This window comes from Rheinheimera salexigens (assembly GCF_001752395.1).
GTDB classification, from domain to species: domain Bacteria; phylum Pseudomonadota; class Gammaproteobacteria; order Enterobacterales; family Alteromonadaceae; genus Alishewanella; species Alishewanella salexigens.
The window spans coordinates 1,256,378-1,371,720 of the sequence record NZ_MKEK01000001.1 but is presented as its reverse complement, the minus strand read 5'-3'; the positions used below and the strand labels follow the sequence as shown (position 1 = coordinate 1,371,720).

At 40.8% G+C, this 115,343-nt stretch carries 97 protein-coding genes, 2 tRNA genes, 1 rRNA gene and 3 pseudogenes (2 of these 103 running past the window's edge); 26 read left to right on the top strand and 77 right to left on the bottom strand.

The genetic code is table 11. From position 1 onward, the window contains the following. From BI198_RS06320 to rfbA (BI198_RS06160), 32 genes are all read right to left on the bottom strand, one after another. On the bottom strand, positions 1-460 hold the 5' portion of the coding sequence (locus tag BI198_RS06320; RefSeq protein WP_070048796.1) for a polysaccharide biosynthesis protein. Its footprint begins 1,463 nt before the window's first position; the window shows 460 of its 1,923 coding nt (coding positions 1-460); the start codon lies at positions 458-460; its stop codon lies beyond the left edge, outside the window. A gap of 81 nt (positions 461-541) precedes the next feature. Next, positions 542-1,207: a UTP--glucose-1-phosphate uridylyltransferase gene (locus tag BI198_RS06315; protein WP_317133696.1), complete on the bottom strand. Its 666-nt coding sequence runs from the start codon at positions 1,205-1,207 to the stop codon at positions 542-544. Continuing rightward, positions 1,201-1,431, bottom strand: a complete 231-nt coding sequence (locus tag BI198_RS16405; RefSeq protein WP_317133695.1) for a sugar phosphate nucleotidyltransferase — start codon at positions 1,429-1,431, stop codon at positions 1,201-1,203. The genes BI198_RS06315 and BI198_RS16405 overlap by 7 nt, the downstream gene beginning before the upstream one ends. A gap of 104 nt (positions 1,432-1,535) precedes the next feature. Next, a complete protein-coding gene (locus BI198_RS06310; protein ID WP_070048795.1) occupies positions 1,536-2,885 on the bottom strand; it encodes a UDP-glucose dehydrogenase family protein in 1,350 nt (449 codons plus the stop codon). Between the two features lie 94 nt (positions 2,886-2,979). Beyond that, positions 2,980-4,449 carry an MBL fold metallo-hydrolase RNA specificity domain-containing protein gene (locus tag BI198_RS06305; protein ID WP_070048794.1) on the bottom strand — a complete coding sequence of 490 codons (1,470 nt, stop codon included), beginning with the start codon at positions 4,447-4,449 and terminating at the stop codon, positions 2,980-2,982. Between the two features lie 101 nt (positions 4,450-4,550). Then, on the bottom strand, positions 4,551-4,910 hold the full coding sequence (locus BI198_RS06300) for an endonuclease domain-containing protein (protein WP_070048793.1): 360 nt from the start codon (positions 4,908-4,910) through the stop codon (positions 4,551-4,553). Between the two features lie 109 nt (positions 4,911-5,019). Further along, positions 5,020-5,568 carry a sugar transferase gene (locus BI198_RS06295; protein WP_070048792.1) on the bottom strand — a complete coding sequence of 183 codons (549 nt, stop codon included), beginning with the start codon at positions 5,566-5,568 and terminating at the stop codon, positions 5,020-5,022. Positions 5,569-5,618: 50 nt separating this feature from the next. After that, positions 5,619-6,542: a UDP-glucose 4-epimerase family protein gene (locus BI198_RS06290; RefSeq protein WP_070048791.1), complete on the bottom strand. Its 924-nt coding sequence runs from the start codon at positions 6,540-6,542 to the stop codon at positions 5,619-5,621. Next, positions 6,539-7,645, bottom strand: a complete 1,107-nt coding sequence (locus tag BI198_RS06285; RefSeq protein ID WP_070048790.1) for a glycosyltransferase family 4 protein — start codon at positions 7,643-7,645, stop codon at positions 6,539-6,541. The genes BI198_RS06290 and BI198_RS06285 overlap by 4 nt, the downstream gene beginning before the upstream one ends. Further along, positions 7,642-9,564 (bottom strand): asparagine synthase (glutamine-hydrolyzing), encoded by a 1,923-nt coding sequence (gene asnB, locus BI198_RS06280; protein WP_070048789.1) that lies wholly within the window; start codon positions 9,562-9,564, stop codon positions 7,642-7,644. Before asnB ends, BI198_RS06285 begins: the two co-directional genes overlap by 4 nt. Before the next feature lie 5 nt (positions 9,565-9,569). Continuing rightward, positions 9,570-10,472 carry a glycosyltransferase gene (locus tag BI198_RS06275; protein WP_070048788.1) on the bottom strand — a complete coding sequence of 301 codons (903 nt, stop codon included), beginning with the start codon at positions 10,470-10,472 and terminating at the stop codon, positions 9,570-9,572. A gap of 276 nt (positions 10,473-10,748) precedes the next feature. Beyond that, positions 10,749-11,501, bottom strand: a complete 753-nt coding sequence (locus BI198_RS06265; protein WP_070048786.1) for a formyl transferase — start codon at positions 11,499-11,501, stop codon at positions 10,749-10,751. After that, entirely contained in the window at positions 11,498-12,469 is a 972-nt protein-coding gene (locus BI198_RS06260; protein ID WP_070048785.1) for a polysaccharide deacetylase family protein, read from the bottom strand. The genes BI198_RS06265 and BI198_RS06260 overlap by 4 nt, the downstream gene beginning before the upstream one ends. Before the next feature lie 731 nt (positions 12,470-13,200). Then, on the bottom strand, positions 13,201-13,887 hold the full coding sequence (locus tag BI198_RS06250) for an EpsG family protein (protein ID WP_070048783.1): 687 nt from the start codon (positions 13,885-13,887) through the stop codon (positions 13,201-13,203). 86 nt (positions 13,888-13,973) lie between these two features. Continuing rightward, the gene (locus BI198_RS06245) at positions 13,974-14,855 is read right to left on the bottom strand and encodes a glycosyltransferase family 2 protein (protein ID WP_070050700.1); all 882 of its coding nucleotides are present in this window, start codon (positions 14,853-14,855) and stop codon (positions 13,974-13,976) included. A 1-nt stretch (position 14,856) separates the two neighbouring features. Continuing rightward, complete coding sequence (locus BI198_RS06240) at positions 14,857-16,359, bottom strand: oligosaccharide flippase family protein (RefSeq protein ID WP_070048782.1); 1,503 nt, start codon at positions 16,357-16,359, stop codon at positions 14,857-14,859. Positions 16,360-16,385: 26 nt separating this feature from the next. Further along, positions 16,386-17,054, bottom strand: a complete 669-nt coding sequence (locus BI198_RS06235) for an SDR family NAD(P)-dependent oxidoreductase (RefSeq protein WP_070048781.1) — start codon at positions 17,052-17,054, stop codon at positions 16,386-16,388. A gap of 16 nt (positions 17,055-17,070) precedes the next feature. Next, on the bottom strand, positions 17,071-17,640 hold the full coding sequence (locus BI198_RS06230; protein ID WP_070048780.1) for an acyltransferase: 570 nt from the start codon (positions 17,638-17,640) through the stop codon (positions 17,071-17,073). Positions 17,641-17,690: 50 nt separating this feature from the next. After that, entirely contained in the window at positions 17,691-18,650 is a 960-nt protein-coding gene (locus BI198_RS06225; protein WP_070048779.1) for a hypothetical protein, read from the bottom strand. A 3-nt stretch (positions 18,651-18,653) separates the two neighbouring features. Next, on the bottom strand, positions 18,654-19,343 hold the full coding sequence (locus BI198_RS06220) for a WbqC family protein (protein WP_070048778.1): 690 nt from the start codon (positions 19,341-19,343) through the stop codon (positions 18,654-18,656). Further along, on the bottom strand, positions 19,340-20,422 hold the full coding sequence (locus BI198_RS06215) for a DegT/DnrJ/EryC1/StrS aminotransferase family protein (protein WP_070048777.1): 1,083 nt from the start codon (positions 20,420-20,422) through the stop codon (positions 19,340-19,342). Before BI198_RS06215 ends, BI198_RS06220 begins: the two co-directional genes overlap by 4 nt. Continuing rightward, positions 20,423-21,310: a glucose-1-phosphate thymidylyltransferase RfbA gene (rfbA, locus tag BI198_RS06210; protein ID WP_070048776.1), complete on the bottom strand. Its 888-nt coding sequence runs from the start codon at positions 21,308-21,310 to the stop codon at positions 20,423-20,425. Further along, on the bottom strand, positions 21,307-22,467 hold the full coding sequence (locus BI198_RS06205; protein ID WP_070048775.1) for a dTDP-glucose 4,6-dehydratase: 1,161 nt from the start codon (positions 22,465-22,467) through the stop codon (positions 21,307-21,309). Before BI198_RS06205 ends, rfbA (BI198_RS06210) begins: the two co-directional genes overlap by 4 nt. A gap of 29 nt (positions 22,468-22,496) precedes the next feature. After that, the gene (tviB, locus tag BI198_RS06200) at positions 22,497-23,774 is read right to left on the bottom strand and encodes a Vi polysaccharide biosynthesis UDP-N-acetylglucosamine C-6 dehydrogenase TviB (protein WP_070048774.1); all 1,278 of its coding nucleotides are present in this window, start codon (positions 23,772-23,774) and stop codon (positions 22,497-22,499) included. A 20-nt stretch (positions 23,775-23,794) separates the two neighbouring features. Next, positions 23,795-24,733 carry a Wzz/FepE/Etk N-terminal domain-containing protein gene (locus BI198_RS06195; protein WP_070048773.1) on the bottom strand — a complete coding sequence of 313 codons (939 nt, stop codon included), beginning with the start codon at positions 24,731-24,733 and terminating at the stop codon, positions 23,795-23,797. Positions 24,734-24,773: 40 nt separating this feature from the next. Continuing rightward, entirely contained in the window at positions 24,774-27,521 is a 2,748-nt protein-coding gene (locus BI198_RS06190; RefSeq protein WP_235605262.1) for an SLBB domain-containing protein, read from the bottom strand. A gap of 165 nt (positions 27,522-27,686) precedes the next feature. Next, positions 27,687-28,187 (bottom strand): transcription/translation regulatory transformer protein RfaH, encoded by a 501-nt coding sequence (gene rfaH / locus BI198_RS06185; protein ID WP_070048772.1) that lies wholly within the window; start codon positions 28,185-28,187, stop codon positions 27,687-27,689. Next, positions 28,188-29,561, bottom strand: a complete 1,374-nt coding sequence (locus BI198_RS06180; RefSeq protein WP_070048771.1) for a capsule assembly Wzi family protein — start codon at positions 29,559-29,561, stop codon at positions 28,188-28,190. Positions 29,562-29,758: 197 nt separating this feature from the next. Then, entirely contained in the window at positions 29,759-30,778 is a 1,020-nt protein-coding gene (gene rfbB, locus BI198_RS06175; protein ID WP_158007088.1) for a dTDP-glucose 4,6-dehydratase, read from the bottom strand. 1 nt (position 30,779) lies between these two features. Beyond that, positions 30,780-31,664 carry a dTDP-4-dehydrorhamnose reductase gene (gene rfbD / locus BI198_RS06170; protein WP_070048769.1) on the bottom strand — a complete coding sequence of 295 codons (885 nt, stop codon included), beginning with the start codon at positions 31,662-31,664 and terminating at the stop codon, positions 30,780-30,782. Positions 31,665-31,686: 22 nt separating this feature from the next. After that, positions 31,687-32,247 carry a dTDP-4-dehydrorhamnose 3,5-epimerase gene (gene rfbC / locus BI198_RS06165; RefSeq protein WP_070048768.1) on the bottom strand — a complete coding sequence of 187 codons (561 nt, stop codon included), beginning with the start codon at positions 32,245-32,247 and terminating at the stop codon, positions 31,687-31,689. A 57-nt stretch (positions 32,248-32,304) separates the two neighbouring features. Then, entirely contained in the window at positions 32,305-33,204 is a 900-nt protein-coding gene (gene rfbA / locus BI198_RS06160; RefSeq protein WP_449421100.1) for a glucose-1-phosphate thymidylyltransferase RfbA, read from the bottom strand. Between the two features lie 177 nt (positions 33,205-33,381). On the opposite strand from rfbA (BI198_RS06160), the gene BI198_RS06155 reads away from it, so the two are divergent. Beyond that, on the top strand, positions 33,382-34,032 hold the full coding sequence (locus BI198_RS06155; protein ID WP_201243409.1) for a transposase: 651 nt from the start codon (positions 33,382-33,384) through the stop codon (positions 34,030-34,032). A gap of 90 nt (positions 34,033-34,122) precedes the next feature. Here BI198_RS06155 and tviB (BI198_RS06150) read toward each other — a convergent pair whose 3' ends face one another. From tviB (BI198_RS06150) to wecB, 3 genes are all read right to left on the bottom strand, one after another. Then, complete coding sequence (tviB, locus tag BI198_RS06150) at positions 34,123-35,400, bottom strand: Vi polysaccharide biosynthesis UDP-N-acetylglucosamine C-6 dehydrogenase TviB (protein WP_070048766.1); 1,278 nt, start codon at positions 35,398-35,400, stop codon at positions 34,123-34,125. Positions 35,401-35,536: 136 nt separating this feature from the next. Next, complete coding sequence (locus tag BI198_RS06145; RefSeq protein WP_070048765.1) at positions 35,537-36,547, bottom strand: SDR family oxidoreductase; 1,011 nt, start codon at positions 36,545-36,547, stop codon at positions 35,537-35,539. A 27-nt stretch (positions 36,548-36,574) separates the two neighbouring features. Beyond that, the gene (gene wecB / locus BI198_RS06140) at positions 36,575-37,699 is read right to left on the bottom strand and encodes a non-hydrolyzing UDP-N-acetylglucosamine 2-epimerase (protein WP_070048764.1); all 1,125 of its coding nucleotides are present in this window, start codon (positions 37,697-37,699) and stop codon (positions 36,575-36,577) included. 176 nt (positions 37,700-37,875) lie between these two features. Here wecB and BI198_RS06135 point away from each other — a divergent pair, with 176 nt between their 5' ends. Both BI198_RS06135 and BI198_RS06130 read left to right on the top strand, forming a co-directional pair. Beyond that, positions 37,876-38,181, top strand: a complete 306-nt coding sequence (locus BI198_RS06135; RefSeq protein ID WP_083256567.1) for a DUF6170 family protein — start codon at positions 37,876-37,878, stop codon at positions 38,179-38,181. Positions 38,182-38,360: 179 nt separating this feature from the next. Then, positions 38,361-39,917 carry a peptide MFS transporter gene (locus tag BI198_RS06130; RefSeq protein ID WP_070048762.1) on the top strand — a complete coding sequence of 519 codons (1,557 nt, stop codon included), beginning with the start codon at positions 38,361-38,363 and terminating at the stop codon, positions 39,915-39,917. Positions 39,918-40,086: 169 nt separating this feature from the next. Here BI198_RS06130 and BI198_RS06125 read toward each other — a convergent pair whose 3' ends face one another. Beyond that, a complete protein-coding gene (locus BI198_RS06125; protein ID WP_070048761.1) occupies positions 40,087-40,410 on the bottom strand; it encodes a DUF440 family protein in 324 nt (107 codons plus the stop codon). A 168-nt stretch (positions 40,411-40,578) separates the two neighbouring features. On the opposite strand from BI198_RS06125, the gene rlmA reads away from it, so the two are divergent. After that, positions 40,579-41,364 carry a 23S rRNA (guanine(745)-N(1))-methyltransferase gene (gene rlmA, locus BI198_RS06120; protein WP_083256566.1) on the top strand — a complete coding sequence of 262 codons (786 nt, stop codon included), beginning with the start codon at positions 40,579-40,581 and terminating at the stop codon, positions 41,362-41,364. A 167-nt stretch (positions 41,365-41,531) separates the two neighbouring features. Here the strand turns inward: rlmA and BI198_RS06115 are convergent, their stop codons facing one another. Further along, positions 41,532-42,188 carry a transglycosylase SLT domain-containing protein gene (locus BI198_RS06115; protein WP_235605261.1) on the bottom strand — a complete coding sequence of 219 codons (657 nt, stop codon included), beginning with the start codon at positions 42,186-42,188 and terminating at the stop codon, positions 41,532-41,534. A gap of 147 nt (positions 42,189-42,335) precedes the next feature. Further along, positions 42,336-43,925 (bottom strand): glutamate--cysteine ligase, encoded by a 1,590-nt coding sequence (gene gshA / locus BI198_RS06110; RefSeq protein ID WP_070048759.1) that lies wholly within the window; start codon positions 43,923-43,925, stop codon positions 42,336-42,338. A 228-nt stretch (positions 43,926-44,153) separates the two neighbouring features. Here gshA and BI198_RS16520 point away from each other — a divergent pair. Further along, a pseudogene (locus BI198_RS16520) lies at positions 44,154-44,486 on the top strand (PAS domain-containing protein); the annotation flags it as partial. A 33-nt stretch (positions 44,487-44,519) separates the two neighbouring features. Next, positions 44,520-45,698 (top strand): methyl-accepting chemotaxis protein, encoded by a 1,179-nt coding sequence (locus tag BI198_RS06105; RefSeq protein WP_449421111.1) that lies wholly within the window; start codon positions 44,520-44,522, stop codon positions 45,696-45,698. A gap of 285 nt (positions 45,699-45,983) precedes the next feature. On the opposite strand, the gene pssA is transcribed toward BI198_RS06105, so the two are convergent. From pssA to rluD, 4 genes and pseudogenes are all read right to left on the bottom strand, one after another. Then, positions 45,984-46,829 carry a CDP-diacylglycerol--serine O-phosphatidyltransferase gene (gene pssA / locus BI198_RS06100; RefSeq protein WP_070048757.1) on the bottom strand — a complete coding sequence of 282 codons (846 nt, stop codon included), beginning with the start codon at positions 46,827-46,829 and terminating at the stop codon, positions 45,984-45,986. Positions 46,830-46,998: 169 nt separating this feature from the next. Beyond that, positions 46,999-49,574: pseudogene (gene clpB / locus BI198_RS16400) on the bottom strand (ATP-dependent chaperone ClpB). A 179-nt stretch (positions 49,575-49,753) separates the two neighbouring features. Then, positions 49,754-50,560, bottom strand: coding sequence for a peptidoglycan editing factor PgeF (pgeF, locus tag BI198_RS06090; protein WP_070048756.1), 807 nt, complete (start codon positions 50,558-50,560; stop codon positions 49,754-49,756). A 14-nt stretch (positions 50,561-50,574) separates the two neighbouring features. Further along, complete coding sequence (gene rluD, locus BI198_RS06085; RefSeq protein WP_070048755.1) at positions 50,575-51,549, bottom strand: 23S rRNA pseudouridine(1911/1915/1917) synthase RluD; 975 nt, start codon at positions 51,547-51,549, stop codon at positions 50,575-50,577. Positions 51,550-51,673: 124 nt separating this feature from the next. Here rluD and BI198_RS06080 point away from each other — a divergent pair, with 124 nt between their 5' ends. Continuing rightward, the gene (locus BI198_RS06080) at positions 51,674-52,423 is read left to right on the top strand and encodes an outer membrane protein assembly factor BamD (protein ID WP_070048754.1); all 750 of its coding nucleotides are present in this window, start codon (positions 51,674-51,676) and stop codon (positions 52,421-52,423) included. A 227-nt stretch (positions 52,424-52,650) separates the two neighbouring features. On the opposite strand, the gene radA is transcribed toward BI198_RS06080, so the two are convergent. Further along, entirely contained in the window at positions 52,651-54,012 is a 1,362-nt protein-coding gene (gene radA / locus BI198_RS06075; protein WP_070048753.1) for a DNA repair protein RadA, read from the bottom strand. 149 nt (positions 54,013-54,161) lie between these two features. On the opposite strand from radA, the gene BI198_RS06070 reads away from it, so the two are divergent. Then, on the top strand, positions 54,162-56,678 hold the full coding sequence (locus BI198_RS06070; RefSeq protein ID WP_070048752.1) for a PilZ domain-containing protein: 2,517 nt from the start codon (positions 54,162-54,164) through the stop codon (positions 56,676-56,678). Positions 56,679-56,737: 59 nt separating this feature from the next. On the opposite strand, the gene serB is transcribed toward BI198_RS06070, so the two are convergent. Beyond that, positions 56,738-57,841 carry a phosphoserine phosphatase SerB gene (serB, locus tag BI198_RS06065; protein WP_235605259.1) on the bottom strand — a complete coding sequence of 368 codons (1,104 nt, stop codon included), beginning with the start codon at positions 57,839-57,841 and terminating at the stop codon, positions 56,738-56,740. A 120-nt stretch (positions 57,842-57,961) separates the two neighbouring features. Between serB and BI198_RS06060 the strand changes: the two genes are divergently transcribed. Then, entirely contained in the window at positions 57,962-58,555 is a 594-nt protein-coding gene (locus BI198_RS06060; protein ID WP_070048750.1) for an AhpA/YtjB family protein, read from the top strand. Here the strand turns inward: BI198_RS06060 and BI198_RS06055 are convergent. The 13 genes from BI198_RS06055 to BI198_RS05995 form a co-directional block, all read right to left on the bottom strand. Next, positions 58,535-59,374 (bottom strand): TatD family hydrolase, encoded by an 840-nt coding sequence (locus BI198_RS06055; RefSeq protein WP_070048749.1) that lies wholly within the window; start codon positions 59,372-59,374, stop codon positions 58,535-58,537. The two genes, BI198_RS06060 and BI198_RS06055, sit on opposite strands and share 21 nt — an antisense overlap. Further along, positions 59,347-59,985, bottom strand: coding sequence for a pyridoxamine 5'-phosphate oxidase (pdxH, locus tag BI198_RS06050; RefSeq protein ID WP_070048748.1), 639 nt, complete (start codon positions 59,983-59,985; stop codon positions 59,347-59,349). The genes BI198_RS06055 and pdxH overlap by 28 nt, the downstream gene beginning before the upstream one ends. After that, positions 59,985-61,724, bottom strand: a complete 1,740-nt coding sequence (gene argS, locus BI198_RS06045) for an arginine--tRNA ligase (RefSeq protein WP_070048747.1) — start codon at positions 61,722-61,724, stop codon at positions 59,985-59,987. The genes pdxH and argS overlap by 1 nt, the downstream gene beginning before the upstream one ends. A 12-nt stretch (positions 61,725-61,736) precedes the next feature. Beyond that, positions 61,737-63,323, bottom strand: coding sequence for a peptide chain release factor 3 (gene prfC / locus BI198_RS06040; RefSeq protein ID WP_070048746.1), 1,587 nt, complete (start codon positions 63,321-63,323; stop codon positions 61,737-61,739). Positions 63,324-63,595: 272 nt separating this feature from the next. Further along, positions 63,596-65,857, bottom strand: a complete 2,262-nt coding sequence (gene rnr, locus BI198_RS06035) for a ribonuclease R (RefSeq protein ID WP_070048745.1) — start codon at positions 65,855-65,857, stop codon at positions 63,596-63,598. Between the two features lie 291 nt (positions 65,858-66,148). Continuing rightward, positions 66,149-66,358 (bottom strand): cold-shock protein, encoded by a 210-nt coding sequence (locus BI198_RS06030; RefSeq protein WP_070048744.1) that lies wholly within the window; start codon positions 66,356-66,358, stop codon positions 66,149-66,151. Between the two features lie 186 nt (positions 66,359-66,544). After that, positions 66,545-66,754, bottom strand: coding sequence for a cold-shock protein (locus tag BI198_RS06025; protein ID WP_070048743.1), 210 nt, complete (start codon positions 66,752-66,754; stop codon positions 66,545-66,547). Positions 66,755-66,949: 195 nt separating this feature from the next. Further along, positions 66,950-67,435: a ribosomal protein S18-alanine N-acetyltransferase gene (gene rimI, locus BI198_RS06020; protein ID WP_083256565.1), complete on the bottom strand. Its 486-nt coding sequence runs from the start codon at positions 67,433-67,435 to the stop codon at positions 66,950-66,952. Beyond that, on the bottom strand, positions 67,402-67,710 hold the full coding sequence (locus tag BI198_RS06015; protein WP_070048742.1) for a hypothetical protein: 309 nt from the start codon (positions 67,708-67,710) through the stop codon (positions 67,402-67,404). The genes rimI and BI198_RS06015 overlap by 34 nt, the downstream gene beginning before the upstream one ends. A 19-nt stretch (positions 67,711-67,729) precedes the next feature. Beyond that, positions 67,730-67,806, bottom strand: a tRNA-Trp gene (locus tag BI198_RS06010). A 152-nt stretch (positions 67,807-67,958) separates the two neighbouring features. Beyond that, positions 67,959-69,938 (bottom strand): alpha/beta hydrolase family protein, encoded by a 1,980-nt coding sequence (locus BI198_RS06005; protein WP_235605258.1) that lies wholly within the window; start codon positions 69,936-69,938, stop codon positions 67,959-67,961. 325 nt (positions 69,939-70,263) lie between these two features. Next, positions 70,264-70,378: ribosomal RNA gene (gene rrf / locus BI198_RS06000) — 5S ribosomal RNA — on the bottom strand. A gap of 360 nt (positions 70,379-70,738) precedes the next feature. Then, the gene (locus tag BI198_RS05995; protein ID WP_070048740.1) at positions 70,739-71,881 is read right to left on the bottom strand and encodes a GNAT family N-acetyltransferase/peptidase C39 family protein; all 1,143 of its coding nucleotides are present in this window, start codon (positions 71,879-71,881) and stop codon (positions 70,739-70,741) included. A 158-nt stretch (positions 71,882-72,039) separates the two neighbouring features. On the opposite strand from BI198_RS05995, the gene BI198_RS05990 reads away from it, so the two are divergent. Further along, complete coding sequence (locus BI198_RS05990) at positions 72,040-73,506, top strand: RimK family protein (protein WP_070048739.1); 1,467 nt, start codon at positions 72,040-72,042, stop codon at positions 73,504-73,506. A gap of 72 nt (positions 73,507-73,578) precedes the next feature. Here BI198_RS05990 and BI198_RS05985 read toward each other — a convergent pair. The 5 genes from BI198_RS05985 to BI198_RS05965 form a co-directional block, all read right to left on the bottom strand. After that, positions 73,579-73,664, bottom strand: a tRNA-Leu gene (locus BI198_RS05985). A 165-nt stretch (positions 73,665-73,829) separates the two neighbouring features. After that, positions 73,830-74,774 (bottom strand): isopenicillin N synthase family dioxygenase, encoded by a 945-nt coding sequence (locus tag BI198_RS05980; protein WP_070048738.1) that lies wholly within the window; start codon positions 74,772-74,774, stop codon positions 73,830-73,832. Positions 74,775-74,808: 34 nt separating this feature from the next. Then, positions 74,809-76,017 (bottom strand): NupC/NupG family nucleoside CNT transporter, encoded by a 1,209-nt coding sequence (locus BI198_RS05975; RefSeq protein ID WP_070048737.1) that lies wholly within the window; start codon positions 76,015-76,017, stop codon positions 74,809-74,811. A gap of 14 nt (positions 76,018-76,031) precedes the next feature. Next, positions 76,032-76,667, bottom strand: coding sequence for a uridine kinase (udk, locus tag BI198_RS05970; RefSeq protein ID WP_070048736.1), 636 nt, complete (start codon positions 76,665-76,667; stop codon positions 76,032-76,034). A gap of 111 nt (positions 76,668-76,778) precedes the next feature. Then, positions 76,779-79,919 carry a TonB-dependent receptor gene (locus BI198_RS05965; protein ID WP_070048735.1) on the bottom strand — a complete coding sequence of 1,047 codons (3,141 nt, stop codon included), beginning with the start codon at positions 79,917-79,919 and terminating at the stop codon, positions 76,779-76,781. A gap of 431 nt (positions 79,920-80,350) precedes the next feature. On the opposite strand from BI198_RS05965, the gene BI198_RS05960 reads away from it, so the two are divergent. Continuing rightward, the gene (locus BI198_RS05960) at positions 80,351-81,481 is read left to right on the top strand and encodes an endonuclease/exonuclease/phosphatase family protein (protein ID WP_070048734.1); all 1,131 of its coding nucleotides are present in this window, start codon (positions 80,351-80,353) and stop codon (positions 81,479-81,481) included. Between the two features lie 5 nt (positions 81,482-81,486). Here BI198_RS05960 and rlmM read toward each other — a convergent pair whose 3' ends face one another. The 6 genes from rlmM to mutY form a co-directional block, all read right to left on the bottom strand. Continuing rightward, positions 81,487-82,566, bottom strand: a complete 1,080-nt coding sequence (gene rlmM / locus BI198_RS05955; protein WP_070048733.1) for a 23S rRNA (cytidine(2498)-2'-O)-methyltransferase RlmM — start codon at positions 82,564-82,566, stop codon at positions 81,487-81,489. Position 82,567: 1 nt separating this feature from the next. Continuing rightward, positions 82,568-82,942 (bottom strand): DUF423 domain-containing protein, encoded by a 375-nt coding sequence (locus BI198_RS05950; RefSeq protein WP_070048732.1) that lies wholly within the window; start codon positions 82,940-82,942, stop codon positions 82,568-82,570. Then, positions 82,920-83,561, bottom strand: coding sequence for an alpha/beta family hydrolase (locus tag BI198_RS05945; protein WP_070048731.1), 642 nt, complete (start codon positions 83,559-83,561; stop codon positions 82,920-82,922). The genes BI198_RS05950 and BI198_RS05945 overlap by 23 nt, the downstream gene beginning before the upstream one ends. Further along, a complete protein-coding gene (locus tag BI198_RS05940; protein WP_070048730.1) occupies positions 83,542-84,477 on the bottom strand; it encodes a transcriptional regulator GcvA in 936 nt (311 codons plus the stop codon). Before BI198_RS05940 ends, BI198_RS05945 begins: the two co-directional genes overlap by 20 nt. A 134-nt stretch (positions 84,478-84,611) precedes the next feature. After that, positions 84,612-84,884 carry an oxidative damage protection protein gene (locus tag BI198_RS05935; protein WP_070048729.1) on the bottom strand — a complete coding sequence of 91 codons (273 nt, stop codon included), beginning with the start codon at positions 84,882-84,884 and terminating at the stop codon, positions 84,612-84,614. A 44-nt stretch (positions 84,885-84,928) separates the two neighbouring features. Beyond that, entirely contained in the window at positions 84,929-85,978 is a 1,050-nt protein-coding gene (gene mutY, locus BI198_RS05930; protein WP_070048728.1) for an A/G-specific adenine glycosylase, read from the bottom strand. A gap of 223 nt (positions 85,979-86,201) precedes the next feature. Between mutY and trmB the strand changes: the two genes are divergently transcribed. The 3 genes from trmB (at position 86,202) to arcA (ending at position 88,790) form a co-directional block, all read left to right on the top strand. Next, positions 86,202-86,873 (top strand): tRNA (guanosine(46)-N7)-methyltransferase TrmB, encoded by a 672-nt coding sequence (gene trmB / locus BI198_RS05925; protein WP_235605373.1) that lies wholly within the window; start codon positions 86,202-86,204, stop codon positions 86,871-86,873. After that, entirely contained in the window at positions 86,874-87,890 is a 1,017-nt protein-coding gene (locus tag BI198_RS05920) for a class I SAM-dependent methyltransferase (RefSeq protein WP_070048727.1), read from the top strand. A 192-nt stretch (positions 87,891-88,082) separates the two neighbouring features. After that, the gene (arcA, locus tag BI198_RS05915) at positions 88,083-88,790 is read left to right on the top strand and encodes a two-component system response regulator ArcA (RefSeq protein WP_070048726.1); all 708 of its coding nucleotides are present in this window, start codon (positions 88,083-88,085) and stop codon (positions 88,788-88,790) included. A gap of 5 nt (positions 88,791-88,795) precedes the next feature. Here arcA and BI198_RS05910 read toward each other — a convergent pair whose 3' ends face one another. Continuing rightward, positions 88,796-91,090 carry an ATP-binding protein gene (locus BI198_RS05910; RefSeq protein ID WP_070048725.1) on the bottom strand — a complete coding sequence of 765 codons (2,295 nt, stop codon included), beginning with the start codon at positions 91,088-91,090 and terminating at the stop codon, positions 88,796-88,798. A gap of 37 nt (positions 91,091-91,127) precedes the next feature. After that, on the bottom strand, positions 91,128-92,978 hold the full coding sequence (locus BI198_RS05905; RefSeq protein WP_235605257.1) for a type 1 glutamine amidotransferase family protein: 1,851 nt from the start codon (positions 92,976-92,978) through the stop codon (positions 91,128-91,130). 472 nt (positions 92,979-93,450) lie between these two features. Between BI198_RS05905 and gltB the strand changes: the two genes are divergently transcribed. Together gltB and BI198_RS05895 are read left to right on the top strand one after the other, a co-directional pair. Further along, positions 93,451-97,914: a glutamate synthase large subunit gene (gene gltB / locus BI198_RS05900; protein WP_070048724.1), complete on the top strand. Its 4,464-nt coding sequence runs from the start codon at positions 93,451-93,453 to the stop codon at positions 97,912-97,914. Positions 97,915-97,943: 29 nt separating this feature from the next. Beyond that, positions 97,944-99,355, top strand: a pseudogene (locus BI198_RS05895) (FAD-dependent oxidoreductase). A gap of 85 nt (positions 99,356-99,440) precedes the next feature. Here the strand turns inward: BI198_RS05895 and BI198_RS05890 are convergent. Continuing rightward, positions 99,441-100,382: a YeiH family protein gene (locus BI198_RS05890; RefSeq protein ID WP_070048723.1), complete on the bottom strand. Its 942-nt coding sequence runs from the start codon at positions 100,380-100,382 to the stop codon at positions 99,441-99,443. A 198-nt stretch (positions 100,383-100,580) separates the two neighbouring features. On the opposite strand from BI198_RS05890, the gene aceK reads away from it, so the two are divergent. Then, positions 100,581-102,305: a bifunctional isocitrate dehydrogenase kinase/phosphatase gene (gene aceK, locus BI198_RS05885; RefSeq protein ID WP_070048722.1), complete on the top strand. Its 1,725-nt coding sequence runs from the start codon at positions 100,581-100,583 to the stop codon at positions 102,303-102,305. Between the two features lie 110 nt (positions 102,306-102,415). After that, positions 102,416-102,865: a YaiI/YqxD family protein gene (locus BI198_RS05880; RefSeq protein WP_070048721.1), complete on the top strand. Its 450-nt coding sequence runs from the start codon at positions 102,416-102,418 to the stop codon at positions 102,863-102,865. A gap of 252 nt (positions 102,866-103,117) precedes the next feature. Here BI198_RS05880 and BI198_RS05875 read toward each other — a convergent pair whose 3' ends face one another. Next, positions 103,118-104,026, bottom strand: a complete 909-nt coding sequence (locus BI198_RS05875) for a pseudouridine synthase (protein WP_070048720.1) — start codon at positions 104,024-104,026, stop codon at positions 103,118-103,120. A 258-nt stretch (positions 104,027-104,284) separates the two neighbouring features. Between BI198_RS05875 and BI198_RS05870 the strand changes: the two genes are divergently transcribed. The 5 genes from BI198_RS05870 to BI198_RS05850 all read left to right on the top strand — a co-directional run bounded on the left by BI198_RS05870 (position 104,285) and on the right by BI198_RS05850 (position 108,425). Then, positions 104,285-104,977: a tRNA-uridine aminocarboxypropyltransferase gene (locus BI198_RS05870; protein ID WP_070048719.1), complete on the top strand. Its 693-nt coding sequence runs from the start codon at positions 104,285-104,287 to the stop codon at positions 104,975-104,977. A gap of 109 nt (positions 104,978-105,086) precedes the next feature. Beyond that, positions 105,087-106,136, top strand: a complete 1,050-nt coding sequence (locus tag BI198_RS05865; RefSeq protein WP_070048718.1) for a sensor histidine kinase — start codon at positions 105,087-105,089, stop codon at positions 106,134-106,136. Continuing rightward, complete coding sequence (locus BI198_RS05860; RefSeq protein ID WP_235605256.1) at positions 106,121-107,215, top strand: sensor histidine kinase; 1,095 nt, start codon at positions 106,121-106,123, stop codon at positions 107,213-107,215. Before BI198_RS05865 ends, BI198_RS05860 begins: the two co-directional genes overlap by 16 nt. After that, the gene (locus BI198_RS05855) at positions 107,202-107,942 is read left to right on the top strand and encodes a LytR/AlgR family response regulator transcription factor (RefSeq protein ID WP_070048716.1); all 741 of its coding nucleotides are present in this window, start codon (positions 107,202-107,204) and stop codon (positions 107,940-107,942) included. Before BI198_RS05860 ends, BI198_RS05855 begins: the two co-directional genes overlap by 14 nt. Before the next feature lie 141 nt (positions 107,943-108,083). Next, positions 108,084-108,425 (top strand): DUF3718 domain-containing protein, encoded by a 342-nt coding sequence (locus tag BI198_RS05850; protein ID WP_070048715.1) that lies wholly within the window; start codon positions 108,084-108,086, stop codon positions 108,423-108,425. 78 nt (positions 108,426-108,503) lie between these two features. On the opposite strand, the gene kdsA is transcribed toward BI198_RS05850, so the two are convergent. From kdsA to hemA, 5 genes are all read right to left on the bottom strand, one after another. Continuing rightward, positions 108,504-109,364, bottom strand: a complete 861-nt coding sequence (gene kdsA / locus BI198_RS05845; protein ID WP_070048714.1) for a 3-deoxy-8-phosphooctulonate synthase — start codon at positions 109,362-109,364, stop codon at positions 108,504-108,506. A gap of 48 nt (positions 109,365-109,412) precedes the next feature. Further along, positions 109,413-109,793: a SirB2 family protein gene (locus BI198_RS05840; RefSeq protein WP_070048713.1), complete on the bottom strand. Its 381-nt coding sequence runs from the start codon at positions 109,791-109,793 to the stop codon at positions 109,413-109,415. An 82-nt stretch (positions 109,794-109,875) separates the two neighbouring features. After that, positions 109,876-110,736: a peptide chain release factor N(5)-glutamine methyltransferase gene (gene prmC / locus BI198_RS05835; protein ID WP_070048712.1), complete on the bottom strand. Its 861-nt coding sequence runs from the start codon at positions 110,734-110,736 to the stop codon at positions 109,876-109,878. Positions 110,737-110,768: 32 nt separating this feature from the next. Continuing rightward, positions 110,769-111,860: a peptide chain release factor 1 gene (prfA, locus tag BI198_RS05830; protein ID WP_070048711.1), complete on the bottom strand. Its 1,092-nt coding sequence runs from the start codon at positions 111,858-111,860 to the stop codon at positions 110,769-110,771. A gap of 15 nt (positions 111,861-111,875) precedes the next feature. Then, the gene (gene hemA / locus BI198_RS05825) at positions 111,876-113,135 is read right to left on the bottom strand and encodes a glutamyl-tRNA reductase (RefSeq protein ID WP_070048710.1); all 1,260 of its coding nucleotides are present in this window, start codon (positions 113,133-113,135) and stop codon (positions 111,876-111,878) included. Between the two features lie 20 nt (positions 113,136-113,155). On the opposite strand from hemA, the gene lolB reads away from it, so the two are divergent. From lolB to BI198_RS05810, 3 genes are all read left to right on the top strand, one after another. Further along, positions 113,156-113,812, top strand: coding sequence for a lipoprotein insertase outer membrane protein LolB (gene lolB / locus BI198_RS05820; RefSeq protein ID WP_235605255.1), 657 nt, complete (start codon positions 113,156-113,158; stop codon positions 113,810-113,812). Continuing rightward, positions 113,809-114,663 (top strand): 4-(cytidine 5'-diphospho)-2-C-methyl-D-erythritol kinase, encoded by an 855-nt coding sequence (gene ispE, locus BI198_RS05815; protein WP_070048709.1) that lies wholly within the window; start codon positions 113,809-113,811, stop codon positions 114,661-114,663. Before lolB ends, ispE begins: the two co-directional genes overlap by 4 nt. An 83-nt stretch (positions 114,664-114,746) precedes the next feature. Then, positions 114,747-115,343: the 5' portion of a ribose-phosphate pyrophosphokinase gene (locus BI198_RS05810; RefSeq protein ID WP_070048708.1), read on the top strand. Its footprint extends 339 nt past the window's final position; only the first 597 of its 936 coding nucleotides appear in the window; it begins with the start codon at positions 114,747-114,749; its stop codon lies beyond the right edge, outside the window.

Genomic DNA, 115,343 nt, shown 5'->3' with positions numbered 1-115,343 from the left:
GCCGACCAGACGATCCAGCGCCATAAATTAATACCCGCTCTTTATGGCCATTATTGCGTTGCACCAAAAACATTCGGGCTAAAAGCCGTATACCGCCTGAGCTCACTAAAGCTAAAATGGCATAAACAAAAATTAAGTTACCTTTATCCTCAACGCCAAATATATTAAACAGCAAGATAAGGATAAAAGCATTACTAACAATACCCGCTAAAACCGCCCCTAACGCATGCTGGCCAATATAACGGATCACCGCTCGATATAAGCCCAATTTAGTAAACAGCAATAACGTTAATGGCAAAGCTAATCCAAACGAAAACGCAATCCCAGGCACATCTTGCATTGTATTGTTTTGTGTTAAAACAAAGGCACCCACCAAGGAACAGGTTAAAAACACAATATCGGCAAACACCGAAATAGCGCGTTTAATATACCTCGGTAAGCCTAATAAAAATGCCAACATTTTGTAATCCAGTGTTTAGTGTTTAGTGTTTAGTGTTTAGTGTTTAGTGTTCACTCAACACTCATAACTAACAACTCAAAACTAGTTAACCAAATTTTTTAAAATTTGCTTAACATCAGCCCCTAGTATTTTATCACGCATTGCATATTCAACAAAGGCTTGAATATAGCCCAGCTTATTACCGCAATCATGGCTGCGGCCACTAATATGATGCGCTTGTACTTGCTGCTGTTGCATTAATAACGCTATAGCATCAGTTAATTGAATTTCATCACCCGCGCCTAAAGGCGTGCGTTTTAAACAATCCCAAATTGCCGGATTAAATACATAACGGCCCACAACGGATAAATTAGATGGTGCTTCAGTTTGGTTCGGTTTCTCAATAATATTAGTAATTAAAGCTGAAGCCCCCGCTGACAGGGTTTTACCATCAACATCGGCAATACCGTAATTACTGACTAGATTCATTGGCACAGGCTCAACCATAATTTGGCTTAGCTGATTTTTTGCATATAACTTAACCATTTTGGCTAAATTATCTTTAGCTAGATTACAATCATAACCATCAACGATTACATCCGGTAGTAAAACAGCGAAAGGCGAATTGCCTACTACCGGTAAAGCACATAATACGGCATGGCCTAAACCTTTAGCCTCGCCTTGGCGAACTTGCATAATAGTTACGTCTTTAGGGCAAATGGCTTGCACTTCATCTAACAACTGCCGTTTAACCCGCTTTTCTAGCATGGATTCAAGCTCAAAACTTTTATCAAAATGGTTTTCAATTGAATTTTTGAAGAATGAGTCACTAATACAATCTGCTTAATGCCCGCCGCAATGCATTCATCTACCACATATTGAATAAGCGGTTTATCCACTATCGGTAACATTTCTTTGGGGATAGCTTTAGTCGCTGGCAACATCCTAGTGCCTAAGCCCGCAACTGGGATCACAGCTTTTAACACTGTCATTTAATATCCTTAAGTTCTTGTTTCATCTAACTAGCTTAAATTGAGTAAGCTTAAGTCCATGTACTCTTTTTAGCTATCTTACTATCAATACAGCTAAGCGCCATTTACTTAACAGTAGATAATTTAACACTTTCACCACGGCCAATACCGTAATAAGTAAAGCCACGACGTTGCATCCGCTCTGGCTCAAATAAATTACGGCCATCAAAAATAACCGGTTGTTTTAATTGTGTTTTTATTAAATCAAAATCAGGCGCTTTAAAAGGCTGCCACTCCGTACAAATAATCAAAGCGTCAGCAGCTTTTAAAGCTGCTTCTTTAGTACCCACTAAATTTAAATCATTCCGCACACCATATGCACGCTGCATTTCTTCCATCGCTTCAGGATCATAAGCTTGTACTATAGCACCCGCAGCCCATAACTGCTCTATAAGAACACGACTACTGGCTTCGCGGATATCATCGGTTTTAGGCTTAAAGCTTAACCCCCAAACGGCAAACACTTTACCACTTAAATCAGCCCCAAAATGCTGTTTCACTAAGCTTGGCAATTTATCTTTTTGTCGTTTATTAACATTTTCAACTGCATACAACATCTCAGGTCTATAACCTTCGGTTTCCGCAGTTTGGATCAAGGCTTGAACATCTTTAGGGAAACATGAGCCGCCATAACCACAGCCCGGATATATAAAGTGATAACCAATTCTTGGATCCGAGCCTATGCCTCTTCGAACCGCTTCAATGTCGGCGCCTAACAACTCGGCTAAATTAGCCATTTCATTCATAAATGAAATTTTAGTTGCCAACATACAGTTAGCCGCATATTTGGTGAGCTCTGCCGAACGTACATCCATAAAAATAATTTTTTCATGAATACGGTTAAACGGCTCATATAATTCACGAATAATGTCATGTGGCCGGGCATCATAACTGCCAACAATAATACGGTCTGGCCGCATGCAGTCAGCGACTGCAGCACCTTCTTTTAAAAACTCAGGGTTAGACACCACATCAAATTGGTGGCTAACTTCACGTTGTGCTAAAGTTTCGGCAATGATATCGCGCACTTTATCAGCAGTACCCACAGGGACAGTAGACTTATCAATAACAACTGTATCACCCGTCATATACTGCGCTATGGTTTTTGCTACAGTTAATACATATTGCAAATCAGCCGCGCCATTACTATCTGAAGGCGTTCCTACAGCAATAAATTGCACTTCACCATGCTCTACTGCTAATTTGGCATCGGTAGTAAACTGTAATCGTCCAGCCTGGCTATTATTTTGCACTATAGGCGTTAAACCCGGCTCATAAATTGGAATAATGCCCTGATTTAAATCTTCAACCCGCTGTTCATTCACATCAACACAAATAACATGATGGCCAACTTCAGCCAATACAGCCGCCTGAACCAACCCTACATAACCACTACCAAAAACCGTAACCTTCATGAACAATCCTTTTGTAAGTGATGAGATGTTAGTGCTTAGTTTTTAGTTTGTGTAACTCACCACTAAACACTTAAAACTTGCGACTCAATTGCACCTAGGTTGCAATCACAGCATTTATATCCAACGACTGAAGCTCCCGCTGCAACTCCAACTTAGCACCCTCATCGCCATGCACTATCCTAACTTGTTGCGGTTTATGTCGCATTCGCTGAATAAAATTAATAAGCCCTTTTTTATCAGCATGGGCTGAATAGCCGCTTAATGTAATCACTTCAGCTTTAATATCAATCCTTTTATCGTCTATATCAACATAACCACCCCTAGGGCCATATTTTTGAATTGCTTCACCTAAAGTACCGCGAGCTTGATACCCCACAAACACCACTTGATGCGCATTATGGCCAAGCAATGCCGATAAATAATTCATCACTCTGCCACCTTGGCACATACCACTGGCAGCAATCACAATTGCCGGTTGTTTGGTAGAGGCTAAATACTGGACAAGAGATAAATGCTGACTATGGCTATCAATAGTATGCAGTTGCTCAAAGCTTAATGGATGTCGGCCTTGACGTAAGCGCTGCTTAGCTTCTGCGTCCCAGCAATGCTGAAGTTGGCGATAGCTTTCAGTAAATTTTGCCGCTAAGGGCGAATCAACAATGACCTGCAACTGATCCCAGCGCAAATCTTTATGAATTTTTTGATCACGCAAACGGTGAATAATGGCCTCTAGCTCGTACAACAACTCTTGAGTACGGCCAATACTAAATGCCGGAAACAATACGGTACCGTTATCACGTAATGCATGTAATAACACTTTTTGTAACCGTTGCTGCCGCTCTTTTCTTCCTTCATGCAACCTGTCGCCATAAGTACTTTCAATAACAACTGTATCAGCACTAAAAGGTGACTTCGGTGCGGGTAACAAAGGCGCATGCGGCGCCCCTAAATCACCTGAAAAAACGGTTTTATACCATTTTTTCTTACCTATTTCTCCAATGGCAGCAGCCGTATCATCTGCAACCTTATGTCGCAATTCAACATAAGCCGACCCTAAAATATGCCCAGCAGGCTGAAACTTAACTTGCAGGCTAATAGCCCCAGAAGAACTACTCGCATTATCGCCAACAACATCTAGCGCTAACCACTGCTTAAACTTACAAGGCACTAACTGGCGATGGATCTTCGCTAAAAAGCTTTTAATCAGCGCGTTATCCCGCGTTACACCCACTTTAAGCGCATCTTCCAATACCAAAGGCAACAAAGTAGCCGAGGCTTCAGTGCAATAAATTGGCCCAGTAAAGCCCGCAGCCAACAAATAAGGTATTCGCCCAACATGGTCAATATGAACATGAGTCACAATTAAGGCTTTAATATGATCAATAGCAAAATTAATCTGTGGTGTTGCCGCTGAACCTGTTCCCGAAACTTCGGCACCTTGGAACAAGCCACAATCAATTAAAACCGCAAAGTCATCAGCTAAACGATATTCATGGCAAGAGCCCGTAACACCATCTACGGCACCGTGGTGGAGGAAGGTTGGAGTTTTATACGCAGTCGACATCCTGTCTCCTTTGCTTAGAGTAGCTAATCCCTCTATATCTCCCTTTACCAAAGGGAGATTATGCTTTTGCGTTCATTTAACCAAAATTGTAGCGCAAAAGATTAGACGGCAGAACTCAGATTATTTTTTATTTGTGCTAATACTTCTACTAATGATGCTTCTACCTGGCTGTTTGTAAAACGTAAAACGGTAAGTCCAAGTGACAGCATAACTTGATCTCTAATTGCATCATACTGTTTAGCTTCAATTGAATTATGAATTTCGCCATCAATCTCAATAACTAACTTAGCTTTAGCACAATAAAAATCTGCAATATAACCAGCTATAGGTTTTTGGCGATAAAACTGCATGCCCATTAGTTGCTTCTTTCTAATATGCGACCAAAGCAACTCTTCGGCGACAGTTTGATTACTTCGTAAGTCTCGAGAGAATTGCTTCAGAATTTTATCGTAAGGTAGCATAAATCAAATCCCTCAATCCTCCAACCTCCCTTTATGAAAGGGAGGCTAAAAACGCCCCTCTTTAGTTTTGCTTTTTCGCCCCTCTTTAGTAAAGAGGGGAAGGGGGAGATTATTTAACCCTATCCCCACTGCCCTTACCCGCTACCGTCATAAAAATATATTTAAAGTAATCAGCTATGGTTAGTTTAGCTAACATCTTGGCATCAGTTTCAGCTAGTAATACTGGCGTAGACATATCAATTTCGTTTACTTGGGCTAAACCGGTAATACCAGGCCGAGCTTTTAATACGCCGCGCTGTTCGCGTTCGGCTATTAATTCTTCTTGGTTAAACAAGCAAGGTCTTGGCCCAACTAAGCTCATATCACCTAGTAAAACATTCCATAACTGCGGTAATTCATCTAGTTTCGTTTTACGTAAAAAGCCGCCAAACTTAGTAATAGAGCTGGTACTTGCTAAATGACTGGCTACTGAAGCGGTATCTACTTTCATGGTGCGAAATTTTATTAGTGTGAAAGGCTTTTTATTACGACCTACTCTTTGTTGCATAAAGATCGGTGAGCCAGTATCAAATAAGCCAATAATAAACAAAATCACTAAAAATGGCAGGGCAAACACTAAACCAAAGAATGAAAACAAAAAATCCAGTAGACGTATCATTAATAATCCAATTTTAAAATTTAGTATAAATTTCGGTTTGAAGATAAAGGTTATTTCTTAGCGGCCAGTTTAAAACCATGTTCCACGGAGTATGGAGGCTGCCAACTTAACGTTTGTTTAGTGTGGCTAATGTCTAACTGCAATGAGCCAGTTAACCTATCCACAACATCTGACTTATTTAACAGCTTTCCCGCTAAATTAAAACACCATAAAGGCAAGGGCAAAGCAAAGTTACGTTTACCTTGAACTTTCGCCATTAACGCCACCATTTCAGCAGTTGAAATATCGTTATCATCAGACACTAAAAAAATCTGGTTAGCCGCCTTAGGATGATCAATACACAGTTTTATTAAATCAACTAAGTTATATACCGATACCAAACTACGCTTGTTATTTTTAATAGCACGAAAAGGTAAAGGTAGCCCTTTGCCGACTAAGCTAAGTAAAGCAGCAAAATTAGCTTTAACACCTTCACCATAAATTAGTGGCGGCCGAACAATAACAACTTCCATCCCTGTTTGCTTGCCAAGAGCTATTAACTGCTGCTCAGCTTCGGCTTTAGATATGCCATAGGCATCTTCTGGGCTTGCAGTATCAAATGCAGTAAATGCTTTTTTATCTGTGGTGGTTTCACCATTCACTTTAATGCTGCTTAAAAAGATAAATCGTTTAACCCCTGCTTGTGCGGCTTGTGTTGCTAAATTAATCGTAGCAACAGTATTTACTTCCCGAAAAGCAACTAGCGGATCAGTAGCAGTATCATTCATAATATGCACGCGTGCAGCGCAATGAATCACCACTTCTACATCATTCAATGCCGCAGTATAACTAGCATATCCATCCAGTTCAGCCTGAAAAACCGTTCCAAAAGAGCAAGGTTTACGCCCTAACAATTGAACTTTGTATTCAGTGTGTAATACATTTATTAGATGCTTCCCTACAAAGCCTGAATAACCGGTTACTAACACTTTCATGATTGTCCTTCATAAATCATCAAATGTTTTTTTACAATATCGTTTATATCAAAAGCCTGCTCGGCTAATAAGCGCCCTGCTGATGCCATAGCTAAACGTTTATTATCATTTATGAGTAATTCAATTATGGCTTCAGCTAATTTCCCTATATTTTTAACAGGGACCAGTAAACCAGTAACATCTGGTATAATTGCATCTCTACAGCCTGGAACGTCAGTTGTGATTACAGCACGACCACATGCTGCAGCTTCTACTAAACTTTTTGGCAAACCTTCACGGTAAGATGGCAGTACCATAATATGAGATTTAGAAATAACCTCATTTACATTTGCTACATAGCCCCAATGTTCTACAGCACCACTACTAACAAAATCAGCCAATTCTCTTTGAGTGATAGAGTTAGGGTTATCAAAATCAACATCACCCACTAAAACGAACCGCACATCTAGATCCTGCTTAACAATTTTGGCTGCTTCACAAAACTCAATTAAACCTTTATCTTTAAGTAATCTTGCTAAAAACATAACTGTTTTTTTTGTAGTAAGCTCTGGTGTAAATGATAAAAGTTTTAAATCAACACCCGATCCCCTGATAATAATACTTTGCGATTTATCGATAATATTATCTAAAAAAATAGACTCATCGCTTCTATTTTGAAATATCACTTTTGTATCAAAACCTAAAGCAAAACTATATAATTTCTTAATTAATATTTTTAGGGTTCTAGCTTTTATCGAGCCATCAATAAAAACATAACCTAGACCAGAGATCGATGCTACTCTCATTTTTACTTTCAAAAAACGAGTGACAAGGCCGCCATAAACAACACCTTTAATAGTAATCGCATGACTCACATCAGGTTTAACATGATTAACTATATTCCAAACCTGCTTTAGAACTTTTAATTCACTCAATAGGCTAGTTCCACTTCTAGAAAGTGAAATCGGATGTACATTAATTCCTAGTGATTCTAAGTAACTTTTTTTATTCGTTACTCCGCATGCTATATGCACTTCATAACCATTTTTAATAGCTGCTAAGGCAATTGGTAAACGATGTGATATGAAAAACCAATCAACATTAACTATATACAATAATTTCATTGTCTTCTTTTTTCCAGCCAAGCTTGAAACATTAAAATATTCCACAGCACGGCTGACCAGTTTCGTTTCTCAGAAAGATGCTCTTGCCATAATTTATGCACCTGAATAGGATCAAGGTAACCATCTGCTTTTAACTTTTCAAAATCAAGAAGCTGCTCAGCCCAAGTTTTTAACTCACATCTAAGCCACTGTGCCAAAGGCACCGAAAAACCTTTTTTCGGTCTATCTATCAAGTTTTGAGGTACATATTTGTATAAAATAGCGCGTAACGGGCTTTTAGCCGTATTATCTTTATACTTTATTGCAGTTGGTAGCTTTAATGCAAATTCAACCACACGATGATCTAATAGTGGGATCCGCCCTTCTAATGACACCCCCATAGCGGCTCGATCAACTTTACATAAAATATCATCAGGCAAGTAAGTAACTAAGTCTAGTGCTGGCATAACATCGTGTTGAGTTAGCATATTTAAAGCTTTATCAGTGAGCATCACAGCAGACACGCCATCATCGCCATTCAGCACTAAATTCGGCACATCTCGATAACTTGCCATCATAAAGCTTCGATAGAAAAGAATAAAACTAGCTGTATCTAATAGCGATAATGCTTTACTTAGTTTATCACCTAAAAGATTGTCTTTAATTGAGAGCTTACCCACCGTATTTAATACTGTAATTGGTAAAAACCGTTTAATATACTTTAGAGAAGAGCGTGAAAACTGTGACAGTCCAGATAATTTTTGCCACGCTGATAATGTCATCTGATAACGGCTATACCCCCAGAAAAGCTCATCACCACCATCACCAGACAAACACACCGTGACATGCTTTTTTGCCATAGCACACACTAAATACATGGGCAATTGGCTAGCATCGGCAAAAGGTTCACCATAAATATCAGCCATCAAACTTACTGTGTCTAATACCTGCTTATCAGATATATACAAACTGGTATGATCGGTTCCAATGTGGCTTGCAACCTCTTTTGCAAATATGGCTTCATCATACTTAGCGTCATTAAAACCTATTGAGTAAGTTTTAACTGGCCTGTCAGAAAGCTTTTGCATTAAGGCAACAACTAAAGAAGAATCAACACCACCAGATAAAAATGCCCCTAAAGGCACATCGGCTATCATTTGGTCTTTTAAGCTTTGCAATAATAAAGTTTCTAATTCTATCTCTGCTTCATCCGCGGTTAACTCAATCTTTTCACCTTGCTCTATAATATCGCTTACTGACCAATAGGTGTTAAAGTTAGAACCACTATTATCAAAACATACATACTGGCCCGGTTTGAGTTTTTTAACCTCGTTATAAATACTTAACGGTGAAACAATATAGCCTTGGCGCATAAGCTGTGAAAGCGCAGCGCTATCTATGCTTAAGTTATCCTTATCCAAAACGGCTTCAATACAGGTTAGCTCAGAGCCAAAAATAACGTCATTGGCTATTGAAGCATAATAGAGCGGTTTTTCACCCAAACGATCACGAACTAACGTCAGGCTCTTGTCATGGCTATCCCAAAGCGAAAAAGCAAACATACCAACGAGTTTTTCTAATGTTTTCTCTAAGCCAAAAGTTTCAATCGCAGCCAATAAGGTTTCAGTATCGGAATGCCCTTGCCAATTAACATCGGTACAGGCTTCTATCTCTTTTCTAATAGACAAATGATTATAAATTTCACCATTAAAGGAGATAACAAAACGTGTAGACGCCGAGTGCATGGGTTGGTGTCCAGCTTCTGAGAGGTCAACAATAGATAAGCGGCGATGAACAAAACCAACTGATTGCTGATCATTAACCCAAAAACCGTGATCATCTGGTCCTCTATGAATAATAGCGTTACCCATAGCCTGTAGGGCATCTAAATTTATTCTGTCACTTTTAGTTGTGGACCAAATTCCAGCAAAACCACACATAATTATTATTTTCCTAGTAACAAAGAATAAAGACTTAAATATTGTTGCCAGCTTGAGGCAATTGAATAATGACTTCTAGCCAAAACACCTAGCTCGTGGCCTGTGGCTATGTTTTGTTGTTTTTCTCTTTTGAGAAAGTCAACCATAGCGCGGCATAATTGCTCTGCACAACCAGGCTTAATGCTAGGCACTATGTCAGCCAAAATGCGATTAACATCGCCAACATTTGTGGCAATGCAATATTTATTCGCTAACATTGCCTCTACCAGCACATTAGGGAACCCTTCACTTAGAGAAGGTAAAATTAAACAATCAATATCCTTTAAGACGACAGATACATCAGCAACTTCACCTATAAACTGGCATTGTTGGCGAATGATAAAGTTATCAATATAAGGCTTTAATGCGCTAGATGTGGTGATATCACGCCCAGCAAAAATAAATTTTACTTGCTCAAATTCAGCTGCAGGTAATTGCTGCTGTAGTAGTAAAATTGCTTCAAATAAATACTTATGACCCTTTACTGGCGAGTATCGTCCAATAGTACCAAACAGGGTTGACTCTATAGCAGCGCTCGCTACTGACGGCGTAGCAACAATTAAATCTGACTTAGCCAATTCGGCTTGAGAACATGAAATGGCAGGCACTGGTGGATCAAAGCTTTCAGTTACAAAACCATTAGCAATAACAGTCGATTTAGCTAAATAATAACCAGCTTGGCCGTGTGATGCTAAACCAGCCTCTGAATTACTAATAACTTGCGGTTTGACCCAGCCACTTAGCCAAGCGGAAGCTTTAGAAATAAGCCCTGTAACCCCTTGGGGTATTTGGGTGCGCCGTAATGCCCAAACTAGTTTTACCGGTAACCGAGCAGCAGCAAGAGTAGTAAAGAAATTAGCATGATACATCCAGCTCTGAAAAACCGTGCTGTCAGAATGTAGTGCCTTTAATAGCTTACGCAGCGCAAATATACTAATTAAATTAAAAGGACTGTTAAGATTACAGCTATAAATTTTGATTTTTTTTGTTCAAGCCGCTGCCACAGTTGTGTTTGCTCATTTTTTAAGCTAATCACAATATGCTCGATATCTGGTGTTGCACGCAGTGATTGGCTTATCAATAATTCCAGCTGGTTCTCTGCTCCACCTTGGTATAAGGCGCTAAATATATGAACAATGCGCAAACTATTTTACACCTGCTTTAAACCGATTAATGAGATACTGCAGTAAAGTAGGATGACTCCAAAGCTGTGAATCTAAACTGGGCTGAATAATTTTAGCCTTATTAGTTAGCAAAGCACTGACAACGTTAGGGAGTAAGCTCATCGCTGCTTGTTGCTGCATCAGTGGATAGGTCGCAAAGTTATCTTTCTTTGTAATAGACGTATAGGCATACGCAAGCACGTCACCCGTATCAATGCCGGTATCTACCCTATGAATAGTCGAGCCAAAGTTTACCGCATCTTGATTAACCAAAGCCCAATAACCGCCATGTACGCCACGGTACTTAGGGTTAATGCCAGCATGAATATTAATAACTGGGCAAGTAAAAACAGCCAATAGTTCTGGACTTAATATTCTTGTACCACTAAGTACTACAATATCTGACGATAACGTACCTAAAAAAGCAATAGATTCAGGTGAGTTAACATTCGTTGTAGTCAATACAGGTTTAATACTGTCTATAGAATCAAAGCCATTTAAAATTTCTTGACGGCGTTTTTTGCTAGAAAAGTTTAAATATTTTTGCACCAGCATAAAACACACTTGGCCAAAAACCTTTATTAGGCCCTGTTTGTTAATTCTACGCAGCAACAATTGCTTTTTATCATCACGCCGCTCTTCAACCCAGTATACAGCATAACCGGCAGCAATCATTGTTTGAATTAACATTTGGGTAGACGCAGATGCTCTGCCTAATACCACTAAACGTTTCATTGCTTACCTATTAAAAACTGTGTTGCAGCTTGCTGCATAGTGACAGACTTAAAACCATAGCGCTTATTTAACATCTGATAATGCTGCAATAATACTTCAAGTTGTTGTAAGTTTTCGTCGGTATACCGACCAAAATTATGCGGATGCCACCACAAATGAAAAACGCCGCCTTTTTTAGCTGTTCGTGTCATCGACCACTTTAATCGGCGCAGTTTCATACCATCTAAAAAGCTTAGCTTAGGCGAATATGGCCTAAAGAATATACTGGCGGGTACATCCACCATGCCCGACACATTGTCTAACTGTACTTGTTGTCGTAACGAACCACTTAAAGGAAGGTAAGTATCAATCAATCTAAATAGGCGTTTAATCAAACTACGCTCATTACGGCTCTCTGGTTTATAAGCCCAATGGATGGGATTCCCTCTGTATGCAATTAACCCCTGCTGTTTACAAACCTTCAGATAATCAGAGTTAAATTGATTGCGTGGAAAAACCAAACTTTTTAAATTAATATTTTTACTCGCAACAATCTGCGTGCAGGCTTTTAAATCTGCGGCAAACTCTGTAACTGTCTGACCGTCTTCTAAACAGTAAAAGTGCGAATAAGTATGAGAGGCAAACTCTTGATTAGGTGTATTTGTAATAGCTGTCACTAAATTAGGCGCAAATAGTAGCTTTGGGTCAAGTGTAGATAAGTATTTAAGGTCAAGAAAAGGATTATATTTACTATCCTTATAACTAGGCATAAATAGTGGTTTGTTATTAATAAATTCACCAAAATCATTTGCACATATAGCACCAACACCAGCCCAAGTACAAGCGATATCATACTGATTAAACAGATTAAGTATTTTTGGAATGACATCATGCACATTTTTTAAAAAATCGAAATACTCCTCGCCACGTGAATCTCTAACTCCCCAAAAGAGTTCAAAGTCTAAAGATATAACAAATAAATATTTCATAGCTAATACCGTTTTCTTAGAGATAATACAGTAAATTTAACATTCCAATATTAAAATCATGAATTCATTGCTCTGATGCAACCTAACTTAACGTACAATACCGTTTCAATATGCAGCATTAATATAATTTAAGAATAAATAAATTCTATTTTATAACAGTCTAGAATTTAGTTTAACTATTTAATTTATTAGTGTACAAAGTTATATTCAGCCTTCCTACTTCATAAATCACTAGATCAAAATAAATCACTAGTTCAAACAACTCAGTCAGTAATTATCTGTACTAACTTTATCATGAAAACCACAATATGATGCACAATATAATTTAAAAACCGAACCATCAACAATTAATAAATAATGTAATCCAATTGAAAAATAAAAGATAAGAAAATAAAATATAAAAAGTAATAAAAAATAAAACTTTCTCGTCTTGAAAAAAACTATTAACCAAAAAGTATAAAATAATTGGAAAAATCATAAACCCGTAGCTAGACATTCTAGTAAAGAATGAAAACTGTATAAAAAAGGGATACATAAGTACTGAAAAAAATAAAATATAAAACATTTTTTGATAAACAACAAAAGAAATATCATTCTTCACTAATACACTTAATATTCTATTTCTGAATAAAACAGATAACAGAACTATAACAAAAGAAATAAAATAATAAATTCTACCTGTCACAAATTCCGCATCAGAATTAAAGTTAACAAGTATTTTTTGAGGCAAATCAAGATTTGATGCTACCATCCCAATAAAGAGCCATACAGACTTGAGATCTAAAAAAAAAGCAAAGAACAGAAAACGCTAATAAAAACACCAATAACAATTTATTCCTAATGAAATTAAAATTCTTAAATATAAAAATATAAAAAATTAAAATAATAGATGAATAGTGAGTTAAAAAAGAAAGCAAATAAAAAACAATTTCTTTTTTAATTTTTTTTTGAACAAGACCAAACATAAAAAAAGACATGGCCAACCCCTGCCTTATAGTATTACTAGCAAAATTAAAATAAAATGAAGTTGTCGTGAGAAGCAAAAACAGTATTAAAGGAAATCTCAAAATTCGCAAAACAAAAAAAGCCAATGAAAAATGAAATATAAAAGAAACTAATGATATAAAATCATTAGCACTTAAACCTATTTTCTTAGCTATAAAGATTGAAGCACCAAATAGCGGCTCAACACGAAGAATTGCAGCTTGAAAGTTTGATGGGAAACTATCAAACATTAAAACATAGTTTTTATAATCAGTACTTAAAATAACACCATCTCTAAGAGAGAAAACAGTAGAGAAAGATAAAACAACTAAAAAAAACAATAACTTTTTAAAATTGTTATTTCTAGTCAGATATTCAACCAAACAAAGTGCACCATTTGTAACAAAGAAAAGACTAACTGTTAAAAAGCCCATAAATCACCATTACTAACAAGTTAGAAATATAACTAACAATAACTCTCTCAGTAAAATAATTACCAAAATCTCTTTCAAAACTTCCTTTAATTTTTAATTAACTTAATTATTTTAATTGACTTAATAAAATTAAAAATTGATAAAACATGAAAAGTCATGATAAATGATTTTAAAAAAGGCCACGCGGAAAACCTAAAATTTTTACCGTCGACTAATAAGCAAGTTAAATTGGCTGTATTAATTTGCAAGCGGTAATTTGGATATTTTTCACTTAAAAATTTAAAGCATTTAATTAAAATCAATTTTGTTTTAATACCCGATGAAGAAACACCAATTTCAGTTCTATAAACGCCTAAAGGTTTATTTGTTGAGAATGCCGCATACCCATCATTAACTTGCTCAACATTGATAAAATAATCTAATAATTCGAAATTTGGAGTAGCAATGTTTCTTACTTTTGCTCTATACATTTTAGAGCTATTTCCGCCAATAGCCATGAACTGGATTATATCTTTTTTATAAAACTTTTTATTATATAATAAATGTTTATTTTCTAATGTATTTTTGAATTTATCGTTAGGCATTAATTGCCTCATCGGGTGCCAAACAAAATTACACTCGGGGTTATTATCTAAATAATCATTTTGATTTTGCAGTTTACCCGGTAGTGCATAGTCGTCACCATCCATATGTGCAATATACTGCCCAACCGCCATAGCATGAGTTAGAGTGTAATTCTCCCCTCCACCAATGTTCTTCGCCCTATATATCGGTTTGATAATGTCAGGATAAATTTTGGCGAACTCACTTATTATACTTTGAGTTCGGTCACTTGAGCAGTCATCACTAACTATAATCTCAAATCTAAAATTAGTTTTTTGATCAACTAAACTTTGCAAACATTCGGCAATATATTTTTCTTGATTGTAAGTAACAACACATACTGAAACTTTGATGTCTGAAGCCATTTTAAAAAACACTCTTAATTTTTAATATAAGTTTTTTACGAAAGCTATCGGCCGATATTACAGCGGTAATTAAAGCTAATGCGCTTACTGCAAAGATTTGTAAAATAGTTAATAACCTATCGCTAGCCTGAATAGGCCACAATGATAAAAAGCTTAATAACAAAATTACAGAGCCATAAATAATTAAACCATCTTGTATCAACCATTTACTGTGTAATCCAGGCTCTAATTTATAATGCACATAACCCACCCAAACAACCAAATACAAACCATTAATTAATGCCCAGACATAACCTGCACCAATAGCACCATAGTTTATGGCCGCAAATATAATTGCTGGAATTAGCAAAACAACCATAAAGGCATTACCAATTAAGTGATAACGTAAATTACCAATGGCATATTGTAGGTAATAAGGGAAAGCAGATATTGCTAAAAAACTATTGCCAATAACATATAAACGTAAAATTGGCCCAGATTCTTCAGCTAGCATTTGTTCACCTGTCCAAGAAAATATTAATTGTTCAGCATAAAAAGCAATAACAATCGCGGCTGAACCGGCAATAACACTCACTAGTTGAGTTGCAGTGCGGTACACTTTGATTAATTGCTCATGCTTACCTTCGGCATGTAACCTTGCCATTCTTGGCATTATAGCAATGCTAACTGGGCCACTTATGACCATAATCCCACTGGCAACTAGTACCGCTAACGTAAAATAACCATATTCTGTAAGTGGCAAAATACCGGATAATATTAATTTGTCGGTTTGAGTAACCAGCACCCATACTGAAGAGGTAAAAGCGATAGTTAATGCAAACTTTAATACTGGTTTAACCGGTTTAAAAGACCAGCCAATTGCATTCTCTAACATATTTTGCTTAGGTATTAAGCCTCTGGCGGCAATAAAAAGCCCTAAAAGCTCAATAACTGCTACAGCTAGTTGGTGTATAAAAAACACTTTAGCCGTAAAACCAAAATGCCACATTGATGCAAACACCGCAATAAAGCGGAATGTAGCAATAACCACATTAAAGCTACTAAGTAGTACTAACTTCTCACTACCGGTAATTACGCCGCGATATAAACCACACAACCAACGTAAAGCAACACTAATAGCCATAATTTGCACAGCTAATTTAACTTCTGCAAGTGATAGCAATTCTACCGTTAACCATTTAGCCGCTATTGAATCTGCCATATAAAGCAAAATACCGCCGCCAATAAGCGCGATACCGATAAAGATAAGCGTTAACGCTCTTAATAACTGGCGGTAGATTAATGCTGTCATACTACCGCCATGATAACGAGCTGTCTCTCTCGCAATCGTGGGCGTTAAGCCTAAATCTAACATAGCAAACCAAGCTTGCAGCATCGCAAAAAAGCCAACTAAACCATAGGCCTCTGCACCCATATACTTAATATACAAGGGTAGAATTAAAATCCCTACCCCAGTGACATAAAGTTGACTTATATAATTGGCTGTAATATTTCTTTTTAACAATTCTCTAGCCTTTACTTAAGCTAAAATTAAATTCCGCCATTTATATCAATACTAGCGCCATTTATATACTCAATATCCATTAGCATATTTACAGCTTTATAAATTTCGTTTGGTGTACCAAACCTTTTTGCCGGTATTGTTTCTTTTATAGTAGCCAATACTGCTTCAGGGACTGCTGCAATCATTCCGGCATCAAAATAACCTAAGTTAAGATTATTAATTGTAATACCTAACCCAGCATTTTCTTTAGTAAGTGATTTTACCATGCCCCATAAGCCTGATTTTGATGCCGCATAAGCAGATGTACCAGCAACACCGATCTGAGGCACTACCGAAGATAAGTTAATTATACGGCCAAACTTTTCAGCCCTCATGTAAGGCAGAAGATATTTTATAACGTTAAAAGTACCAATTAAATTGACATCAATTACATTTTTCCACTGTTCCAAATCAGCTTTATGACCAAAACAGTTGTAATTAATACCTACACAATTTATGACTGTAATCTGCTTTAACTTAGCAGAAATTTGCTCTACCCACTGTTTAACTTCTTCTTCATTAGATACATCTAACTTTGTGAAATTGTTGTTTATTGCAGTGTTATTGTATGTACCTTTAACGTCAAACCCATCATTAATAAACGAGTTAGCAAGATAACTGCCTATACCACCAGATGCACCTATTATCAAAATCATTGTTAAGCCTCGTTTATTATTGTTTTTTTAGTAACTGCTCTTCTAATTCAAATAATTTAGCGCTTCTCTTTTTTACCACCTTTGCAGGTATCCCAATTGCAATAGCACTATCAGGTATACTTTTGGTAACAAAGGCCATTGAGCCCACTGCGCTACCAGCACCAATGGTTACGCCAAAAAGGATAGTACTTCCTGTACCTATAACGGCATGTTTTTTAATATGGACATGTTTATTAGTACATTTTCGAAACTCGAGAGGTACACAAGGATTAGTTAAATATTCACCTCCATAATCATCACTTCCACCATAGATGGTGCATCTAGCAGCCAAACCTGAGAAATCCTCTAACGTTACGCCAGCTGGTGCCTCAATAAAACAATGCGCGGCAATATGTACCCTATTACCAATTTTAACAAAACCTTCTGCACAAGCCGATATAACACAGAAATCATCAATACGAACGTCATTACCTAACTCAATACGAGATGTATTATAAAAAGACGTTTTTTTACTGATTTTATTATTACGACCTACACTTTTAAAACCTAGTTGTGCAAGTTCCTCGTCATTATAAAAATTACTCATTAAGTCGCCCTATTTAAATTCTATTTATGTAACTCAGCTAATAATTTAATTTAGCCGTCATGTTGCTCTATAGCACTTATAATGTTTGAGCATAAAAAAGTCATAGATTCTGCGTCTAACCTTTCATCTACCGGTAAAAAAAGTGTGTTATTAAAAAACTCTGTATTCAAATCTTGGCTTACAAGCGCTGGCCAATATCTAGGTAAGTAGATCCCTTTCTGAACTAAGTCAGTGCAAATTTTGCTAACATTAAACGGTAAAAATAATGGATAACACAATGGAATATTATTTTTTAATGGTAAATTAAATCTATTAATTTCATTAAATTTATCATGTAATAATTGATAATTACTTTGACGTTTATCTTTAATAAATTCTAAATCATTACAGCTAAGCAAATATTCCGACACCTTAGACATTTTTTGCGGTATGTAATCTTCTAGCGCTTGCTCGGCTTGTAAAAAGTAACTATAACCTCTTTGCACTTCACCTGCTGCCCTTAACATCAAGTGAGCTAAATGCTTTTCACCGGCAAACTCAATTTCAGGAGCTGTTATAGAGTACGACGTGTATAAAGCACCACCATCCGGTATAGCCAAGAATTTTCGAAACGAATAAATACTAGTTGTGTTTGCGATATGAGGAGAAAACAAAGCTTGCGAGTTATCGACAATAAAAGATTTAGGCTCTTTAGCAACTAACGTTGTTATTTTGTCAGTTAGTAAACCAAAATAATTGACCAATAAAAAATATTCACCCTCTTTAATCGAGTCTATTACTTTAATAGGTAATAAATTAGTACCTATTTCATACCACTCAATATCAATTTTTAATGAGTTAATGGCAGGTAAAATACTGTCACAAAGATAATTGGGTAAATATATTTTTCTAGCGCCACTCGCTTTTAAAAAGGCATATAAAGCAGCACGAGCCGATTGAAATCTACAAGCAGCATCATGAATAGTATTATTAACAATAAACTTAAATTGGTTATAACCGCCAATAGCCATATATTAATCCAAGCTATACAGCTCTAAAAGAGCTAATACATCTTGCTTACTGTTCCACATTAATACATCAATCATCGATAAATGCGGCGTAAATTCAAAGTTACTCTGTTGATAGCTATAGGGTTCTGTCTGTATAAAAGATAATTTTATACCCTTAGTTTCAAAATGCTCTTTGTTGTATAAAGCTTTACCACCAGGGCTATTTATATAGTCATCTGACTTCATTAATTCAGCAATACTAAACAGCTTATCTGTCGCAGATTGCTCTCTATCAAACTCTAATTGACTAGAGAAATAGAATGCTTTTTCAAGACCTAAATACGCAAACACCTGTTTAATGCTTTGCGCACAAATATGCTCAACTTGCCTATTAGGATCACTAAGTACACTTTCTATTATAGGAAAAATAGCATTAAAATAAGGCGCTTTTCGATAGCTTTGCTCTATACTTTTAAGCACTTTGATTACATTAATATCAAAGCGTAATTCATTTATTTTTTTATTAGATGACATACCAGGAACGGGAATAGTAAAACGTTGCGCCTTACCATTCATCAAAATATTGTTTCTATTGATATAACCACCTTTAATAAAGGTAACGTCATCATAAAATACAAACTTATCTACCGCATAAACCATTTGGTAATAGCCTAAATACGGAAACAAATAAGGTTGCATTACAGCAAAACTCATTTTAGCTCCTCGTAAATGATATTAGCTAACATCTTAATATCACTTTCGGAAATATAATTATGTAAAGGCAAACAAAGTATACTTGTTGCTAACTTTTGGCTGTTGTTACAGCCAAAACTCTTTTGCTCACTATAAGCAACATCTAACGATGGGGTAAAATAACGACGGCTTTGTATTTCATTCACATTTAGTGCGTTAATCACCTTTAGTAGTTTGGCATTATCGCGAATACATACTGGCATATATGCACCGTTATAACTTGCTAATGGATGCCAAACGGGTAATTCCACTATGTTCTCTAATGCAGCCCTATATTGTTGAAATAAATTAGCTCTATTTTCAATAATACTCTCAATTTCATCCAATAACGTCAAACCAACTGCACATTGATATTCATTAAGCTTGGCATTAATCCCAGGCTCACCTAGGCTACCATCCATTTGAATACCAAAGTTAATAAGCTGTTTTGCTTTTTCAAAATCCGCTTTATGCTTAAAAACAATAGCACCACCTTCTACGGTATGAAATACTTTTGTAGCATGAAAGCTTAATGTACTGGCATCACCAAAGCTTAAAACAGACTTATCACCCACCTTTACGCCAAAAGCGTGCGCTGCATCATAAATAATCTTTTTATTATAACGCTCAGCTACGTTTTGTATTGCTGCTACATCGCATGGATTACCATAAACATGTGTCGCAACTATTGCATCATAACTATTGTCTAATTGAAGCGCTTGGTCTACGTGTTTTGGACACAAGTTATAACTGTCGTTATCAATATCGCAAAATGCAGTATTAATCCCCTGCCAAAGTAGTGCACTTGTAGTAGCAACAAAAGTAAAAGGGGTTGTTAATGCACTTTGCACATTTAAGACTTTACAAGCCACCTGTATAGCTAAGGTGCCATTAGAAACTAAAAGAAGGTTTTCAACTCCCAAAAAGCGCTCTAATCGTTCAGTTAATTGCTGATGCAATGGACCAAAATTGGTATACCAACCACTGTCATGCACTTGCTCAAGGTATTGAATCAATTTAGCTAAATTAGGCGCTACCGGTTTATTTAATGCAATTGTCATTTAATCGTCCAGCATGCTAATTAAATATTGGCCGTATGCATTTTTCAGCATAGGCTGAGCTAGCGCGATAACTTGCTGCTTAGTTAACCAATCATTGTGATAAGCAATTTCTTCAAGACAAGCAACTTTATAGCCTTGTCTTTTTTCAATAGTTTCAACAAATTGTGCTGCTTCTAAGAGGCTTTCATGGGTGCCAGTGTCAAGCCAAGCGAACCCTCGGCCAAGTATTTCTACATTTAGTTTATCTTGTTGTAAATAAGCATTATTAAGGCTAGTAATTTCTAATTCGCCTCTCGCTGAAGGTTTAACCTGTTTAGCGACTTCCACAACTGAATTGTCATAAAAATATAACCCTGTTACTGCATAATGTGATTTAGGCTTTGTTGGTTTTTCTTCAATTGACTTTGCTTTCATTTGCTCGTCAAATTCAACGACACCAAACCGCTCAGGATCTTTAACTTGGTAGCCAAAAACAGTTGCACCATTACCTTGTTTAGCATTAGTAACTGCATGTTTCAATTTTGGGCTAAAACCTTGGCCATAAAAAATATTGTCGCCTAGCACCAAACAAACATTATCTTTACCAATAAATTCTTCACCAATAATAAAAGCTTGGGCCAAACCATCTGGACTCGGTTGTTCTGCATAGCTTAAATTAATACCAAAATCACTGCCATCGCCTAATAAACGTTGATAGCCACTTAAGTCATCTGGTGTACTAATAAGCAAAATGTCACGTATACCGGCTAACATCAAAACAGACAACGGATAATAAATCATCGGTTTATCATAAATTGGCAAAAGCTGTTTTGATACTCCACGGGTAATGGGATATAACCGCGTGCCAGAGCCGCCAGCTAAAACAATCCCTTTGGTATTACTGCTCATGGTGTCACTCCTAAACGCTGTTGTTGATAACCGCCACTTTGCACTCTTTGACACCAATCTTTATTAACTAAATACCATTGCACTGTTTTACGTAAACCTGTTTCAAAGCTTTCAACTGGTACCCAGCCTAATTCGCGTTCAATTTTACTGGCGTCTATAGCATAACGGCGATCATGTCCTGGGCGATCTTTTACAAAAGTTATTAAACTTTTGTAGTGTTGAATGTTTAATTTTGAGTTTTTAATGGGTGCCATCTCGTCGAGAATTTTGCAGATGGTTTCAACGACTTCTAGATTAGTTTTTTCGTTGTGGCCTCCAATGTTATAGGTTTCCCCTATTTGACCTTCGGTTACCACTTTATATAATGCCCTTGCATGGTCTTCTACATATAGCCAGTCACGTATTTGATCACCTTTACCATAAATTGGTAAAGGTTTGCCTTCTAATGCATTTAAAATAACTAATGGAATTAATTTTTCAGGAAAATGATAAGGACCATAATTATTTGAACAATTAGTGATAAGCGTAGGGAAGCCATAAGTGCGCATCCAAGCCCGCACTAAATGATCACTTGCTGCTTTACTGGCAGAATAAGGCGAACTTGGTTCATAGGCAGTCGTTTCAGTAAACAATGGCAGATTGTTAGTGTTTAGTTTTGAGTTTTGAGTGTTAACTTTTTGTTCTTTTAACTCATCATTAAGCACTAAACACTCATCACCTGCGTCCGCAGGGTGAGGTAAATCACCGTACACTTCATCAGTACTAATATGATGAAATTTAAAATCCGACTTTTTTTCGTCAGATAGTTGTTGCCAATATTTTCTAGCGACTTCCAATAAAGTGTAAGTACCCACTATATTGGTATGTATAAATTCTGCTGGGCCATCTATAGATCTATCAACATGGCTTTCAGCTGCTAAATGCATCACTGCATCAGGTTGATGCTGAGCAAACACCCCCGTTAATGCTGTGCTGTCACAGATATCAACTTTTGCAAAAGCATAGCGATTAGAAGACTCTACTTCAATTAAGTTATCCAAATTACCTGCATAGGTAAGTTTATCTACATTGATAACACTATCTGTTGTGTTTTCAATAATATGACGAATTACCGCTGAGCCAATAAAGCCTGCGCCACCGGTGACAAGTATCTTCATTTAAACTACCTAATATCTTAAATATATAATTACAACCGGATATCAACCGCTTGTTTTGGCAATACATATTTTAAATCATAAATAATATGCTGCGCTTTACCTAGGGCTTTAATTTTTTCAGCGCCCATTTCTCTAAATTCGTTATGGCCTACCGCTAGCACTATGGCATCGTAATGGTTTTGCTTATGCTCTGTGGTTAATGCTAACCCATACTCATGCTCAGACTCTTCACTTGAGCACCACGGGTCTAGAATATCCACTTCAATGTTATAGTCTTTTAGCTCTGTAACAATATCGACTACCTTGGTATTGCGGATATCAGGACAGTTTTCTTTAAATGTTAAGCCCATTATTAACACTTTAGCGCCATCGACATGAATGCGTTTTTTCAGCATCTGTTTTATCAACTCTGACACCACATGTTTAGCCATGCCGTCGTTTAAACGCCGACCAGATAATATAATCTCTGGGTGATAACCAATAGATTGCGCTTTATGGGTTAAGTAATACGGGTCGACACCAATACAGTGGCCCCCCACTAAGCCTGGGCGGAACGGTAAAAAGTTCCATTTAGTGCCTGCCGCTTCTAATACCTCAAGTGTATCAATACCAAGCTTATTAAATATAATGGATAACTCGTTAATTAAAGCGATATTGACATCACGTTGGGTGTTTTCGATTACTTTAGCTGCCTCAGCCACTTTTATTGATGAAGTTTTATGGGTGCCAGCGGTAATAATAGATTTATACAGTTGGTCTACCATTTCGGCTATTTCAGGGGTAGATCCAGAGGTGACTTTTAGAATGTTAGTCACTCGGTGCTGTTTATCACCTGGGTTAATCCGCTCAGGCGAGTAACCGGCAAAAAAGTCTTGGTTAAACACTAAACCGGATACACGTTCAACTACCGGAATACAGACTTCTTCTGTTGCGCCAGGGTATACCGTAGACTCATATATAATAATATCGCCTTTCTCTATTACCTTGCCTAGCATATCGCTGGCTTTAACTAAAGGCGTTAAATCTGGTTGTTTATGCTCATCTATTGGTGTTGGCACCGTAACAATATAAATATTACAGTCTTTAAGCGCATCGATATTGTATGAATAAGATAAATGTTCAGATTGTCTCATCTCTTCATCACTAACTTCAAGGGTAAAATCATGCCCTGCTTGCAATTGGGCAACGCGGCCTTGATTAATATCAAAACCCAAGGTTGGATATTTTTTACCGAATTCTACCGCTAATGGCAGACCAACGTAACCCAAGCCAATTATTGCAATTTTTATTGTTTTATTTTTTAACATGATGTCACTCAGTCTATAAATTAAGATTTTCTATTCGCTGAAAAATGTCGAAGTAATAACACGAAAGTCGCTAATAACCCGCCTAACATAGTGGCTATTATGACGATCAATGCTCTGGCTGGTTTAGATTTCTTCTCGGCGGCGACGGCTGGATCAACCGTTTTTAATACATATTCTGCGCGAACATTTGCCAGCATTACGGTTTTCGTTTGCTCTTCTATTAGTGAAAACAGCATAGTGCGGATATCTGCGACATTGGTATTTTCTAACTGGCTGGTTAAGTAGGTAATGCTATTTTGCGCTTCGTTAAGTTCACGCTCGCGCATTTCGTTATTGATGGCTTGCACTAACCAGGTTACCCATTCTTTAGCGATAAAAGGTGATAAATGCTCTACCGATAATTTAACCATACCGGTTTCTTTATCTTGCGATACATTAAGCAACTTCATAAACGCTTCATGGGTTTCTAGCAAACTTGGCTTTGGCAAAAATGGTGCTTTTACCTCACGTACCCATTGCTGTTTTTCACTGTTATAAATATCGTTATCAATTACTAAGCTGTTAGTACCTCTATTCCAGCCCTTAGCTGCCATTATTGGCACAAATAAATCATGCTGTTGAATAAAACGGCCTATAAATTCGCGTGATTTTAAAATCTCAAGCGCTAGGCTCGTTTTATCCCCACCGCCACCACCTAAATTCACTCCCGCTAATGCCGCTAAGCCACCTAATTGACCAGGGATCTTCATTCCTGAGTCTTCTGTTACTGGCGCTAATAACGCTTCGCTTTTATAAATGTTGGGCAAGCTTAAAGCATAAAACACTGCGGCTACTGCAAACACAGCAGTCACCGCAATAATTAGCCATTTACCTTGCCATATAACGCTAAACAATTCCCTTAAATCAATTTCATCATCTGCCACTATAGATGGCTGCACTTGTTGCTGTTGTTGACTCATGTTATTCCTTTTTCAAATCGCAACTTAATTAAATCAAAATTTAAAACGAATTAAGCGCTGCTAATGCTACTGCTGATTGATAGAATATTTGTGTAACTATTGCCCATGTACTTAGGCTATCTTTATATTCAGAATCCAATGGCATTACTATCGTATCGCCTGGGGTTAACTGGTTGCGATTAACTGCAAACCAACTACTGCTACTGGGAAGCATTACGGAACCATCAGCTCGGATAACATACACCCGGTCCTCGTCTGCTCGTTTACGGCTCCCGCCAGCTAAACGTAAATAGTCTTCTACTGATTTAGTACGGTCAAAGCGATGAGAACCACTATGCTGCACTTCGCCAATAATTGAGATTGAGTTGTTAGATCGTGGGATAAATAGTTTATCTTTATCTTCTAACGCAATATCAAAACTATTATTGCCGGCAATAATGCTTGCCACATCGACCACTAAACGCCCTACGGGTTCTAATTCTGCAACTTGGTTTACTAAGGTAAGTGCGTCAGGTGTAGCACTGCCACCTTGAGTAGATAACGCCTTCGTAGCGATGTCAGCTTTTAATTGCTCTAATAAGAGCAGTGTTTGCTCTTTTTCGCGTTGCTTAATGCCTTCGCGAGTAAAGATAGCACCAAACAAGAATGCTTCATCGGTAAAACCACCGGCGCGTTTAATTAGCTGTGCTAAAGTTTCACCTTTTAACACTTGATAGGTGCCTGGGAAACGTACTTCACCTTCAATGGCCACTAACCGCGTTTCTGACCAAGCGGGTGTTTCAAATACGTTTAAGCGATCGCGGCTTTGTAAGGTGATGTTGTCTGCGCTGCCTACAAGTACTCCATCTAAAGCAACATTGAGGTTTTGCTGTAATATCTTATTGCTATTGCTAGCTTGGCCAAGGTAGCGGCTAAGCTCAGCGCGAGGTAAATAAGCCGAGACATTTAAGCCGCTGGCCGCTTGAATTAACCCCTTAATACTAGCATTACGCGCTAATGGGTATTCACCTGGCACTTTAACGTCACCAGAAATAGACACTATGGCTAAATCTTGTTGCGTGCTACTTTGTTGCTGTAATTTTTTTAAGATGGGAAAGACGAGTTCACGGCGACTTAAATGCTTAGATAACTCTATATAGCTACTGTCGCTATACAGTTGGCTAAGCATATTGTTTAACTTATTTTCTAATAAGGCATAGGTATTTTTTTCAGCCTCTAACACGGCATCAAATTCAGTATAACGCGATGCTTCTATGGCGGTATTTTCTTGTTGTAGACGTTTAAAAACGGTGGCAGCAACGTCACCCGATAATAAAGCGTTTTCATTTAGTAAAGTTAGCTCTGATTCTATTTGTTTGCGCAAATAGTCATTTAATGCAGCTCGTTTATAGGTTTCATTGCCGTAATGAAATAACACTACAACATCACGTGCTTCAAGTGTCAGCGGTTGCTTTACCATGCCATTGGCATCTGCAATAGCCGTTGCCACATTAAATTGAATAACCTCAATATCACCTTGGTTATTAATTTGACGTAACACAATGGCGTAATCTAAATCAGTAGTGAGTAATAAATCGGTCCAGATATTATCAACAACATCGTGAAATTGTAGCCCTTGTTGCCAAGCATAAAAGCCTGGGCGTTCAACCGCACCGGCAATAACCACTTGATGCTGTAACCGTGCAGCCACTGCCGGTACATAAACACTATCACCCGCTTGTAATGACTGATTTAAATTCGATTTTTTGCTTAAATCAAGATTAATTAAAACCGATTGCCCTTGTTGCACGCGGTTAATTCTCGTTTTACTAACAAAGGCACTGGGTTTAGTGCCCCCAGCCATATTTAGCGCTGACTGCACCGTATCGTTAGCAACCAATTCATAAATGGCCGGTCGTTGCACTTCACCGTCAACCGTAACTAAGGCCATAGCTGGGCGAATAAACACCACATCACCATGTTGCAAATTAACGTCTTTGCTGTTTTCACCTTTTAGCAATAAGTCGTACAAGTCGAACTCAGCAACGCGTTTGCCACTGCGGTTAACAACTATATGCCTTAAGCTACCAATATCTGACACGCCACCGGCGACAAATAAGGCTTGAGTAACGGTTGTTAAAGCCGATACCGCGTACATGCCAGGGTTTTTCGCTTCACCGGCGATCATAATATTGATAGTACGCAACTGGCCCATCGACACCGCTGCATTAACACCGATACTGGCTTGTTGAATGCGATTGTTAATGAGCTCGCGTGCGGCTGCAAATTTCAAACCGGCAACAGATACAGGCCCTACTCCAGGCAAATTGATGTTGCCGTCACGGTCGACTTTTAATTCATGATTTTCAGTTTGCTTACCGTATAACTGAACGAATAAAGTATCGTCTGGGCCAAGCAAATAACTATCTGGCACGGGAGCATTAGACACAGGTGCAAAGGTGCTAATTTCGGCATCAAACATTGCCATACCAAACCGCTTTAGCTTTTGTTCTTCTTCTTTTTCGTCAGCTTTAAGCTTTTTTTCTTCAGCAAGCTTAGCTTGCTTGGTCTGGTCAAAGGGTTGGAGTTTTTCGACCTCAGCTTGCTGCACATTACTAGTACTGCCATTCAATTGGTTAATGTCGATACCATATTGTTTAGCTAACCGTTCTTGTTCAGCCCTGGGCAACTGTTTAAACTGCTCTAACATAGCAGGCGATACCGTTTGCGCTAACGCCTCGGTTGTAAACAAAGATGCCCACAAGCTAATGGTGACAACAAACAAAGTTTGAATTGCAATCTTAAGCACCTGGAAACTCCATTATTTTTTAATTAACCTGCAACTACACTCTCAAGTGATAAACACGTTGCGATAAGCACGCTACCGCCACTGAGTTATGCGCCCCAGGACTAGTATTATAAATTTTAAGCGCGAGATTATAGCTTAAATCACTCGCGCTGTATTAACTGGTTATTACTTTTTCAGCAATATATTGTTATCAAGAGATAACTGTATGGGTTGCCCTAAAAATTGCAACAATACCATACTTCGACTTTCACCATCGGCTAATTGGAATACAGCATTCAAGGCGGCGAAGGGCCCTGATAACACTTCGACCACATCGCCCTTCGTTAAATCATGTTGCTGTTTATCTTGTTGCTGTAATTGCAACTGTTGTTGTAGCAAGCTATGAATTAAGCTATTTGGCACAGTTGCAATACTTTGACCAAACTTTACTAGCCCCGCTACACCGCGAGTGCTGCGTATTTTAGCCAAACTTAAATCGGCGTTGTATTGCAAAAATAAGTACCGGGCAAATAATGGCTCGGTGACTAATTGTTTTTTGCCTGCTTTAATTTTCGTTAAGCTAACCACGGGCAAAAAGCTATTAAAGCCTTGATTTTGTAAGTGCTGCTGCGCCCGTTGCTCTTGCTTTGGCTTACAATAGACTAAATACCATTGTTGATCATCCATTTACCAACGCCATTCCCAACGTATACCCGCCTCGTGGGCAAAACTAATATTATTACGATTTATGGCATTGTCGCTAGCTTGCTGTCGAGCTAATTGATAATCAAGACTAATTAAGCCTTTAAATAATTCATGTTGGTAGCCCACTTGAATGGCACTGCTTAATTTAATACCCGTAACTTCAGCATAGCGCTGCTGTTTAAAATGAACATAACCCGCTTGGCCATCGCTGCGATACCACTGCGCGGCTAAAACCAGTTGCTCTGTGGGAGTGTGCATCGCTTCTGCTGCGGCATTAATTAACCAATTAGGATAGTCTGCCGCTAACCACTGATATTCAGCACTAAGGTTAATTTGATGTTGTTGGTTAGCTATATTGTATTCTGTGCCAACTAAATAGCCATTTTCGTTAGCAACATGACTTAAGGCACCATAAATAGCGCCGTTGGGGTTATAGCTATAACGAAAATCAATATTGGCAATAGTTTGTGAGTCGGTATTGGCTTCAGTAAAAGTTGGTAAGTTTAGCCGCAGTAATACTTCATCTGTTAAGCCTTGTTGATGGCTAATGCTGGATGATATTTCAAGCGCCTGCCAAGGTTTAATGCTTAGCCGAGCTGCGGTAAATTGATGGTGGCGTAATAATGCACTACCAGGCTGCTGGCCATATTCCAAGGTGATATTGGCTGGACCTAAAATACTTAAATAATCAGTAAGAGGTAATGCTGAATTGAGTCGGTTTAAACGGATAATTTTTGCCGCTGGGCCTTTGTTACTATAATTAAAGCTGCTATCTAACCCTGGGCCCCACCACTGATGCTGTTGCGAAGCTGAAAGCACCCAGTTACCTAAAGTATAAGCGGCATAGCTACCTTGCCAATCTTGGTTTGGCGTGTAATCAATACCATTTATGTTGTTAAAAGTATAAGATTCATGATTAAAGCTTTTTTGAATGCCCACCGCCCAATCATTACCTTTTAGTTCGGTGCCTAAGCTTAATTGACCTCGATGTGCATAGCGAGAACCAAAACCAAGTGGGGTTAGGCTATCGCTGCTAGCACTTAGGCTGAGATTTTCAATATGGTCGGATCGAACATAATTTAAGGCAGAAGTGACGCGAAGAAAGGCAAATAACTGAGCTTGGTTCATGTGCTTGGTATTCGCTTGTGCCAGCTCAGCTAAAATTGGCTGCCACATTAACGGATAAGTATTGATAGGGATATTAATATAGCCAGCATCTGCCAGTAACTTAATGCTAGTTCTTAAGTATCTGTCGTCAGTATTCACCCACGGCGAAGCAAACAGCTGGCATGAATACAGTGCAGCAATAAATAAACAGCAAGAAAATGAAATTAAACGTATCAAACTAGCTGCCATCCTGTAAGCCGAATTGAATCCCAAAACGCTGGGATACTAGCAGACAGCCCTAGGTGAAACAAGCTCCGAGCAGACTAGTTGCTTGCAAATTAACCTGATTAGGCTCATCACTTTCACTTAAGGTCACTGTAAAAAAATAAAATGGGTCAGAGTGATTTTCTATTTTATAAAAAAGGTGAAAATCACTCTGACCCATTTTATTTAAAGCTGAGTGTTAGCGTTTTCTCTAAGCCTTGTTGTAATGAATATTGTGGTTGCCAATTTAGTTGCTGGCTTATTTTAGTATTATCAATACCATAACATTGATCATGCCCTGGCCTATCGGTAACGAATTCAATTAACTCTCGCCTAGGTTGCTGGAATTGCTGACATAAGCCTTGCTCTGCAAAACTATCGATAATATCGGCTATTCGTTGAACTAGCGCTAGATTATTAACTTGACTATTACCGCCTATAGCATAGCTTTGGCCTACTTTACCTTGGGTTAGTATTAAATATAACGCGGCTACATGATCATCTACATATAACCAATCGCGTATTTGTAGCCCATCACCATATAATGGTACTGGTTTGCCTTGTAATAAATGATTAATGGCTTTGGGTATTAGTTTTTCTGCATGTTGCCAAGGGCCATAGTTATTACTGCAATAGCTTATTAATGTAGGTAAGCCATAGCTGCGATGCCATGCCTGCACTAAATGATCGGCACTGGCTTTGCTGGCTGAATAGGGGCTGCTGGGTGCGTAGGCATGGTTTTCAGTGAACAGTTTTTTATTTAAGTGCACGCCACTGTTGCCTAAATCACCAAAGACTTCATCGGTTGATACTTGTAAAAAGCGAAACTGGGCTTGTCTAGCAGGTATCAGTTGCTGCCAATAGTGGCGGCTGGCTTCAAGTAAGTTGTAGCTGCCTATAATATTGGTTTGCATAAACTCAGCTGGCCCACTGAGTGAGCGATCAACATGGCTTTCTGCCGCTAAATGCATAATCGCATCGGGCTGAAAGTCTGCAAATAAGGTTTGTAGCAAGCTAGCATCGCAAATATCGCCTTGCACAAACTGTAACCTAGCGTTTTGTTTATGCTGTTCAAGTGCTGTTAAATTGGCGGCATAGGTAAGTTTATCTAACACCAATAACTGATGAGGCGTATTAGCTAGCAGATATTCGACCAAGGCTGTACCTATAAAACCCGCACCACCCGTAATTAAGATATTCAAATTAATCACTCTGACCCATTTTATTTAAGCAGGTTACTAGGCTTTGCTGCCAAGCTGGCAAACTGAGGCCAAATTGCTTCTGCAGTTGCTGGCTGCTTAGCGCGCTATAGCTTGGCCGAGTTGCAGCAGACTGCCATTGATTACTACTTATCGCTGTAAGGGTTGTTTGTTGTTTAGTATATTTTTGTATTTCTTGCGCGACTTGATACCAGCTGGCTTCGCCCTGCCCTGCACAGTGTAGCAACTGAGTAGTAGCAAAGTGGTCAGCAGAGAGTAGTTTCAAACATAGCGCGGCCAGTTCAGGAGCATAGGTTGGGCTGCCTATTTGGTCTGCAACGACTCTTAAAGGCAGGCCTTGTTGTATTTTATTGTAAATAATGCGAGCAAAGTTATGACCAAACGCGCTATACAACCAACTGCTGCGCAGAATTAGTCCTGCTGGGGCGATATTGAGCATGGCTTGTTCGCCGGCCAATTTACTTGCGCCATAGACATTTAACGGTTCAGCCAGATCTTGCTCTGTATAAGGTGTTTGATTCTCTCCCGCATCTAACTGTCGCCCTGAAAATACATAGTCAGTACTAAAATGCACTAATAGGGTATTTGTTTCACGGCATAATTGCGCCAGCTGTTCTACTGCTGTGGCATTTACGGCATAAGCTAATTCGGGTTGTTGCTCGGCTAAATCTACATTAGTAAAAGCGGCACAGTTGATCACGGCGTAGGGTTTTAGTTGTCGTAAAAGCGCAGCCATTTGTAGCTGATTAGTAATATCAGCCAGCTTTTTATCTGCAAAGGTAAATTGGAATTGTGGCCACTGTTTAGCAATAGCAGTAAAGCTTTGGCCTAGCTGCCCCATGGCTCCGGTGATAAGTAAGTGCTTCATTACTTGTTCTTCTTTACTGGCTTCATTTCCAGTTAAATTCGCTTTGTAATTGTGATAATTTAGGTTGTTGCTGATCTTTAGTCGATATGACTAATTGCTTAGCAGATAATGGCCAATTAATAGCAAGATTGGCATCATTATAAGCTAAGCCAGCATCATGCTGGGCTGAATAGTAGTTATCCACTTTATAAACCACCGTAGCTTGTGGGCTTAAAACTAAAAAACCATGAGCAAAGCCATGCGGAATAAATAACTGATGGTTATTTTCAGCGCTTAATACGGTTTGCACCGTCTGACCAAATCGCGGACTACCATGGCGGATATCCACCACTACATCAAGCACTTCGCCTTCCACCACCCTAACCAATTTCGCTTGCGCTTGCGGCTGCCTCTGATAATGCAACCCACGCAACACACCAAAGCTTGAACGCGATTGGTTTTCTTGCACAAACTGAATATCTCGCTCTAACAACTGCTGCAACTGTTGTTGGCGGAAGCACTCAAAAAAATACCCCCTTTCATCTGAGTGAACTTTTGGGGTTAGCAGCAAAACTTCAGGCAGTTGCAAAGATTGTGAAAGCATATTTTTTCCTTCATAAAAAGGGTCAGAGTGATTTTATGAAAATCACTCTGACCCTTTTTATTCGTCACCGTTGGCGATGTAAACGAGATACTCACCATACTGATTATTTGCTAGCGGTTTGGCAAGTTCCAGTAATTGTTCTTTATTGATATAGCCCATTTCAAAAGCGATTTCTTCTAAACAAGCGACTTTTAATCCTTGCCGTTTTTCTATGGTTTCTATATAGGCAGACGCTTCTAATAAACTCTCATGTGTTCCAGTATCTAACCAAGCAAAACCTCGGCCCATTATTTCTACATCTAAACGCTGCTCAGCTAAAAACATTTGATTAACAGTAGTAATTTCTAACTCGCCGCGCGCTGATGGCAACACCAGTTTTGCTTTTGCGATAACATCGTTAGGATAAAAGTATAATCCTGTAACGGCAAACCGACTTTTTGGCTGTTGAGGTTTTTCTTCTATTGAGACAACTTTTCCTTGCGAGTTAAACGCTGCCACTCCATAACGTGAAGGGTTGCTAACCCTATAACCAAACACAGTGGCGCTATTATGTTCAATTACATTTGTTATTGCTTTATGTAATAGATCGGCCAAACCATGGCCGAAAAATATGTTGTCACCTAAAACTAAACAAACATGACTATTAGCTAAAAAGTCTTCAGCCAAAATAAAAGCTTGAGCAAGGCCATCTGGGGCATTTTGAATACAATAACTGAAATTAACACCTAGCCGACTACCATCACCTAACAATCTATGAAAGCTAGCTTGATCTTGCTCAGTAGTAATAATTAAAATATCTCGAATTCCCGCCAGCATTAATACCGAAATAGGATAATAAATCATCGGTTTATCATAGACCGGCAACAATTGCTTCGAGACACCAAGAGTGCTCGGATATAAACGGCTGCCAGTGCCGCCAGCCAACACTATGCCTTTGATGTTTTGTGATTTTTTCATAAGTGATATCTTAGCAGATAAATAAAAAGGGTCAGAGTGATTTTCTATATCCACTTAAAATCACTCTGACCCTTTTTATTGCGTTTATAATTTACTTGGCTATATTTCAATAACGTTACTTAACAATTTATTTTCAATTGAAATATGCCGCGTAGAAAGAGAATTTTAATAGCCGGAATGCCTTACCATATAGTACAGCGAGGCCATAATCGTTCAAATTGTTTTTATGACGATGCTGATAAAGCCTGCTATTTATCTATATTAGCTAGATATCTTACTGGTTATGATGTGCAACTACATGCCTTTGTGCTGATGAGCAATCATGTTCACATGTTACTAACCGCTAACCAAGACGGCGTAATTTCAAATCTGATACAAAATTTGGGCCGTGATTACGTTCACTATTTTAATAAGCGCTATCAGCGAGTGGGAACGTTATGGGATGGACGATTTAAAGATAGCTTGGTAGACACTGATCAATATTTTCTTACTTGTCAGCGTTACATTGAGTTAAATCCCGTTCGGGCAAATATGGTTATTTATCCAGAGGATTATCATTGGTCTAGCTACCACGCTAACGCTAAAGGCTTAGATATTAATATTGTCACTCCGCATCGCGTGTACTTAAATTTAGCTGACACGTTAGACCAACGACTAGCAAACTATCGAGCATTATTTGCACACGATATTTCAGATGAAGATCTAAACTCTATTCGCATAGCTCTAAACCATAATTATCCTTTAGCAAATGAGGAATTTATTACAGCGCTTACTGATAAATATGATATTAGCTTTGGCCGCAGGCTTAAAGGCCGGCCATGTAAATAAGCAGAGGCGTAAATTAAATAGGTCAAATAAAAAGGGTCAGAGTGATTTTAATTAAATTAAAATCACTCTGACCCTTTTTAATGTTTTCGGTTAAAGCCTTAAATCACAGCTGTTTGCTGGCAACAGGTATTTTAAGTCATATAGCACGTGGTTTTCTTTCATTAGGGCTTTGATGCCGACTACACCTAGTTCACGAAATTGATTGTGCGCTACTGCGACTATTGCTGCGTCGTAGTGTGCTGGGTTGGGTTGCTGTACTAGTGTGATACCGTATTCGTGTTCGGCTTGGGCTGGGTCTACCCATGGGTCGTATACGTCGGCTTGAACCCCGTATTCGGCTAGTTCGGTTAGCATGTCTACCACTTTGGTGTTGCGAATATCTGGGCAGTTTTCTTTAAAGGTTAAGCCTAATACTAATACTTTTGCGCCAGCTACGTGGATGCGACGTTTGATCATGGCTTTAACCAGTTCGCTAATAACATAGCGGCCCATACTGTCGTTAATGCGCCGACCTGCGAGGATAACTTCTGGGTTATAGCCAATAGATTGCGCTTTATGGGTTAAGTAGTATGGGTCGACACCTATACAGTGGCCGCCTACTAGGCCTGGCCTGAACGGTAAAAAATTCCACTTTGTACCAGCGGCTAATAATACTTCTTCGGTGTCGATACCGAGTTTATTAAAGATAACTGCTAGCTCATTAATTAGGGCAATATTTAAGTCGCGCTGGGTGTTTTCAATTACTTTAGCTGCTTCGGCCACGCGAATAGAGCTGGCTTTATAGGTACCGGCGGTGATTATGCTGCTGTACAGTGCATCGACTTGCTCGGCAATCTCTGGCGTTGAACCCGAGGTAACTTTTTTAATCGTAGTTACGCGGTGTTCTTTATCGCCTGGGTTAATCCGCTCTGGGCTGTAACCGGCAAAAAAGTCGACATTGTATTTAAGCCCCGATACGCGCTCGACAACTGGAATACAGTCTTCTTCAGTTGCACCAGGGTAAACAGTTGATTCGTAAATAACGATATCGCCTTTACGAATAACTTTACCTAAAGTTTCTGAGGCTTTAATTAACGGTGTTAAATCGGGCTGACGGTGTTTATCAATAGGCGTTGGCACTGTAACGATATAGATATTAGCCCGCTCTAAATCAGCTATTTGGCTACTAAAACTAAGCTGGGTTGCTAGCTTTAATTCATCTGGACTGACTTCTAAAGTATGATCACGGCCTTGGCTTAACTCGGTCACTCGGGCTTGGTTAATATCAAAACCCATAGTGGGGTAATGTTTACCAAACTCGACCGCTAACGGCAAACCAACATAGCCCAAGCCGATAATAGCGATGTTTACGTTTTTTAAATCTGTCATACAGAGTCGTCCATAATTATTATTAAGAGCGGTGACTTCAGCTGATCGCTGCAGTGTTTAGTGTTTAGTGTTTAGTGTTTAGTGTTTAGTGTTTAGTGACCGCAGCAACTCATAACTCAACACTCATAACTCACAACTAATCGCTCTGCTGCCCCACATACCACGGCATGGCTTGTTTTAAGCCGTCGAGAATTTTAAATTGCGGTTCATATCCCAACATTTGTTGTGCTTTACTGATATCGGCTTGTGAATGCCTGACATCGCCAGCACGGAAGTCGCCGTAATGTGGTGCGCGAGCATATTGCACGTTGTTATCGGCTAAGCAGTGTACCAAGGCATCAAACAGTTGGTTTAGGGTGGTTCTGTCACCTACGGCAACGTTAAACACTTCGCTTTTTTCTATTGGGCTTAATGCGGCGCGTAAGTTAGCTTGCACGGCATTGGCGACAAAGCAGAAATCACGGCTAGTTTCGCCATCGCCATTAATATGCACATCTTGATCGGCAATCATGGCGGCGGTCCATTTTGGGATCACTGCTGCATAAGCGCCGTTTGGATCTTGTCTTGGGCCAAATACATTAAAATAACGCAGGCCTACGCTATGAAAACCATAGGTGCGCGAGAACACATCGGCGTACAGCTCGTTAACGTATTTAGTGACGGCATAAGGTGATAAAGGCTGGCCAATATTAGCTTCTACTTTAGGTAATGCCGGATGATCGCCATAAGTAGAACTAGAAGCGGCATACACAAAGCGCTTAACCTTAGCTTCGCGCGCGGCTTGCAGCATATTTAAAAAACCACTGATATTAGTTTCGTTGGTGGCGATTGGATCGTTAATAGAGCGTGGCACTGAACCCAGTGCAGCTTGGTGGAGTACATAGTCAACACCTTCGCAGGCTAACTGGCAATCGCTAAAAGTACGAATGTCGCCTTCAATAAAGCTAAAGTTTTGCCATTGTTGCTCACTTACCAGTTGCTGCACTTGATGCAAGTTATGCTGATGACCGGTGGCGAAGTTATCAAGCCCAACTACGGTTTGATTATATTTTAATAAGGTTTCAACTAAGTTCGAGCCAATAAAACCAGCACAACCAGTAACTAACCAGCGGCCCTTTCCTTGCTGTAGGGTTGCTAAAATATCCATCTTAATCCTCTATTTCTTTAGTTGAAGTTAGGCTTGTTGGCTAATAACATCGATAATGCGCTGACAGGCTTTGCCATCACCATACGGATTATGGGCAAAGCTCATGCTGTCGTAATAGGCTTTATCTGTTAATAGCTTAGTTACTTCTTCAACTATTTTATTTTTGTCTGTGCCAACTAATTTTACAGTACCCGCATCTACGGCTTCTGGCCGTTCTGTGGTATCGCGCATGACTAATACCGGTTTACCCAAAGACGGCGCTTCTTCTTGAATACCACCTGAGTCGGTAAGTACTAAAGTGCTGCGGCTCATTAAATACACAAAGGGTAAATAATCTTGCGGTTCAATTAAGTGCACGTTTGGCGCATCGGCTAATAAACGGAATACCGGTTCGCGTACATTAGGGTTTAAGTGCACTGGATACACTAAATCGCAATCGGGAAATTGTAGCGCAATTTGTTTTAGTGCAGCACAAATATTATCAAAACCAGCACCAAAACTTTCGCGGCGATGACCTGTGACGAGCACTAAGCGCCGACCATCTTGGCCATATGGAAATTGCTTGGCGTATTGAGTAGAAAGCTCTGGGTCGCTAGATATTTTATCGACTACTTGCAATAAGGCATCAATAACGGTGTTGCCAGTAACAGCGATATGCGCCGGATTTACGTTTTCGTTTAATAAGTTTTGCTTAGACGCTTCTGTTGGCGCTAAGTGATAACGAGTGATAGCACTGGTTAGTTTGCGGTTGGCTTCTTCTGGCCACGGGCTATAAATATTGCCGGTGCGTAAGCCTGCTTCAACATGGCCGACTGCGACTTTTTCATAATAACAGGCTAAGGCTGCCGCAAAGGTAGTGCTGGTATCGCCATGCACTAATACTACGTCGGGCTTAAAATCACGCAATACTGGCTTAATATTTAATAGAATGCTGGTGGTAACGTCGTATAAGTCTTGGCCGGTTTTCATAATGGCTAAGTCATACTCGGGTGTAATATCAAAAAGTTTTAATACTTGATCGAGCATTTCACGATGCTGTCCCGTCACACAAACCCGGCTTTCAATATGGTCTTGTTGCTTTAATAAATTGACCAATGGCGCCATTTTAATTGCTTCTGGCCGAGTGCCAAACACGCTTAACACTTTTAACATTATTACACCTCATAAAATCAATACCATAAAGCTTACCAAAAGCGCTTTTAAAGCGATAGATCAAACAGGTAAACTAGGGGTTATCTGTTACTAGTGGGCCAGTTTATTTACCTTGTTATTAATACTAGATTAAATACTGTTCACTTTACGCATTATTACTATAGTAGGAACTTATTATGTTGTATTTTAGTAGCCGCGGCATTCCAGAGTTAGCCGGCTTAGATCTTAATCAGCGGATGCAAGTTATTCGGCTTACTGCGGATCAACTGCCTGCGCCAACCAAAGTAATGCTTAACATCATTAAGCTGTTAATCTTAACCCCGTTGTTTTTGTTGATTGCGCGTAGCACTGGCTGGGAAATAGTCGGTTATATGGTTTTATTGCTAATTAGCTACCCTGTAATCACCCGCCCTATCACTTTTGCGCTTTGTCGGCCCAGAATGACCGCTGTTCGGCAGAAACTATTTGATACAACAAAATAAAATTTACTCAGGTTCTGTTACATCTGCCCTTAACCAGACCTGAATCAACTGCAAATACGGCATATTTTCGACTTTAGTCGCACGTTAACGGGTGACAAGCCGCAGTTAGAAATGCATAATCCAGTGCAACTTCGTACAAATTAAGCGAAGAATATAATTCTAACAATCCTGGGGAATCCATGACTGACTCTAGCAATATTGCGGCAGTGCCCGAAAACCAGCCACAGTTTCTCGGCCATCCGGTCGGGCTTTATGTGTGCTTTCTTACCGAAATGTGGGAGCGGTTTTCATTTTACGGAATGAAATATCTGCTGTTGTTATATTTAACAAAGTACCACTTATTTAGTGATGCTGGCGGCTTAGACGTGTTAGGCAGCTATGCCGGCTTAGTGTATGCGATGCCGGTAATTGGCGGTATGTTAGCCGACCGTTATTTAGGTATGCGTAAAGCGGTAACCTTTGGTGCTATTTTACTCTGTTTAGGCCACTTAGGCTTAGCCTATGAAGGCTTTCAAGCCTATATGGTAGACGGCGAGGTAATACGAGATAACGGCGCCATTCAGGTGTTTTATTTCTCACTGGCTTTAATCATTATGGGTGTGGGCTTTTTAAAGCCAAATATCTCTACGATTGTTGGTCAGTTATACGGTAAAGAAGATGCGCGTCGTGACTCAGGTTTTACCATCTTTTATATGGGTATTAACTTGGGCTCGTTTATCGCTACTTTATCAGTGACCTATTTAGGTGAAACCTACGGCTGGGGCTACGGCTTTGGTTTAGCGGGTATTGGTATGGTACTGGGCTTAATTATCTTTTTAAGCGGCCAAAAGTACTTATTCGGTTATGCCGAACCAAGCAACCCTGCTTTATTAAAACAAAAAGTGTTTGCTGGTATTAACCGCGAATGGCTAATTTATTTTGCGACCATCCCTGCGTTAGCCTTAATGTGGCAGCTGGTGCAATATAACCCAGTAGTGCACAACACTTTAGTCGGTTTATCTTTCATTGTTCTGTTTGGTATTATTTGGTTTATGGTGACCCAATGTACTAAAGAAGAACGTGACCGTATGACAGTGTTAATTGTATTAACGGTTTCTACCGTAGTGTTCTGGGCATTGTTTGAGCAATCTGCATCATCCATGACGCTATATGCTGACCGCGTGTTAGACCGTAGCATCTGGGGTTTTGAAGCTACTGCTGGCCAGTTTGGTGCCTTAAATGCGTTCTTTATTATTCTGTTTGCACCGTTATTTGCTTGGTTATGGATTGCCTTGGCCAGACGCAAAATTGAACCTAGTACCCCAGTTAAATTTGCCTTAGGTATTATTCAAGCTGGTTTAGGTTTTGGTGCTTTAGTATACGGTGCCAACCACCCTAACGAAGCCGGCTTAGTGGGTGCCTGGTGGTTAGTCTTAGCTTATGCCTTACATACCATGGGTGAGCTGTGCTTATCGCCAGTGGGCTTATCGGCTGTTACTAAGCTTGCTGTACCAAAAGTAGTGGGTGTAATGATGGGTGCTTGGTTCTTAGCCACGGCCTACTCAGAAGTACTGGCTACCCAATTAGCTAAGTTAGCCGCTATTGACACTCAAGCGGGTCAAGTAGCCGACATCCCAACCGCCCTTGCCTCTTATAACGAGCTATTTAGCTTCTTATTCTATGTCGGCATTGGTTTTGGTGTGTTTATGCTATTACTTAGCCCTTGGCTAAGAAAACGCATGCACGGCGTGCACTAAGTTATAAATTAAAGCTATAAATTATGGCTTAAGGCTATAGCAAAAAGCCCGTGCTACTTGTAATAAAGTGCACGGGCTTTTTTTATGCGTCTACAGGGACAGATAAAAAGGGTCAGAGTGATTTAATTAAACAATTAAATCACTCTGACCCTTTTTATTTTGTTGGCCTTTATTGGCCGCGCCATTGAGCGTGACATAGCGAATCGTGTTTTTCGCGGCTGAGTAATATGCGCGCTAATACCATATCGGCTTCGCCATCTATGCCGCTTAAGCCAATTTGGGCTTCAAGTTGTAGCTCTGGCTCAATGTCTTGCATCATAATTTCAACCCAGTCTTCTGTGGGTGGCACTAGATCAACAAAGCCTCGGCTGTCGGCATTTTGTTGGTACATGGAGTAATCTATGGCTGAAAGGTTGTCAGCGGCTAGCTCTTCGAATATATCAAAGGCGTGATCGCACAGTTCGTCTAAGGTCCAGAGTTCTAGGTCTTGCATCACGGCTCCACTGTCGTAATAAAGGTTGTAACGATTTCGTCTTAAAAGACATTAAGCAAATTGTTGCTTAAAAATGCATTATTTGGCTGCGGACATTATAGCAAGGCTTTGCTTAAAACACTGCGCAACTGCTACACTTAGCGTCAATTTTTCTGTTTAGATTGTATTATGTATCAATGTCCGCTTTGCCAACGTCCTTTAACTGCCACTGATAAATTGTTTAGCTGTAGTCAGAACCATAGTTTTGATATCGCTAAAGAAGGCTATGTTAACTTATTGCCAGTGCAACAAAAAAATTCTAAAGCACCTGGTGATAATAAAGAAATGATGCAGGCTAGACGCGACTTTTTGCATGCCGGTTGGTATCAGCCGTTAGCCGATGCAGTAAGTAAGATGCTACAACCGTTACAGGTTAAGCAATTATTAGATTTAGGCTGTGGTGAGGGCTATTACAGTGGCCAAATACAGCAAGCCTTGCCGCAATGCCAAATTTACGGTTTAGACATTTCAAAAAATGCCATTAAACAAGCAGCGAAATCCAATAAACAACTGCAGTTTTGCGTTGCTAGCGCTTTTAAGCTGCCTTTTATTGATCAGTGTTTTGATAGCATAGTGCGTATTTATGCGCCTTCGGCGGCTGATGAGTTAGTGCGAGTGCTAAAACAAGATGGTTATTTATTAACGGTGACACCCGGGCCTGAGCATTTGTTTGAAATGAAACAAGCGGTATATGCGGAACCAAGATTACATGATGATGCGATTGAACAGATAGCCGGCTTTAGCCATCAGCAGCGGCAAAGACTGAGCTTTCGCTTAGACTTTAGCCAGCCGGCTGATGTGTTAGCTTTAATTCAAATGGTGCCGTTAGCGTGGAAGTTTACTGCAGAACAGAAACAGCAGTTTGCAGAAAAATTCTGCAATAACGGTAACAGCATTAGCATCGATTTTTACTAGACCTGTATCAGTTAGCTTAGTATTGATGCGGGCTCGGAGTAAATTAACAAAAATTAATGTACACTGACCCCATATTCTATGTGCACTGACCCCATATTCTGTTAATTAGGGCTAGCCCCAGAACAGGCGCCATAACCAGCCGCGTTTTAAGTCGTCTTCACATTGATTTAATTGTGCGGCATAGGTTTTTGCCCGGTTATCCACTTTTTTGCGGTATTCACTAACCAGGTTTTACTTTTGTAAGAACCGCGACGATAACCGCCCCAGCCTTCGTGATAATTTAAGTATTGGTGATAACCATCCCATTTAGAGACTTTATTTAAACGATGGGTTTTGTCGATATACCAGCCCATAAAGTCCATGGCGTCGCCAAAGTTGTCGCGACTTACCCAAAACCGATCGGCTTCTTTAACGTATTCATCCCAAGTAACGGTTTTAGCTTGCGAGTAACCATAAGCTGTACTGGCTCGGCCATAAGGGATAAAACCGAGGAACCAACGCATGGGTGGCCGGGCATTATGCTTAAAGCTGCTTTCTTGATACATGATGCTCATGGGGATATGAATAGGCACGCCCCATTTATCGCGCACTTTTGCCGCTTCGTCATACCAACTACGATGCTCATGAAAGATTTCGCAAATATTAGCGCTGTTTTTTGGCGGTGCGGTGCTGCAACCGGCAAGAATAATGGCCATTATTCCGATTAGGCTAATGCGAGAGGCGACTTTACGCGCTAAATTACGCGTTTTAGCCTGAGATTGGCTGTGAGCTATATTAGCGATAGTCTTAGCAGTATTGTGAACTATGTTTTGAACTTTTTTCATCCGGCTGATTCTAACAAGGTGTAGCAAAGCTACAAGCTTTATGTGTTATTTCTCCCTGGATTAAAGTTAGGGCTACCATTTGGTAGCCCATTTTTTTTGCCTATTATTTACGGTTTGCTTTAGTTGCTCATCAAACTATTGATTTAGTTACTCATCACAGTCGGGCATTTCGGCATAATACTGTTTTAAGTATTGCGAAAAACTGATGTCTTCTTGTTGCTCAATTTGTTGCTGCTTTTGCAGCGACTCAGCCGCTTTATCGATAAACATTTGCTCTGAATAAATCTGATACGGTTGTTGCTTTAATTGCTGTTTATACTCTGTTGCTAATTGCAGCATAAAACTGCCATTATCCACTTGTTCTGGTAGTAATTTATCCAGTATTTGCCCTGAGTAGGTTAACGCTGGGTTTAATAGTGCTTTATAAAAATCAGTTAATACTGTGTGGTACTTCTGTTTGTTGTATGCGCTATCTAAATATTTAGCGATGGGCATCATGTCGGCAAACAGTTGCTCGGCCCAATCTTGCATTAAGCGCGGATGCTCACCATCTTGTAGATCTAAATTTAAGCGACGACCATCAGTGACCACTTTACGTAAATTGGCATCAGTAATATTATGCTCTTCAATCGACAAATCAGGGCTATCTTGCAACAAGCAGAACAGCATAAAGATATCTAAGAAGTGCATTTGCTCAGAATTAATACCAATGTTGCTAAAAGGGTTTACATCTAATGCTCGTACTTCAACATATTCCACACCGTGTTTAGCTAAAGCTGTGGTTGGTCTCTCACCAGACTCGGCAGTACGCTTGGGTCTAATAGTTGAATAAAATTCGTTTTCAATCTGCAAGACATTGGTATTAAGCTGCTGGTACTGGTTATCAAACTTAACGCCAATTTTACTGTATTGCTCTGATGGTTTGCTTATTGCGTCTTGTAACCCACTTACATATTCAGGCAGGCTGTTGTAACTAATGTTTAAACTAGATTGTGCGCTGCTGGTATAGCCCAAATCACTCATCCGTAACGACGTAGCATAAGGTAAATATAAGCTGCCTTTACCTAAAGGTTTAAAGTCGTATTTAGTCTCGCGATCGGCAATAAATGACTTACACATGGCCGGAGAGGCACCAAATAAATACACCATTAGCCATACATAACGTTTGTAGTTACGAATAAGGCCTAAATATTGGGCGGAAATAAAGCTTTGTAAATCGCCGGTATCGCCAAGTAATTGCTGATAGTTCTGCCAAAATTCGGTTGAAAAAGAAAAGTTAAAATGCACGCCACTTATCGCCTGCATCATACTGCCATAGCGATTATGTAAGCCTTTGCGATATAAGGTTTTCATTTTACCAACATTCGAGCTGCCATATTGCGCCAGCGGAATAGTATCTTGGCTGTTAATAAAACACGGCATACTGGCTGGCCAAAATTGCTCGTCACCAATTTGCTGACTGACATAATGATGAATATCACTGAGTTGGGCCAAAGTGGTATCGATATCGTCACAAGCTGGGGTGATAAATTCTAATAATGATTCAGAAAAGTCTGTAGTAATTAGCGGATGAGTTAACGCAGAACCCAACTCTTTTTGATGCCCGGTTAATGCTAGCTTACCGTCTGGACAGACGCGCAAAGTTTCTCGCTCAATGCCGCGTTTTATACCTACTACCGTTTTTTTAAATGCATCGGTATTTAGTGCAGAGAGTCGTTGTTGAATAAGTGTAGACAAGTTATTTCCTTAATCGGTAAGCATCACGCTAGATTTGGGGATGAGGCTAAATAAACTCAAGGGTTACCCCCAATTTAGCTGGCAATTGGCTGAAGAACAAATATATTTGCAGAAACAGCCACCACTGCGCTTATTGGAGCGTGTTATATCACTATAAATGGTAGGGCTTTTATTTTATACTCCGCGCCAAGTATCTGTAATGGTATCAAATAATTTAGGTTTATTAATATGAGTCGTCGTAATAGTAGTGTTATTAATGAAGAAGTTACTTTTCCTGCTGATCAAGAACTGGTGTCTACCACTGATTTGCGCGGCGTAATTACTTATACCAATCCAGTGTTTTGCCAAGTTTCAGGCTATAGCCCTGAAGAAATGCAGGGTAAAAATCATAATTTAGTCCGCCATCCGGATATGCCCAAAGCCGCTTTTACCGATTTATGGCAAAAACTTAAGTTAGGTCAGTCTTGGCGTGGTGTGGTAAAAAACCGCACTAAAAATGGCAGTTTTTATTGGGTAGATGCGTTTGTAACCCCTATTTATGAAAATAACAAGTTGGCAGGTTATCAATCAGTTAGATTTAAACCAACGGCAAAAATGATTCAAAGTGCCAGCGAGCTTTATCCGACTATGATGGACGGAAAAACCCCTTCTGACTGGCGCAGTAACTTTGCCATGAAGCGCATATTGGCCTTAGTATTAAGTTTAGTGCTAGCGTTAGGCGGTGCCTATATTTTTGGTAGCCACTTTTTATGGGCGCTATTACTGCCATTATGTTGGCTAGCCTGTTGTTATGATGAGTTGTTTATTATTCCGGCGCAGTTAACCCAAACTAAAGCCGAGTTTGATAGCGTTTCGCGTTGGATATACGCTGGCGAAGGCGCTTATGGCATAGCTGAATTCCAACAATTAATGCTGCAAGCTCGCTTAAGAACTGTATTAGGCCGTATTACCGATAGCACTAGCGCATTAATGCATATTGCCGAAACCCAGCATGAAGCCGTAACCATGACGAAATCTGGTTTTGCCGAGCAGCAACAGCAACTGATTAGTATTGCCACGGCCACGACCCAATTAAGTAGTACGGTGCAAGATATTGCTGATCGTACTCATCAGACTCACTTACAAGTTAACGATACCCACAGTATTTGTGAAACAGCTAAAGTGACTATGGCGCAAACAGCTAAGACAGTAAAAAAACTCGCCAGTGAAGTACAAGGCGCGGCCTCGACTGCCGATAGCTTAGCAGTAGAAGCTGAGCGGATTGGCACGGTGATGACCGAAATTCAAGGTATTGCCGATCAAACTAACTTACTAGCCTTAAATGCGGCCATTGAAGCAGCTCGTGCCGGTGAACATGGCCGCGGCTTTGCGGTGGTTGCCGATGAAGTGAGAGCGTTATCATCCCGCACTCATAAGGCTACCGAGCAAATTAAGCTGTCTATTACTGAGATCCAGCAAACCCTATTAAACTGGGGCAAGGTGATGTTAAACACCAGAGAGCAAGCTGAGCACTGTGTAGATGAAACAGTTATTAGCCAGCAGCAGTTAAATGAAATATCGCAAATGGTTAATAACATTGCCGATTTATCATCGCAAATTGCCACCGCGGCCACCCAACAAGGTGTTGTTGCTCAAGAAGTGCAGCAGAATGTGCAACAAATTCGCACTATTGGCGATTCCAATTTAGCTAATATTCATGTTGTTGCTGATAACAGTGTCGATTTACAAAATAAAGCCGTGCAAATTGCCGGTTTAAATAAGAGTTTTGGCTAACCTAAAGCATACTGATTATTTCGTTCGACATTTGAGTATATAGACGGATCGGTTTACCCACACTAACACGCCGTGAACCCATCCATGGGGGCTCAAGTCCGCCCGTCCAGGGCTCCCGTGGTTAGTTTAGGGTAAAAACCGTTCCTTATTAAGTAATTTTCAAGGGGTCAGAGTACTTGAAATGCATTTATTTGGTTTCAAGTACATCTGACCCCTTGAAATAAAAAACGGTTTGCTTTGAGACAAACCGTTTTTTTGTTTAGCTAGATTAAACTGAGTTAACCCTTAAGTATTATCTTTTGGCTGTTCGCTTTCTGCTTCTGGTTTAGCCGTCTTTTGTACTGGCTTATCTATATCATCAGCAAAGTCTGCGTCGTCTGAGTCGCCTACTACGTGCTCTAGCTTTAATTTACGTACACTACGGATAGTCGTGATAGGCCCTGAACAGGCGTAGATTAAGAAGATACCAAATAGCATTTCAGCTGGGCGTGCGGCAATGACTACAAAGATTAACACTACCAATAAGATGGTTAAAAACGACACTCGATCGCGCCAGTTAACATCTTTAAAAGAGTTATAACGGAAGTTACTCACCATCAGCAAACCGGCTAAAATAGTAACAATACCGACGATATAACCAAAACTATGGCCATCGATTTGATAATTACTGCCGGTCCAGACCATACCGGCTACTAATGCTGCGGCAGCTGGGCTGGCTAAGCCTTGAAAGAAACGGCCATCAGTAACACCTAAGTTGGCGTTAAAACGCGCTAAGCGTAGTGCAGCACAAGCGACAAAGACAAAAGCTGCTAGCCAACCAAATTTACCTAAACCAGATAAACCCCAGTTATAAGCAACTAATGCGGGTGCCACACCAAAAGATATCATATCGGCCATACTATCGTATTGGGCACCAAATTCACTTTGGGTATTAGTGAGCCTTGCAACCCGACCATCTAAGCCGTCGAATATCATCGCGACAAAAATAGCTACAGCGGCAGCTTCAAAGTGGCCATTCATCGATGTGACGATGGCATAAAATCCAGAAAACAAACCACCTGTAGTTAATAAATTAGGTAGTAAGAAGATCCCTTTTTTTGGGCTAGTGTCATTCATTTTTGACTCGGTCATAAAACTACTTCTAATAATGGGCTATGGACTAATTATAAGGTAGCTAAGATAACATGAATAGCGAAAAGGAAGAAGTGACTGGGTTGCAGTCACTTCTTTATATAGCTAATTTATAGCTAAACTGTGCCAATAAGCCATATTTAGCCTAACTTGTTTTCGCTTTAGGCTGTTATTTGCTAGATACCACAAACTTTTCGCCATTATGATCCAGCGTAATGGTGCTACCTGGTAACACATCGCCTTGTAATAAGGCTTGAGCTAACGGATTTTCTAGGTGTTGCTGGATTGCCCGTTTTAATGGCCGTGCACCATATAATGGGTCAAAGCCAATTTCAGCTAGCTTATCTAACGCCACATCAGTAATGGCAAAGTGATATTGCCGCTCTTGTAAACGCTGCTCTAGTCGCGCCAGCTGTATTTTAGCAATGCTGCGAATTTGCGTGGTATCTAACGGGTGGAATACCACAGTTTCATCTAACCGGTTTAAAAACTCCGGTCTAAACTGCTGTACTAACACGCCCATTAGCATATCTTTCATTTGCTGATAGCTATGTTCTTTATAATGCTCTTGAATTAAATCAGAGCCTAAGTTTGAGGTCATAATAATCACGGTGTTTTTAAAATCGACCGTTCTACCTTGACCGTCTGTTAACCGGCCGTCATCTAGCACTTGTAGTAGAATATTAAACACATCGGGATGCGCTTTTTCTACTTCATCTAGCAAGATGACTGAGTACGGTTTACGACGCACAGCTTCAGTTAAGTAACCACCCTCTTCATAACCGACATAACCTGGCGGCGCACCGACTAAACGCGACACCGCATGTTTTTCCATAAACTCAGACATATCAATTCGCACCATGGCCTCAGGGCTATCGAATAAGAACTGAGCTAAGGACTTTGTTAATTCGGTTTTACCGACACCGGTTGGGCCTAAGAACAAGAACGAACCAATCGGTTTGTTCGGATCAGACAGCCCAGCACGTGAACGGCGAATAGCATGCGAAATTGCCGTGACCGCTTCGTCTTGGCCGATCACTGTTTTATGTAAAGCATCTTCCATTTGCAATAATTTATCACGTTCACCTTCGAGCATTTTACTTACCGGAATACCGGTGGCTTTGGATAGCACATCGGCAATTTCGTGCTCGGTTACTTTATTACGCAATAAGGTATTTTCTTGCATTTCAGCTTGGCTGGCTAAGTCGAGTTTTTTCTCTAGCTCAGGAATGCGGCCATATTGTAATTCCGACATTCGCTGTAAATCACTAGCGCGGCGAGCCACTTCCATATCAAGCCGGGCTTGCTCTAGCTCGGTTTTAATATTCTGGGTGCCTTGTAACGCGGCTTTTTCCGATGACCAAATTTCGTCTAGCTCGTTATAGCTGGTTTCTAACTCAGCGATTTCTTGTTGAATAATATCGCGATGTTTTTACTGCTGTCGTCCGACTCTTTGGCCAGCGCATTATCTTCTAACTTTAATTGAATAATACGCCGCTCTAAGCGATCCATTTGCTCAGGTTTTGAGTCCATTTGCATCCGAATGCTTGACGCAGCTTCGTCAATTAAGTCGATGGCTTTATCTGGCAATTGTCGATCGGACACATAACGATGCGATAGTGTAGCCGCGGCAATAATAGCCGGATCGGTAATATCCACTGCATGGTGAATTTCGTAGCGCTCTTTTAAACCACGTAAAATAGCAATGGTGTCTTCCACGCTAGGCTCTTCAACCAATACCTTTTGAAATCGACGTTCTAAAGCTGCATCTTTTTCAATATATTTACGGTATTCGTCTAACGTGGTGGCTCCAACACAGTGTAATTCACCGCGTGCTAATGCTGGCTTTAACATATTGCCGGCATCCATAGCACCTTCGGCTTTACCGGCCCCAACCATAGTATGAATTTCGTCGATAAATAAAATGACTTGGCCTTCTTCTTTGGCCAATTCATTTAATACCGCTTTTAAGCGCTCTTCAAATTCACCACGGTATTTGGCGCCAGCCAATAACGAGCCTAAATCGAGTGATAATACCCGTTTATTTTTCAGCCCTTCTGGTACTTCTTTGTTGATAATACGTTGAGCCAAGCCTTCAATAATTGCCGTTTTACCCACGCCTGGTTCGCCAATTAACACCGGGTTATTTTTCGTCCGGCGTTGTAGTACTTGAATACAGCGGCGAATTTCATCGTCGCGACCAATAACTGGATCTAATTTACCTGATTCGGCACGGGCGGTTAAATCTGTAGTGTATTTAGTTAAGGCTTGACGCGAGTCTTCAGCGTTAACATCATCTACTTTTTGACCGCCTCGCATTTGCTCGATAGCTTGCTCAACTTTTTCTTTTTCCACGCCTAGTAAACGTAAAGCTTTACCTAAGTCAGTCTTGTCTTCTGTGGCAGCTAATACAAATAGCTCACTGGAGATAAACTGGTCTTTACGTTTTTGAGCCAATTTATCGCACTGTTGTAATAACTGTGCGGTGGCTGAAGATAACTGTAAATTAGCATTGTCGCCTTCCACCCGCGGTAAGCGATCGATGGCTTGGCTGACTTTAGAACGTAAATCGTTAAAGTTGATGGCTAGCTTATTGAGTAAATCGCGAACGGTGCCGCCTTCTTGATTTAGCAGCGCAAACATTAAGTGTGCCGGTTCGATATATTGTTGATCGCGGCCAAGCGCTAACGATTGCGCATCAGCGATAGCTTCTTGAAACTTACTGGTAAATTTTTCTAAACGCATTTTTGCTCCTATTAGCCTTAATCTGTTTAAGACTGTCGCTAGCATTAATATCTGTTATTAATAACTAACATTAATGACTAGACTAGATGTGTTCTATTGATAGGTAATAAGATTGGGTAGCGGTGCTGAAATTTCAAGCAGTCAACGTCAATAATTTGACTTTTTAGTTTAAATAAGCCTTAGTCGAGCCAAATAGAACTGGCCATGCGCCCCGTTTCGCCGTCGCGACGATAAGAAAAGAATAGCTCTGATTGCTGATAGGTACAGTAATCACCACCATAAATAGCGCTAACGCCTAGGGCATGTAAACGCTGCCTAGCTAATTGATATAAATCGGCGCGGTATTTAACTTGCCGCTCTTGGCCTGGTGATAGTTGGCCTGGTGATAGTTGGCTTTGCGAAAGTTGGGTTTGCTCGGTTTGGTCTTGTAATAAAAACGCTGTAGCCGCTTTTGCATCATGTTTTATAAAAGCCGCTCGTACTTCAGGCCCGACTTCAAACGCTGCTTGGCTTATGGCTGGGCCTAGCCAAACTAACAGTTGTTGCGTCTGGGGAAAACGCGCTACTGTTTGCTCAATAATACCGCCGCAAAGCCCGCGCCAACCGGCATGTATTGCCGCCACTTGCAGGCCATTACTATCACAGATTAATAGCGGCAAACAATCGGCGGTCATCACGGTGCAAACTTGCTGTTTTGCAGAAGTAATACACGCATCGGCGATAATTGGCTCTGTACTGTTAGCCGTACTTTTAACAGTCAACTCTGCGACTGCAATACCATGTACTTGTTGTAACCATAGTGTGGGTGTTGGCATCTTCGCTAACTGATGATAACAAATCCGATTTTGCATTACGGCTTTGTCGTCATCATTAACATGCAGCCCTAAATTAAGGCTATCGTATACACCTTTAGACACACCACCAAACCGGCTACTGCTCACTGCATGAACATTTGCCGGTGCTGGCCAGTCTGGATAAATAAGCATATTGTCGTCTAGCCTTAGACTAAATCGAAGCCATGCTCAGCGGTATCAGCACGTAATATGGCATTTAACTGCACCATGTCATCTGGAATAGGCGCATGCCATTCTAAAATTTCACTGGTGATAGGATGCGCTAAACGTAACATGGCTGCGTGCAATGCTTGGCGTTTAAAAGCTCTTAAAATAGCTAACAACTCTGCACTGGCTTTACGCGGTGGTCTTGGCCGACCGGCATACACTGGATCGCCCACTAATGGGTAGTTATTAAAGCTTAAGTGCACCCGTATTTGGTGAGTACGACCGGTTTCTAGGCGTAAACGTAGCCGAGTATGGGCACGATACTTTTCCATCACCCGAAAATGAGTGGTTGCCGCTTTACCCGATTGCGTTACCGCCATATGGGTACGTTTGGTAGGGTGACGACCAATAGGTTCATCTATTGTGCCTCCGCTAGTCATAGTACCGTGGCATATCGCTTCGTATTCACGCACGATTTCACGGGCTTGCATAGCTTCAACTAAATGCGTTTGAGCGGGAATCGTTTTGGCGATAACCATTAAACCAGTAGTGTCTTTATCTAAGCGATGGACAATACCGGCGCGTGGCACTTCGCCAATACCCGGTACATGATGCAATAAGGCATTAAGCAAAGTACCGTCGGCATTACCCGCACCAGGATGCACCACTAAACCCGCAGGTTTATTAATCACCATGATATGCTCGTCTTCATATACGATATTTAATTCGATATCTTCAGCAAGAAAGCGCACTTCTTCTGGCAAGTCGGCCAGAATATCTATTTGCTCTTCGCCTAGTACTTTATCTCTAGGTTTAGTATTTACTTCTCCGTTTACCTTAACGGCACCGGCTAAGATCCATTCTTTTATTCGAGAACGTGAATAATCAGGGAACATTTCGGCAAGAACCTGATCTAACCGCTTACCAAATAAATGATCGGGCACGATTTCTGAAAGTTTTAGCTGTTTTGTCATAACGTAAGCAGTTATCCTGTGTGCAACCCCAGCGAGTCTGGAGTATTATCGCAATACATAGTATTTTAACGATTATACACCATACTAGACAGCCATTTAGCTTAAGTAGTTACGGATTTTTTAAATGAAAGCAAATTTTTTACTGATTTCTCTGTTGGCGCTTACCCTAAGCGCTTGTGCTAGCAAGCCTAAAGAGCCAGATGTGGCCAGTACGGCAACACCACAAACTTTATATCAAGAAGCAAAAACAGTGCTTGATAATGGCTTATATAATCGCGCCATTGAATTATTGCAGGTGTTAGATTCGCGTTATCCGTTTGGCCCATTAGCGCGCCAAGTGCAGTTAGATTTAATTTATGCCTACTATAAATCGGGTGACGTTGATAAAGCCATTGCCAACATTGACCGCTTTATTCGCTTAAACCCCAATCATGCTGAATTAGATTATGTGTATTACATGCGCGGCTTAAGTAACCTTAAGTCAGACCAAAATGCCATGCATAGTATGTTAGGTATTGACCGCTCAGATCGCGATTTAGCCAGTACCCGCCAAGCTTTTGATGATTTTAAATTATTAGTCAGCAGTTTTCCTGACAGCAAATATGCTGCAGAATCGAAAAGCCGCATGCTAACGATTAAAAACACTTTAGCTCAGCATGAGTTATTAATTGCTGATTACTATATGCGCCGTGGTGCATTTTTAGCGGCAGCTAATCGTGGTAAATATATAGTAGAGTTTTATCGCGACTCGCCCATGGTAGAGCAAGCATTAGAAGTGATGGTTGAAGCCTACGGTAAATTGGGCTTAACCAAGTTAAAGCAGGATACTGCAGCGGTGTTGCAGCTGAACTTTCCTGGCAATAAGCGGTTTTAGTTTATATTAAGCCATTCATGTAGTTCTGAGTTTTGATGTTATGAACACGAATCGGTTTACCCACACTAACACGCCGTAAACCCATCCCTGGGGGCTCAAGTCCGCCCGTCCAGGGCTCCCATGGTTAGTTTCGGGTAAAACCAATTCTCGTCCGTATTTTCAAGGGGTCAGAGTTGTTGAAACTGTTTTTAGTTTTCAACAACTCTGACCCCTTGAAATATTTTGTCTTAAATCGCTTCTAGTGCTTCGGCTAATTTTGATACGGCTATGACTTCCATACCAGGGATGCCATCTTTGGGTTTATTGGCGTGTGGCACGATAGCGCGTTTAAAACCATGTTTTGCCGCTTCGCGCAGACGCTCTTGGCCGCTAGGTACTGGCCGAATTTCACCTGCTAGCCCCACTTCACCAAATACCACTAAATCATTAGGTAATGGCTTATCACGAAAACTAGACACTAGCGCCAGTAAGGTCGCTAAGTCGGCACTGGTTTCATTTACTTTTACGCCACCTACCACGTTTACAAATACATCTTGGTCGGCCATTTGAATACCGGCATGGCGATGCATAACCGCTAACAACATCGAGATCCGATTTTGATCCATGCCTAAGGTGACCCGACGTGGGTTGTTTAAGGGTGACTGATCGACTAAGCCTTGGATTTCAACCAGTAGCGGTCGTGTGCCTTCCCATAACACCATTACAATGCTGCCAGATTGATCTTCTTTACCACGGGTTAAAAATATGGCGGAAGGGTTTTTCACTTCTTTCATACCTTGCTCGGTCATGGCAAAGACGCCAAGCTCGTTTATGGCACCAAAGCGATTTTTATGGCTGCGTATGGTGCGATACCGATTATCGCTGTCTCCGTCTAACATAACTGAGCAGTCGATACAGTGCTCAAGTACTTTTGGTCCTGCTAGTGAGCCGTCTTTGGTAACATGGCCAACCAATATAACGGCGATATTATGTTGTTTAGCAAAACGAGTTAAATACGCGGCGCTTTCACGTACTTGCGACACACTACCAGGTGATGATTGAATATCAGATAATTGCATCACCTGAATAGAGTCGATAACCATTAGCCGGGGTTTTTCTTGCTCGGCTAAGTGACAAATGGTTTCGATATTGGTTTCTGCCAACATATTGACATTAGCCGTAGGCAAATTTAGCCGCTGGGCACGCATGGCAACTTGTTGCAGTGATTCTTCACCGGTGACATATAACACCCCACCGCCGCTGGCTAAACCACATACCATTTGCAATAATAGGGTACTTTTACCGGCGCCTGGGTGGCCACCAATTAAAATAGCGGAACCTGGTACAATACCGCCGCCAAGCACACGGTCAAATTCAGCAAAGCCGCTGCTAAAGCGTGGCACAGCTTGTAAATCAACTTGATCTAATGGGATCACTTTAGCCACCGTAGCACCGGCATAGCCACTACTACGGCTGGATTTAGTGGGATTGCTGCCTAAGCGTACTTCGCTTATGGTGTTCCATGTACCGCATGCTGTGCACTGTCCCTGCCAGCGCATAAAGTCTGCGCCACAGTCAGTACAGACATAAGCTATTTTAACTTTTGACATGTAATTTTTTCCTAAAGCCTTTTTTATCGATCTATTTTTTCTTGAACGAAATGAAAGGCATGAATATTGCTTTTCACTTTATAACCACGTAGCGTACTATATATTATCACGATAAGGTGCCGAATTTATGGCAAGCACTTAGACGAATTATGACCGCACCAGACTTACAAGCCTATATCGGCATTATTGAGCAGTTAAAAACTAGCCTAAACTCGAGCAATTTTGAGCAAATGTTTAGTCTGTTAACTGCTGATTTACCTAAATCTAAACAGTTTATTTTAAAAATGGAGCTTAAGCGCATTGGTCAGCGCTGTCAGTTTTTTATTGATTTACGTGGTTTAGTTGATGGTGACGTTAAGCCTTATCCTTATCAAGGTAAAACACATTATATGGACGAAAATGCCATTAAAGTGTTTGAACAAGGACTAGAGCAATACGGCAGCTTTACAGTTGGCTTGTATGAAGAAGTTAGAAATACCGATAATAATTTTCGAGTGATGCATCGCAAAGACACTGAGAAACGAGTGCGAGAAGCATTGACTCGGGTGGCAAATGGTAACTCCGAACTCGAACAAAGTGCTGATGCAAATGAATTACTTGAGCAACCAAAAATAATTGAGTTTGGCAACTACATCAGTCGCCGTGACGAGCGGATGAACTTTAGTATTGATGTCGCCGTGCAAACCGTAAGCCATCGTTTTACCGCTAGCACCTCTGATTTATCCGTTTCGGGCTGTAAAATTAAAGTGCGTAAACAGCAACAAGCTAAAATCGGTCAAAAAATAACGTTGTTTTTCACTCAATTAGAGCAGGAATTTGTGCTTGAAATGTCTAACGGTGTGCCCTATACCATTGTTGATATTGAGCAACACGATCAATTTAGTTATTGGCGAATGAAGCGCCAACCCGCGACAGATGAAAACAAGTTTAGTCAGTTTTTACAAAACTTTATCAATGGTAATAAGCGCCGCTATAAAGTTAATTTAGATAATGTCAGTGCTTGCTTACTGACTAAGGGCTATGAGCAATTTTATTTACCTAAACTTACTACTCTACCCATTTTTATTGCTGTACGCGACAATATAGCCACGCCGATCAGTGTGCTAACAACCGATCATAATAAGCACTGTTGGCAATACTTTTTAGATGAGCAGCATAAGTCAGTGTTAATTAGCATTATTAATACTAAAAGACTGAAAACCCGCATAGATCAAAAATCGGCCAATAGTAACTGTATTCTGTATTGTTTTACCCATGCCGTAAAAGGTAAATTATTTTATTATTCTGCAACTGATGAAGAATTAGCTCAAACACCTGAGTTACGAGGCGTATTTTATGGTTTTGGCTCGTCTAAGCCTAGTTGGCGAGTGTTTCATTTTAACTTTTCAGCCAGCTCTGCTCAATTTGCTGATCCCGGCTCAGTGTTGCCGCAAGCAGATGAGGAAAATACAGAGCAAGTATCGGCTTTAGTTAAAGGTTTTATTCAAGATATCCGTTTTATGGTTAGCTTAACCGATATCACTTCTAGCGATAGCACTCTTTGCTATCAAAAATATACCTATCAACAGACTCAACTTAAATTATTAGCCCAATTTGGCCATAAAAAACGTTCTGATATTCCGCACTGCGAAGCCGTGCCAATGCATTATATTAACTTGCGCGCCGAGTCTCGTTATTTATATAAAACCGCTATAGAAATACAACAAGCCGATGATATGCCTAATCTTACCGGCTTTAGCCGAGATTTTTCAGCTAAAGGCATGCAAATTGAAACTGAAATACCGGTTAGCTTTGCTAAGGGTGATATTATTTTATTGAACTTGCCTGAGTTGCAAAAAATTAGTCAGAAACATCAATTATCAGCTTTAGCTTATGAAGTGATGGCAGTGAGTAAAAGCCGTACTATTATTAATTTAAAAGTAGCCGGTAACGACAATAAGCATAGCGGCCAAGTATTTTTTCAGCAGCTGATTAAAAATAATCGCAGCAAACTTACCCAAGCCCAAGAGACACCGCGCTACCCAGGATTATCGGCCGCGCTTAGAAATATGTATTTACAGTCGCAAAATAATTTGCAGTTATTTATGCAACGTAAAGGCATTCGCTATGAAATTAATACTGTAGCCAAAGGTAAAACCGCCCATACCCTGCATCATATTATGCGTTTTGGCCAAGCCAAAGCACAGAACGAGCCGCCGGTAATTGAGTTAAATAATATCCTACGCAACAGTGCAGCCAGCTTACAGTTTGCTCAGCAATTAAAACAAATGAAACGCTTTGAGCAAGGTAGTGAGTTTCTGCTATTTGTCAGTGTTGGCCATAAAGCAAAGAACAGTAGCGACATAGAGTGCAAATATAGCTATGAGTTTGCTAATGAAAAAGCCATCCAAGATTATGTTAGCACCTCATTGCAACACGGTTTATTATTTTGTTATCGCTTATGTTTAATGCGCACCAATAGACCCGACATTGAGTACTTTGCTAAAGAGCTTAATTACATAAGTACTTACGCCATTCATAAAGCGAAACTACTTGAGGAAGAGCTTTGGAGTGTGGTGGGTGTATTAGATGTTATCGATATTTCTGCTGAAATTATCCTGCGTTATGCCGTAAATGCTAACCCTGCAACAATAGCCCAAGCTAAGCTAGCATTTTTAAACAGCTAGCAGCTTAAGTCTTAGCGGCTTAAGTCTTAACATTTTAAGTTATTAGCAGTCTACTTTTACTAATCAAATAAATATAGCAATTGTAATAAAGAGCCTTGTTTAATCGCGTACTTAGCTTGAGCTTGCACTGCGGCCTTAGCATGAAATGCCACACCGTAATGAGCAGCTTTAAGCATGGGTATATCATTCGCACCATCACCAATGGCCACGGTTTGGCTTGGTTCAATTTGATATTGCGTGGCTAATTGCGCCACCACTGTAGCTTTGGTTTGAGCATCAACAATGTCACCGATTACCTTACCCGTTAACGTGCCATCAATAATCTCTAATTGGTTAGCAAAGCTAGCGGTTAGCGCAAAACGTTGTTGTAATGCTTGAGTAAAATAGGTAAAGCCACCGGAAGCTATCGCGACTTGCCAATTATGTTGCTGTAACTGGCTAACTAAAGCGGCTAAACCTGGCATGATGGGCATTTCTGCTAATACTTGAGCCAAAATAGCACTATCAGCCCCTTTTAACGTTGCCACGCGGGCAATAAGACTTTGCGCAAAATCTAGCTCACCATTCATGGCTTGCGCGGTCACTTTCGCTACTTCTGCACCCACTCCGGCTAAAATAGCAATTTCATCAATGCATTCAATCTGAATTGCCGTTGAGTCCATATCCATAACTAATAAGCCAGGCTGGCTTAGCGTAGGCCGCGTTGGCAAATATAATAACTCTAGCGTATGCATAGCAGCTAACTCAGCTAACTGTTGCTGCTGCGCTGGGTTTAATGGTTTAGGTAATGCGAGTTCAAGTGCCATGGCGAGATCGGTATGTGGTTGTATGCAGCGCAAACTCACAACAGGTTCATTTGCAGCCACTATATGCAGAATTTTTTGCAATATATGCCCGCTAAGTTCACCCGCAAACAGCCGTAATACTGGACTGGCATGGCTTGGCGTACTGCTAGGCATAGCATGATCACGCTGAGCTTTAGCCAAGTCAGCCTCAGTATGATTTAAGCCAGCAACAGCAGTAGCACTGACTAATAGTAATTGGTTATCTGTGCTGGTTAAGCGATAATGCTGATTAAGCTGTAATAACGATAACAGATTAGTCGTTGTAGATTCAGCCTGAGTGGTAGTGGCTTGCGTGGGTATTTGATATAAAAAGGACACTCGGTTACCTATACTTAAAAGGGTTAGCGTGGCATGCTGCGACCATAATACTGTTTATGCTAATGTCATATTAGTGAACAAGTACGTTATCAGTACCCATACATTATGTCAGTGAGGAATATGCAAAACCATAGCGTAATTGCGAATACTACAGCAAGTTATATTAAGCTGCTACAGGTTGCCTTAGCGGTATTAGGTATTTGGCTATTGTTGCAAGCTTGGGTAATGACTCAGCAGCAGGGCAAGGCATTACTGCAGCAACAAAGTAGTCAGCTAATGCGTGAAACGTTAATTACGTTAGCAGATACGGCTGGGTATTTAATTGAAAATGATCAGCTTGATGGCTTAGAGCAACTGACCCAAAACGTTGCCTCTAGCAATTATTTATTTGATGTTGTGGTGTACGATGCTAATGGCGTGCGTATGAGCAGCTCTGAAAATAGCGGTCCTGCCTATCAATTGTATAATCCTGACTATATTGAAGCGCTAACGCCCATGGTGCAGCCTATTGTTAAGCGCCAACAGTTGCTGGGTTATATGAAATTTAGCTTACGTTTAGATGCCTCATTAACCCCTATAGCCCAACCGTGGCAAGATTTAATGCAACAGCTGTTGTTAATGTTACTGCTTGCCGGTGTAGTGGGCTTTTTATTACGCCGCGGATTTTCACGCTTCTCACGCCAATCTTTACGCTTAAAGCCGCCCCAGGCCTAATATTTGTAAACTGTTTTGCCATAAGGTTGCTGCTACTTCAGCTGCCGGCTCACTACGGAGTTGGCAAAAGGCGGCAAAAACCTCTGCTAACCTTGCTGGCGTATTCACTTCACCTTGATACCCCGCTAACGGCATAGAGGGCGCGTCGGTCTCTAACACAAAGTGGCTTAGCGGCAATTGCTGCACCACTTTACGCGTTTTGGCTGCTCGCGGGTAAGTAATAGTACCACCAATGCCCAGCTTAAACCCTTGATCAATAAACGCTTGCGCTTGTTGCACACTGCCAGAAAACGCATGCAAAATGCCACCATGGCTAAACTGTTGACGTTTAATTTCAGCCAGTAATTGCGGCTGACTTTTACGATGATGCAGAATAACCGGTTTGGCTAATTGTTTAGCTAACGCCAATTGCTGTTCAAACCACGCTTGTTGGGCGGCAAAAGTAGCACTGGCTAAGGCAAAATCTAAACCTATTTCACCGATAGCCGCAATGTTATCCGAATGCCGCAGACAAAGCTGGCTTAATTGCTCAATGGCACTTAATGGACTCGTTACCGCCCACCAAGGATGCACCCCCAAGGCTAAGTGCCAGCCTGACGGCTGCTGTTGTTGTAAGCCTAATAAAGGCAACCAAGTAGCCGGTTCAGTTGCTGGGATCAGTAAAGCAGCAACCCCTACTTGTTGGGCATCTTGCCAATGTTGTTGCATATTTTGTAGCTGATGAGCGGGATGAGTACCGGCAAGCTCTGGCAGGTTTAAGTGACAGTGAGTATCAAATAAAGAATAAGGCGTTAAGGACATAGCCGTTCTATTTGCCATTGGCCGTTTTGCTGTAGTTTATACATAAAGCGGTCATGTAAGCGGTTATCACCACCTTGCCAAAATTCTATTTGGGTGGGTCGGATCAAAAAGCCGCCCCAGAATGAAGGTAATGGCACTTCACCTTGGGCAAATTTATGTTTCACTTCAGCAAATTTTTGCATTAATGCTTGCCGAGTTGAAATAGGTCTACTTTGCTCGGAGGCCCAAGCGGCTAATTGGCTCTCTTTGGGCCGAGATAGAAAATACTTGGCCACTTGCACCGAAGATACCCGCTCAGCAACACCATACACAATAACTTGGCGCTCTAGTGGATGCCATGGAAAGTGTAGGCACACTTTAGGGTTAGCCGTAAGCTCGGTGGCTTTACGGCTGCCTAAATTGGTATAAAACACAAAGCCATCGGCGTTGACGTCTTTCAGTAACACTATACGCTGCGAAGGCTGGCCATGTTCATCAACAGAAGCGACGCACATCGCGGTAGGATCGGTTAACTCGGCTGCAATTGCCTGTTGTAACCAATGCTCAAACTGGATAATAGGATTTTTATCTAGTTGATCAAAGTCTAATTTTTTTAGACTATAACTACGGCGAATATCGTCTACTTTCATTACATGCGCTCCATAACCTCAATACCTAATAAGGATAAACCTTGTTTAAGCATCCGTGACGATAATATGCTTAACATTAAACGACTGTCGCGTAATGCCGGATCTATCCCCGGCTTTAAAATGGCACAGGCCTCGTAGAAGGTCATATACAAGCTAGCAAGTTCGTATAAATAGTTACAGAGTAAATTAGGCTGGGCCTCTTTAATCACTTGCTGTAGCGTTTCTTCAAAACGTAATAACTTAACCGCTAATTGCTTTTCTTGCTCTTCTACTAAGCTAAGCGGCGCGGTAAAGCTATCGTCAATTTCAGCCTTGCGTAAAATACTGCGCACCCGAGTGTAGGCATATTGTAAATACGGTGCTGTGGCGCCTTCAAAGCTAAGCATGGCATCCCAGCTAAAAATATAGTCGCTGGTACGGTTTTTTGATAAATCGGCAAATTTAACAGCACCAATACCCACTTTACGCGCTATTTCTGCGACTTCGTCTGCACTTAGTTCTGTGGCTTTTTCAGCGACTACCGTTTGAGCCCGAACAACGGCTTCTTCCAGTAAGTCGGCTAATTTAACCGTACCGCCGGTCCGAGTTTTAAATGGCTTGCCATCTTCACCCATCATAGTACCAAACGGACAATGTTGATAAGCCGTTTCAGCGCGTAAATAACCGGCTTTACGTGCCACTAACTCAACTTGTTTAAAGTGCAAGCTCTGCCGAGCATCAGTAAAAATGATCACCCGATCTGCGGCTAAGTCATGACTACGATATTGGCAAGCGGCTAAATCGGTAGTGGCATATAAAAAGCCGCCACCGGTTTTTTGCACGATAAACGGCGATGGATTGCCTTCTTTATCTGCCAGCTCTTGTAAAAACACCACTTCAGCGCCTTGATCGGCAACGGCAAGCTGCTGGGTTTTTAAGTCGTCTACTATATTTTGTAGCATACCGTTATAAGCACTTTCTGGCTTTATATCGGCATCGGTTAACGTTACATTTAACGCAGCATAAACATCTCGGCTGTGTTTAATAGAAGTATCAATAAACAGCTGCCATAATTTTTGACAGTGCGCATCACCCGATTGTAACTTAACCACGTAATCTCGTGATTTATCGGCAAAGCCTTCTTCATTATCAAAGCGTTTTTTGGCTTCGCGATAAAAATCTTCTAAGTCAGCTAATGCTACTTGAGCTAAATCAGTATTAGCATCTAACTTATCTTCTAAATGCGCGATAAGCATACCAAACTGAGTGCCCCAGTCGCCCATATGGTTTTGGCGAATAACGGTATCGCCCCAAAACTCTAAGCTGCGCACTACTGCATCACCAATAATGGTTGAGCGTAGATGGCCGACGTGCATTTCTTTGGCTAAGTTTGGTGCTGAATAGTCCACTACGATAGTTTGCGGGTTAGCATTAATATTAACGCCTAAACGCGGATCATTAGCGGCCGTTTGTAGCTGCGCAGCTAACCACGTTTTAGCTAAAGTAACATTAATAAAACCTGGGCCAGCAATTTCGACTTTTTCAGCCATATCATCCAATTTTAAATGGCTGATAAGTTGCTCGGCGAGTTGGCGTGGATTGGTTTTCATTATTTTTGCCGCCGCCATAGCGCCATTAATTTGATAATCACCAAAAGCCGCTTTAGTACTAATAGCGACTGCCGCGTTAGTGTCGGCTGGTAAACCTAAAGCGACAAAAGCCGCTTGCGTTTTTTCAGTTAAAATTTGTTTAATATTCATGGTCGCTACCTATTAATGTTCACGTGTCTTATGGAACTTAATTTTAGGATAACGCTCCATTGCTAAATTAAGATTAACCATTGTTGGCGCAATATACGTTAAGTTATCGCCACCATCTAATGCTAAGTTTTGACTGGCTTTATTAGTAAATTCATCTAAAGCTTTGCCATCATTTGAGTAGACCCAACGTGCCGTTGCAACGTTAATGTTTTCATAAATGGCATCTACGTTATATTCAAATTTTAACCGGCTAACAACAACGTCAAACTGCAGCACACCTACAGCACCCACGATAAGATCATTAGTATCTAGTGGTCTAAATACTTGCACAGCACCTTCTTCTGACAGCTGCACTAAGCCTTTAAGCAATTGTTTTTGCTTTAACGGATCGCGCAAACGAATACGACGAAATAGCTCTGGGGCAAAGTTAGGTATACCGGTAAATTGAATGGAGTCACCTTGGCTAAAGGTGTCACCAATTTTAATAGTACCGTGGTTATGGATTCCGATGATATCGCCTGGGAAAGCTTCGTCTAAGTGTTCACGATCACCGGCAACAAAGGTTAGGGCTTGAGATATAAGGATATCTTTACCGGTACGGACATGGCGTACTTTCATACCTTTTTCATATTTACCCGAGACTATGCGAAAAAACGCTACGCGGTCACGGTGTTTAGGGTCCATATTGGCCTGAATTTTAAACACAAAACCGCTAAAGTTAGGATTATCAGCTGCTACTATACCATTCTCTGTTGCACGCGGTTGTGGCACGGGAGCCCATTCCACTAAGCCATCAAGCATATGGTCAACACCAAAGTTACCTAAGGCGGTACCAAAGAAGACCGGCGTTAACTCGCCTTTTAAAAATAGCTCTTGATCAAACTCGTGGCTTGCGCCTTTCACTAGCTCCATTTCTTCGCGTAATTGTGCCGCAAAACTACCAATACGTTTATCTAATTCAGGGTTGTTGATGCCTTTAATAATATTAACATCTTGAATAGTATGGCCTAAACCCGACTTATATAAGATAACTTCGTCGCGAAGAATATGATAAACGCCTTTAAATTCTTTACCAGAACCTATTGGCCAGGAAATAGGGGCACAAGCAATATTTAAGACACTTTCAACTTCATCTAGCAAGTCGACTGGGTCGCGAATATCCCGGTCCATTTTATTCATAAAGGTTAAAATTGGTGTATCGCGCAAACGAGCGACTTCCATTAACTTTATGGTCCGTTCTTCTACACCTTTAGCGCCGTCAATTACCATTAAACAGGAGTCAACCGCGGTTAGAGTACGATAGGTATCTTCAGAGAAATCGGCGTGGCCGGGGGTGTCTAGTAAGTTAACCAGACAGTCGTTATAGGGAAATTGCATAACAGAGGTAGTAACAGAGATACCGCGCTCTTTTTCCATTTGCATCCAGTCTGAGGTAGCAAATTGGCCCGATTTTTTGCCTTTTACGGTACCCGCTTTTTGTAATAAGTGTCCGAATAATAACACTTTTTCAGTTATGGTTGTTTTACCCGCATCAGGGTGAGAGATGATAGCAAAGGTGCGTCTTTTACCGACCTCTTGCGCAATTGAAGTGTTAGCCATGAATGATATCTTCTACAGAAATAATAGCAATTAACAACTAGCCTACAATCGGCTTAAGTTATCAGCTGAAATAAATTATGAATGAGACTATTTTCGCTTATATGACGACAAGACACAATCAATGGTTGTCTATTTAATTGGCTTTTACGCTGAGTATGCCGCTATGTTCAGTACACAACTTATTATGTTGGTGGCAATTATAACAGAAGTCGGTTGCCAAGCCTTGCTGAAAGCCACAATCAACTTAGCCCAGCAAGTATCAACGGAATATATTAGGCTGCGGCGTCTTGCCCTATGCTGGTTAACACAAAATCCATTTTTCGTTGCGCTAAATCAATCGTTTTTAGGCCAACTGTCACGCTATCGCCTAAACAAATTCGTTGTTGGCTATTAACCAGTTGCTGCTTGGCCGGATCAAATACAAACTCACCCTGGCTAAAGCTAGCTAGCGGTACTAAACCTTCAATGCCTTCTACTCCAGTGCTAATTAGCTGAACAAAAAAGCCAAAATGACAAACGCCTGTGACAGTGGCGGCAAAGGGTTTGCCAACAAACTGTGCCATATACTGACATTTTAATGCGGCTTCTACTTCGCGACTGACTTCATCAGCTTTACGTGACTGGGTGGAGCAATGGCTACTTAAAGCCGTTATGGCATCAAGACTGTAAGGATAGAGCTTTTTAGGCAGTTTTTTTGTAGTAAATGCTGGCAGCTTTAAATAGCCTAACATCTGCTGAAATGGGCTAGCAGCTTTGCTTTGGATCTTGGCTTTAATTGCCCGATGCGTCAATAAGTCGGGATAACGGCGGATCGGTGAAGTAAAGTGAGCATAGGCGTCGTATGCCAAGCCAAAATGGCCTGCATTTGTGGCCGAATACTCGGCCTGACTTTGCGATCGTAACAATAAACTACGGATCACACTGGCATCTGCACGCTGGTCTATGTTGGTTAATAATTTATTATAATGGCTCGGTGTTGGTTTATCCCCTCCCCCCAGCTGCAAGCCTTTCTCCGCTAACAGTGTACGCAATAGCGTTAACTTCTTTTGTTGCGGTCCAGCATGAACCCGAAATAAACTGGGTATCTTATGCTGTTGTAAAAACTGGGCTGTCGCTACGTTTGCACACAACATAAACTCTTCAATCATGCGATGAGCATCGTTACGTATTACCGGTTCAATACTGGCAATCTTGTGCTGTTTATTAAGATTAAGTTTACGTTCTTGGCTGTCAAATTCGATAGCACCGCGCGCACTGCGAGCCTGAGCCAAACTTAAGTACAAGGCATGTAGGTTGTTAATATGCTGGGCAATTGTTGGTAATAAAGCCGTAACTTTTTTGGCCATATTTGAATTTGGTTTTGTTACTATGGCATGTGCTTGATCATAAGTCAGCCTAGCATGGGAATGGATAATTCCCTCTTTAAACACCGCTTGTTTTACCTCTCCAGCAGGACTAATGGTCAGCTCACAGATCATAACAAGTCGGTCTGTATTAGCCACTAATGAGCACAGTCCGTTGGATAGCGCTACTGGTAACATGGGGATAACTTGACCAGGACAATAGATAGAAGTTGCACGTTGCTGTGCTGCAACATCTAAGGCATCATTAGGCTTAACATAGTGAGCCACATCGGCAATGGCAACCAATAAGCGCCAATCACCCGATGCGCTTTTTTCACAATACACCGCATCATCAAAATCTTTAGCATCAGCACCATCGATAGTAACAAAAGGCAGCGCTGTATAATCAACTCGCGACTTTTTATCTTGCTCAGTCACGGTATTACCCAGTGACTTAGCTTGTTTAATGATACTGTCGCTCCATTGCTCCGATATACCGTGGCGACGCAAGGCTAGTTTCGTTTCCATGCCTGCAGAACCCGGCGGGCCCAATACTTCAGTGATTTGCACTTGGCTTGTCTGACGAAAACTGGGGTACTGTGTAATTTCGCTGTTGACATACAGCCCAACATTGGCAGCAGCTAATGGACAATTAGCCACTTGGATTGGCTGGCTAATCTTGCTGTTATCAGCAATAAGAACCAAGTCTTTACCTTGGCGTTTTAACAAGCCAGCGATATGAGTTGTTTTGCGTTCCAGCACTTTTATAAGTTTATGATACGAACGCTTATTGTCGCCTGGTTCAAGTAACACTTGAACAATGTCGCCATCAAAAACATGCGTTAACTGGTTTTTAGCTAAGAATAGATCTTTTTCTGTCGCGCTATGATTAACAAAACCAAAGCCATCTGGATGTAGACTAATAACACCCTCAATAAGTAACGCTTGATCAATCAGTTGATAGCCTTGATGCTGATTAAACATTAATTGACCATCACGCTCCATAGCGCGCAAACGTCTTCTTAGCGCTTCTTTTTGTTCTGAATTATTTAAGTTTAAAGCGTCAGCGATTTGCTGGCGATTAAGGTGTTGTTTCATCTTGCCAAAAAGACTGAGAATAAACTCACGACCTGGGATCGGGTTATCATAAATCAAGCTAGATGATGCGTGTGCGGTTGGGGTCAAATTCATAAAATTCTCTTAAAATCGCCCATCGCTTTTTACTGTGTATCTGCAAACTAGAAATTTAAACTTCTCAATATTGGCTAAGATAATAGGGAATAAAGCATCAGGCGGGTATGACTCTAACAAAGAGCCAAGTTAATAAATTGAGTTGTAACAGTACTAACTCAAATGGGGATGTTTTTGTTGTTTTTAAGGCTCCTCACGCATAACGTAACTATGAGTGAGGAGAATACTAGTACACTAATTTAATGTATTAATTCTAATTATTTAGAAGTAAACAATTTAGATACTAGCAATTTAGATACTAACAATATTTTCTGCTTGCGGGCCTTTTTGGCCTTGGGTCAGGGTAAATTGTACGCGTTGACCTTCAGTTAAGGTTTTAAAACCATCGCTAGTAATAGCGCTAAAGTGAGCAAAAACGTCAGGACCTGACTCTTGTTCAATAAAACCAAAGCCTTTAGCTTCGTTGAACCATTTAACTGTACCAATTGTTGAATTAGACATAATAGATATCCTAGAAATTAATAAAAGTGTGCCTGAAATTAGGCGGTTAAGTCGGAAAAAACATTTATTTAACTGAGGATAACGCGAAGAATTATGATTAAAACAACGAGGTATATACAAATAAACAGAACTATCTTTCAAACTAGTATTTATTAATGGGTTATTGCTAACCCATCAATTAAAAAATTAGATGCTGACGATATTTTCAGCTTGTGGACCTTTTTGGCCTTGTGACAACGTAAATTGTACACGTTGACCTTCAGCTAAAGTTTTAAAACCGTCGCCGCTGATGGCACTGAAGTGAGCAAACACATCAGGACCAGATTCTTGTTCAATAAATCCAAAACCTTTAGCTTCGTTAAACCATTTTACTGAACCAGTTGTTGTATTAGACATAATAGATATCCTAGAAATTAATATAATTGCGCCTGAAAATAGGCGATTAAGCAGGAAGAAAACAAGTATTTAACTGAGGATAACGCGAAGAATTATTACTAATAGACAACGTGGTACATACAAATAAACAGGGCTTTCTAACAAGCCAGATGTGTATACTAACAATCTAGCGTATATATTACAAGCCTTAATTTATCACAGCAAATATAAACACATAATATGGGCATCTTCTGCCCCTTGGGCATTAGTATAGTAGTTAGGCCTTATATCAGCACAAGCAAAGCCAAAGCTTTCATATAGACCTATAGCAATATGATTTGACGCTCTTACTTCTAACCATAGCTCGGTAATCTTCTTCGCGCTCAAGTCATTTATTAGCTGTTGTAGCAGCTGTTTACCGTAACCTTTGCCTTGAAAATAAGGGTTAACGCAAATATTAAATAATTCGGCTTGATCGGCAACAATTTTACAAAAAACATAACCGACTATTTGCTGTTCTAGGGTTAACTTAAAATTATAATATAGTGCGGAAAAACTGGATGTAAAGGCAGAGACTGGCCAAGGATAAGGGTTTGCGGCTAATTCTATTTTATGCAACTCAGCTATATCTTGTAGAGTAATAGCTTGCTGAGTAATGGCGGCAAAATTCACGCTGATATCTGCTGTTGAATAAACTGCCATAATTTCTTTTTACCTGAAGCATCAAAGTTAAAGCCTTGCGGTACTCGTAAAGTATCAGTGTTTAGCGCAAAGTTTTCGCCCAGTATAATGGCAGTCAGTTGAGGTAATAGCAGTTGTAAATCTAACAATAAGTTGGCATGAAGCTGCAGATTTTGCTCGATAACGGGTTCAGGCTTTGCTGGATGTACACTAACATGTAAGTTAGGCATCACAACTTGCAGTGGTGTTATAGTTAACGTTTTTAATAGGTTATTCTGACTCGGTGATAAATTCATCATCTCACCTTATAAGAAGTGGCAGGGGCGGAGGGATTCGAACCCCCAACCATCGGTTTTGGAGACCGCTGTTCTACCAATTGGAACTACGCCCCTAACGTTAGAGTGGCCATTATACAAAAGCGGGGTTAAAGGTAAAGCTAAAAGCTGTACTAACTCAACCGATTGCATATAAAACCAGCATCCCGTTTCTTTATTAAGCATTAAAATAACAATCCAGCCACTTTGGCTGGATTGTTATTAATGTATTACTGAGTTTTATCACTACGATATTTGTCGAACCAATATAAAATATAGGCCGTTTTCGCCATTAAATTACTTGGCCGGTTATAAATTGAATGTGAAGCCTCAGGGATCCGCACCATGGCAGTTTCTACACCTTGTAATTGTAAGGCTTGATAAAACTGCTCGGTTTCAGAAATAGGCGTACGGTAATCAGCCTCACCTGTCATTAACATGGTTGGTGTTGTTACATTGCCGACATAACTAATTGCAGAATGTTTTAAATAATGCTCTGGGGCTTGCCAAGGTAAGGCAGGAAACCAATATTGTGAAAAGTAGGTATAACTGTCCGCACTTAACACAAAGCTAAACCAGTTAATTACCGGTTTAACTGACACTGCAGCGGCAAACCGATTGGTATGGCCGACTATCCAGGCTGTTAATAAACCACCACCACTACCACCCGTTACAAATAATTGTTTTTCATCAATAAAACCTTTAGCAATAACGGCGTCAACACCATCCATCAGATCATTATAGTCAGTACTTGGATAGTTATGATGAATGAGATTGGCAAAGTCCTCACCATAGCTAGTGCTGCCTCGAGGGTTGGTGTAAAGCACCACATAGCCTTGGGCGGCCATTAATTGCAGTTCTAACGCAAATTGCGGGCCATAAGCAGCATGCGGGCCACCGTGAATTTCTAATATTAACGGATAATGCTTACTGGCATCAAAAGTAGGTGGATACATAATCCAGCCTTGAATTTTGCGCTGATCAACCGATGATTGATACCAAAATTCCTCTACCTTACTAATATCACGGCTTAATAATAAGTCAGCATTAAAGTCTGTAATAATGTTGGTTTTACCTTTATTGACAATAGCTAGCTCAGCGGGATGCTGTGTCGACATTTGGGTGTAAGCAATAACACCATTATCCGCTGCAGCAAACTGACCGCCACTGTAAGGTCGACTATAAGAGCCACCACCTAGATCAGACACTATGGTATTGCGTTTACCTGATAAAGCTTGACTCGCTAAAATGCCTGTTCCTTCACTATCATACTGTATATATAGGCCTTTACTATTTGCTTGCCATTGAAAATCAGCAATAGCGCGATCCAAATCTTCGGTTAGATTACGCTTATTACTACCATCAACATTCATCACGTATAAACGATTAGCTTGATGGCCTAACTTACGGTCATCATAGCCAACATAAGCGATCAGTTTACCATTTGGTGATAGTGTAGGCTTACTATCTGGGCCATTACGATCGGTTAATGCGGTTAATTCTTTGCTGGCAATATCCAGTTTAAATACTTCACTATTTACCGGTTTTGTTTGCCAATCGGAGTGTCTATTAGCAGAGATAAACAGCGCTTTGCTGTCTAAAGACCAGCTTATATCACCACTGTGGTTAAACTCGCCGTCAGTGAGTTGAATAGCGGATCCGCCATTAGCCGACATAATATAAATATGCTTAAAACCTGGTTTTGTATAGCCAGCCCCGTCGGCGCGATATTGTTTATTATCAATATAAATAGCCGGTGGTGCCCAATCTGCCTTTGCAGGTTTACCCGATAATGTGACGGGTGCTTTAACTGTTTTAGCTTTAAACATACTAAAAGCTAACCAATTGCCATCCGGTGACCAAGCTATATTTGACGGTGCATTATCCAGTTGGCCTAATTGTGAACTACGACCGGTATCAAGCCACTTAACATGAATTTGGCCATTGGCAATGTACGCCACACGATTTTGTTCTGGTGACCAACGCGGAGAGCTGGCATTAATATCTTTGTCTGTTAGCGGTTGTAATTGCTTACCATCAATCGAGCTTAGCCATAAGGTACTACGGCGGCGATCGCTTTGTTTATCCATCCAGTTGCGTACAAAGACCACATTTTTGCCTGCGGCATCTGGCTGGGGATCAGTAACGAATTCTAATTCAAATACATCTTCGTATTTCAGCGATGTTACGTTACTGGCATTGGCACTCACTGCACTCAATAGCAGTAAAGGTAAGCACAGATAATGTGTTATTTTTTTAATTTCATCTGAAGTCTCAGCTAGGTTAGGTATCTATTCGATACTAACTGATTAACTAAGTAGGCTGTATTGATTTCGATTAAGTGAGAGATTTTAGAGATGGAGAGCAGGATGTGTATGGGGTTGACCTGCCCTCCACCCTTCGGGCCGCCGCGTGCGGCGTTCAAAATTGTTCCTGACAATTTTGTCGCATGGGCTCGCCCTGCTCGAGCAGTTCACCGCCAAATCGCAGACAATAAAAAACCCCAGCTCATCGAGCTGGGGTTCGTTATTGGGAGCCTGGCGGTGAACTACTCTCGCATGGCGAATGCCACACTACCATCGTCGCAGCTGCGTTTCACTTCTGAGTTCGGAATGGGATCAGGTGGTTCCACAGCGCTATTGCCACCAGGCAAAAAACTTGTAGGGAACAAGTTTTAACGCACTTTAGTGCGGCCCGTTAGGGTCAAATCCATGGAAGGATTTGATAAAACTTTNCGGCCATTTTAGAGATTTAAGCCTTGGTGTCAAGCGTCTTTTTAAAAGATTTTTGACTCACTGTTTAAACCGCTGAAGAGCTGCTGTACTGAGTAACTATACTTAGTAATAAGTAGGTTACTGCAAGCGTTTCCCCGTTGGCATGGCGCGCATTATAGGGAGTTTTAAATCATGCGCAAGCGCTTATGGCAGAAATATTACGATAGTTGGATCGTTCGCGCAAAGTTTAAACAACCTGACACTTATTTAGGCAATTTAATACCTGAATTGGCTTTTTAACGTGGTTTTATAGCAACCGCAGCTTTTAATCTATTCTTACCATAGCTAAAAGCACGAATAAAAACCTTATGCTCTATTGGGATATACTGGCGTTCAGTAGTAGAGAGCCAAGGAATATCTTCTATATCGGGATCATTTATATACACAAAGTGTTCATCCACCGCACAAACAACTACCCAGTGTGGTGCTTTGCTTTTATCAAATTGCCAGGTACTGATTAATACTACTAATAACATACCCGCTTCCAGCTGTTGCTTAATCATACTTATGGTTAATTCTGTATGGTGGACAATAAGCTCTTGTTCTTCCATCCGCTGTTTAAAGGTGTCATGTACCCGATGTAAGATTACTTTTTTTGCCTCACTTCGAACGGAGTCAATAAACAGGGGGCCATCTTTATTAATATAGACTTCAGCATTAAAGCCACGTTGCCATGCTGATAGTGCTAAGCCCCTTGGTCCACAACCGCCATGCCCCGATGTCATAAATATAGTAGTGGCTTCGCGCCAAATATCGATTTCCAGTTGCTGTGGATTAAACTTGTTTGGTGCAAAGTAATTAAACACCATTAATAAACATGCAGGACCACAGGTAAAAGGTGTGGTTTGCGCTATATAAGGTACTTGTCTGGTTAAGGTGGTACTGTCGAATTGAATAACCTGTTTTTGCATACAGATTGCATCAGCGTGATCTTCATAAAAATCATGCTTAATAGCAAACTCGCTATAACCCAACTTTTGGTATAACGCGACAGCACTACTATTGTCGGGTCTTACTTCAAGTCGTAATAATACACAATAACGTTTTGCCGCGGCCAACTCTGCTTGCTCCATTAAGAGTTCAGCTAAGCCTTGTTTACGAAAGGTTGGACTAACAGCAATAGAATATAAGCGCGCTAAGCTGGTACCTGCCCGATACAGCAACAAGAAGTAGCCTGCAAGCTGACCGTCTTTTTCCAGTAACATTAAGTCATTACGGGCTTCTGGAATAAAACGCTTAAAGCTACGCAAACTAATACGATCACCCGTAAAGCAACTGTTTTCTAACTCAGTCAGTGCTATGGCATCTTGCTCTTTGGCATGACGAATTACTATATTAGGCTTTGCATTAGTAGCGTTAGCATTTCTCAGTTGCGACATGGTGCAATTGTACCTTCGGTAGATTATTCACTAAGGTTAGAATAACAACAGCTTATGTAGATAATAGCCAGTGAGAAATTTAACTGTTGTACTGCAAATTATTTTACTGTCTTTTCAACTGAGACTTGGGCAAGCTTGCTAAAACAACTGGAGCATTTATGGCTAAACTTATTATTGTTGTTGATAAGACTCAAGATTGGGCACCGTTTTTTAAATTCGATGGTGTAATGACCTTGCCAGACTATTTAAAATGGTCAGTTAAAAACAAACAACGCATTCGGGTAATTAATTTATGTCGCCAAGCGCAGTATCTTGGTAGTGGTTATTACTGTTCTTTATTGGCTGAAGCCCGTGGTCATAATGCTATCCCTTCCGTTCGTGCTTTTAATAAATTTAATCGCCATGAAATCGCTGATGTTAGTGAAGACATTCCAAGTAGTATTTTACAGCAACTGAATAAAGCCTTAGTTAATGAAAATGCAAACCAGCTTAGCTTTAATATTTATTTTGGTGAAACTGAATTTAAAGCCTTAAAAAAAGTAGCCAGTTACTTATTTGATGCTTTCACTGTACCGATACTGACAGTCGAGTTGCAAAAGAAAAACCATTGGCAAGTTAAAACCTTAAAAATTGGTAGTGTACATAAGTTATCAGAATCAGAGCAAAGCCGCTTTGCCACCGCACTAGAAAAGTATAGTCATAAAATTTGGCGTGTCGAGCCAGTGAATCGTAAGTTTAAATATGATGTCGCGGTATTAATAGATGCCAAAGAGAAATTCCCGCCCTGCACGCCTAAGTCGCTTGAGTTATTTGTTAAGGCAGCCAAAAAAGCCGCTATGGATATTGAACATATCGGCGCTAAAGATATGCATCGATTAGCAGAATTTGATGGTTTATTTATTCGTGAAACTACAGCGGTGAATCATCATACTTTTTATATGGCGCAAAAAGCGGAGCGTGAAGGCTTAGCTGTGATTGATGATCCTAATTCAATTTTACGTTGTGGTAATAAAGTGTACTTACATACTTTATTTGAGCAACATAAAGTGCCGATGCCTGATGGTGTGATGTTATTTAAAAATGATGAAAATAATTTAGCCCGAGCAGTAGATGCGTTAGGCTTGCCTTTAGTGTTAAAAATACCGGATGGCAGTTTTTCTCGTGGCGTAGTAAAAGTAAAAAACTTAACCGATTTTAATACTCAGCTCACCGCTCTATTTGCTCAAAGCTCTATTATTTTAGCCCAGCGCTATACTTTTACTGAATACGATTGGCGAATTGGCGTATTAAATGGCCAGGCCATTTTTGCCTGTAAATATTTTATGGCCCGAAATCATTGGCAAATATATATGCACGGCAAAACTAAAACCCAAAGTGGCGGTTTTACCACCTGTGCTGTTGCCGAAGTGCCGCTGCATGTATTACAAGCGGCCATTAAAGCCTGCGCGCCTATAGGTGATAGTTTATATGGTGTCGATGTAAAACAAGATGGCGATAATGTTTACGTAATTGAAGTAAACGATAACCCGAATATTGATGATGGCGTTGAAGACTTACACTTAGGTAATAAGTTATACGACATTATAGTGGAAGACTTTATTCGGCGGATTGAGTTAAAACGCTAGCCTACTTTAGCAGCTTAGCTAAGAAAAGCGGCTAAGCCTAGAAACAAAAAAACCGGCTTAGGCCGGTTAATTTGGTGCAGATGGAGAGACTCGAACTCTCACGCTTTTTGGGCACAAGCACCTGAAGCTTGCGTGTCTACCAATTCCACCACATCTGCTCTGCTTTTATTAAAGCAATATGTTTAATGATTTATGCAATGCATTAGACAAGGCGTGCAGTATAGCGAGTTTCAACCTTCAGTCAATAAGCATAAATAGAAAACTATAACAGAGAACATTATAAAACAATCTCGCTTATTTAACTCACTACACGCCTTACTTTTCTAACCTTGCTTTAATAAACCAATTTCTTCTAACCGCTGCATTAAGTAATCATTAGAGCTTATTGGATCTGGGTAGCGATTAGGGTTTTCGGCACTGACACAGCTAGATAATGTATCAATAACAAAATCTGGATTAGGATGCATAAAGAACGGTATTGAGTAACGAGGCTCACCCGCTGCAACTCCTGCTGGATTAACTACTCTATGAGTGGTTGACGGCAACACATGATTGGTTAAACGCTGCAACATATCACCAATATTAACCACTATTGTGCCTTCGATAGTGGTTACCGGTAACCAGCTGCCATCACGGCGTAAAATTTCTAATCCGGCTTCATTAGAACCAACCAATAAAGTTATCAAGTTGATATCTTCATGTTGACCAGCGCGAATAGATTGGGTGCTGGTATCAACAATGGGCGGATAATGTATTGGCCGCAATATAGAATTGCCATAATTTACTTTATCGGCAAAGTAATGCTGTTCTTGGCCTAGGAATAACGCTAAGGCCTCTAATACCGTATGGCCTAACTGCTCTAGCTTACTAAATAAAGTATAAGTGGCATCTTTAAAGCCTAATACTTCACTTGGCCAAATATTAGGGTACAGACTAGGATGCGGTGCTGCACCTTCGTATTCACGGCCAACATGGTAAAACTCTTTTAAGTCTGGATGCTTACTGTCTTTGGCTTTTTCTACCCCAACCGCGGTATAACCGCGCGCGCCACCCTGACCCGTTTTATGGTATTTCGCTTTTACCTCTGTTGGTAAAGCAAAAAACGCTTTAATTGCAGCATAAGTATTATCTACTACTTGATCGGAAACATCGTGACCACTAATGCCACAAAATCCAAATTCAGTGTAGGCCTTGCCAATTTCGGCAACAAAGTTTTCTTTGTCGGTGGCAAACCGTCTTATATCTAACGTTGGGACTTGCTGTGTCATATAAAAGACCTGTTTGTTTGTTGGCTTATTCAGCCTAGCCTAAATTAAAGAAGACGCCGGCAATTGCAGCGCTCATCAAGTTTGCTAATGTTGCTGCAAGTAAGGCTTTTAAACCTAACTCAGCAATATCAGCACGACGACTTGGTGCCATACCGCCCAAGCCACCTAATAAAATTGCAACAGAAGAAAAGTTAGCAAAGCCACATAAAGCAATGGTCACAATAATTTGGGTATGGGCGCTTAATTGCTCTTTGACTTGCATAAAATCTAAGTAAGCAACAAATTCATTAATTACTAATTTTTGACCAATGAAACTACCGGCAAACCGTGCTTCTTCCCAAGAGACCCCTAAAATATAAGCTAATGGCTGGAATACATAGCCAAAAATCACTTGTAAGGTTAAACCTTCAATACCAAACCAACCAGCAATACCACCAATAGTTCCATTGACTAAGGCGATTAAACCAACAAAAGCTAACAGCATAGCGCCAACATTCAATGCTAGCTGCATACCACTTGAGGCGCCGGCAGCTGCAGCATCTATTAAATTAGTATGTTGAGTTTCAGCATTTATTTCTGCTAATTCATTTTTGGTTTGTTCAGTTTCAGGCAAAATTAACTTGGCCATTAAAAAGCCGCCTGGTGCAGCCATAAAACTTGCGGCAATAAGGTATTTTAACTCTATACCAAGACCTGCATAGCCAGCCATAACAGAGCCAGCAACAGAAGCTAAACCACCGACCATTACCGCAAAAAGTTCAGAGCGGGTCATGGTAGGAATAAAAGGCCGTACTATTAGAGGTGCCTCGGTTTGGCCAACAAAAATATTGGCCGCTGCTGACATTGATTCTGGGCGACTAGTGCCAAGTAGCTTTTGTAAACCACCACCTATAATCCTGATCACCCATGTCATAATACCGATATGATACAACACTGCGATTAATGAAGAGAAAAAGATAATAATGGTTAAGACATGGATGGCAAAAATAAAGCCTTGTGATTTACGACCAATATCACCAAATAAAAACTCAATACCGTCGGTTGCATAACTGATAATATCGGTAACAAAGGTTGATATACTATACAACACATCTTGACCAAAAGGGACATACAGAACAAAAGCACCAATTAGTAGCTGGATAGCAAAAGCCCCACCCACCGTACGCCAATTAATTTTGCTACGATGTGTAGATGCTGCATAAGCAATAAGTAACAAGACAATAATGCCGACTAAACCCATCATAAGTTAGATCCTAATTATTTTTCCGCGAGTAACTGGCGAATTTTTGTTTTAATAATATCGATAGCGATTTGGTTTTTACCACCACGGGTAACGACAAGATCGGCATATTGTTTAGAAGGTGCAATAAATTCGAAAAAAGCCGGACGTACGGTATTTTCATATTGTTCTGCCACAGAGCTTATGCTGCGACCGCGCTCTTCTAAATCTCGCTTCATACGGCGTAATAAACACACGTCTAAAGGCGTATCCATAAATACGGTAATATCAAACTGACGGCGTAAATGCTTGTCGGTTAATAATAGGATGCCTTCCACTAAAATAACTTTAGCCGGTTGGACTAACAATGTTTCTTCGGTTCGGGTATGCAAGGTATAACTATATTGCGGTACTTTAACCGCTTGGCCATCACGTAACGCTAATAAATGACTGGCTAATAATTGGTGTTCAAATGCACTGGGATGGTCGTAGTTTGTAAGTACACGTTGTGCCATTGATAAGTGGCTTTGATCGCGATAATACGCATCTTCCGAGATAATGGCTATGCGCTCACAACCCAGTTCTGCTACTAACTCTTGATAGACAGTAGAAGCAAAAAGGCTTTTTCCTGATGCCGAAGCACCAGCAATAGCTATAATAGTGTGTTTACCCACTTCAATTCCACGCTGTTTAAATTAGCTGGCAATTATGGCTAATTTTGATTCATATATAAATAAAAAAATGCCCGCATTAGGCGGGCATTGCATTATTTAGGCTAAATAAACTTAGAAACGGTATTTAAGACCCATTTTTAAGCGCCAAGTAGATTCTTCCGCTTCAAACTTAGAACCGTTGTTAGCATCGAAACCACCAAATGGTGTTTCGTAGATATAACGACCTTCGCTATCTAAGCCACCAAAGTCAACTAAGCTTTTGTTAGTAAACTGCTCACGTCTTACTTTACCAGCATCGCTATCGATTAAGTTAAGTAAGTTATTTACGGTGAAGTAGAAAGTACCTTTATGGCCTTCAAAGAAGCCTGGTAAATCTTGTTGGAATTGGAAATCTAATGTCGTAATCCAAGGTGAAGTACCTGAACCTTTAGGTGCGAAACCACCGGCATAACCTTCTAAACCCGCGGCTTTAATATTGGCCATTAACTGGTCAAAATCGATGCTGCTTTCTGGGCTGTAGTTAGGATCATTTGGTCCTGTTGGGATATACGCTAAGTAACCACTTGAACGGTTTAAGCGCGCTGAACCATCTTGGTCACCAAAGTCTGTATCACGGAATAAACCCATAACATAACTGAAGTGATTGCCTGAACGGCGCTGGAAGAACAAGTTAAACTTAGAGTCGTAACCAGCGAATATTTCGTGCGTGTAGCCTAAAGTAATTTTTAAGCTGTGCTCTACTTCATAGTCAGCAGTACCAATTTCTTCAACGTTACGATCTTTAACAATATTGTATTTATAGTTTGATGATGCAGTTGACGAAGTACCTGGGGTACCTTCTTCAATATTTTGATTGGTGTAGCTAGCATATAAACTCACACCGCTATCCCAGTTTTTGGCTAAAGAGGTGTTCCAGATCCATGCTTTACCGTTTTTACTTTCATTGGTTAGCATGATGTCGTAGTGATCGCTAGGTGCTGTTGGATCACAAGGTCTATAGATATTAACGCCTGCAGCTGTTTGACCACTGACACAACGAGAAATATCTTGCCACTGGCTATTATCGGTCATCCACTTGCGCATAACTTCTGCGCTCCAACCAAAATTATCGCCTAATACAGGGATATCGATTATATAGTCAAAACCGACACGAGCAATCCAGTCAGATGGCATTTTGAAGTTGGGATCGATACTGTTGGTATCACCATCACCTGCAACTAAAGAACCTTTAACAGCGTCAGGTACGCCAGTAATATCCACATTTTGTAAATATTCACTTTCTGACACTGAGTTACGATCAAACTGAACTAAAGTGAAACCGTCATTTGAGAATGAGTTAGAGATCCACACATTTGGTTTACCACCAGAAAAGCGGCCAAAACCACCACGTACAGTAAGATCATCAGTAGCTAACCACTTCACATCCACACGTGGTAATACGATATCTAAGCCATCTAAGTTTTCTTGGTTGCTATAACCATAACGACGTAAGAAATTTTCGTTCAAGGTTGGCTTATCACTCACCATATAACGCTCGTAACGCAAGCCTAAACCTAACTCGATATCATCGCTTACATACCAGTTATCTTGGATATAGGCATTCATGCTACTTAAACTGAATTCTGCAGCAGCGTCATTCACGACATTAGTATAAGCATTTTCATATTGCAGACTGCTGGCAACTTTGTTTTCAAAGTCTTCGATAGAGCCAAAGCTCCATGAACCTAAAGAGTTACGCACAAATAAGTTAAAGATATCTAACTTGTTATACTCACCACCAAATTTCAATTGGTGATCGCCAACTAAGTAAGTAAATTTAGCACCAATTTTCATATCTTGGTTACTAAGCGCATTCGCATGGCGGTTAAAGTCTGGACCAAAATTTAACGTACCTGAAGAAGCACGGATACTAATATCACCAAAAGCTTTAGTTTTTAAATCAGAGATGGTATCAACTTCTTTATAGCTAAAATAAAGCTCGCTTGATAAGTCTGCATTCCAATCTGAAAACAATGAAAACTTATATAAGTCCATATTTTGCAGATAGTTATACCAGTTAGTATCAAGTTGCAACGTACCGTTATTACTACTTTGGTTACGAACGTTATTACCTTCAGTTAAATTGTAGGTAAATGCGGCACGGTGGTCATCGTTAATGTTCCAGTCTAATTTAACTAATAAGTTTTTATCTTCAGTATCTGGAGAAGAGTTCCACTCACCGGCATCAACACCGTAAACACGACTAGCTATTTCTTTAATTCGATCATATTCAGCTAAGGTGATTTTACTATCACTTGCCGCGCCAGCGCCAGCTGGGCCGTATTCAACACTGCTTGGCTGAGTTGATTTTTCGTAGGCTAAGAAGAAAAACAATTCATCTTTAACAATTGGACCACCTAAAGTAACGCTATAGGTGTCACGTTTATAATCTAACGTAACATCTCTACCGCTATTTGGATCTTTTGGTGTACCTGCCCATGAATCAGACATTTTTTCGTAAGTTAACGAGCCATGAACTTCGTTAGTACCTGATTTTGTTACCGCGTTAATACGGCCACCAGAGTAACCGCCTTCACTGGCATCAAATGGTGCTACATCAACAGCGATTTGATCGATAGCATCGATAGAAACAGGTGAGCTCTGGGTTGGATAACCGTTGCTATTTAAACCGAAGTCATCATTAACACCAACACCGTCTATTGAAACGCTGTTAAATTTAGGGTTAACACCACCAATACTTAATGGAGCGCCTTCACCTGGCAACATGTTGGCATATGGGTTCATACGCGCAACTTCTTTTAAGTCGCGGTTAAAGGTTGGTGCGTTTTCAATAGCACCAGCACCAAAGTAGCTGCTGCTACCAGTGTTATTACTTAAAGCTAACGAACTACCTGTTACCGCGATACGTTCAACTTGTTGAGTTGATTCTAATTCTGCGTTTAAACGCAACGCTTCACCAAGGGTTAAGAAAACATTATTGTAAGTTTTAGCACCTTGATCACTAGTAATAGTAATAGTGTAAGGGCCACCAACACGTAAACCGGTACTAGAGAAAGAGCCTGAGTCGTTTGAAACCGCAATATTACGCGTACCTGTTGGAACGTGTACTATTTCAATTCTTGCTTTAGGTGCTACTTGACCTGAAGATGTAACAATGTTGCCACGAATAGAGGATGACACATCGTCTGCTATCGCAAGGCTAGGTACGCCAAGAGCTAAAGTAACTGCCAACGCTAAATGTTTAACTTTCATATCGTTTTTTCACCTGGTAGTTGTAGGTATTTATCTAATTCTAATTAAATACAGCCGACGTATTTAATCTGAGCGATAAGATTAACAAACTTATATTACAAATTTTTTACGCCTATGCGATCTTTTAAGAGCTGAGGGAACTTTTTACCCAATCTATTGTCTTAGGCCGCTGAAATATAAGTGTAACATAATCAACTGTTACATGCGTAGTCAGCAAAAAAATATTTGTAGAAATTTACAGCAGTTTATTGTTTGTTTAATACATAAGCCTGCTACTACTGGTTTTTATTGTCATGCAACCTTATTATTAACGGCCCGTTCGCCAATAAATTATTATTATGAAAAAACTTTTTTGCCGTTGCTGGTATTTTATTAATCATTATTTTTTAACAAAATACTGTAGCGCTGTAATCATTAGCCTTGGAGTTTGTATGCCCGCGTCTGCCACTGACCTCACCTTTGCTACCTTTAATGTCAGTATGGAAGCGCAAAATTATTTACCTAGAGGTGAAACCGGTGATAGCACTGTCTTAGCTAAGTTACTAAAAGAGGGTCAGCATAGCCAAATTCGCAATATTGCTCATATTATTCAATTAGTGCGGCCAGATGTATTACTACTTAACGAATTTGATTATATAGCCGATCCTGAGCAAGGCATTAAAGCCTTTATTAAGCACTATTTAAATCAGGCCCAAGGCCAAGCAAAGGCTATTGATTATCCTTATTTTTATTACAGTACGGTAAATACCGGGCAACCTAGTTCTTTTGATTTAGATAATGATGGTAAAGCCAGTAATATCGGTGCTGATGCTTGGGGGTTTGGCTTTTATCCTGGCCAATATGGCATGGTGCTATTATCAAAATATCCTATTAATACTCAGCAGATACGCACATTTCAACATTTTAAATGGCAAGATATGCCTAATTTTATGCCAACTACAAAAGCTGATGGCAGTGCTTGGTACAGTACGGAAGCTTGGGCACAATTTCCGCTGTCTTCGAAAAGCCACTGGGATATCCCGCTTACTATTAATAATAAAATTGTCCATATTTTAGCAAGCCACCCTACACCGCCCGCTTTTGATGGTGCTGAAAAACGCAATGTTAAGCGTAACCATGATGAAATTCGGTTTTGGTCTGATTACATTACTAGCGGTAAAGCTGATTATATTTATGATGATAAGGGTGTTAAAGGTGGATTAGATAAAAGTGTTCGTTTTGTGATTATGGGCGACCAGAATGCTTCTGTTGATAAAGAAGGTGATGCAATTAATAGTGCTATATCGGGTTTAGTCAATCACTTAAAGGTTAATAATAGCTTAACACCGAAAAGTAATGGTGCTGCAGAACACACTCCAGATAACCCAGTCGCAGCTTATCATACCGCCGCTTGGCGCATGCGGGCTGATTATGTATTACCGTCTAAGTTAGGTTTTACGGTTAAAAATAGCGGTGTGTTTTGGCCGGCAAAAGATGAAGCAGGTTATGAGTTGGTAAGTTCACGTAATGCCAGTTCAGATCACCGTATGGTATGGCTGAAACTGGCATTAACTGAAGACTAAGCGTTTTAGCGGATAGTTAAATTACGCACATGTACTGTGACTTCTTCTCGGTCATGGTACAAGTGTTTTACTTGTAATTGATATTTGATGCCTGCTGTTTGTAAGCGCTGCTCAAAGTTCGCTAAAATTTCTTGTACCGTTTCATAACGCTTCTTCATTGGTAACTTAAGATTAAAAATAGTTTCTTGGCACCATTTATTAATGATCCAATCCGCAATGCGATCTGCCACACGCTTGGGTTGTTCAATCATATCGCAGACTAACCAATAGACATTTTGTTTTTGTGGCTCATATTTAAAGCCATCAATCATTAAGTGTTTAACTTGGCCGGTATCCATTAAAGATTGGGCCATTGGGCCATTATCAATAGCGACAACCATCATGCTGCGTTTAACTAACTGATACGTCCAACCGCCTGGGCAAGCCCCTAAATCTACTGCGCGCATACCACTGCTTAAACGGTTTTCCCATTCATCCTTAGGGATAAACTGAATAAAGGCCTCTTCTAACTTTAAGGTACTGCGACTTGGCGACTCATTTGGAAACTTTAAGCGCATAATGCCGTTTTCTAACGGGCTATTATTTTCCGCATAAGAAATACCAACATAACCTTGCTGGCCACTAATAAGCAGTAAATGTAATACGGGTGCGCGTTTATTTTCTCTGGCTAACAATACGCCAGCTTGTCTTAACGCTTGGCGCAATGGCACAGTTAATTTACGGGCTAAAGTAGATAAGGTTTTACCGTCATTAGTATCAGGATATTCAACTCTAAGTTCGCCCAGCCCAGTTAATTCAGCGGCTAATACCGCTTCAAGCACCGCTGCAATACGATCAGTTGGTTCAAAGCTAAGTAGATCTGCTTGTAATAAACACCACTGACGAATAAAAATAAATTTATTAAAATCGTAGTCGCTATAAAATTTAGCTAATTCGTTTGCATCGTAAGCTTCAAAAATAACAAAAGCACTATTTGCGGTTAACTTACAAAAACCAAACACATTGTGTTTTGCTGTTTGATCTTGAATTTCTGCTGCACATTCTTTTTCAAACCCAGCACGGCAATATAATAATAACTGTTTCATATTAACTCCGCTGCCAGGCTGAAAACGCTAATAATAGCCAAGCAACTATAAGCAACTGGCCACCAATAGGTGCCAATTGCGAAAAATAAAACGGCAAGAAAAAAACTCCCGCCAATAACGTCCAAACAAAGCAAATTAAGCCTAAATGCCACAATATAGCGACTAACCGACTGAGTTTCTTCTGACTAGATTGTATATTTAAAACCATTAATGCTAAACAGTGAAATGCTAGCATAGCTATGGCACTGAGCACTCGCGCTAACCCTTGGCTGGTTATATCGCCTTGCCATAAATGCATTAAAGCGGCGGCAAAACCGACCACAGCAGCGCCATATAATGCGGTGAGGCTTTGACTAATTTGCCAGAAGTATTTCATCTATTTTCTCTCGACATAATCGCGCACTTAATACAATAAGTTCTGCTTGAGTATAACCACTGGCCTTACGCGGTTTAAAATCATGATCGCCATCAGGCAGCCAATCCATAGTTACCCCTGGCCACGCTTTATCCGCTAACTCTTGCTTATTACCAAAGGCATCACGCTCGCCTTGAATAATATGCATCGGTCTTTCTAAGCGAGTAAAATGCTCAGTGCGCCAAACTGTCTTGTTGGGTGCATGAAACGGATAACCAAAAGCAAAGTTAGCCAACACACGCCGCTGACTTACTTGACAAGATGGTTCGGTTATTAAACTTGCAACACGACCACCCAGCGATTTACCACCAATAAATAAGGGTAGCTCAGTGGTGCATTGCTGTATTTGCGCTTGCATTGCCGTTAGTAACAGCGGCATTTTATCAGGAAAGCTTTTACGACCCAACGTTAATTGACGTTGCATATACGGAAAATTAAATCTAATGACTTCTATTTGCTCGGCCACCAGTGCAGCCGCCAATTGCTGCATTACCTCACTGTCGGCACCCGCGCCGGCACCATGGGCCAGTATTAAACGTGCTATTGGCTGGTTTGGCGTACTAATCAATGGCAACGGCATTAGTAAATTGTTGCTCAGCAAAGGCATTTTTTTCAATCTCCACCATGTCCATCATCCATTGACGAAATGCGGCAATTTTACCCAGTTCAGACTGACTTTCGCGACAGACTAAGTAATAAGCATCTTTACTAATTAAGACATGATTAAAAGGCACAATTAAACGGCCAGAATTAATATCAGGCCGGGTTAATACGTTATGCGCCAATGCCACACCTTGGCCATGAATAGCCGCTTGCAACACCATAGATGAATGGCTAAAGATAGGCCCTTGATTAACATTGAATTGCTTTAAACCTTGGCTAGTAAACCAAGCTTTCCACGCCCGGCGTGAACCATCATGGAGTAAATTATGATGCTTAAGATCGGACGGTTCAGAAAGCTTTTTCCCGCTGGTAAGTAATAATGGCGAACATACCGGTAGCAAATATTCTGGGTGCAGTTTATCAGCATGTAAATTACGCCAATTACCACGGCCATAATAAATGGCGATATCAACATCATCGGTTAGCGAGCCTTCATCTAAATCCACGGCTTTAATGCGCACATCGATATCAGGGTGTTGCTCAGAAAACTGATTTAATCGCGGCACTAACCATTGGATGGCAAAACTCGGCTGCAAACTAACGGTTAATGAACCTTTAGCACCTCGAGCCAGTAGTTTTTCTGTGGACTCATATAACTGAATAAAAATATCTTTTATATCTAAAAAATAGCTTTGACCTTCTTCAGTTAATAATAAAGAGCGGTTTTTACGCATAAATAGCTTTATGCCCAAATGCTCTTCCAGTGCTTTAATCTGATGGCTAATAGCAGCTTGAGTAACATACATCTCTTCTGCAGCTTTGGTAAAACTTAAATGGCGAGCAGCCGTTTCAAAAGCTTTAAGAGCATTTAGCGGTGGTAAGCGACGCGCCATAGTTTCCTTAGAAGTAACCTGAATAAAGGGTGTTTATTGAAAATAAAACAAGTAGCTAACACAGTGCTATTTATAGCGCTTAACTAAGCACTTAACTTAGCACTGAACTTAGCGGGTAAAACAGTGTACTAACACTACTTTTGTACTGGCTTATAGCCTTCAATTTTAATGTCTTCGCCTTGAAATAAATAGGCTTCCATTTGCTGCTCTAAATAGGCTCTATGCTCTTGGTTCATCATATTAAGCTTATTTTCGTTAATCAGCATAATTTGCTTCGACATCCACTTAGCCCAAGCTTCTTTACTTATCTCATTAAATATTTTTTTACCTAGCTCACCTGGATAGGGTTGAAAATCTAAACCTGGGGCGTCTTTTTTAAGGTGTTGACAAAAAACAGTACGACTCATGTAAATTATCCTGATGTTGTTGAAGTTATTAAGGCTATTGAAGTTTAAGACGAAATTTGTAAAAACAGCTGCTTAGCCGGAGCCGACAAGCCAACTGTAGGTATAGCACCCATTGTAAACCAAGTTGCCGCAGATTGCTGCACGCTACTGGGGAATTGCGCCAGTATTAAACGCTGCGGTTGGATCCATAAATGAAAATGACTAAAAGTATGCCTAAATGCAGGCATATCTTCAAATTGTTGGGCTTTAAAGGCATTAAGATCACAATATTGCTGGCGTAACTCGGCGCTATCAAACTCTAAAAAGCCATACAAACCGCCCCATAAACCACTGGCAGGTCGCTGAACTAATAACACTTGGGTGTTATGTTCTATAATCAACCAATAGCTTTGTCGTTCTGGTATGGTTTTTTTCGGTTTTTTACCGGGAAACAATGCTTGCTCACCTTTAAGTGCAGCTTGGCAATGTAATTTTAATGGGCAATCAACACAACGTGGTTTAGATCTAGTACACAGCGTTGCGCCTAAGTCCATCATGGCTTGATTAAACGCGGTAACATCCTGCTCTGGCGTGACTTGCTCTGCAAGTTGCCATAATTGTTGCTCAACGGCTTTATTGCCAGGCCAGCCATCTATTGCGGCAAAACGACTTAATACCCGTTTACAATTACCATCTAAAATAGGCCAATGCTGTTGCAAGGATAAAGATAAAATCGCACCGGCTGTAGAGCGGCCTATCCCCGGTAAGGCTAACACTTGCTCAAACTGCTGGGGAAATTCACCGTTATATTGCTCAAGAATGATATTGGCGGCTTTATGCAAATTGCGGGCACGAGCGTAATAACCCAGGCCGGTCCACAAGTGCAGCACATGATCTAACGGCGCTTGTGCTAATGCTGTGATATTGGGGTACTGCTGAATAAAGCGCTGAAAATATGGGATCACAGTGGCAACTTGGGTTTGTTGCAACATCACTTCACTTAACCAGGTTTTATAGGGGCTTGTATCGAGCTGCCAGGGTAACTGCTTGCGACCATGCAGGTGATACCAACTAACAACTTGATCTGAAAACCATTGTGCATCTTGTTTTTGCAACTTTTAGCCCTATTAACAATTAATGGCAGCAGTATAAGTAGCTAAAACAGCGTTGCCAACTCTAAACAAGGTTGAGCTAATCGATTAATACAAGGATAATAGCTGAATTAACCTATATTCGGAGCCCCGTATGAATGACAGTACGAAACAAAGCATGAGCGACAGCCTGCCTAAAGATAGCAAAAGCACGCTGGCTACAACAGACAATGACACCCCAACTTACATGCGTAAAATCCGCTCTTTTGTACTGCGCGAAGGTAGGCTCACTAAAGGCCAACAACATGCTTTAGATAACTTCTGGTCTGATTACGGGTTGCAATATCAAACTGAGGCTTTTGATTTAACACAAGTGTTCGGTCGCGATAAGCCTCGGGTATTAGAAATTGGCTTTGGTATGGGGCAATCACTGGTACAAATGGCGGCAGATGCTGCTGATAAAGATTTTATTGGTATTGAAGTGCATCGTCCAGGTGTCGGTGCCTGTTTAGCCACTGCCCAAGCGCGTAATGTTACCAATTTAAAGGTTTTTCAGCATGATGCTGTAGAAATTCTTGAACACAGTATTGCTGATAATAGCTTGGACACCGTGCAATTGTTTTTCCCTGATCCTTGGCATAAAAAACGCCATCATAAAAGACGGATTGTCCAAACTGAATTTGCCAGCTTAGTGCAAAGAAAACTTAAGCCTGGTGGTGTGTTCCATATGGCAACTGATTGGCAAAACTATGCTGAATATATGCTAGAAGTGATGCAGCCAATAGCAGGCTTTAGTAATATGTCTACCAGCAACGACTATGTAGAGCGCCCAGAGCATCGGCCTTTAACCAAATTTGAACAGCGCGGCCAGCGGTTAGGTCATGGTGTTTGGGATCTTATGTATAAAAAGGAAAGCTAGATGTTAGCCAATAGCAGTCAGCTAGTATTACGCAATATAAATGATTTACGCGGCAGAGTACTTATTGTAGAGCCCGTTGCCGACGAACTTGGCTCACAACTGTTAGCAAGCGGTGCAGACTTAAGCCTTAGCTGCTTTAGTACCGACAAAGCCGTAGCTAACCAATGGCAGCATCCATCGATTGAATTGCTGTTTGATGCTAAGCCTAAGTTTAGCCAACCTTTTGATACCATTGTTATCTTTTACCCTAAAAGTAAAGAACAACTCGACTTAACCTTAGCCCAGCTTAAAACCGCTATTGATGTTAATAGCCATGTCTTTGTAGTTGGTGAGAACAAAGGTGGCATAAAAAGCTTAGCTAGCCATGCCCAAAAACTCGGCTTAGCCGCGAATAAATTAGATAATGCCAAACATTGTTTATGGTTTATGCTGCACGGTGACTTTGCTGCTATAAAAGCCACAACCGCCAGCAGCTTTAACATTAATATTGCCGATAAAAATTTAACCATTTATTCTCTGCCTGGGGTGTTTAACCATGGTAAATTAGATATTGGCACAGCATTATTATTAGCAAATTTACCCGCCATTAGTCATGGTAAAGTACTCGACTTCGCCTGTGGAAATGGCGTCATTGGTGCAGTATTAAAACTCACTAAGCCAAATATTGATTTATATTGCTCTGATATAAGTACCTTGGCTACCGAAGCGACAAAGCTGACATTACAGGCTAATGAATTAACTGGTACTGTTATTACTGCTGATGGTATACCTGATAACCCAGCACAATTTGCTGCGATTGTTAGCAACCCGCCATTTCATACCGGGATTAAAACTAATTACGCAATAGCTGAACAATTTATTCAGCAAAGCGCGCAGCGGTTAATTAACAAAGGTAGCCTGACCATAGTAGCGAATAGCCATTTACAATATTTGCCTATATTACAACAGTGTTTTAAACAAGTTGAGATTAAAGCTAAAGCTAATGGCTTTACTATTTATCAGGCTTTCAAGCAGTAAAACTCGTTGTTCTGAATAATTTATTCGCATACATTTCAATACTTTGATGCCATTTCAGTCAATTGTTAACAAATAACTTGTTAACAATTGCACTGGTGGTTATAATTACGTATTATTTGACAACTAGATGTCATCTATAAAGCATCACATTATCATTAAATTCACTACTTTTACATAAAAGGTCCTTATTTCATGCAAACACCCGTGATCCTTATCGTCGAAGACGAAGAAGTAACTCGCCTAAATCTGGTTAATTTATTCCAAGGTGAAGGTTATGAAGTCATCGAGGCGGTGAATGGCGAGGAAATGAATCAACGGTTAGCCGATACTAAGGTTAACTTAGTGGTAATGGACATTAATTTACCAGGTAAAAATGGTTTGATTTTGGCGCGTGAACTGCGTCAGAAAGAAAATATAGGTTTAATATTCTTAACCGGCCGCGACAGTGAAGTTGACCGCATTTTAGGATTGGAAATTGGTGCTGATGATTATTTAACTAAGCCTTTTAACCCACGTGAATTAACTATCCGTGCCCGTAATTTATTGAATCGTACTGTTGCTCAACCCGTTGTTGAAGAGCATAAAAGTGTGGTTAAGTTTAATGGTTGGACGCTAGACGAAAACAGCCGTAATTTAACTTCACCTAAAGGCGTTGCTCGTCGTTTACCTAAAGGTGAATATCGCGCTTTACGTTTAATGCTTGATACCCCAGGTAAAATTTTTAACCGTGAGCAATTAATTCGCCATATGACTGGCCGTGATTTACGTCCGAATGATCGTACTGTCGATGTGACTATCCGCCGTATTCGTAAACACTTCGAATCAGACGTGGAAAGCCCAGAGTTAATCAGCACTATCCATGGTGAAGGTTACCGCTTTGTTGGTAAGTTAGAAAAGTAATAGTTTTAAAATTGTTCTATATATTCTTCCAGAGCAGCCATGTGCTGCTCTGTTTCTAACTGAAAGTCTGCTAATTGCCGTTCTAAACCTTGCCAATTTATCTGCTCGTCTTCTAATTTAGCCGCTTGTTGTTGTACCCACATTAAACCAACTGTTGCAGCCGCACCTTTAAGCGTATGTGCCGCGTCTTTTAGTTCTGCTGGTCGTTGCTGAATGGCGGCTTCTAAGAGTTTATTCATATACCCCGGAAACAACTGGGCAAATAATAATGCACTGCGCTTCACCGAAGCCTTACCTAGCGAGGCTATATAATCATTTATAATGTATTTATTTAATATCTGCTGTTCTAGATTATGGTTAAACTCTTGCTTTTGTTGACTAAACTTAACCGCACTAGGTGAAAATAACTGAGCTAATTTATTATCTAATTTACTGGTATTTAAAGGTTTGGCTAGCGAACCATCAATTTTAATCCCGGCTAATTGCTGCTCGGCTTTGCGCACATTGGCGCTTAAAACAATGATGGGTAAGTTTTTCAAATGCGCTTCGCTGCGAATAAATTTAGCAATCTCAGTCCCTTCCATATCGGGTAATTGCATATCCAGCAGCACTAAATCAATATCATCTTCGGTATCTAACAAGGCTAGCGCATCTTCACCGGTTTCTGCGTGCAATACTGAATGGCCACGTTGTTCTAATAAGGCGATAGCAATATCGGCATTAAGCGGAATATCTTCAATCAATAAAATAGTTAAGGCTGGACAACTGACAACAACCTCTTCTGGCTTGGCTGTAATTTGGGTTGGAATACACAGACTAAAACGGCTGCCTTGGCCCATAGTACTGGTTAATTCAATACTACCCTTCATAGCTTCAATTAGGGCTTTAGATACCGATAAACCTATGCCTGAGCCTACTATGCTTAACCGTCGGCCATCTTGCGACTTATAATACATATCAAAAATACGCGTTTGTTCGTCAGGGTCGATACCAATGCCGGTATCAATAATATCGAAGTTAAGTGCTGGCGTGGTTATATCCAAATCGCAGTGCAGGGTAATACTACCTGTAGCGGTAAATTTAACCGCGTTATTTATAAGGTTCCACAAAATTTGCCGTAGCCGAGTAGGATCTAATGTTAGGTAGTAATCGGTATTGCTGGTTATATCTAACTTAAACTCCAGACCTTTTTGCTGACAGAGTAATTCAGCAAAGTTGGCAATATCACTAACAAACTGACTTAGCGAGATACTTTGTTCAACAATATCTAAATCTTGGCGATCTATTTTATCTAAATCGATAATATCGTTAAAAATATTACCCAAGGTTTCAGCACTACTAAAAATAGTATTAGCCCAAGCATGTTGCTGATTATCTAAATCGCTTTGTAATAGACGCCGGCTTAAGCCAACGACACCATTAAGAGGGGTGCGTAATTCATGACTTAATGTGGCGATAAACTTACCTTTATCCAAGTAGGCTTTTTCTAAGGCTTGTTCGGCTAATTTACGTGATGTGATGTCACGACCAAAGCCTAATAAGCCTATATAACGGCCTTGTTTATCATAAAAAGGCACTTTGCGTACTTCTAGCCACAACAATTGACCATTATCTTTTATAAACTCAACATCTAAAATTAACTCTGTGCGTAAGCGTGATACCTCTTGCTGCTCAGTTAAAATGGCGGCTTGGGCACTATCAGCGGCAAATATTTCTGCTGGATAACAGCCTATTAATTCAGATGCTGTTTTACCCATAATAATTTCAAACATTTTATTACAGCTAGCAAATCGGCCAGTTTCATCACGGTAATAAAATAAATCGGGCGAGCTATCGACAATAGAGCGGATTAATAAGGCTTGGTCATCGAGTTCTGTCTGGGCTTTTTTTCGTTCTGCTATTTCTCGTCGCAACTCATCAATAGCACGGCGCTTAGCCTGAAACGCTTTTTTTCGTTCTTCTATTTCATAATTTAACTGGCGAATATTGTCTTGCATACTTTCATTTAGTAAGCGCTCTTGATGAGCTGAATCTTGTAAATAAGATAAAGCCGCATCAAGATGCAACACTAAATAAAACATAAACGCGATAAATATTGGCCCCAGCACAACAGCTAAAAGCATTGAGCCTTTAACCAGGTTCCAGTCTATCTGATTAGTTGAAACCACACTGGCTGCGGTACTTATAGCCGCAGCAAAGCACGCAATAATGAATAAACAAGATATTGCTGATCTAAGCTTGCCCCATTGGCGGATCCAATGGGCCAAAGCTCTAATTTGCGGGTGAACTGGACTCTGCATCAGCGCTTAACTTTAGTAAGTAAAAACCCACTACAGTTTATATTATTGGCTGAATATCGACCAGAACATTGCGATAAGAACAGTATTGTACCTCTGCACCTTGTTGACGGTATACCCCTTGACGAGTATGCGAACTATGATCTTTATATAAAGTTATAGCATGACCTTGCCCTACTCGCACCGCTTTACCATCTGCTTGGCGGCTTTGGGTTAAACATAATAATTGCGCCAATTGACGATAATTATCACGCTCAAAAATATCTCCTGAAACTAACATTGGCATTTGCATGGTATTGGGTGCAAATTTCCAGTCTGCAAATTGAGTTCTGAGCAAACCCTGCTTTAATTCAGCTGTATCATCACGAGTTAAATAATGTGTTGTTACTTGTTTCAGGGTTAAATTACCCCCCTCACCTGTTGTTTCAGTACTCTGATTATCAACCAGGAAAACGCCATTTTCACCTAATACTTTAAATTGAATGACTTGCTCATTATCGGCCGTTGCTTGTAGTTTCACTAGTAAAGCGGTGTTTTCATCGATACCAAAACCAAATTGGCTTTGGCTGTCGTGTAATAAGCGAATCATACGACCCTGCCTACCTTGTTCAGATAATTGACTATCCAGCACGCCCCACGGAAATAAGCCTAAGCCACCTTGGCTATTAAAGGTTAAATGATGCTCGGCTAAGCCATTTATACAACTTTGGTCCTTATCACAGCCCCCTTCTGGTGCTGGCAGGTCAAAAGCACCAAATTGCATAGCACTATAACTGTCACCATTAGTTAGCATGGGGGTTCGAATGCCTTGGTAGCTGCGACCAGACAATGCTGCTGACGCTCGGCTATTGGCTGCTAATATAATATGGCCAGCTTTAACCATGCGATCTAGCTGTTGTAACTCAGCTGAGGCAGAACCATCTTGTAAACGCAAAGCTTGAATAATCTGACTTGGCTTTCCATCGGCAATAAAAATAGCATCTGCACGTTTTAACTGGTTGACTGCAGCTTCTGTACCCGCTTGGCAGAATGTTTCTAATTCTGCCATTAACTGCGGATAAACCCGTTGCCGCTGATAACTGCCGTGATATTCGGCTAACAATTGCGGTAATTGTTTACAAGCTGTTTTATCAGTATCTCGCTGCTGTTGCGCTATTTGATAAGCTGCATTAATAGGAAACCAACTTGCCGTTGCCCCCGCTTCTGTAAATAAATTAGTATAAAAGTCTACATCAGCAAAAGGGTCTCTAGCGCCAGCTGTAACGACCAAAATTCTTGGTTTGCGCAGTGGCCCTGCTACTTGGCGTGCTAACTCGACAATTTTACTATAAATTTCTACTGAGAATCGGTCTGTGGTTTGACTTAAATCGGCATATTCTTTTTTACGGTCATTATTGCGTTTATTTGTATCTGTTGGCACCAACACTTGTAATTGGTCAAAAACAAAATTGATTTCGCGATCGGTTAACGCAGCATAAACCACTCGACCTGATATCCAAACGCCGTCAACTTCAACATCAGCACCGCGAAAATAACGCAGTAATTCACGCTCAGTTATCAGTTCGTTGTTTAAGCGATTGGCAATATGCTGCAGCAACGCTATAACTTGTTGTTGTTCGATAATACGTTGCTCGCCCCAAAAATCTGCCAGAGCAACATTTTTGATATTGTCACTCGTTAAACCAAATTTAGTGGTGCCTTTAGCTGCATCCGTAAATACATCTTTGCTGGTGCAGAACCGAATATCAATTGAGCTACAAATCTTTAAACCGTCGCCAATTAATACCATATTATAGTCAGGTGTATTATTTGCTGCCGAGCTCACGCTATTAGCAGCAGTGACTGAACAGGCCATTAAAATAGTTGATAAATACAGGCTTAGTAATTTCATTATTCTCTTTCTTATTCTTAAGCGCAGTTAACATCATGTCACGAAGGTGACACTTACCCTATAAATTATAATGCCATAGATTATCCTTTATTGACTTCTTTGCCAATTAGCAACAAACAACAATATTAATTAATCCAATCAATTAATCCCACTCTTACAAAGTCAGTACCTAGCATTGCGAATAACAATGCAACTTAACACCATAAATATTCACAAGTGACTTTGCGTTTAAACAGCTGTTTTTGTTTTTATTAAAATCTTTGATAAAGAGCAATACCACGACATATCGTACGAAAAACAGGCTTAAATAACTTGCGCTAGGTTTAAAAGCAGGATATATGTAAGTGTAAGCGTTTAGATGGCTAAGTATTTAATCGCTTAACTGCTAACAAGACGTGTGTCTTCCAGTCGTTAATAATGAATATAAAGTTACATTGTTAGCATGTTCAGTAAAGTCTGAGTGAGGTAAATAATGACGTTATACCACCATAGTCAGGCTAAAGATAATTGTGGTTTTGGCTTAATAGCCCATCTTGAAGGCGTGCCAAGCCATAAAATTGTCAGAACGGCGATCAGTGGCTTAGCTAGAATGCAACATCGTGGTGGAATTTCAGCCGATGGTAAAACCGGAGATGGCTGTGGTTTATTACTGCAAAAGCCGGATAGTTTTTTTCAGGCATTGGCTCTTGAGAATAATTGGCAACTGGCTAAACAATATGGTGTTGGCATGTTTTTCTTTAGCCAAGACCCTATTAAAACCGCTCAAGCTAAAGCCTTTATAGAACAACAAGTACAACGCGAGTTTTTAACCTTAGTTGCTTGGCGCACAGTGCCAATTGATAGCAGTGTATTGGGACCTTTAGCACTTAGCTCTATGCCTAATATTGTTCAGCTTATTGTTAATGCGCCAGCCGGCTGGAGTGAGCATGATTTAGAGCGGCGCTTATATATGTTACGGCGTCGGGTTGAAAAACATTTATTCGATGATAATGAATTCTATATAGCCAGTTTATCTTCTCTGGTAATTGTATTTAAAGGCTTAATGATGCCGGTAGATTTACCGCATTATTATTTAGATTTAGCCGATATTCGGCTGCAAACAGCGATTTGTTTATTTCATCAACGTTTTTCTACCAATACTCTACCCCGTTGGCCCTTAGCCCAACCGTTTCGATTTTTAGCTCATAATGGCGAAATTAATACCATTACCGGTAATCGGCAATGGGCACGGGCGCGGCAATATAAATTTCGATCACCTTTATTACACGATTTGCAAGATGCCGCCCCCTTTGTTAGTCAAACCGGTTCAGATTCCAGCTCTTTAGATAATATGTTGGAGTTACTACTCGCTGGCGGTATGGACTTATTTCGCGCCATGCGCTTACTGGTGCCACCAGCATGGCAAAGTAATAAAGTGATGGACGATAACCTAAAAGCTTTTTATGAATTTAATTCCATGCATATGGAACCTTGGGACGGCCCAGCAGGTATTGTTTTAACCAATGGTAAACATGTTGCTTGTAACTTAGATCGCAATGGCTTGCGCCCTGCCCGCTATGTTATTACCCGCGATAAGCTAATTACGTTAGCTTCAGAGGTCGGCATTTGGGATTACACGCCTGATGAAGTGGTCAGTAAAGGCCGAGTTGGCCCAGGTGAAATGCTAGCGATAGATACCAGCAGCGGAAAAATTTGGCATTCAGATGATATTGATAAAGAGCTAATGCAGCGCCACCCCTACCGGCAATGGTTGAATAATCATGTGCAACGCTTAGTGCCTTATGAAGAGTATGAAACTGATCTTATTGGTCAGCGTTTATTCACTGACGACACCATGAAAATTTATCATAAACTGTTTAATTATAGTTACGAAGAGATAGAGCAGATAATTACCGTACTGGCAAAGGATGGTCAAGAGGCGGTTGGCTCTATGGGCGACGATACCCCCATGGCCGTTTTATCGCGCCAGCCTCGCAGCTTTTTTGATTATTTTAGGCAACAATTTGCCCAGGTTACTAATCCGGCTATCGATCCGTTACGCGAAGCTCATGTTATGTCGCTCGCGACAAGCATTGGCCGCGAGCAGAATGTGTTTACCGAAACTGCCGGCTATGCCCGGCGGATCCAGTTTGCTTCACCCATTTTAATGTACTCTGATCTGAAACAACTGAAGCAAGCAGATGAAAACCACTATCGGCAGCAAAAATTTTCACTTAACTTCGCACCCAGTCAGCAAGATTTAGCCCAAGCGATAGCACAACTCACTAGCAATGTTATAAATGCGGTGCGTGAGCAACAAGTGGTAGTGATTATTTTATCTGATCGCGATATTGATCCAGAGCAACTGCCGATCCCAGTGGCCATGGCGGTTGGCGCCGTACAGCAAGCTTTAGTGCAGGAGCAACTGCGTTGCGATGCTAATATTATTGTCGAAACCGCCGCTGCCCGTGATTCACATCACTTTGCCGTCTTACTTGGCTTAGGTGCTACCGCTATTTATCCATTTATGGCCTACGAAACCGTTGAGCAATTGGTTAATAAGGGTCAAATTAATCTTGAAGCCCGCCAAGCAGTATTAAATTATCGCAAAGGTATTAATAAAGGCTTGTATAAAATCATGTCCAAAATGGGCATTTCAACCATCGCAAGTTACCGTTGTGCCAGTTTATTTGAAATAATCGGTCTAGCTGAGGATGTGATGCAGCTTTGCTTTAGCGATTTGCTGTCCAGAATTTCCGGCGCCAGCTTTTTGCATATCGAGCAGGATTTACAGCAATTAGCTAAACAGGCATGGTTAAAACGCAAAGCGGTAAATCATGGTGGTCTCTTAAAGTATGTGCATGATGGGGAATATCATGCCTATAACCCAGATGTGGTGCTTAGCTTACAAAAGGCGGTTTATTCCGGACGATATGAAGACTATCAACGCTATAGTCAATTAGTAAATGAACGCCCTATCACCCATTTACGGGATTTATTTAGTATCAAGCCTAGCCATGAGCCTATCGCTTTAGATACCGTTGAAAGTGCCACTAGTTTATATCGCCGTTTTGATAGCGCAGCTATGTCGATTGGTGCCCTAAGCCCCGAAGCGCATGAAGCCTTAGCTATTGCCATGAATCGTTTAGGCGGGAGGTCTAATTCTGGTGAAGGTGGTGAAGATCCTCGGCGTTTTGCCACTGAGAAAAACTCTAAAATTAAACAGGTGGCTTCCGGTCGCTTTGGCGTCACGGCCCATTATTTAGTTAATGCCGAAGTGATCCAAATTAAACTGGCTCAAGGCGCTAAGCCTGGTGAAGGTGGCCAGTTACCAGGAGAAAAAGTAACCGCTGAAATTGCAAGGTTGCGATACTCAGTACCGGGCGTTACTTTAATTTCACCGCCACCGCATCACGATATCTATTCTATAGAAGATTTAGCCCAGCTGATCTTTGATTTAAAGCAAGTTAATCCCAAAGCATTAGTTTCGGTAAAACTAGTCTCAGAACCAGGGATAGGAACAATTGCCACCGGTGTGGCTAAAGCCTATGCCGATTTAATAACCGTGTCGGGCTACGATGGTGGCACCGGTGCCAGCCCACAAAGCTCAGTAAAATATGCCGGTAGCCCATGGGAGCTAGGTTTAGCTGAAGTGCATCAAGCCTTAGTTGAGAATGGCTTAAGAGATCGCATTCGCTTGCAAGTTGATGGCGGTTTAAAAACCGGTTTAGATGTCGTTAAAGCCGCTATTTTAGGCGCCGAAAGCTTTGGATTTGGTACGGGCCCCATGGTGGCTTTAGGCTGTAAATTTTTACGCATCTGCCATTTAAATAACTGTGCAACGGGTGTTGCTACCCAAGATGAAACTCTAAGACGAGATCATTTTACGGGCTTACCAGAACGAGTAATGAATTACTTTAGCTTTATTGCTGAAGAGACTCGACAGTTAATGGCCCAACTTGGCGTAACAGAGCTAACCCAATTAATTGGTCGTACCGATTTACTTGACATCAAAGCCGCTGAAACCCAAAAGCAAGCCAGGCTAAACCTTACTCCTATCCTAGCGGCTAGCGGAGTTAAGTCAGCACAAGCGCTATTTTGTGTGCAAAATAATACCCCGTTGGATCAAGGCAAGCTTAATCAGCTATTACTAGCCAAGTGCGAGCAGATGATCCGACACAAAAGCGGCGGTCATATTAATTTACCTATTCAAAACACTGACCGTTCGGTAGGTGCCGCATTATCTGGCTTAATTGCTAGTATCCACGGTAACCAAGGCATGGCCACCCATCCTATTCAATTAAATTTTACCGGTACTGCCGGCCAAAGTTTTGGGGTATGGAATACCGGTGGTTTACATATGTCACTGCAAGGTGATGCGAATGACTATGTAGGCAAAGGCATGACCGGGGGACAGTTGGCCTTGTATCCGCATCGCGGTGCTCAGTATGCTAAGCCCGGCTTTACCATAGCGGGTAACACCTGTTTATACGGTGCTACCGGCGGCTATTTTTATGCAGCCGGCTCGGTGGGTGAACGTTTTGCGGTGCGAAACTCAGGTGCTATTGCGGTGGTAGAGGGCTGTGGTGATAACGGCTGTGAATATATGACCGGTGGTGTGGTGGTTTTACTAGGGGCTACTGGTATTAACTTTGGCGCCGGCATGACGGGCGGCTTTGCATATTTACTGGATGAGTCAGCCGATCTTGAGCTGCGGCTTAATGCCGAATTAGTTGAAGCCTTAGAAGTTGCTACGCCTATATTGCAAGAGCATCTGCGCAGTTTACTACACCAACATGTTGAACAAACCGGCAGTGCTAAAGCGCAACATATCCTGAATAATTTTAGCCATTATTTAGCCCAGTTTAAGCTAGTTAAACCAAAAACTAGTGATGTAAATACCTTATTAGGACATCGCGCTCGCTCATCAGCTGAGTTACGAGTCCAAGCCATGTAACTTAATATTAAGTAAAGCAAAGAGGCGTTATGGCACAGAATATATATCAGTTTCTCGACGTCAAACGGATTGATCCGCCAAAACGTTCGCAGCAAGAGCGCACTATTGCTTTTGTTGAAATTTATCAACCTATGAGCCAAAACCAAGTAGCTGGTCAAGCCGATCGCTGTTTAGATTGTGGTAATCCGTACTGTGAGTGGAAATGCCCTGTACATAATTATATTCCGCAGTGGTTAGAACTGGCGAACGAAGGCAGAATTATTGAAGCAGCTGAGTTAGCCCATAAAACTAATAGCTTACCTGAGATATGTGGCCGAGTGTGTCCGCAAGATAGATTATGCGAAGGGGCCTGTACGTTAAATGAAGGCTTTGGTGCGGTGACCATTGGTAGTATTGAAAATATATTACCGATACCGCATTTGCCATGGGCTGGCGACCTGACTTATCGGCCGTGATAAAAACCGAGCGTAAAGTCGCCATCATTGGTGCCGGACCCGCAGGTTTGGCCTGCGCAGATGTGCTAATCCGCAATGGTGTATCGGCCGTGGTGTTTGATCGTTACCCTGAAATAGGCGGTTTACTCAGTTTTGGTATACCGCCGTTTAAGTTAGAAAAAAGTGTGCTGCAATTGCGCCGGGAAATTTTTACCGACATGGGTATCGAGTTTCGCTTAAATACGACTGTAGGTGTTGATATCAGTTTTGAGCAGTTAACAACCGACTATGACGCTGTATTTTTAGGCCTAGGTACCTATAACGCCATTCAAAGTGGCTTAGTGAATGAAAATGCCAGTGGTGTCTACCAAGCTCTGCCCTATTTAATCGGTAATATTAATCAGCTTATGGGCTGGCAAACTGAGCATACTTTCGTTGATTTAAAGCATAAAACTGTATTAGTGCTTGGTGGTGGTGATACCGCTATGGACTGTGTTCGCACCGCTATTCGCCAGGGTGCCACTAAAGTAAGCTGTGTTTATCGCAGGGATCAAACCAGTATGCCTGGGTCGGCAAAAGAAGTGCAAAATGCTCGGGAAGAAGGTGTCGAGTTTTTATTTAACTTACAACCCGTCAGTATTGAAGTAGATGAGCAAGGTAATGTAATTGGCGTAACCGTTGTCCGTACTGAATTTAGTCAGCCAGATGCTAGTGGTTGGCGTCAGCTGCAACAAGTTGCGGGTTCAGAGCTGCAATTAGCTGCTGATGCCGTGATCACCGCTTTTGGCTTTCAACCCAGCCCACCACAGTGGTTAACGGATCTTGGTATAGCATTAGATAATAAAGGCCGAGTGATTGCTTCAGAACATAGCAGCTATGCCATGCAAACCAGTACTGAGAAAGTGTTTGCCGGTGGCGATATGGTGTTAGGTTCAGACTTAGTGGTAACCGCTATCGCCCAAGGCCGTAAGGCTGCTGAAGGTATGCTGGATTACTTGCAGGTCTAAGTGGTGATGACATTGGTGATGACAGTGGTTATGACTGTCGCCCCAAGTCAGTGCATGGGGCGACGGCTTAAGCTACATTTATGGTTTAATTTACCATCGTAATATAGGCTAACGAACTAACCGCAATGGCTATCCATAGTAGTACCGCTAAAATCATTGGTTTAGCCCCAGCGTCACGCATTTTTCGCAGGGTAATACCGGCACCAATAAAGAACAAACACACTACTAAGGTACGTTTAGAAATAGCAAACAACACATCATAAAATGAGCTAAATTGCGGTAAAAAATAACTAATTAGAATGGCTGCAATATAAGCCAAGATAAAGCCAGGTATGCGGATAGATTTACTGTTACCCCCAAATGCCATGGACGATATTAATGCCACTGGCACTATCCATAAAGCCCGGGCTAATTTAGTGGTCGTCGCCACTTCTAACGCTTGATCGCCATAACTAGATGCCGCACCGACAACGGAAGAGGTGTCATGAATAGCAATGGCACTCCATAAACCAAAGTCATATTGCGACAACTCTAAGTAATGACCTACCAGCGGAAAAACAAATAAAGCAATGGAGTTAAGCACAAAGACGCACGCTAACGCGATAGCTATCTGCTCAGCTTTAGCTTTAATTGCTGGTGCTACGGCTGCTATAGCGCTACCACCACAAATTGCAGTACCGGCACCAATTAGATAGCCGGTTTTTTGGTCAAGTTTTAGTAACTTAGTGAGTATTAGCCCCAGTACTAAGGTAAATACAATAGAACCCACTACTAACGGTAAGCTTTGCTGACTAATCTCAATTGCTTGTTGCAAATGAATACCAAAGCCTAACCCCACAATGGAAATGGACAACAAAGCAGGTGTCAAAGCCGCTATATTGATTGATTTCGGTAATAGGCCAAATGAAGCTAATAAAAAGCCTAAAATTAAGGCGATAGGTGAACTAATTATAGGAAATAAACAAAGTACGGCTAATGCACTAAATAGCCAAAAACGGCCATCTTTAATAGCAGGGTGTGTCAGCATAAAAATAGACTTAGATAAATTAAACCGCGCCTATTATAGTCCAATTTTAGTGCGTTCGTTTAACATCTTAACCAATTACGACCGCATTCTAGCGTTTTTTAGTTTTACAAAATAATCTATAATCAACCCGTTGTGCCTAGTAATTAACGGCTTAACTGATTACAGTGAAGATTATTCTATTTATTGGCTGGGAGCGCCATGAATCAGCCGAAACGAGTTGCAGAAATTATTTTAAAAGGCTTTCGTCGCCATTTTAATTTATTTCAAGCCATTACCGCCAAAGCCAAGCAGCGCTTTGAGTTAGCTGATTGGCAGGCTTATCAGCGCGATAGTTCACAGCGTATTTCCTTTTATGATTTGCGAGTTAATGAAACTATCGCCCAGTTAAAGCAGCAATTACCTGATGAATGTTTAAATGAAGCTTTATGGCAACAAGTTAAGCAACATTATATAGAGTGCTTAACTTTTCACCCGCAAGCAGAATTAGCCGAAACATTTTATAACTCGGTATTTTGTCACCTATTTGATCGTAAATACTTCCATAATAATAATATTTTTGTTGAGTCGACGCTAAATAAACAATGCTTACCCGCCCCTATTGCCTCGGTATATCAAAGTTACTTTCCGGCTCAAGATGGTTTAAAAGCCACTTTACGCCAGATTATTGCCAGCTTTAACTTTGCTACGCCTTTTATTGATTTAGATCGTGATATTCGGTTAATGGTACAGCACTTTATCGCCCAATCTAGCCATGGTAAACGCGCTATTTATCAAATTAGATTTGATATCTTAACCTGTTTGTTTTTTCGTAATAAAGCCGCGTATATTGTTGGTCGCGCGGTGACTCCTGATGGTCAGCAACCTTTTATTATTCCTGTTTTACACAATGAGAACAGGGGGTTATTTATTGACACTTTAGTTACTGACCCGATGCAAATGACCATTATTTTTGGTTTTTCGCGGGCATACTTTATGGTGGCTACCCAAGTACCTTCGGCTTTAGTCCATTTTTTACGTGAAATATTACCGCATAAAACATTAGCAGAATTATATGCCTGCATCGGATTACATAAACAAGGTAAAACCGAATTTTATCGCGAGTTATTAACCCATTTAGGCCAAAGCAAAGATCAGTTTGTAGCTGCCCCAGGTATCCGCGGCATGGTGATGATGGTATTTACCCTACCCTCGTTTCCCTACGTGTTTAAAGTGATTCGGGATAAATTTGCACCTAGTAAAGAGTTTGGTCGTGAAACGGTTAAAGCACGCTACTTTTTAGTTAAAAAGCATGACCGAGTGGGTCGTATGGCTGACACCTTAGAATACTCTTATGTTGCCCTCCCCAAAAGTCGCTTTTCTGCCGAGTTACTCACCGAGCTAGAGCAATCAATTGCCGGCTCAATGACGATTGAAGATGACTTAGTGATTATTAAGCATTTATATATTGAACGGCGCATGCTGCCTCTTAATTTATATTTAGACCAAGCCTCTGATGCCGAGCAAGCGATAATTATGGATGACTATGGCAATGCGATTAAAGAAATGATCGCCGCTAATATTTTCCCTGGCGATATGCTACTAAAAAACTTTGGCGTCACTCGGCATAAACGCGTAGTGTTTTATGACTATGATGAAGTGCAATATATGCTTGATGTTAACTTTAGAAGTTTTCCAAAAACGGATAACTATGAAGATGCTATGTTTGCTGAGGGTACGGTCTGTGCAGCACCCGGTGATGTATTTCCTGAACAAATGGCTACTTTCGTCACTCCACAGCCTAGCATCCGCGCGTTGCTATTTGATAAGCACCCCGAGCTTTTAGATGCTAAATACTGGCAACTTAAACAACAAAATATACGCCAAGGCTTAGTTGAAGATATTTATCCATACCCAGATGAAACCCGCTTTTATCATGATTATTGATGCCTTAGCGGGTCTTAGTTAACCTAAGCGAATAAGCGGGTTATGCTACAATCCATTCAATACTTACAATACGCAGTTTCATTTTACGCTTAACAGAAAATATAGGTTATATGAAAATATATGTAGATGCTGATGCCTGCCCAGTAGTAATTAAAGAAATTATTTTTCGCGCGGCAGAGCGCAAACAAATTCAGACTATTTTAGTGGCTAATCAGTTAATTAAAGTGCCGCCTTCGCGCTTTATTTCGGCGTTACAAGTATCCCATGGCTTTGATGAAGCTGATAATGAAATAGTCCGCCGCTGTGAAGCAGGTGACTTAGTGATCACTGCTGATATCCCGCTAGCTGCTGAGGTATTAGAAAAAAATGGCTATGCATTAAACCCGCGTGGTGAGCTATATAGCCACGATACCATTAAGCAAAAACTCACTATGCGGGATTTTATGGATAACCTACGTGGTAGTGGCGTGCATACCGGTGGTCCACCGCCATTAAACCAAAGCGATAGGCAAGCTTTTGCTAATAAGTTAGATGCCTTGCTGCAGCGCTATAGCGGATAGTTTTAAGCGTTGAGTGTTAAGTGTTTAGTTAATTGAATGGACTGGCTAAGATAAATTTTTGAGGTTCGGTTTTACCCTAAACTAACCATTAGCCCTGGATGGGCGGAAGTGAGCCCCCAGGGATGGGTTTACGGCGTGTTAGTGTGGGTATACCGAACCGTATATATACTTAAGTGTTGAGTTTTTATTTTTTAGTGTGGGTAAACCGAACCGTATATACACTCAAATTTAGATTTAAATTTAACGTTGCAGTTACCAAGCGGTTAGTTGTAGCTGGGATGCAAAGCTGTGCTTAATACCGCTGACTGGATCAATAAACTGCAATTCTTTAGCTAATAACTGCAATGGCGTTGCAAACTGCGGGGGCTGCTTAGGTTGTAATTCGGGGTAGTAAATATCATGTAATATGGGCATGCCTAAGCTAAGCATATGTAAGCGTAACTGGTGGGTTTTACCGGTTAACGGCATCAACGTAAATAAACCTTTGTCACCTTGCACCTTAGTTAAGCTGATCTCAGACTCGCTATTCGCTTCCCCTGCTACTATATGATTAATAAAACGCGGATTGGCTTTTTCGATCCGATTTTTAATCTGCCACTCTAGCGGTAACGTTTCTGTTTCCAACTGCTGTTTTACTGCGGCTGATAACATAGCTACCGCTTGATATTGTTTGCTAATCGTCTGACCACTAAACAGGGCATAATAGGCAGCCCTACTTTGCGGGTTAATTGAAAATAATACTAAGCCAGCGGTATCTCTATCCAAACGATGTAACGGCACGATATCAGTTAGCCCGGTTTGCCGTTTAAGTCGTGCCAGTAAACATTCATTAACGTATTGACCACCGGGGGTAACCGGCAAAAAATGCGGTTTATCGGCAACAATAAGGTGTTGGTCTTGATATAAAATCTGATGTGAGAATGGCACTTCTGGCTCAATTTCTACTTCGCGATAATAACAGAGCAGCTTGCTAGGCATAAAGGGTGTTTGCTCCGTAATACACTCGCCCTGATGCCAATACACTTTGCCATCAGCAATGCGCTGCTGCCAAACCTGTGGCGCAATATACGGAAATTTGGCGCATAAAAATTCAAATACAGTACCAAAGCCAGCTGCATCAGCTGGTAATGACACTTTTGACGCTTGTGCAGCAATAGACACGTTGACACCCTTTAGTAAAATTTAGTACTGAATAATTTCGGCCTAAGCCTAACACAAAGCTTATGTTATATAGGCTTATATGGTTTTATCTACTGTTATATATCCGTTTGGTTGCAGTTTGGTTGTAGTTAGGTTGTAGTTTACTACTACTCAACGCTAAAATAGCCAGTGTTATATTCTCGGCTGAACTTGCTGTGTGGTATATTTATATCGTCATTCTAGGTTATCTATCTATGTTAATTAAGTGCTCATACATCCATGCCACATAACAATTCTGTTTTAACTCTGCGTAATCAGCAATTGGTTTTATCGACTCGGGTTTTCAATGCTAGGGGCAGTAAAGTAGTACGCTGCGAGCAGTGTTTACTGCCAAGCTCAGCCTGTATTTGTGACGCCAAACCAGATGTCGCCAGCCATAGTGCTTTTTGTTTTATTATGTATACCGGTGAGTGCTATAAACCCAGTAATACCGGCCGTATTATTGCCGATGTTATTGCTGATAATCATGCTTTTGTTTGGGATAGAACAAAGCCTGATATTGATATGCTAGCGTTATTAGCTAATGAGAAATATGCGCCTATAATCGTGTTCCCACAGCAATATGCTGAGGCTGAGCGCTGCATTGATTCTCCGTTACAAGTCGCTAATACGGATAATAGTAAAATCCCATTATTTATAATGCTCGATGGCACTTGGCGCGAAGCGAAGAAAATGTTTAAAAGCCCTTACTTAGCAACGCTGCCCGTGTTGGGTATTCAACCAGAGCAAGCATCAAGTTATCAGTTACGCGAGGCCGCGCATTTACATCAACTCTGTACTGCAGAAGTGGCGATAGAAGTATTAAAGTTAGCGCAAGATAACGCGGCAGCAATGGCGTTAAGCCATTACTTTAACGAATTTCGCCGCGCTTATATTATTGGCAAACCCCATCTCAATTTAACGACAAATTAACCTTATCTAAGCTATCGTTCAGCTTAATTAATTCATTATAAGCCCTGACAATATCAGCAGAATGACTGCTTTGGCTTATACTTAAAGCTCCTTCGTACAGGAGCTTGTTATGCCATTGGTCAATCTCAGGCAATTATTATGCTTTAATGCCTATTACTGGTTAGCTATTTTTATGATGGGCGTCATTAGCTCATGGCACGCTAATGCCTTATACGATAAAGCTTTTAACTGGCGCTATTTACCCATGTTATTAGCCAGTGAGCTGTTTGCTATGTTGTTAACAGCAATACTAGTGATGTGGTCATATCGCCGCCTGCAACCTCATCGTTTTAGCAGTTGGCGGCTATTAAGCGCCGTTGCCGTTGTTGCAGCGTTATATATTCCTGCAGAAAATGCCATGTGGATGTTACTTTGGGAGCAGGAAGATATTAATTTGCGGATGTTAATCAGTAATCTTGATACCGCCGTATTAGCCTTCTTTGTTTGGACCGCTTGTTATTTAACTATGCTAGAGCATCGACAACAACGAATAAACTTAGCTGAAAGCAATAGATTAAGCCATAAAATACAACAACTTGAGCTGCAAGCTTTAAGTCATCAATTTAATCCGCACTTTACCTTTAATGCCTTAAATTCACTCTGTGCGCTACTAGAAGCTAAACGCTATGCTGATGCCGAAATTATGTCCGAACAGCTCGCCAGTTTTTTACGTTACTCGCTAAGTAAGTCTGCAGACAGCCTAGTGTCTTTAGCTGATGAACTCGCCGCGATTAATGCCTATCTACAACTGCAAAAAACCCGCTTTGGCAATAAGTTAAAAGTAAACTGGTGCATTGATAATAAATTAAAACAGCAACATATTCCGGCTTTATTGCTACAACCCATCATTGAAAACGCCATTAAATATGCGGTTGCTAATAGTAAGCAAGGTGCAACTATTACTATAAGTGCTCAACGCCAGCAACATAACTTACATCTAAAAATTGCCGATGACGGTCCTGGCGAGGCTTTAGCTAACAATAACAGCGGCGCCGGTGTTGGCTTGAATAATATCCGCAATCGGTTATTGCAGCATTTTGGCGCAGCTGCTCAACTACAAACGTCAGCCTCAGCTCAAGGCTATACCGTAGATATTTGTCTGCCATGGCAGGACCGATAATAATGCAGCAAGCTAAGTTACAACCACGGATCCATTTCGGTTACTGGCATTTGTTGTATTGGTTAAGTTATTTGCTGGTTAAATATACTCATCTTACTATTCTAGTGCCACTGCAAGACGAATCGGCCTGGCCCTATTTGTGGATTTATAGCCTAATTACCCTGATTAATATTATTGTTACCGGTATGCTGGCGCAGCATGAGCTTAAAAGTCAACGGCCGTTATTCAACCAATTACAGCGGCTACTTTTAGTGTTGATCCCGCTTTGTTGCGTGCTGGTGGTGTTACGCCAGTCGCTGGTAATGAGCTATGCCACTACCGCTTTAAATGATGTTGACTCGATCCTAAAATACGCGACTGCTTTTATGTTAGTGCTGTTACCTATAGCCGGTTGGTTAGCGGTATTTATGTTAATAAAAGCCAATCAATTACATTTATCTGGTCTGTTACAACAACAACGGCTAATCAAAAAAGCCCGACAAGCTCAACTAAAAGTATTACGTTATCAACTTAATCCGCACTTTATGTTTAATACCTTAAATGCGCTTAACACGCTAATCATCGAACATAATGGTGCAGCAGCAGAACAATTAATTGGCCATTTATCTACTTATTTACGCCATTCATTAACTAACCAACATGATCAGTTTATCCCGTTACAACAAGAATTGGATGCGTTATACGCTTATATGGCAATTCAACAAGTCCGTTTTGGCCAGCGCTTACACCTAGATTGGCAAATTCCGCAACACATAGTGAAAGTGCGGATCCCGCCGTTGTTATTGCACCCTTTAGCAGAAAATGCCATCCAATATAGTGTGGCAGAACGAGCGGGTAAAATTGAGCTTAACATCAGTATCGAGTTAACTCAGTCCACATTAACGATATGCTTGGCACAACCCAGTGCCAGCGCTGAGGATAAATGGCCACAACAGCAGTACCCAACCAATTTACTTAATTTAGCCCAGCGCCTAGAATTATTATTTGGCACTAGAGCAAACTTGCTCTTAGCCAATAGTGATAACGGCTTTTTTAGCCAGATTACTTTACCCAGGGAGCCTTTAGATGACAGCGCTTAAAGTTATTATTGCTGACGATGAGCCGCTGGCTATCAGTAACTTAAAAGCCAAGCTCGCCACCTATCCTAACTTAGTTATTATTGGCTGTTTTGATAATGGCGATGACACGCTAAGCTGCATCCAGCAAACACCTGATATTGATCTGGTGTTTCTTGATATTCAGATGCCTGGCATAAAAGGCATTGATATCCTTAAAAAAACCAATAAGTCATGCTCGATGAGTCGGCCGCTTTTTATTTTGGTTACAGCCTATGATAAGTTTGCTTTTGCCGCTTTTGAACACTTTGCTTTTGACTATCTATTAAAGCCAGTCTCACGCCAGCGCCTAGCGCAAAGCTTGGTCAATGCCTGCACAGCTTTAAATAAACCGGTACATTTTGGCCAGCAATCCGTTAGCACTAAGTTAAGCTTTAAAACCGGTGCCACGGTACTACTGCTGGAGGATGTAGAAATATTAATGATAGAAGCTGCCGGTAATTATATGTGTATTCATACCCTTAACGAAACTATGGTGATCCGCGAGACCTTAAAAGAACTATTGCTACGTTTACCTGAGCAATTTGTTCAAGTACATCGGTCGATATTACTTAACTTACACCATGTGCATAAGCTGCAACCGCATAATAATGATTATCAATTTATCTTAAGTAATGGCCAACAAGTTCATGCCTCTCGTCGCTATAAAACTAACTGGAGCCAACAACTAACAACACTGTTAGCGCAATAATCATCCGCTTATCCCTAGTTAACATCGGCTCGTCACTTAGTAACAACGTCTAACCCGCTTACCCCAATTAGGCAGAAAAAAAGCTTAGGTACTGCCAGACTCTCTTCGTGGCAAACGCCATAAAACGCAGAGGATAGAACAATGAAAACCGCACTTATTTTCACAATCTCTCTGGCGAGTGCAACTTTCGCAGTACCCGCATTTAGCCAAGACTATGAACCAAATAGCTATATTCATACTGCATTAGTTCAGGTTTGTAGCGAAGCAGCCCAAGATGATCGAGTTGGTTTACATAAAACATTACGCTCTCACCGTATTAGCAAACAAAATGCGGTAGAAAAAGTCATGTGTAATGGTAAACGCTTAATGGCTTTTGCTGAATTTAATCAAGCATATAGAGTTAGCTCTATGCTAAAACCTTATGCAGATCGGATTAAAGGTCGGGTAATTATTCAAGATGTAACCGCCCCACCAGCGAACTAATAACAACTTGTTGTCTTAAGCTCTGAGCCAATCATTATTAGATTAAGGGGAAGCAGTTAACTGCTCCCCTTGATATTATTAATTAGCGCTAGTATCCAACACAGCAAAGCTTTTCACTAAATCATCTACAGCTTTCATTTGCTGTAAATAAGCTTCTAATTTGGCTAATGGTAAGGCACAAGGGCCATCACACTTAGCTTGATCGGGATCAGGATGGGCCTCTATAAACAAGCCGGCTAAGCCTAACGCCATGCCTGAACGTGCCAGTTGTGCCGCTTGGGCACGGCGACCATCAGCGGAGCTTTCTCGACCACCTGGTTTTTGTAGGGCGTGAGTGGCGTCGAAGATGACAGGGCCATATTGCTTCATCTCATCCATACCCAGCATATCAACCACTAAATTATTATAACCAAAGCTAGAGCCGCGCTCGCACAGCATAACTTGCTCGTTACCAGCTTCTTTAAATTTAGTGATAATATGGCGCATTTCATGTGGCGCTAAAAATTGCGGCTTTTTAACGTTTATTACCGCGCCCGTTTTCGCCATAGCAACCACGAGGTCTGTTTGCCGAGCTAAGAATGCGGGTAATTGAATGATATCCACTACTTCTGCTACAGGTGCGGCTTGAAAAGGTTCATGAACATCGGTAATCAAGGGCACATTAAATGTCCGCTTAATTTCTTCAAAGATTTTTAAGCCTTCTTCTAAACCTGGCCCTCGGTAAGAATGCACCGATGATCGATTAGCTTTATCAAAAGAGGCTTTAAACACATAAGGAATGCCCAGTTTTTGGGTCACTTCAACGTAATGCTCTGCCACGCGCATAGCAAGATCACGTGACTCTAATACGTTAATGCCGCCAAATAACACAAAAGGCTTATCATTAGCGACTTCGATACTATTATTTAGCTTACCCACTTTAATAATTTGCTGCGTCATACTATTCCTGCCTCACTTTTATCAGAGTCTGTTGAAAACCAGGCTTGATTAAAACATGCTAATAAATACTGGCTGCTTAGTAATAGCAACCCGGATAGCTAAGGCTAACCAACCCAAGGCACCTAATAAACAAAACCAGCGAATTGCTATAGTGCGACCTTTAAATGCCATAACGCCCAAAATTATATAAGCAATAACAGCAAATAACTTCTCAGTAAGCCACGGATTAACGAACGGGTATTGCTTTAAAACCAGCATTAAGCCAACTGCCGATAACAATAAAAAGGTATCGATGACATGTGGCGCAATTTTAAAAAACTTACGCTGCAACAGCGGCGCTGATTTTAAGCTCATAACAAAACGGACTAATAAAAAACTAACACTAACAAACACTAACAATAAGTGAGTATGTTTAAACGCCATATACATTGATGATTATCCTTTTGATAAAATATAACGGAATAGCCTAACTTAGCAGTTAGAAATTAATTACAATTAGGCTTAATTGTAATTAATTGAGCCAACACCCGCCGGTTATACGCCAATTAGCGCCATAATCTTGTTTAGACTCAACTTGAGTAAAACCTTGTTGTTGTAATAAGCTTTGTACTGCTTCGGCTTGATTATAACCATGTTCTAACCATAACCAACCATTAGTGGTTAAATACTGTGGAGCCTGTTGAATAATATAGCGAATATCTGCTAATCCATGCTCAGCTGAAGTTAAAGCTGTTATGGGTTCAAAGGCTAGTGCTGCTAAATGCTCATCGCTGCTGTCGATATAAGGGGGATTGCTAACAATTAAATCAAACTGCTTTGCTTTTAAGGCGCTAAACCAATTGCTTTCTAACACCTGACAATTGGTTAGCTGTAATTGCTGCTGATTACGCTTAGCAAGGGCTACTGCATCTTGTACATAATCAACTGCCGTAACTTGCCAATGCGGTTTGTTTTTAGCTAAGGCTAAAGCAATAGCCCCCGTACCTGTGCCTAAATCCAATACTTTCGCTGTTTTGGGTAACGGCAAGCTTAGCGCTTGCTCAACTAAGCATTCAGTGTCGGGTCTTGGGATTAACGTACAAGGCGCTACTTCTAGCTGTAAATCGTAAAAGTGCCAATAACCAAATAAGTAAGCCAAAGGTTGGCCACTACTGCGTTGTTCAAGCAAGCGGCTGAGTTGCTGTAATTGATCAGTGCTAAGTAATTGCTCCGCTTCGCTATATAAGTAGCTTGGTTTAACGTGGAGTACGTGGCATAAACAGAGCCTAGCTTCAATATCAGCTGTTGGGCTGACATTGGCTAATGCCGCTCTCGCCTGTTGCTGCCATTGCCTTATACTGATGTTTTGGCTTTGGTTTGGAGTTAGGCTCATGCTCTGATCACTATCACTTAGCGATTATCCACTTAGCGATTCTCTTCTGCTAATGCGGCTAACAAATCAGCTTGATGCTCTTGTTTTAGCGGTTCTATTACTTGGTTTAAATCACCTTCCATCACATCTAATAACCGATAAATGGTTAAGTTAATGCGATGATCAGTTAAACGGCCTTGCGGGAAGTTATACGTCCGAATGCGCTCTGAGCGATCGCCACTGCCGACTAATGAGCGTCGGGTCGATTCTTCGGCTAAGCGACGTCTTTCATCTTCGGCTGCTTGAATACGCGACTGCAAAACACTCATAGCTCGAGCACGGTTTTTATGTTGCGAGCGTTCATCTTGACACTCAACCACAATACCCGTGGGTAAATGGGTAATCCGGATAGCCGAATCGGTTCGGTTAACGTGCTGACCACCGGCGCCTGACGCACGAAAGGTGTCTACTTTTAAATCAGCAGGGTTAATCTCAATTGCTTCGCTTTCTGGCACTTCTGGCATAATGGCTACAGTACAAGCTGAAGTATGCACTCGGCCTTGTGATTCTGTATCTGGCACACGCTGCACGCGATGGCCACCGGATTCAAATTTTAACGAACCATAAGCGCCCTCGCCTTGCAGGCTGGCAATAATTTCTTTATAGCCACCATGCTCACCTTCGTTAGCGCTAACCACTTCTAGTTTCCAACGTTGCTTTTCAGCAAAGCGGCTGTACATCCGAAACACATCACCAGCAAAAATAGCGGCTTCGTCACCACCCGCACCCGCACGAATTTCAATAAAACAGTTACTGCTATCATTAGGATCTTTTGGTAATAATAATATTTGTAAATCGCTTTCTAATTGCTCAATCCGTTGCTTGGCATCTTTATATTCTTCTTGCGCCATTTCCCGCATATCCAGATCGCTATCTTTTTGCATTTCCTCTGCGGATAACAAATCTTGCTTAGCTTGCTGATAATCTGTAAATGCCTTAATGATGTCTTCTAACTGGCTATATTCTTTAGAAAATTCACGATAACGGTTTTGATCACTAATAACTGAAGCATCACTTAATAATGCTTGTAGTTCTTCATGGCGCTCAACCAATCCTTCGAGCTTGCGATATACCGATTCATTCATGCTTTTTTTACCTGATTACAGATCACACAAAGTGTTGATCAATGATTGTTGACTCAGCGCTTGATCCTGCAATAACTGCCGAATAGCTTTCGTCGGGCTGTGCATCAGCCGATTACTAAGTTTATGGGATAATTCAGCCAAAACCTTTTCAGCATCTTGACCGGTTGCCAGCTGATTAACAGCTTTGGCTAATAATTCTGCTCGTATTTGCTCACAGCCTTGACGGTAGTCCCTGACCCAGTCAACATTGCCTTGCAACGCCAACCATTGGGCGAATTCATCAGCACCAATAACGATCATCTGTTTGGCTTGCTCAGCGGCTTGTTGGCGATTATTCATGTTTTGCGCCACGATCGATTGTAAATCATCAACGGTGTACAAATAAGCGTCTTCTAAATCTGCCACTTGCGACTCTATATCCCGCGGCACTGCCAAGTCGACTAAAAACATCGGTTTATGCCGGCGTATTTTTAAGGCCTGCTCGACCATACCTTTACCCACTATTGGTAAAGTACTGGCGGTAGAGCTAATCACAATGTCGGCTTGTGCTAAATGTGGCGGTACTTGGGCTAACGTAATAGCTTGGGCATTAAATTGTTCCGCTAAATTAACCGCACGTTCGTAAGTACGATTTGCGACGGTTAATTGCTCTGCGCCATGCTCTTGTAAGTGACGGGCAACTAATTCTATGGTTTCGCCGGCGCCAATAAGTAATACTTTAACTTTACTTAAACTGCCAAATATTTGTCTGGCTAAACTCACAGCTGCAAACGCAACCGAGACCGCATTAGCACCTATATCCGTTTCGGTACGCACCTGTTTGGCTACGGCAAACGTTTTTTGAAATAAACGTTCAAATTGCGGATTAATGGTACCCGCATTTCGGGCTTGATTATAAGCTTGTTTGACTTGACCAAATATTTGCGGCTCACCCAATACTAAAGAATCCAGACCGGAAGCAACTTGCATTAAATGTATCGCTGCGGCATTGTCTTGATGCAAATATAGATGAGGTTGTAATTCAGCAGCGTCTAGTTGGTGAAATTTAGCCAACCATGCAATTACTTGTTCCGCTTGCGTCTGTGAACCGCTAAAATATAATTCAGTACGGTTGCAGGTTGACAACACAACGGCATCTAAAATGCTGGTCATTGTTGTCAGTTCGCGCAAGGCCATAGGCACTTGTTCCGGTGCAAACGCAACTTTCTCACGCAGCGCCACTGGTGCCGTTTTATGATTAATGCCTAGAGCGAAAATGGCTATCACCTGTATCATCAAAATTATTAGGAGGCGAATTGTACGAAAAAGCCCTAACTAAGAAAAGCACAGTGATGGACTTTAGTATGGCTTATCGCTGTTATCGCACGTTATTTGTTGTTGCGCTAGCCCTATGGTTAACAGGATGTAGCACACTTAATAGCAAACCGTTGCCTGAACAGCCGCTGGCGGCAAGTGCTAGACAGCAACAATTGCAAGCTATGCAGCAGTTTACCATACAAGCCAGTGTAAGTATTAAAACCGCAGCAGACGCGATTAGTGGTAATTTACACTGGCAGCAATTACAGCCTGAGTATTATAACGCCCGTTTAAGTAATTTTCTGGGCATTAGTTTATTTGAGCTGCAACAAGATGCAACCGGTAGCCAAATTCAACTTAGAGGCGAAACCTATTATGGTGTTGATACCAGTAGTTTATTATGGCAACTCTCTGGCTGGTCGATGCCATTAGCCGATATGCCTTTATGGTTACGTGGCTTACCAAGCAACAATAGCCAGCACATTAACGTAGATGAATTTGGCCGGGTGACTAGCTTTAGCTTAACCGATAGTACCGGTATCATTTGGCAACTGGAGTATCAAAGCTTTTTTTCAGACAGCTTATCCTTACCAAAACGCTTACTGCTTAGCAGCGAAAGTACAAAAATAAAACTGGTTATTCGGAGTTGGCAATGACGAGTCTTACGCTACCCGCGGTAGCAAAATTAAATTTATTTTTGCATATTACCGGCCGTCGCAGTGATGGCTATCATAATTTACAAACCTTATTTCAATTATTAAACGTCGGTGACCAGCTCACTTTTAGCTTACGCCAAGATAATATGCTGACACTTGACTGTAACGACAAAGCTTTAATTAATAATGATAACTTAGTATTGCGCGCAGCCAACTTACTGCAACAAATAGCCCAGCAACAAGGCATCACAGCCGGTTGTGATATTTATTTAGATAAACGCTTACCTATGGGCGGCGGTTTAGGCGGCGGTTCTTCAGATGCCGCCACTACGCTATTGGGTTTAAATAAATTATGGCAACTAAAGTTATCTACCGAAAAACTAGCTAAACTAGGATTACAACTTGGTGCCGATGTGCCATTGTTTGTTTACGGCCGCACTGCTTTTGCTGAGGGAGTTGGCGAACAATTAACACCGGTTGATTTAGCCACTAAATTATATTTAATCGTGACGCCAGATTGTCATGTTAGCACTGCGGACATTTTTACCCATCCAGAGTTAACAAGAAATAGCACAGCATTAACACTTGACAACTTAATGCAATCTCCTTGGCGTAACGATTGCCAACCTTTAGTCGAGAAGCTGCAGCCTATTGTTGCAAAAACCTTGCAGTGGTTGGTAGAATACGCCCCGTCTCGTATGACGGGTACTGGCGCCAGTGTGTTCGCCGAATTCCCTGACCAGACCAGTGCTCAGCATGCCCTAGCAAATTTACCCGCTGATTGGCGTGGTTTTATTGCTCAAGGGGTCAACCAGTCGCCGTTGTTGGCTGCGTTGGCAGATACCGAATAAGCTAACTGATAGTCACTATTTTAGTGACTGTTTTATGATAAACCGGACTCACAACTGCCCTGAGGATCCCCACCGTGCCCGACATGAAGGTTTTCGCTGGTAACGCCATACCAGAACTCGCAAGTAAAATCGCCAGCCGCCTGTACATTAAACTGGGAGATGCCGAAGTTGGCCGTTTCAGTGATGGCGAAGTTAGTGTACAGATAAACGAAAATGTACGTGGGGCTGATGTATTTATCATCCAGTCTACTTGCGCTCCAACTAACGATAACCTAATGGAATTAATTGTAATGGTTGACGCCTTACGCCGCGCATCTGCCGGTCGTATTACAGCGGTTATGCCTTACTTTGGTTATGCTCGTCAAGATCGTCGCGTTCGTTCTGCTCGTGTGCCTATTACAGCTAAAGTTGTCGCTGACTTCTTATCTAGCGTAGGTGTGGACCGCGTGCTAACGGTTGACTTACATGCTGAACAAATCCAAGGCTTCTTTGATGTGCCAGTGGATAACGTGTTCGCCAGCCCAGTATTATTAGAAGATATGCGCAAAAAAGGCTTTACAGCCCCTGTTGTGGTTTCTCCTGATATTGGTGGTGTGGTTCGTGCTCGTGCTATTGCTAAATTATTAAATGATGCCGATTTAGCCATCATTGATAAGCGCCGGCCAAAAGCTAATATTGCC

What these genes read in the sequence shown, in the direction of transcription:
- prmC (WP_070048712.1), bottom strand. Translation starts at nt 110,736, where the DNA reads ATGAGCCTAACTCCAAACCAAAGCCAAAACATCAGTATAAGGCAATGG.
- BI198_RS06290 (WP_070048791.1), bottom strand. Translation starts at nt 6,542, where the DNA reads ATGAAAGTGTTAGTAACCGGTTATTCAGGCTTTGTAGGGAAGCATCTA.
- BI198_RS05920 (WP_070048727.1), top strand. Translation starts at nt 86,874, where the DNA reads ATGTTAGCCAATAGCAGTCAGCTAGTATTACGCAATATAAATGATTTA.
- rfaH (WP_070048772.1), bottom strand. Translation starts at nt 28,187, where the DNA reads ATGGATGATCAACAATGGTATTTAGTCTATTGTAAGCCAAAGCAAGAG.
- BI198_RS05965 (WP_070048735.1), bottom strand. Translation starts at nt 79,919, where the DNA reads ATGAAAGTTAAACATTTAGCGTTGGCAGTTACTTTAGCTCTTGGCGTA.
- ispE (WP_070048709.1), top strand. Translation starts at nt 113,809, where the DNA reads ATGACGAGTCTTACGCTACCCGCGGTAGCAAAATTAAATTTATTTTTG.
- BI198_RS06060 (WP_070048750.1), top strand. Translation starts at nt 57,962, where the DNA reads ATGCAAAACCATAGCGTAATTGCGAATACTACAGCAAGTTATATTAAG.
- tviB (WP_070048766.1), bottom strand. Translation starts at nt 35,400, where the DNA reads ATGACAGATTTAAAAAACGTAAACATCGCTATTATCGGCTTGGGCTAT.
- rnr (WP_070048745.1), bottom strand. Translation starts at nt 65,857, where the DNA reads ATGAATTTGACCCCAACCGCACACGCATCATCTAGCTTGATTTATGAT.
- BI198_RS05980 (WP_070048738.1), bottom strand. Translation starts at nt 74,774, where the DNA reads ATGACACAGCAAGTCCCAACGTTAGATATAAGACGGTTTGCCACCGAC.
- BI198_RS05940 (WP_070048730.1), bottom strand. Translation starts at nt 84,477, where the DNA reads ATGGCGCGTCGCTTACCACCGCTAAATGCTCTTAAAGCTTTTGAAACG.
- rfbA (WP_070048776.1), bottom strand. Translation starts at nt 21,310, where the DNA reads ATGAGCAGTAATACCAAAGGGATTGTTTTAGCTGGCGGCTCTGGCACG.
- BI198_RS05890 (WP_070048723.1), bottom strand. Translation starts at nt 100,382, where the DNA reads ATGCTGACACACCCTGCTATTAAAGATGGCCGTTTTTGGCTATTTAGT.
- BI198_RS05850 (WP_070048715.1), top strand. Translation starts at nt 108,084, where the DNA reads ATGAAAACCGCACTTATTTTCACAATCTCTCTGGCGAGTGCAACTTTC.
- rfbD (WP_070048769.1), bottom strand. Translation starts at nt 31,664, where the DNA reads ATGAAGCACTTACTTATCACCGGAGCCATGGGGCAGCTAGGCCAAAGC.
- BI198_RS06315 (WP_317133696.1), bottom strand. Translation starts at nt 1,207, where the DNA reads ATGCTAGAAAAGCGGGTTAAACGGCAGTTGTTAGATGAAGTGCAAGCC.
- BI198_RS05855 (WP_070048716.1), top strand. Translation starts at nt 107,202, where the DNA reads ATGACAGCGCTTAAAGTTATTATTGCTGACGATGAGCCGCTGGCTATC.
- BI198_RS06135 (WP_083256567.1), top strand. Translation starts at nt 37,876, where the DNA reads ATGTTGTATTTTAGTAGCCGCGGCATTCCAGAGTTAGCCGGCTTAGAT.
- BI198_RS06195 (WP_070048773.1), bottom strand. Translation starts at nt 24,733, where the DNA reads ATGAGTCAACAACAGCAACAAGTGCAGCCATCTATAGTGGCAGATGAT.
- BI198_RS05960 (WP_070048734.1), top strand. Translation starts at nt 80,351, where the DNA reads ATGCCCGCGTCTGCCACTGACCTCACCTTTGCTACCTTTAATGTCAGT.
- BI198_RS06015 (WP_070048742.1), bottom strand. Translation starts at nt 67,710, where the DNA reads ATGAATTTATCACCGAGTCAGAATAACCTATTAAAAACGTTAACTATA.
- BI198_RS05905 (WP_235605257.1), bottom strand. Translation starts at nt 92,978, where the DNA reads ATGAAATTACTAAGCCTGTATTTATCAACTATTTTAATGGCCTGTTCA.
- pssA (WP_070048757.1), bottom strand. Translation starts at nt 46,829, where the DNA reads ATGACCGAGTCAAAAATGAATGACACTAGCCCAAAAAAAGGGATCTTC.
- BI198_RS06235 (WP_070048781.1), bottom strand. Translation starts at nt 17,054, where the DNA reads ATGATTTTGATAATAGGTGCATCTGGTGGTATAGGCAGTTATCTTGCT.
- BI198_RS06130 (WP_070048762.1), top strand. Translation starts at nt 38,361, where the DNA reads ATGACTGACTCTAGCAATATTGCGGCAGTGCCCGAAAACCAGCCACAG.
- BI198_RS06080 (WP_070048754.1), top strand. Translation starts at nt 51,674, where the DNA reads ATGAAAGCAAATTTTTTACTGATTTCTCTGTTGGCGCTTACCCTAAGC.
- wecB (WP_070048764.1), bottom strand. Translation starts at nt 37,699, where the DNA reads ATGTTAAAAGTGTTAAGCGTGTTTGGCACTCGGCCAGAAGCAATTAAA.
- rfbC (WP_070048768.1), bottom strand. Translation starts at nt 32,247, where the DNA reads ATGCTTTCACAATCTTTGCAACTGCCTGAAGTTTTGCTGCTAACCCCA.
- BI198_RS06220 (WP_070048778.1), bottom strand. Translation starts at nt 19,343, where the DNA reads ATGAGTTTTGCTGTAATGCAACCTTATTTGTTTCCGTATTTAGGCTAT.
- BI198_RS06300 (WP_070048793.1), bottom strand. Translation starts at nt 4,910, where the DNA reads ATGCTACCTTACGATAAAATTCTGAAGCAATTCTCTCGAGACTTACGA.
- aceK (WP_070048722.1), top strand. Translation starts at nt 100,581, where the DNA reads ATGAATCAGCCGAAACGAGTTGCAGAAATTATTTTAAAAGGCTTTCGT.
- radA (WP_070048753.1), bottom strand. Translation starts at nt 54,012, where the DNA reads ATGTCAAAAGTTAAAATAGCTTATGTCTGTACTGACTGTGGCGCAGAC.
- BI198_RS06305 (WP_070048794.1), bottom strand. Translation starts at nt 4,449, where the DNA reads ATGTCGACTGCGTATAAAACTCCAACCTTCCTCCACCACGGTGCCGTA.
- BI198_RS06125 (WP_070048761.1), bottom strand. Translation starts at nt 40,410, where the DNA reads ATGCAAGACCTAGAACTCTGGACCTTAGACGAACTGTGCGATCACGCC.
- BI198_RS06265 (WP_070048786.1), bottom strand. Translation starts at nt 11,501, where the DNA reads ATGAAACGTTTAGTGGTATTAGGCAGAGCATCTGCGTCTACCCAAATG.
- BI198_RS05880 (WP_070048721.1), top strand. Translation starts at nt 102,416, where the DNA reads ATGAAAATATATGTAGATGCTGATGCCTGCCCAGTAGTAATTAAAGAA.
- BI198_RS16405 (WP_317133695.1), bottom strand. Translation starts at nt 1,431, where the DNA reads ATGACAGTGTTAAAAGCTGTGATCCCAGTTGCGGGCTTAGGCACTAGG.
- asnB (WP_070048789.1), bottom strand. Translation starts at nt 9,564, where the DNA reads ATGTGTGGTTTTGCTGGAATTTGGTCCACAACTAAAAGTGACAGAATA.
- BI198_RS06245 (WP_070050700.1), bottom strand. Translation starts at nt 14,855, where the DNA reads ATGGCTTCAGACATCAAAGTTTCAGTATGTGTTGTTACTTACAATCAA.
- BI198_RS06260 (WP_070048785.1), bottom strand. Translation starts at nt 12,469, where the DNA reads ATGAAATATTTATTTGTTATATCTTTAGACTTTGAACTCTTTTGGGGA.
- rluD (WP_070048755.1), bottom strand. Translation starts at nt 51,549, where the DNA reads ATGACAAAACAGCTAAAACTTTCAGAAATCGTGCCCGATCATTTATTT.
- BI198_RS05860 (WP_235605256.1), top strand. Translation starts at nt 106,121, where the DNA reads ATGGCAGGACCGATAATAATGCAGCAAGCTAAGTTACAACCACGGATC.
- BI198_RS06215 (WP_070048777.1), bottom strand. Translation starts at nt 20,422, where the DNA reads ATGACAATTGCATTAAATAAACCGGTAGCGCCTAATTTAGCTAAATTG.
- BI198_RS06070 (WP_070048752.1), top strand. Translation starts at nt 54,162, where the DNA reads ATGACCGCACCAGACTTACAAGCCTATATCGGCATTATTGAGCAGTTA.
- BI198_RS05910 (WP_070048725.1), bottom strand. Translation starts at nt 91,090, where the DNA reads ATGCAGAGTCCAGTTCACCCGCAAATTAGAGCTTTGGCCCATTGGATC.
- BI198_RS06155 (WP_201243409.1), top strand. Translation starts at nt 33,382, where the DNA reads ATGCCTTACCATATAGTACAGCGAGGCCATAATCGTTCAAATTGTTTT.
- BI198_RS06180 (WP_070048771.1), bottom strand. Translation starts at nt 29,561, where the DNA reads ATGGCAGCTAGTTTGATACGTTTAATTTCATTTTCTTGCTGTTTATTT.
- BI198_RS05865 (WP_070048718.1), top strand. Translation starts at nt 105,087, where the DNA reads ATGCCATTGGTCAATCTCAGGCAATTATTATGCTTTAATGCCTATTAC.
- rimI (WP_083256565.1), bottom strand. Translation starts at nt 67,435, where the DNA reads ATGGCAGTTTATTCAACAGCAGATATCAGCGTGAATTTTGCCGCCATT.
- BI198_RS06105 (WP_449421111.1), top strand. Translation starts at nt 44,520, where the DNA reads ATGATTCAAAGTGCCAGCGAGCTTTATCCGACTATGATGGACGGAAAA.
- BI198_RS05995 (WP_070048740.1), bottom strand. Translation starts at nt 71,881, where the DNA reads ATGTCGCAACTGAGAAATGCTAACGCTACTAATGCAAAGCCTAATATA.
- pdxH (WP_070048748.1), bottom strand. Translation starts at nt 59,985, where the DNA reads ATGAAAGTAGACGATATTCGCCGTAGTTATAGTCTAAAAAAATTAGAC.
- BI198_RS06285 (WP_070048790.1), bottom strand. Translation starts at nt 7,645, where the DNA reads ATGAAATTATTGTATATAGTTAATGTTGATTGGTTTTTCATATCACAT.
- pgeF (WP_070048756.1), bottom strand. Translation starts at nt 50,560, where the DNA reads ATGCTTATTTATCCAGACTGGCCAGCACCGGCAAATGTTCATGCAGTG.
- BI198_RS05975 (WP_070048737.1), bottom strand. Translation starts at nt 76,017, where the DNA reads ATGATGGGTTTAGTCGGCATTATTGTCTTGTTACTTATTGCTTATGCA.
- argS (WP_070048747.1), bottom strand. Translation starts at nt 61,724, where the DNA reads ATGAATATTAAACAAATTTTAACTGAAAAAACGCAAGCGGCTTTTGTC.
- BI198_RS05945 (WP_070048731.1), bottom strand. Translation starts at nt 83,561, where the DNA reads ATGCCGTTGCCATTGATTAGTACGCCAAACCAGCCAATAGCACGTTTA.
- BI198_RS06225 (WP_070048779.1), bottom strand. Translation starts at nt 18,650, where the DNA reads ATGGCTATTGGCGGTTATAACCAATTTAAGTTTATTGTTAATAATACT.
- BI198_RS05870 (WP_070048719.1), top strand. Translation starts at nt 104,285, where the DNA reads ATGCCACATAACAATTCTGTTTTAACTCTGCGTAATCAGCAATTGGTT.
- tviB (WP_070048774.1), bottom strand. Translation starts at nt 23,774, where the DNA reads ATGTTAAAAAATAAAACAATAAAAATTGCAATAATTGGCTTGGGTTAC.
- prfC (WP_070048746.1), bottom strand. Translation starts at nt 63,323, where the DNA reads ATGGCTAACACTTCAATTGCGCAAGAGGTCGGTAAAAGACGCACCTTT.
- BI198_RS06250 (WP_070048783.1), bottom strand. Translation starts at nt 13,887, where the DNA reads ATGGGCTTTTTAACAGTTAGTCTTTTCTTTGTTACAAATGGTGCACTT.
- BI198_RS05840 (WP_070048713.1), bottom strand. Translation starts at nt 109,793, where the DNA reads ATGTATATGGCGTTTAAACATACTCACTTATTGTTAGTGTTTGTTAGT.
- rfbA (WP_449421100.1), bottom strand. Translation starts at nt 33,204, where the DNA reads ATGAAAAAATCACAAAACATCAAAGGCATAGTGTTGGCTGGCGGCACT.
- gltB (WP_070048724.1), top strand. Translation starts at nt 93,451, where the DNA reads ATGACGTTATACCACCATAGTCAGGCTAAAGATAATTGTGGTTTTGGC.
- BI198_RS06310 (WP_070048795.1), bottom strand. Translation starts at nt 2,885, where the DNA reads ATGAAGGTTACGGTTTTTGGTAGTGGTTATGTAGGGTTGGTTCAGGCG.
- hemA (WP_070048710.1), bottom strand. Translation starts at nt 113,135, where the DNA reads ATGATACAGGTGATAGCCATTTTCGCTCTAGGCATTAATCATAAAACG.
- kdsA (WP_070048714.1), bottom strand. Translation starts at nt 109,364, where the DNA reads ATGACGCAGCAAATTATTAAAGTGGGTAAGCTAAATAATAGTATCGAA.
- rlmM (WP_070048733.1), bottom strand. Translation starts at nt 82,566, where the DNA reads ATGAAACAGTTATTATTATATTGCCGTGCTGGGTTTGAAAAAGAATGT.
- BI198_RS05935 (WP_070048729.1), bottom strand. Translation starts at nt 84,884, where the DNA reads ATGAGTCGTACTGTTTTTTGTCAACACCTTAAAAAAGACGCCCCAGGT.
- BI198_RS06030 (WP_070048744.1), bottom strand. Translation starts at nt 66,358, where the DNA reads ATGTCTAATTCAACAATTGGTACAGTTAAATGGTTCAACGAAGCTAAA.
- BI198_RS06145 (WP_070048765.1), bottom strand. Translation starts at nt 36,547, where the DNA reads ATGGATATTTTAGCAACCCTACAGCAAGGAAAGGGCCGCTGGTTAGTT.
- BI198_RS06055 (WP_070048749.1), bottom strand. Translation starts at nt 59,374, where the DNA reads ATGGCAAATAGAACGGCTATGTCCTTAACGCCTTATTCTTTATTTGAT.
- BI198_RS06295 (WP_070048792.1), bottom strand. Translation starts at nt 5,568, where the DNA reads ATGATACGTCTACTGGATTTTTTGTTTTCATTCTTTGGTTTAGTGTTT.
- rlmA (WP_083256566.1), top strand. Translation starts at nt 40,579, where the DNA reads ATGTATCAATGTCCGCTTTGCCAACGTCCTTTAACTGCCACTGATAAA.
- prfA (WP_070048711.1), bottom strand. Translation starts at nt 111,860, where the DNA reads ATGAATGAATCGGTATATCGCAAGCTCGAAGGATTGGTTGAGCGCCAT.
- BI198_RS05950 (WP_070048732.1), bottom strand. Translation starts at nt 82,942, where the DNA reads ATGAAATACTTCTGGCAAATTAGTCAAAGCCTCACCGCATTATATGGC.
- BI198_RS06115 (WP_235605261.1), bottom strand. Translation starts at nt 42,188, where the DNA reads ATGAAAAAAGTTCAAAACATAGTTCACAATACTGCTAAGACTATCGCT.
- BI198_RS05990 (WP_070048739.1), top strand. Translation starts at nt 72,040, where the DNA reads ATGGCTAAACTTATTATTGTTGTTGATAAGACTCAAGATTGGGCACCG.
- arcA (WP_070048726.1), top strand. Translation starts at nt 88,083, where the DNA reads ATGCAAACACCCGTGATCCTTATCGTCGAAGACGAAGAAGTAACTCGC.
- BI198_RS06230 (WP_070048780.1), bottom strand. Translation starts at nt 17,640, where the DNA reads ATGAGTAATTTTTATAATGACGAGGAACTTGCACAACTAGGTTTTAAA.
- trmB (WP_235605373.1), top strand. Translation starts at nt 86,202, where the DNA reads ATGCGTAAAATCCGCTCTTTTGTACTGCGCGAAGGTAGGCTCACTAAA.
- BI198_RS06275 (WP_070048788.1), bottom strand. Translation starts at nt 10,472, where the DNA reads ATGTATCATGCTAATTTCTTTACTACTCTTGCTGCTGCTCGGTTACCG.
- BI198_RS06205 (WP_070048775.1), bottom strand. Translation starts at nt 22,467, where the DNA reads ATGAAGATACTTGTCACCGGTGGCGCAGGCTTTATTGGCTCAGCGGTA.
- BI198_RS06025 (WP_070048743.1), bottom strand. Translation starts at nt 66,754, where the DNA reads ATGTCTAATACAACAACTGGTTCAGTAAAATGGTTTAACGAAGCTAAA.